Origin of the sequence: Phenylobacterium sp. (genome assembly GCF_013911965.1) — a bacterium.
Classification (GTDB): domain Bacteria; phylum Pseudomonadota; class Alphaproteobacteria; order Caulobacterales; family Caulobacteraceae; genus Phenylobacterium.
This window is the reverse complement of sequence record NZ_JACESE010000008.1, coordinates 1-111178: the sequence shown is the minus strand read 5'-3', so window position 1 is coordinate 111178 and position 111178 is coordinate 1. Positions and strand designations below refer to the sequence as shown.

Genomic DNA, 111178 nt, shown 5'->3' with positions numbered 1-111178 from the left:
AACGACGGGCCGACCGAAGTGCTGCTGGAGGCGCTCGACGAGTGCCTGCCGCCGCCGCTGCGGCTGCCGGCCTGGCGCCTGCCGAAGGTGGAGCTGCCGGACTTCGCCGCCCTGGCGCCGAGCCTGCGCAATCTTCGCCTTTGGCCGCAGCCCGCCCCGCGTCGCGGCATGAAGACCGCCGACGCCTGAGGCGGCCGGATTCCCGTCTCCGGGGAACCGACGAATTCGGCGGTGGTTAAGGCGGTCTGTCGGGGGCCATTCGGAGAGACTGACCATGAAGATGCTTTTCGTCTCGACCACGGCCGCCGCGGCCCTGGTCGCCGGCGCCGCCGCCGCCCAGGGCGCGCCCACGCCTTCGCCGCCGGCCAGCGGCGAGATCACCTCGACCGGCGGGATCATGACCGCGCCGCCGCCGGCCGGAAACCTGGCCGCGGACGCCGCCTCGACCGCCGCGATGGACGCCGCCGCCACGGTCGGCAGCCTGCGCGTCGGGACCACCGTGCGCGGGCCGGACGGCGAGGTCGTGGGCGTCGTCGAGGAGGTGGATCCCGGCTCGGCCGCCATGGCGGCCATGGTCCAGCTCGGCCTGAACGGAGAGTCGGCCGAGATTCCGGCCTCTTCGATCACCGTCACCGCCGAAGGCGCGGTGAGCCGTCTCGACCGCGGGGAGATCTGGGTGACCGCTGATAACTGACGTCCCGGTGCGTTCTGCGACCCCGGCCCAGGCCGGGGCCGCAGCCGTCCGACGGCGCGCGCAAGCCCTGAAGCGGAAAGGGCTTGGCCACGATCAACCGAACGGCGATAAGGTCCCCCCGAGGGGCCCGCCTGCTGCAGGCCTCATAACGGCCCGATGAGCGGGCGTTCAATCTCGGGGAGCACGACATGAAGGCCGCCGTTCTGCGCGAAGTGGGCAAGCCGCTTCAGATCGAAGACGTCCAGATCAACAAGCCCGGCCCGCACGAGGTGCTGATCCGCACCATGGCCGCCGGGGTCTGCCACTCCGACCTCCACTTCGTCGAAGGCTCCTATCCGCACCCGCTGCCCGCCGTGCTGGGCCACGAGAGCGCCGGCATTGTCGAGGCCGTGGGGTCCGAAGTCCGCACGGTGAAGCCGGGCGACCACGTCATCACCTGCCTGTCGGCCTATTGCGGCCACTGCGAGCACTGCCTGACGGGCCATATGAGCCTGTGCGTCTCGCCCGACACCAAGCGCAGCAAGGACGAGGAGCCGCGGCTGATGCAGGGCGGCAATCCCCTGCCGCAGTTCCTGAACCTGTCCTCCTTCGCCGAGCAGATGCTGATCCACGAGCACGCCTGCGTGGCCATCCGCAAGGACATGCCCTTCGACCGCGCGGCCCTGATCGGCTGCTCGGTGACCACCGGGGTGGGCGCCGTCATCCACACCTCGAACGTGCGCCCGGGCGAGACCGTCGCGGTGATCGGTTGCGGCGGCGTCGGCCTGTCGGCGATCAACGGCGCGGCCATCGCCGGGGCCGGCCGGATCATCGCCATCGACATGGTCAAGGGTAAGGAGAACCTGGCCAAGGCCTTCGGGGCGACCGACTTCATCTGCGCGGCCGACACCGACGCGGTGAAGACGGTGATCGAGATGACCAAGGGCGGCGTCCATCACGCCTTCGAGGCCATCGGCCTGGCCAAGACCGCCGAACAGGCCTTCAACATGCTCCGCCGCGGCGGCACCGCCAACATCATCGGCATGATCCCGGTCGGCCAGACCATCAACCTGATGGGCGCGGCCTTCCTGGGCGAGAAGCGCATTCAGGGTTCGATGATGGGCTCCAACCGCTTCCCGGTGGACATGCCGCGCCTGGTCGATTTCTACATGGCCGGCAAGCTCAAGCTCGACGACCTGGTCTCGCGGCGCCTGAAGCTGGAGCAGGTCAACGAGGCCTTCGACGAGATGAAGCGGGGCGAGATCGCCCGTTCGGTCATCGTCTTCGACGCCTGAGCGGCCGCTCTGCCGCAAGCTTGACCATAGAGACGCCCGCAGTTCGCCTCCTGCGGGCGTCATCTTGTGATCCTGACCCGTTTTGGGCAGGCTTCACCACAGAGGTCTCAAGTCACGACGTTCCTAGGGGGGAGGTCGAGCGCGGCGAGAGCCGGCGCCGATTCTGGGGGCGTCAAAAAGGGGCGGCGGCGGCCGCCCCTTTTCCTTTGCGGCCGGCCCTTATTGCGGCGTGAAGAAGCCGAGGAGGGCGGGGCGGACATAGGCGGCCATCACCGTGTCCACGGTGGCGTCCTCGCCCCAGTGTTCCAGCAGGAGCACGGAGTTGAACATGGCCATGACCAGGTGGGCCGAGAGCAGGGGGTCGACCGGGCGCAGGGAGCCGTCGGCGATGCCGTCGCTGATGATGCCGGAGAAGCCGTTGGCGATCTGCTGGAAGCGCGCCGAGATGGTGCGCCGCAGTTCCCAGGGCATGGCCGAGAGCGCGAAGTGGCGCAGCATGCGGCCGCGCTCGGCGCTCGTCTGATGGGCGGTCAGCGAGGCGGCGATGAGCCAGAGGCGGGCCCAGCCCGTGCTCTCGCCGGCGCCCTTGGACTTGGCCTCGTCGATCAGGTCGAAGGTGCGCTCGAAGCAGGCCCGCGCCAGTTCGTCCTTGTCGGTGTTGTGGTGGTAGAATGATCCCTTCGTGACGTTCAGATAGGCCGAGATCTTGTCCACCGAGGCCCCGCGATAGCCTTCGCGGTTGATGATCTCGGTGGCCGCGATCAGGAACCGCTCGCGCGTCACCTCATCGTTCTGGGCCGGCGGGGCGCCGAGCTCCAGCAGGGGACGCTGCGGCCAGTCCTGTCCGGGCGCGGCCAGGCCGTTGATCATCACGTCGGCGATCCGTTCGGCGATCCGCTCGAAGTCCCCGATCTCGTAGCCCGCGATCCAGGTGTCGGACCAGCACAGCTGGTCGAGGATCAGGTGGGCCAGCATGTAGCGCCGCGGCCCTGTCAGCCAGGGCGCATCCGACGGGCGCAGCAGGCGCGCCAGACGCTGGCGCAGGGCGCGGTAGGCGTCGGTCAGCTCCGTGTCGCCGGGCGCGCCGATGTGGCTGATCTCGCCGAAGGGCAGAAGGCGCGGCGCCTCGCCGAGCACGATCTCCCGCCGGGTCTCGAAGTAGGCGTGGACGAAGGTCCGCAGCCGCGTCTGCGGGCTGGTCTCCTCCTCGGCGCGGGAAAGCATGTCGTTGAAGCGCGCCAGCGTCAGCCGCATGCATTCGGCCGCCAGGTCTTCCTTGCGCTTGAAGTAGTAGGTCAGGCTGACGGGATGGAGATCCATCCGCTTGGCCACGGCGGCGAGCGTGAAGCCGCTGACCCCCTGATCGATGAAGACCTTGCAGGCGGCGGCCAGGATCGCTTCGCGCCGGGCGGCGTAGCGGGCTCGGACGCCGGGGCGTGTCGCGGTCGTCACGAGGCCCTCCACCTTCGACGTTCGCCAGACGCTCCAGCTTAGGGGCGCGAAGCCGTCGGGAAAAGCATGACGCTACGGCGCCCTCTCAGCAGCGCCCTCTCAGCGGCGAAGATCGGCCAGCTGGACCGTATCGGTTTCCGCCGCCGCCAGCTTGGTGGCCCCTTCGCCGGTGGCGTTGGCCGCCAGCAGGGCGTCGATCCGGCCCTTCTTGGCCTTGAACGCGTTGAGCTCGGCGCCCGCTAGGATGGTGCCCTGGGGCACCTTGGCGCCGATCGGGTTCACGCGCTGGCCGTTGCGCCACACCTCGTAGTGCAGGTGCGGACCGGTGGAGAGGCCGGTGGAGCCGACATAGGCGATCACCTGGCCCTGCTTCACCCGCACGCCGGCGCGGATGCCCTTGGCGAAGCGCGACGTGTGGGCGTAGCCGGTCTCCCAGCCGTTGGCGTGCCGCACGCGGACCCAGTTGCCGTAGCCGCCCCAGCGACGGGCTTCCACGATCACGCCGTCGCCGGCCGACAGGATCGGCGTGCCGGCGCCGGCGCCGAAGTCCACGCCCTGGTGGGCCCGGGTGTAGCCCAGCACCGGGTGGCGGCGGCGGCCGAAGGTGGAGGTGATGCGGGCGCCGTCGACTGGCGTGCGCAGCAGGAAGCCGCGGACGTTCTTGCCGTCCTCGTCGAAATAGTCGACCGAGCCGTCCTTGCGCTCGAAGCGGTAGAACTTGACGCCCTTGACCTCGGCGTACTCGACCTCGCCGGTCTCAACGGTGCGGCCGCTCTCGGTGACCTTCCGGTCGAAGATCAGCTTGAACTCGTCGCCGGCCTTGATGTCGCGCTGGAAGTCCAGCTTGTGGGCGAAGAGCTTGACCACCTGCGCGGTGACAGCCGAGGTGGCGCCCAGTTCGGCCGCGCTCTCATACAGCGAGCCGTGGATCTGGCCCTGGGCGACGGTCGTCTCGTCGCGGATCGCCTCTTCCATCTCGCGCAGGCGAAGGGCGCCGTCGAAGGTGCGCGAAAGGGTCACGGCGGTGGCCGGACCGGTGCGCAGCGACAGGCCCACGAGCCGCGCCTGGCCGCCTTCGCCTTCGGGACGGGCGATGGCCGCGTCGAAGGTCATGCCGGCCTTGATGTGGACGGTGTCCATGGCCGCGCCGAGCGTATTGACCGCCTGACGGGCCTCTTCCAGCGGAATGCCGGTGCGGGCGACGGCGGCCTCGAGCGTATCGCCCGGCAGAACCTTGACCGCCACGTTCTCAGGACGGGTGAAGCCCGGCTGGGCCTCGGCCTGGGCGAAGGCCTCGTGCTGCAGCGCGACGATGGCCGCCGCGTCCATGGGCGGCGGGGTGGGCGCGGTGGCTTCCGCCGCCGTCAGCTTCCAGCCCAGCGCGAGCGCGCAGATGCCGCCAAGGCCCACCATGAGGCGCGGCGCATAGCGGAGCGTAGGACGTCTCGGATCGAATTCTTGCATCGTGCCCCCGAAATCCAACGATGCCACTGTACTGGTCCAGAATGACCTGACGCGACGGGCTGCAGCAATAGGTAGGCCAGTCCAGGGTCGGGTCATGCGGTTAACCGAAGGTAACTGTAGGGAGAATGGGCAGTTTTGTCGCGGTCGATCACGTTCAAGGCGAAGCTTGTCGCCCGCGGCGCGAGGCGGTCTTCACAGGAGGCCCAGGACGAGGTCGGCGGGACGGCACAGGGCCGCGCCCTTGGGCGTCGAGACGATCGGCCGGTTCACCAGGATCGGGTCGACGATCATGGCCGCCAGGATCGCTTCGTCCGAGGTGGTGGGATCGGTCAGGCCCAGTTCGGCGGCCTTGGTCCCGCGTTCGCGCAGCAGTTCTCGGGCGCTCGACCCGGATCGCGCGATGAGGTCTTCGAGCTGTTCGCGGGTCCAGCCGGTCTTCAGGTACTCGACGACGGTGGGCTCTATCCCCTTGTCGCGCAAAAGGGCGAGGGCGTTGCGCGAGGTCCCGCAGGCGGGGTTGTGATAGATCACGACGTCCGATCGGCTCATGCGCCTTCGATAGCCGAGGCTCGGCTCCGCTCCAAGCTTCGCCTTACCAGGAAAGTCGCCGCGTTCCCCGCACGATGAGGGAATCGGAGGTCTGGAACGCCATCACGTCCTCCGGCCGCGGAGGCAGGGGCGGGGCCCCGGCGGGCCAGCCATCGCTGATTGCGCCGTAGCGGACCTCCAGATGGCCGGAATCGGCCGGGCTGCGGAAGCTGATGCGCAGCCCCTGCGGATCGCCGGTCCAGCGCACCTGCGACCATTGGTCCGGGGTCTGGAGAAGGTCCGCCGGCCGGCCGTTCACCGCGACCTCGGTCAGGGCCTGCGGACTGCGCAGGTCGACGACCAAGGTCCGTGCGCCGGGCGGCGGCGCCAGGTTCAGCACGATTTGATCGTCGGCGCGGCTCAGCTCCAGCCGGGGGCGCGAGGTCTCCACCATGGGCGCGGGGACGCCGCGAAGGGGCTCGCGGAAGACGGGCGTGGCGTCCGCCGGCTGAGGGTCCGAGGCGAAGGAGTCCAGCAGGCGGCGGGTCCAGGGATCAGGCTGCGGGGCGGCGTCGGCCACGTGCGCGCGCCGGGCGTCCTGATCCACCAGATAATAGACGAGGCTGGCCTGAGGGCGCCGTTCCGACCAGGGGGGATCCAGCTGGACTACGACCAGCAGCAGAAGGCCTGCGCCCAGAACCAGCAGGGCCGTGATCCGCCCCGCGCCGCCGATCCGGGGATGGGCGAAGGGCCAGATCAGGAAGGCCGTCAGCCAGGCGAGCAGGGCCAGAAGCTCGGGAACGTCCAGATTGACATAGACGGCGTGGACCATGCCGGCCAGCCATCCGACGCCCAGCACGCCCAGCCCCACCAGGGCCAGGCGCACCCATAGCGGCCGCCGCTCGCCCATCGCGCTCAGGGCGGCGCCCGCGCAGGCGACCAGCAGGGGCCAGGCGATCAGGAAGGCGGTCGGTGCGGCTGTGGCCTGCAGGGCGGCGCCGGCCGCGAGGCCGATGGCGAGCAGGCCCGCCCAGGCGCCGGCGCGGCCGGCTTCGCGTCCGAAGGCCAGCACGGCCAGCAGGGCGCCGGCTGCGCCCAGGCCGAGGCCCACAGGATCCCAGCCGCCGAAGACCTGGCAGCCGAGGCCGGCGGCGCCGGCGACCAGCCCCCCGGTCACGCGCATGCGGCCCTTGGCGGCGGCCGCCGCCGCCAGGAGGAGGACGCCCAGTCCGAGCAGGACGAGGACCGCCTCGAACCGGTGCGCCTGCGCCAGCAGCTCGCGGTATTCCATATAGCCCGGCCCGGCCGCGGCCCGCCGGGCGAAGCGCAGGACGGCCGCGCCGGCGGCGAGGATGTAGAGGCCCGCAAGGGCTCCCTGCGCCGCATCGCGCCAGTCCGCCGTCTGCTGGCGGCGCGCGCGGAAGACGCCGACGAGCAGGAGGAGGGCCGCCGCGGCCAGGACGGCCCAGCCGACCGGCGCGTCGTAGGCGACGATCTCGCCGCCGAAGACCGGCGCATAGACCTTGTCGGGCCCCGCCCCCGGCAGCGTGTCGGCATAGGCGATGGAGACGGCGGCGGCCAGCGCCTGGCGGCCCAGGTCCTGCAACGACCGCCGCGACAGGGTCGCCACCGTGGCCGTGGGCGAGTGGTAATCGAACTGGCCGCCGGTGAAGGCGAAGTTCAGGCCCGGAATCCCCGCCGCCTTCGACACGGAGAAGTCCGTGTCGTTGGGCATCTGCTCGTAGGCGAAGACGGCCAGGGAATTCGAGGGGGAACCGGGCGACGTCGCCACGAACCGCTCGATGGTCGGGCCGTTGTCCGGCCCGGTCTGGAACATGGTGGCGCGCCCTCGCGAGCCGCGGGCCTCCATGTTGATCAGGAAGCCGACGCGGGAGGCCAGCGGATGGTCCTCGAAGAAGGCCCGCGCGCCGAGCAGGCCGAGTTCCTCGCCATCGGTCAGAAGAAGGATGACGTCCCGCTCCGGCTGGCCGCGGGCCTTGAGCGCGCGGACGATTTCCAGCGCCGAAGCCACGCCCGCGGCGTCGTCCCCGGCGCCGGGCGAGCGCGGCACGCTGTCATAGTGGGCCATCAGGGCCAGCGCCGGAGCCTGGCGATCGCGACCGGGCAGGACGCCGATGACGTTCTCCACACGGGCGCCGACGACGTAGGACTTCCCGGCGATCTCGCGCGCGGCGAAGGGCCGGGAGACCTGGACCTGCGGGTCAAGGCCAAGCTGGCGCAGCCGAGCCACCAGGTGGTCGCGGACGGCGGCGTTGGCCGCCGTGCCGGTGGGGTGGGGGACGCGGGCGATGATCTCCACGTCGGCCAGGGCGCGGCCGGCCGCGAACGCCTCCGCCGGGGCCGAGGCCGGCAGGGGGCGCGGCCCCTGTTCGCCCCACCAGCCGAGCAGGGCGCCAAGGATCAGGCAGGCGGCGAGCGCCAGGGTGCGTTCCATCCCGTCTTCGTCCCCAAGAGGCGTTTGGCGGGACCCTAGCGGCTTTTCGCGCCCTGCCTACCTCCGCTCTCGCGGCGGGAGAGGGCCGGGCGAACGCAAAAACGCCCGCCGGAGGAGCGGCGGGCGTCTTGGTCTGTAGGCTGGAAGATCGGCGGGCTCAGGCCGCGGCGACGGCTTCCTGCGGGTCGCGCAGCACATAGCCGCGGCCCCAGACGGTCTCGATGTGGTGCTTGCCGTCGGCGGCGGCGGCCAGCTTCTTGCGCAGCTTGCAGATGAAGACGTCGATGATCTTCAGCTCGGGCTCGTCCATGCCGCCATAGAGGTGGTTCAGGAACATTTCCTTGGTGAGCGTCGTGCCCTTCCGCAGGGAAAGCAGCTCGAGCATCTGGTATTCCTTGCCGGTCAGGTGGACGCGAACGCCGTTCACCTCGACCGTCTTGGCGTCCAGGTTGACCACGATGTCGCCGGTCTTGATGACTGACTGGGCGTGGCCCTTGGAGCGGCGGACCACGGCGTGGATGCGGGCGATCAGCTCGTCCTTGTGGAACGGCTTGGTCATGTAGTCGTCGCCGCCGGCGCCGAAGGTCTTCACCTTGGTGTCGATCTCGGCCGTGCCCGACAGGATCATGATCGGCGTGTTGATCTTGGCCACCCGCAGGGTGCGCAGGACGTCCATGCCGCTCATGTCGGGCAGGTTCAGGTCGAGCAGGATGAGGTCGTAGTCGTAGATCTTGCCCAGATCGACGCCTTCCTCGCCCAGGTCCGTCGTATAGACGTTGAACCCTTCCGACTTGAGCATGAGTTCGATGCTCTGCGCCGTGGCGCTGTCATCCTCAATCAGCAATACGCGCATCAGTCCCTCCTCGAACGACAGCGCAGCTCACGGACCGAATCTCGGAATCCGCTCGAGCCCTCGCCGTAAACTTGCCGGCGAGTTAATTTAAGACCGGTTAATAGTGAAAGCCCTCTGAGCAATTCGTTAATCCGATTTCGGAATCAGCGGCAAGGCCGCGGGTGCGGCGGCGAGTTCCGGTCCAGTTGAATCTTTTGTGATTGGACGGGCGGGGCGAAGCAGCCGCTCCGATCGCGGCTTTTCTCGACTTCGGAACGCGACTTGGCCGCGCTCGTTCTCCCTGGCGAACTCCCGCAAACGGAGAAGGAGCCGCCATGCCCGCGAAGCTGAAACCCCTCGCCCAGCAGGTGATCGTCATCACGGGGGCGTCGTCCGGGATCGGCCTCGCCACCGCCCGCAAGGCGGCCAAGGCCGGAGCCGCGGTGGTCCTCGCCTCCCGGAACGAGACGGCGCTCAAGGCCATCGCCGAGGAGATCAACGCCGCCGGCGGCCGCGCCCACGCCGTGTCCGGCGATGTCGGCGATCCGGCCGATGTGGAAAAGATCGCCCGCGCGGCCATCGCCCGCTTCGGCGGTTTCGACACCTGGATCAACGACGCCGGCGTGGGCGTGTACGCCGAGCTTGAGAACCTCCCGCCCGAGGATCACGAGCGCCTCTTCCGCACCAACTATTTCGGTGTGGTCAACGGGTCCCTCGAGGCGGTGAAGCACCTGAAGACCCGCCGCGACGGCGGAGCGATCATCAACATCGGGTCGGTGCTCTCCGAGGTGGCGGTGCCGCTTCTGGGCGCCTATGCCGCCTCGAAGCACGCCGTGAAGGGGTTCACCGACGCCCTGCGGGTGGAGCTGACGCGCGACAAGGCGCCGATCTCGGTCACCCTCATCAAGCCCAGCAGCGTCTCCTCGCCCTTCCCGGACCATGCGCGCAACTACATGGACGAGGCGCCGCGGGTGCCGCCGCCGGTCTATGCGCCGGAGGTGGTGGCCGACGCCATCCTGCACGCCGCCCAGCATCCGGTCCGCCATGTGACGGTGGGATCGGGCGGCCGTCAGATGGTCCTGCTCGGCGGCGGGGCGCCGCGCCTGGCCGACAAGGTCTTCGCCGCCGCCATCCCGCGCTTCGCCAAGCGCAAGGGCGAGAAGCCGACGCGCGACAACCTCTACGAGGCGGGCGTCGACGGCCGGGTTCATACGGACGCCTATGGCGGCCGCAAGTTCAGCGTCTACACCGCCGCCCAGAAGCACTCCGGCCTGACGCTCGGCCTGGGCGCGCTGGCGCTGCTCGGGGCGGCGGCCTATCTGGGGCGCGGCCAGATCGCCCGCACCGCCCGCCCTCTGGCGGCCCGGGTGGCGCGGCCGATGGTCGCGCGCGGCGTGCGCCGCAATCCGAGAGAGGCCATGCGGCTGGCCGTCCGTCACCCGCGGCAGGCGCTTCGCCTGGCCGGAAGTCTTCGCTAGCGCGGCCGTTTACGAATCTTCACGCGCAATTAAGGCTGAAGAGCGACCCTGGAGATCAGTGATTTCCGGGGGCCCGCCTTGCGCAGTCTCGTCGCCGCCGTCGAGCGTATCGATCCTCTGACCGTCTCCGGCCGTGTGGCCGCCGTGAACGGCCTCCTCATCGAGGCCAAGGGCGGCGTGACGCGCCTGGCCGTCGGCGCCCGCGCCGAGATCGTGCGCCGCGCGGAAACGCCGCTCGCCGCCGAGGTGGTGGGCTTCCGCGACTCCCGCGCCCTGCTGATGCCCTTCGGCGCCGTCGAAGGTGTGGCGCCGGGCGCGGAGATCAAGATCGAGCCCATGGGTTCGGCCGTCCGTCCCACCAAGGGCTGGCTTGGCCGCATCGTCGACGCGTTCGGCGAGCCGATCGACGGCAAGGGGCCGTTGCCCAAGGGCCTGGCCTCCTACCCCTTGCGCGCGCCGCCGCCCCCCGCCCATGCCCGCGACCGGGTAGGCGAGCGGCTGGACCTGGGCGTGCGGGCGATGAACGTCTTCACCACCTGCTGCCGCGGCCAGCGCCTGGGCGTCTTCGCCGGCTCGGGCGTCGGCAAGTCCGTCCTGCTCTCCATGCTCGCCAAGAACGCCGACTGCGACGCCGTCGTCGTCGGCCTGATCGGCGAGCGGGGCCGGGAAGTCCGCGAATTCATCGAGGAGACGCTGGGCGAGGAAGGTCTGAAGCGCGCCATCGTGGTGGTGGCCACCTCCGACGAACCGGCGCTGAAACGCCGCCAGGCGGCCTATATGACCCTCGCGCTGGCCGAGTACCTGCGCGATCAGGACATGGAAGTCCTCTGCCTGATGGACTCCGTCACCCGCTTCGCGATGGCCCAGCGGGAGATCGGCCTGGCCGCCGGCGAGCCGCCGACGACCAAGGGCTATACGCCCACCGTCTTCACCGAACTGCCCAAGCTGCTCGAGCGGGCGGGCCCCGGACCGATCCGCCCCGACGGGACGCGGGCCGGTCCCATCACGGGCCTCTTCACCGTGCTGGTGGACGGGGACGACCACAACGAGCCCATCGCCGACGCCGTGCGCGGGATTCTCGACGGCCACATCGTCATGGAGCGGGCCATCGCCGAGCGCGGCCGCTTCCCGGCCATCAACGTGCTGAAATCCATCAGCCGGACCATGCCGGGCTGTCAGCTCCCGCACGAGCGCGAGATCGTCACCGCCGCCCGCCAGACCATGGCCGCCTTCTCCAACATGGAGGAGCTGATCCGCATCGGCGCCTACCGGCCCGGCTCCGATCCCCAGGTCGACCGCGCCATCGAACTGAACCCGGCCATCGAGGCCTTCCTGCGCCAGGACCCGTCCGACGCCACCGGCCTCGATGAGTCCTTCGCCACCCTCGGCCACATCCTTGAAGGGGCCGCCGCATGAGCTGGGCCGACTCTCTCGTGAAGCTCTCCACCTACGAGGTGGAGGTGCTCCAGAAACGCATGGGCGAGATCACCCAGCGCCGGCGCGACGCCGAGATGCGGCTGCTGATGCTGGAGGCCGAAGCCGAGGCCGAGGCGGCCAACGCCCGCGGCGACGCCGAGGCCGGATGGTACCACATCGGGTTCGTCGAGGGCCTGCGGGCCCGCCGCGCCGCCATCCAGGCCCAGATCGACGAGATCGCAGTCGAGGAGCAGGGCGCCCGCGACGCGCTGAACGGCGCCTTCGAAGAGCAGAAGAAGTACGAACAGGTGGCCGAGGAGATCCTCCTGGCCCGGCGGCGCGAGGCCGCCCGTAGGGAAGCCGCGGTGATGGACGAGATGGGCCTGCGCCGCGCCGCCGCCGGCCGGTGATCCTGCCGAATTCCCTCTATGGGCTGAGCCGCCGCGCGGTCGTGGGCGGCGCCCTGGCGCTGGCGGGCTGCCAGAGGCCGGCCAGTTCGCAGGTCGCGCCGGTTCACGTGCCGCCGCTGAAGTCCCTGGCGTCCTTCCCCGTGGGGACCGCCGTGCAGGCGGTTCATCTGCAGGATCCCGTGCTCTCGGGCCTCATCGCCGCCCAGGCCTCCCAGCTCACGCCCGAGTGGGAGATGAAGATGGAGTACATCGTGCGTGACGACGGCGGCTTCCGCTTCGACGCGCCCGACGCCATCGCCGCTTTCGCCCGGGTCAACGGCCTTCGTCTCTTCGGCCACACCCTGATCTGGTACGCCCAGAGCCCGCCGGCCTTCGAGGCCCTGGACGAGAGCCGGGTCAGCTTCGCCGAGGCCTATCGCAACTACATCCACGCGGTCGTCGGCCGCTATCGCGGACAGGCCGTCGGCTGGGACGTGGTCAACGAGGCTGTGGCGGAGGACGGCGAGGGCTGGCGCGACAGCCTGTGGAGCCGCAGGCTCGGCCCCTTCGATCACATGGTCCTGGCCTTCCAGCACGCGCGCGAGGCGGACCCGGCCGCCATGCTGTTCCTCAACGACTACAATCTCGAATGGCTGCCGAAGAAGCGGGCGACCTTCCTGCGCCTGGCCGAACGCCTGATGGCCGCCGGCGCGCCCATCGACGGGGTCGGCACCCAGACCCACATCGCCGCCGACCAGGATCCGGGGGAGCTTCGCCAGACCATCGCCGAACTGGGCCAGCTCGGCCTTCTGGTGCACGTCTCGGAATTCGACGTTTCGCTCAGCCGCGCCGAGGGCGTGTTCAAGGATCGGCGGCGGCTGGCGGAGGGGCAGGCGGCCCTCTACGCCCAGGCCGCCGAGGCCTTCATGGCGCTGCCGGCGTCGCAGCGCTTCGCCTTCACCTTCTGGGGTCTCCGCGACGCCGAATCCTGGCTCAAGCGCGAGGACGGCGCCGATACGCCGCTGCCCTTCGACGATTTCGGCCAGCCCAAGGCCGCCGCCGCCGCCTGGGCCGAACGCGTCGCCTAGGCCTGAGGACGCGGGGGCGTCGGCCGGGCGGCCAGGCGCTCGGCGTCGGCCTGCTGGCGCAGGACGTGCAGATCGTCGCTCAGGCGGAAGATGGCCACGTAGAACTCACAGAACGAGCGCCACAGCAGGATCAGCGCCCCCACCACCAGCAGGCCCGCCACGAGCACCGGGATCGCCAGCATGATCCCCATCAGGCTCTCTTCGCGCAGCGCCACGCCCACGGCGGCCCCGATGGTGCCGAAGGCGCCCAGCGCGATGACGCCGAGGCCGGCCCAGTAGATCAGGTGGATGACCGCATTGGTCATCAGCCGGTCGAAGGTGAGGAGGTCCCAGAACAGGGAGGCGCCGGCGCCGCGTTTCGCTCGGGATTTGCTGGCCATTCCAATTCCAACGCTAGATGGGACCCACGCTGGCCCGCGCGGCAAATCGCTACCAGCGCGAAGCTTTTTGGGCAACTTGCGAAAAGGCCCGAGCTTCGCCGTGGGTTCCCGATCGGCGCCTCAGATGGTCCCCATGGTCTTCAGGCGCGCCTTGGGGTGGACCTCGTTCTGGCTCATCACCGGGGTCTGGCCGCGGAACCGCTCGATGATGGAGCGGACATAGGGGCGGATGCCGGGGCTGGTCAGCAGGACCGGCGACTCGCCCGACAGGGCGGCGCGTTCAAAGACTTCGCGTACGCCGCGGATGAACTCCTGCAGGCGCGACGGAGCGAGCGCCAGCTGCTTCTCCTCGCCGGGGCCGATGAGGGCTTCGGCGAAGGCGTTCTCCCAGTCCGGCGACAGGGTGACGATGGGCAGGGCGCCGTCGTCGCCGCGATAGGCGTAGGACAGCTGGCGGGCCAGCCGGGCGCGGACCTGCTCGACCAGCATGGCGATGGAGCCGGTGTGCGGCGCCGCCTCGCCGATCCCTTCCAGGATGGCCGGCAGGTCGCGGATGGACACCCGTTCGCGCAGCAGGGCCTGCAGCACGCGCTGGACGGTGGTGGCCGTCACCGTGTTGGGGATCAGGTCCTCGACCAGCTTCTTCTGCTCGCCCGGGAGGTCCTTCAGGAGCTTCTGCACCTCCGCATAGGAGAGCAGCTCGGCCATGTTGTCCTTGAGGATCTCGGTCAGGTGCGTGGTCAGGACCGTGGCCGGGTCGACGATGGTGTACCCGCGGAAGGTCGCTTCCTCGCGCAGGGAGTCGTCGATCCAGGTGGCCGGCAGGCCGAAGGCCGGCTCGCGCATGTGCTCGCCGGGCAGCTCCACCTGGCCGCCGCGCGGGTCCATGGCCATCAGCGAGCCCAGACGGACCTCGCCGGAGCCGGCGTCGAGCTCCTTGATGCGGATGCAGTAGCCCTGGGAAGGCAGGCGCATGTTGTCGAGGATCCGCACCGAAGGCATGACGAAGCCGTACTCGGCCGCCAGCGTCTTGCGCAGGGCGCGGATCTGGTCGGTCAGCCGGCGGCCCTCCAGGTCGTTGATCAGCGGCAGCAGGCCGTAGCCCAGCTCGATCTTCACCTCGTCGATGGCCAGGGTCTCGCTGATCGGCTCTTCCTGCGGCTCGGCCGGCGCCTGCTCCATCTCCATGGGCGCCGGTTCGGCGGCCTTGCGGCCCCGCCGATAGGCGAGCACGCCCGTGCCGATGGAGACGGCCGCGAAGGGCAGGATCGGCATGCCGGGAATGAGCGCGATCACCCCGGCGCAGGCCGAGACCATGCCCAGACCGACGGGGTTCATGGCGAGCTGCGCCACCAGCGCCTTGTCCGCCGAGCCCTCGACGCCCGCCTTGGAAACCAGGAAGCCGGCGGCGATCGAGATGATGAGCGCCGGAATCTGGCTGACCAGGCCGTCGCCGATGGTCAGCAGGGTGTAGGAGGAGGCCGCCTGGCCGATCGGCAGGCCGTGCTGCACCACCCCGATCAGGATGCCGCCCACGATGTTGATGGCCACGATGATCAAGCCGGCGACGGCGTCGCCGCGCACGAACTTGCTGGCGCCGTCCATGGCGCCGAAGAAGGTGCTCTCCTGCTCCAGCTCCTTGCGGCGCTTCTTGGCCTCGGACTCGTCGATCAGGCCGGCCGAGAGGTCGGCGTCGATGGCCATCTGCTTGCCGGGCATGGCGTCGAGGGTGAAGCGCGCCGCCACCTCGGCGATGCGGCCCGAGCCCTTGGTGATGACCACGAAGTTCACGATCACCAGGATGATGAAGACGATCAGCCCGATGACGAAGTTGCCGCCCATCATCAGGTGGCCGAAGCCCTCGATGATGCGGCCGGCCCCGCCCGTGCCCTCATGCCCGTTGCCCAGGATCAGCCGGGTCGAGCCGATGTTCAGCCCGAGCCGGTAGAGGGTGGTGACCAGCAGCACCGTCGGGAAGGCGCTGAACTCCAGCGGCTTCTTGATGAGCAGCGAGGTCATCAGGATGAGGACGGCGCTGGTGATCGAAATCGCCAGCAGGGCGTCCAGCAGGAAGGCCGGGATCGGCAGGATGAGCAGGACGATGATGCTCACCGCCCCGATGGCCATGGCCACCTCGCCCCGCGCCAGCCAGCCGATCATCTCGCGGGCCGACGGCGCGCCGGGTCCTGTGGCCTGAACGTCTGACATGCCTTGGCTCGCCCGCCTGGAGATGGCTTAGGCCGCGCTCGCGCCGGCGCCCTGCGGCGCCGGAACGGCCACGCCGGCCTCGCTGTATTCCTTCAGCTTGTTCCGCAGGGTGCGGATCGAGATGCCGAGGATGTTGGCCGCGTGCGTCCGGTTGCCGGCGCAGTGTTCCAGGGTGTCGAGGATCAGCTGCTGCTCCATCTCGGCCACGGTCTGGCCGACGAAGGTGTTGCGGACCGCCTCGGCGGCCGCCACGCTGGCGGCCTGGGCCGTGCGCATGCCGGCGTCGGCGGGGGCCAGCGGCTGGCCGTCCGGCAGGCGGATGGAGTCCTCGGTGATCTGGTCGCTGGGCGACAGCAGCACGGCCCGGTGCATGGCGTTCTCGAGCTCGCGCACATTGCCCGACCAGCGGTGGGCGACCAGGCGGCGCTTGGCTTCGTCCGACAGCGGCTTGTCGGCCATGCCGTTGGCCGCGGCGTACTTCTTCACGAAGTGCTCGGCCAGGACGATGATGTCGCCCGGACGCTCGCGCAGCGGCGGCAGGCGCAGGTTCACGACGTTCAGGCGATAGAGCAGGTCCTCGCGGAAGGTCCCTTCCTTCACCGCCTGGGCCAGGTCGCGGTTGGAGGTGGCCAGGATGCGGATGTCCACCTTCACCGGCTTGGCGCCGCCGACGCGGTCGATCTCACGCTCCTGGATCGCGCGCAGCAGCTTGGCCTGCAGGCGCGCGTCCATCTCGGAGATTTCGTCGAGCAGCAGGGTGCCGCCGTTGGCTTCCTCGAACTTGCCGATGCGGCGGGCGAGCGCGCCGGTGAAGGCGCCCTTCTCGTGCCCGAACAGCTCGCTCTCCAGCAGGTTTTCCGGAATGGCGGCGCAGTTGACCGAGATGAAGGGCTTGGCCGAGCGACGCGACTTCTGGTGGACGTAGCGGGCGATGACCTCTTTACCCGAGCCGCTCTCCCCGGTGATGAGGATCGAGGCGTCGGAGGGGGCGACCTGGTCGGCGAGCGTCAGCACCGCCTTCATGGCCGGGTCCTGCACCACCATCGGCCGGTTGTCGTCCGACACCGCCGCCAGCACGGCGGCGATCAGCTCGGCCTCGGGCGGCAGGGGGATGAACTCCTTGGCCCCGGCGCGGATGGCCGCGGCGGCCTTGACCGGGTCGGGGCCGACGCCGCAGGCCACCACCGGCACCCGGATCCGCTCGGCCTCGTTGGCCGCGATCAGCCCGGCGATGTCGATCTCGTAGTCGACCAGCAGCAGGTCCGCGCCCTGGCCGGCGCGCAGGGCGTGGGTGGCCGCGGACGCGGTCTCCACGTGGCTGACCTTGGCGCCCGCGCTCATCGCCATCTTCACGGCTGACGAGAGCTGCCCATCCAGTTTTCCGACGACCAGAAGCCGCATGTTCAATCCTCCTTGCGCCGTCGCCTCAGGCCGACGTGTCGCCGTCCTTGATGATTTCGGTCATGGTCACGCCCAGGCGTTCGTCGACGATGACGACCTCGCCCCGGGCGACCAGGCGGTTGTTCACATAGATGTCGATGGCCTCGCCGACCTTGCGGTCGAGTTCGAGGACCGATCCGGACGACAGCTGCAGCAGCTGGGCGACCGACATGTGGGCCCGGCCGAGCACGGCGGAGATGCTGACCGGCACCTCGAAGACAGGCGCCAGGTCCGAAGCCTGCTTTTCCTCGCCCTCGCCGCCCATGTCGGCCATCGGCACGTCGCCGGGGCCCAGCTCGTCCAGTTTCAGCTCGTTGTCGGACATGGCTTTCGTCCTTTCTCCGGTCAGGCGTCGCCGCCGGGAATGAGGGGTTCGGCGTGCAGGCCCTCGGCGGCCAGCGCCTCGTGCAGGGCGGCGGCGACGCGCTCGGCGGCGGCGGCCGGATCGAAGCGGGCCGCGCCGTCGCCGAAGTCGAGGCTGAAGGCCGCGCGGCCGGCGGCCGGATCCGGACGCACCTGGATCTGGCCGGCGAAGCCGATGGCCTGGGCCGTCTGGCTGAGCAGGGCCTCCAGATTCTCGGCCAGGGCCGGCGGCGCGGTGACCACCAGCCGCGGCGCGGATTCGATCTCGCGCGCCAGGGAGTCCAGGGCCGCCTGGATCGGGGCCCGCGGGAAGGCGTCCAGGGCGGCGTCGGCGATGGCCTGCCCGCAGGCGAGCGCCAGCTCGGCCGAGCCGACGCGGTGCTCGTGGGCCACCTCCGCCAGGCGCGGCAGGGCGGCCTGGCAGGCCTGGGCGATCTGCGACAGGGCGGCGGCCTGCTGGGCCTCGATGCGGGCCATGGCGGCGCGCTCGCCCTCGGCCATGGCCTGGGCGCGGATCTGCTCGACCTCTTCCAGGGGATAGAGGCGCTTGGGGCGGGCCGACGCGCGGGCGACCGCGCCGTCATCGGCGAAGACGGTGTCGAAGTCGAAGGGGCGGGGGGCGGACGTGGTCATCAGTAGATCAGCTCATCGTCGCCGCCGGCGCCGGCCAGCATGATCTCGCCCTTGGCGGCCAGATCCTTGGCCACCTGGACCATCTTCATCTGCGCCTGGTCGACGTCCTTCAGGCGGACGGGGCCCATGCCCTCCATGTCCTCGCGCATGATCTTGGCGGCGCGCTCGGACATGTTGGAGAAGAACATCTCGCGCAGGGCGTCCGAGGCGCCCTTGAGCGCCAGGGCCAGCTGATCCTTCTCCACGCCGCGCAGCAGGGTCTGGACGCCGCCGGGATCGAGCTTGGAGAGGTCCTCGAACACGAACATCAGGGCGCGGATCCGCTCGGCGCTCTCGCGGTTGCGCTCCTCCAGGGCGGCCATGAACCGGCTCTCGGTCTGGCGGTCGAAGGCGTTGAAGATGTCGGCCATCATCTCGTGGCTGTCGCGCTTGGAGGTGCGCGCCAGGTTCGACATGAACTCGGTCCGCAGGGTCTGTTCGATCTTGTCCAGGATTTCCCGCTGCACCGGCTCCATGCGCAGCATGCGGGTGACGCACTCCAGGGCGAAGTCCTCGGGCAGGGCCGCCAGCACGCGGGCGGCGTGGTCGGACTTCACCTTGGAGAGGATGACGGCGACGGTCTGCGGGTATTCGTTCTTCAGATAGTTGGCGAGGACGGCCTCGTTCACGTTGCCGAGCTTGTCCCACATGGTGCGACCCGCCGGACCGCGGATCTCCTCCATCAAGGCTTCGACCTTGTCGGGCGGCAGGAAGGCCTGAAGCAGCTTCTGGGTCTGCTCGTAGGAGCCCATGATGGTGCCGGCCCCCGACATGCCGGCGACGAACTCCACCAGCAGAGCCTCGACCACATTGGCGGCCACCGTGCCCAGGCTCGCCATGGCCTGGGAGACCTCCTTGATCTCCTCGTCGTCCAGGCCCGCCCAGATGGTGGCGTGATCCTCGCCGAGCGCCAGCAGGATGACGGCCGCCTTCTCCGGCCCCGTCAGCTGCGAGGGGTCCGTAATGGCCTTCGACCGGCCGCCGCCTCGAACGACCAGGCTCATGCGGATTCATGCAGCCAGCTGCGAAGGATCGCGACCGACTGTTCCGGATGGGTTTCGACGAAATCGGCGACGCGCTTGACCGAGGAGGCCTTCACCTGGCCCTCGATGCGGGCGATGTCGATCTTCTGCTCCAGCTCGCCGGGACCGGGCAGGGCGAGCGGCTGCCCCGTCTCCGGATCGACGCTGACCTGGACGGGCTGGCCGTCGGGCGTAGTGGTGACGACGCGGGTGATCGTCTGGGTGGGCGCCGGCAGGCCGCCATTGCCGCCGCCGGCGTTCTTCAGGAGCGGCCGGACCACGAAGAAGATGATCAGCAGGGCGACGATGGCCAGGACGCCCAGTTCGGCGGCCCGCATGATGTCGTTCTTGTCGAAGTCGGTCAGAGGGTTGGCCGACTCCACCCCGCCGGCCGTCTCCGGCGCGGTGAAGGGCACATTGACCACCGTCACCTGGTCGCCCCGGGACTCGTCGAAGCCGACGGCGGTGCGGACCAGCTGCTCGATGCGCTGCATCTCCTCCTCGGAGCGCGGCTGGTACTCGCCGGCCTGGCCGTCTTCGCCCACCGGCCGCAGGCCGTCGACCGCGACCGCGACGGACAGGCGCTGGATCTTGCCCGGCTCCTGGACCTCGGTGCGGGTGGTCTTGGAGATCTCGTAGTTGGTGGTCGATTCGGTCCGGCCGCTGGCCGAGCTGACCTGGCCGTCTTCTCCGCCCAGGCCGCCGCCGGGGATGTTGGCGTCGGCGGTGACGGCGCCGGCGTTGTTGGGCTCGTTCTCGTTGGCGCTTTCCTCGACCGTCTGCTCGGACCGCACGACCTGGCCGTCGGGATCGAAGGTCTCCTGCTGCAGGGTCACCCGGGCCAGGTCGATGTCGGCGGTGACATTGACCCGCGCCTTGCCCGGACCGACGACGCTTTCGACCAGGCCCTTCACCGTCTTGGCGATGCGCTGCTCGACCTCGCTCTTGCGGCTGTCGGCCATCTCGCCGGCGAAGCTCTCGCCCCCGGCCGACAGGGTCTTTCCGTGCTGGTCGACGATGGTGACGCGCGCCGGCGTCATGCGCGGCACGGCGCCGGCCACCAGGTTCTGGACCGCGCGCACCTGGTCGGCGTTGGGCTCGCGCCCGCCGACGCCGAGGGTGACCGAGGCCGACGGCTCCTCGGCCTCTTCCTCGAAGAGCTGGCGCTTGGGCAGCACCAGATGGACGCGGGCGAAGGTCACGCCGTCCAGGCTGCGGATGGTGCGGGCGAGTTCGCCTTCCAGGGCGCGCTGGCGGTTCAGTTGCTGGACGAAGTCGGTCTGGCCCAGCGCATTGGCTTCGTCGAAGATTTCGTAGCCCACCGAGCCGGCCGTCGGCAGACCCTTGCTGGAGAGCATGAGGCGGGTGGAGGCGACCTCGTCGCGCGCCACCAGAATGGTCGAGCCGTCGCCCTTGACCTCGTACTTCACGCCGGCGGCTTCCAGCGCCTGGGTGATCGAGCCGGCCTCGCGCAGATCGAGATTCGAATAGAGCAGGGCCTTGGGTTCGCCGAGGTTCATGGTCAGGGCGAACAGGGCCGCGGCCACGCCGGCGCCCACCCCGAGGATGGCGGCCAGGCGTCCGATCCCGAACCTCTGCAGCGCGGCGACAAACTGATTCAAGGCGCGTCCCACCCCAAAACGGTACGGGACCTGCCCAGTTCGGCCGCCCGCTAGGCAGGATTTACCCAGTTGATGGTAAACGCGGCGTTTAAGGGTTGGGTTAGCGCCTCAGCTTTCTTGCGCGGTTTGTCGCACCCCCGCCGCCCACCGGCCCGTCAGCTGCTCCAGGGCGTCAGCGCGCCCCAATGGAACAGCACCACCGCCAGGGCGGCGTAGATCACGGTCGTGGCCGTAAAGGCCGCTTTGCGCTGCAGGGACCAGCTGTCGAGCCGCCGGCCGCCGCGCCAGACGGCGGGCAGGGCGGCGATGGTGACGATGGTCAGCAGGGCGGCCACGAGGGCGCAGGCCGAGGCCAGGATCAGCCGCACGCCCGGCCAAGTGTAGACCACCCGGGCCGAGTCCCCGCTGCCGCTGACCCAGGAGATGAAGAGGCCGACCGCCAGAAGCCAGAGCACCGCCTGGATCGTCTGGACGACGCTCGCCTGGCTCTGCGTCTGGGTCTGGCGCAGCTCGCGCCGGTTACGAAGGGCGAGACCGCCCAGCGTCGCTCCGGCGGCGAGCACCGCCAGCGCGGCCAGGAGCCCCAGGAACCAGGGCTGGCTCCACAGGCCCACCCGCTGGAATCGCTGGTCGTTGGAGCCGAGCTGGAAGGCGCGCGCCTTGCCGTCGCGGATCTCGAAGATCAGCCGTTCGGGGCCCGTGGTGGAGACGAAGCGGCCGGCGGCGGGATCGCCTTCCGGGACCCAGGTCTCGACGCCGTTGAGACCGGCGGTGGTCAGCCGGCCGTCGCGGGAGACCGAGACCGAGCGGCCCGACAGGACGTAGCCCACGAACCGCTCCAGCCCGACATAGGCGCGCCGGGTGCCGAGGTAGTGCCCTTCATAGACGTCGGCGCGCCGCGCCAGGGCGGGGTCGCCCTGGCGAAGAGCCGGGGGACCGGGGGCGAAGAACTGCTGGACGATCTCGCCGGGCAGCCGCATCGCCAGGTCGCCGCCGCTCTCGGTGTTGGCGCTGACGAAGACGCCCAGGCCGAGCTCGGGCGCCACGACCATGTTCGACATGAAGGAGAGGGTGGCGCCCGAATGACCGTAGCCGACGTGGCCGCCGGGGAGAGAATAGACCGCGAAGCCGTGGGCCCAGCCGTTCGTGCCGCTGGCGTCCTGGCGCAGCGGCGTCCGGAAGGCCTGCGCCGCCCGCGGGCCGAAGATCCGCCGCTCGCCGGCCACGCCGTTGCTGAGCAGCAGGTTCATATAGGTCGCCATATCGGCGGCGGTGGAGGAGGCCGAGCCGGCCGGCGCCAGGTGGCCGAGATACTCGAAGGCGCGGGCCTCGAAACCCGTCGCCGGCGACCAGCGGAACGGTTCGGACAGGTTCCCGGCCAGGGCGGGGGCCATCGGGGCGGGAATGCCCGCCTTCGGGGGGTGCGGTTCCCGGAAGGTGGTGCGGCTCATGCCGAGCGGGCCGGTGATCCGCTGCTCGACGAGAGTCTCGAAGGGCTGGCCGGTGACATAGACGAGGGCCTGGCCGGCCAGGCCGACGCCGTAATTGGAGTAGGTCGGGAACTGGCCCGGTTCGCGCACCCGGCGGGGACGCTCCTGGCGCAGATAGACCTCGAGCGGCCGCTCGCGATCGAAGCTGCGCTCCATGAGCTGGCCCAGCACCCGGTCCTCGAAGCCAGGGGTGTGGTCGAGGAGATTGATGACCTTGACCGGCTCGCGGAAGCCCTGGTCGCGCACCTGGACGCGCTCGGGCAGGTAGAGGTTGATGGGCGCGTCCAGTCGGATGCGGCCGGCCTCCACCTCGTTCATCAGCAGGATCCAGGTGAAGGTCTTGGAGATCGAGCCGATGCGGAAAAGGGTCCGGTCGGGATCGACGCGACGCACCGGATCGAAGCTCGCATAGCCGTAACCCTTCTTCAGAACGACCTGGCCGTTCTGGACGACCGACACGGTCACGCCGGCGATATGGTCGCGGTCCATGGCGCTGCGCACCGCGCCGTCCACGAAGGCCTCCAGCTCGGCCGGCGGCAAGGTCGCGACGCCGAGGGGCGCAGCCTCGGCCGAGGCCTGGGCGTCGGTCGCCGCCGCTGACGCCGCCGCGGGGGCGGGGCGGCGCGGGACGGCGCGCTGTGGCGCGGGGCGTGGCGGGTTCAGCGTTTCATAGGGGATCGGCGCGCTGGGAGTCGCCGGCGCCGCCTCCTGGCCCAGGCTTGCCGAATGGACGCCAAGCAGGACGGCCAGCGCCGCCGGGACGACCTTGCACACGAGGCGCTTCAACCCGTCTCTCCCCCGTTCGAACCAAGCGACTCCTTCTAGGGCGCCGCGGGAGTCGCTCCAAGGCCGCTTGGCCTCAGGGCGAGGCGGGGGCGGCGAAGGCGTAGAGGGGCAGGACCGGGCGCAGCTGGGGGCCGATCCAGAGCTGCGGCTCGGAGGGCGGGCTCACCCCCTCGGCCTGTTCCTTGTCGGCCACGCAGCGCCGGACCTGCGCCGCCAGGCCGCTGAAGTCGCCGCTGTCGTCGAGCGCGCCCAGGAAGCACTCGTCGAAGAAGGGGTAGCGGTTCGATTCTCCACAGCCGAAGGAGGTGCGATCGGGCCGGGCGGCGGTGAAGACCATGCGGTTGGGCTTGGCCAGGGCCGGAACGAACACGCCGGAGAAGCAGGCCGAGATCACCACCACGGTGGGCTTGGCCCCGCAGGTGTTGTCGAGCATCAGGCCGAGCAGCGACGGGGGCAGGATCTCGTCGTCGATCACGACCCCCTGGGGCGCCCCGTGCGAGGTGAAGTAGACGAAGCAGCCCGGCGCGCCGGCCGCGACCGCCTTCAGGCTCTGGTAGATGGCCTTGGGGGTCGCCAGCAGGGGCGTCGGCCCCGCCGGCTCGGCCCGCGGCCGGACCGACAGCTGGCGCAGCTGCGCCGAATCGAAGCCGAGGCCGGAAAGAGCGGCGGCCACGTCCCGGCGGGCGTTGTCAAAGGCGTCTGTCGGTCCGCCGTTGGCGGCGCGCCAGTCGCCGGCCACGACGATGGCGCCCCATCCGGCGAACGATGACTCCGCCGCGGCGGCGGTCGGGAGGACGAGGGCGAACAGGGCGAGCGCCGCGCCGCAGATCCGAACCCTCAGACCCGCGCGCCGCCCCACCGGGTCAGCTCTTGTAGGACTTGAACGGCGTCGGCATGGCCGTGCCCGTCGCCTTGGCCAGCAGCTTGCCGTCGGGGTCGTAGAGCTCGCCCTCGGTGAAGGCGACGCTGCGGCCCCACTTCACGACCCGGCCGATCCCCTTGATGGCGCCCGGCTTGGCGGGGCGCAGGAAGCTGGTCTTCATCTCCAGCGTCGGCGCCACGTGCGTCATGCCGGAGGCGACCATGCAGGCGACGCTCATGCACTCGTCGAGCATGGCGCACAGATAGCCGCCCTGAATCTGCTTCATCGGATTGAGCAGAAGCTCGGCCTTGGCGTCGAAGGCCACCTCGACCATCTTCTCCGCCTGACTGACGGCGACCATCTGGAAGCCCAGGGTCTGTGAGCCGGTCGGCTGGTTCTTGGTCCGCAGGAACCGGGCGAGGATGGCCTCGTCGGTCAGGGCTTCGGGCTCGGGCGCAGAGACGTCGCTCAAAGGAGGCTCACTTCTTCCGGAACTGGTCGAGGGAGACGACCTTCTCGGCCGGATCCGTCGGCGCGGGCGGGGGCTCGGACGGCTCTTCCGGCGCCGCGGCCGCCTCGCCCGGTTCGCCGCTGACCTCGAACTGCAGCAGGAACTGGACGCTGGGATCGTAGAACCGGGTCACGGCGGCGTACGGCACAGACACCCGCTTGGGCGAGCCGCCGAACTTGAGCGTCACCGAGAAGAAGGTCTCCCCCGGGGCCAGGTCCCAGTACTGGTGCTGAAGGACGATGGTCATCTCGTCGGGGTACTTCGACAACAGATCAGCCGGACCCGAAACGCCCGGGGCGTCGGTCTTGAAGGTGATGTAAAAGTGGTGGGCGCCCGGAAGGCCCTCGGGCGAGGCCGCACGCTTCAGCGCCGACTTCACCACGCCGCGCAGGGCTTCCTGGGCCAGCGCCTCGTAGTGCATCTGATCTTGGGCCGGCGGCTCTTGGGCCATGGAATCTCCACCGAGGACGGATGAGGTGTCCATCCGAAGGTAGCGTCTGCGTTCGACGGCGCAAGCGGGCGGCCCGACGCAGGCGCGCGATCTGCGCCGACTGACGCACCGGCGCCGCAGGCGCGCCGGCGGCAGGACGGAGAGGGAGGAAGAGTGGAGGGATTCTGTTGCCAGGCTCCCTCCGGCCCCGCCTAAGGATCTGAACCCCTAGGACTTAGGTCGGATGTCTCCGGACCGCATTACGCGGCCAGGCGAACTTCCTCAGCGAAGTTATCGTTCGCAGTTAGTTTAATGACCCGGAACGGTGGGTCAGGCCGAGAGAAAGCAACGCCTTTACACGTCTGTCGATGCTGATCGGCCCCATGCTTGCCCGGCGATAACCCGGAGAAGGTGTTGGTGGAGCCGCCGGGAATCGCACCCGGGTCCAGTCCGCTTATTTCGCGCGCGTTTATCCCCATAGTCCGGCGAACCGGACCTTTCGAATATAGGCCCCGGGGGTTGAGATTTAAAGACCGTCCCGTTGCGCGGCGGCGTCGGAGGGCTTGATCCGCCCATCCTGGGCGATCAGGCGCTGATAGGCCGCGCGTTCGCGGGAGAAATCGGCGCCGTCCTCGAACAGGACGTCGATCCGCGGCTCGTGGCCCAGGCCCGCCCCGATCACAGCCTCCAGTATGTCGGCCACCTGGCCCACCTCGGCGTCCTCGCAGTCGCGCCGCAGGGCGTAGCCGCCGTTCTCGGTCAGCAGGATCAGGTCGTAGGCCGCCCCCTCCAGGCAGATCGAGCCGACCGTGGCGGCCGACTCCTGGGCCACCACGTCCCGCGGCGTCGCCCAGGCCGACTGCTCGGCCAGGGCGATGAAGCGGTCGCCCAACTCGCGCGGCAGGACGGCGTCGAAGCCCACGCGACGGGAAATGTCCGGCGCGCAGCAGGCCAGGCCCGCCCGACCCTGCACGAAGACCTCTCCGTCGTTGCGGCGGATCACCCGGAAGACGCTCTGGCGCACGCTGTTGGAAGGCCGGCGCCAGACCTCCATCACCAGTTCGCCGCGGCGGACGACCTGGGTCTGCAGGGGCGGCAGGCCCCAGAGCCGGTAGAGGGTGGGTTCGATGGGCGTGACCGCCGGCGGCGGCCGGTCGCGGGGCAGGCGGCGCCCGCCGAGCGGATCGGCGGCTTCCGGCGGCTCAGGCCGCTCCGCCTCCCACCAGGACTGCGGATCGGGCGGGGGGAAGGCGTAGGCGTCCCAGCCCTCGATCGGCACGGCCTCGACGGCGCCGTCCGAAGGCGGCGCGTCCTGCGCGGCCGCGGCCGTGGCGGCGAGCCCGGCGGCGAGGGCCAGAGCGATGCGTCTGCAGGCGATCGGGCGACGCGCCAAGGGCTCCTCCCGGCTAGAAGGCCTCCGCCCCCCGGGTGATGGAAAGCACGCCGGTGCGCGACAGTTCCACCAGGCCGAGCGGCCGCATCAGTTCGGCGAACTTGTCGATCTTGCTGGGCGCGCCGGTGATCTCGAAGACGAAGCTCTCGTGGGTGGTGTCGATGACGCGCGCGCGGAAGATGTCGGCGACGCGCAGGGCCTCGACCCGGTCGGCGCCCGTGCTCTTCACCTTCACCAGGGCCAGTTCGCGCTCCAGGCCGTTGGGGTCGCGGGTCACGTCCTGGACGTGGCGGGTGGAGACCATCTTCTCCAGCTGGGCCTCGATCTGGCCCAGCACGTGCGGCGTGCCGCGGGTGACGATGGTCACGCGGCTGGTATGGGCGTTGCGGTCGGTTTCGGCGACCGTCAGGCTCTCGATATTGTAGCCGCGCGCGGCGAACAGCCCGACCAGCCGGTGCAGGACGCCCGGCTCGTTATCCACCAGCACGGCGAAGGTGGCCAGGGTCTCGGCCTCCTGCTTGTGGTCGAGGTCATATACGGAGGCGGGCTGGGGGTCGGGCATCGGGGTCTCTTCTCTCGGCTCGGCCGTTCAGGTGTCACAGGCGCAGGCCGAGGGCAACTGGCCCCCGGCCGCCGCGCCAGGTCTCACACCAGCCGTTTGCCCGCATCGTCGATGATGGAGCCGAGGTCGCGGGCCTCTTCGGCCATGATCATCTCGTTGTGCGCCTTGCCCGAGGGGATCATGGGGAAGCAGTTCTCCTCCTTGGTCACCCGGCAGTCGAAGAGGACCGGCTTCTTCACCGCGATCATCTCGGCGATCTTGTCGTCCAGCTCGTCCGGATGCTCGGCCCGCAGGCCGACGCAGCCATAGGCCTCGGCCAGCTTGACGAAGTCGGGCAGGCTCTCGGAGTAGGAGTGGGAGTAACGCTCGCCGTGCAGCAGCTGCTGCCACTGGCGGACCATGCCCATCCACTCGTTGTTCAGGATGAAGATCTTGATCGGCAGGTCGTACTGCACCGCCGTCGACATCTCCTGCATGGTCATCTGCACGCTGGCGTCGCCGGCGATGTCGATGACGAGCGAGTCCGGATGGGCGATCTGCACCCCGACGGCGGCCGGCAGGCCGTAGCCCATGGTGCCCAGGCCCCCGGACGTCATCCAGCGGTTCGGCTCCTCGAAGCGGAAGTACTGGGCCGCCCACATCTGGTGCTGGCCGACCTCGGTGGTGATGTAGACGTCCTTGTCCTTGGCGTGATGGTACAGCCGCTCGATGGCCTGCTGCGGCTTGATCAGCTTGGAATCGGGCGTGTAGGCGAAGCACTTGCGGGCCCGCCAGGCGTCGATCTGCTTCCACCAGTCGGCCAGCGCAGCCTGGTCCACCGACAGACGCATGGCCTTCCAGGCGGCGATCATGTCCTCCAGCACGCTGGCGGCGTCGCCGACGATGCCCACGTCGCAGCGGACGTTCTTGCCGATGGACGAGGCGTCGATGTCCACATGGATCTTGCGCGAGGTGGGCGCGAACGCGTCCAGGCGGCCGGTCACCCTGTCGTCGAAGCGCGCGCCCAGGGCCAGCATGACGTCGCAGTCGTGCATGGCGTTGTTGGACTCGAAGCTGCCGTGCATGCCCACCATGCCCAGCCACTTGGGGTCGGCCGCCGGGAAGGCGCCCAGGCCCATCAGGGTCGAGGTGACCGGCGCGCCGGTCAGCTCGGCGAACTCGCGCAGCAGCTCGGCGGCGCGGGGGCCGGCGTTGATGACGCCGCCGCCGGTGTAGATGATGGGCCGGCGGGCCTGGGCCAGCAGGGTGACCGCCTCGGCGATGCGGCCGGTCTCGCCCTTCACGCGCGGGCGATAGTCGTGGGCGTGGGTGACCTGCTCCGGACCCTGGTAGGGCGCCTTGGAGAACTGGACGTCCTTGGGGATGTCGATGACGACGGGACCCGGCCGCCCGGAGGTGGCGATGTGGAAGGCCTCGTGCATCACCCGCGGCAGGTCGTCGACATTCTTGACCAGGTAGTTGTGCTTGGTGATCGAGCGGGTGATGCCGATCGTGTCGCACTCCTGGAAGGCGTCGGTGCCGATCAGGTGGGTGGCCACCTGGCCGGTGATGACCACCAGCGGGATGGAATCCATCAGGGCGTCGACGATGCCGGTGATGGCGTTGGTCGCGCCGGGGCCGGAGGTGACCAGAACGACGCCGGGCTTGCCGGTCGACCGCGCATAGCCTTCGGCCGCGTGGGTGGCGCCCTGTTCGTGGCGGACCAGGATGTGGCGCAGGCGCGGCTCGGAGAAGAGCGCGTCATAGATCGGCAGCACCGCGCCGCCGGGATAGCCGAAAAGGACCTCTACCCCCTGATCGATCAGCGCGCGGACGACGATCTCGGCGCCGGTCAGGGTCTCGGCGTCGGTCTGGGTGGCGGTGATGGTCTGGTGGGCGGTCATGGCAGGGGCCTTCTGGGCTGGCCTTCAGGGCAATAAAAAAGGCCCTCGCGGGGGCCTGGTTCAAGCGACCTCGTTCGCGCTGATCGTTCGATCAGCCCGGCTAAGGTCGCCTCGGGATTACAAGAAGCTCGCGCACGCGGTTTTCTCCGGAAGAGAGATTTGGGCTCTTCGCATGCGTGCGCCCCCGCGTCAAGGCGAGGTCAGCGCAAGAAACTGCCCCCATTGGCCCTCGGCGTCCGCGGCGGTGATCTTCGGCCAATCGGGCGTCTGGTTGCGGAACCAGGTCGCCTGCCGCTTGGCGTAGCGGCGGGTCTCCTGCTGAGCTGCGGCCAGCGCCTCGTCCTTCGCCAGCTCGCCCCGGCGCCAGGCGGCGATTTCCCGCATCCCGAGCGCCTTCATGGCGGGCAGGTCCGGATCCAGCCTGCGCGCGAGCAGGCGATCGGCCTCCTCCACCGCCCCGCCCTCGAACATGGCCGCCAGCCGGGCGTCGCAGCGGGCGTAGAGCGCCGCGCGCGGCGGGTCGATGACGACGCCGCGCCAGCGTTCCGCGGCGATGGCGGGCGCGGTCTGGGACTGCAGGTCGGACAGGGCGGCTCCGCTCGCCGCCCAGACCTCCCAGGCCCGCGTCAGCCGCTGGCGGTCGCCGGGCGCGATGCGCGCCGCCGCCGCCGGATCGACGCCCGCCAGCCGTTCGCGGAACGCCGCCTCGCCCAATGCTTCGAAGTCCGCCGCCGCGGCCGCGCGGGTTTCGGGCGGCACGTCCGGCGCTTCGGCCAGGCCCTGCGTCAGGGCGCGGAAATAGAGGCCGGTGCCGCCCACGACGATGGCTTCGCGTCCGCGCGCGGCGAGATCCTGCAGGACGGGCAGGGCGGTCCGCAGCCAGCGGCCGACCGACCAGGCCTCGGCCGCATCGGCCACCCCGAACAGATGATGGCGCGCCTGCGCCTCCTCCTCCGCCGTGGGCCGGGCGGTCAGCACACGCAGGTCGGCGTAGAGCTGCATGGAGTCGGCATTGACGATCTCCGCGCCGCGCTCGCGGGCCAGCCGCAGGGCCAGCGCCGTCTTGCCGCTTGCCGTCGGGCCGCCGATCAGCCAGATGCGGGGCTCCATGGAACTCGCAGTCACCCTCGTCAGCCCGGACGCGGCCGCGCCCTCCGCCGCCGTCGCCGAACTCGCCCAAGCGCTCGCAGGCGTGCGCGCCCGCGTCAAGGAACCCCGACCGCTCGGCCCGGGGGCGCTCGACCTCTCCGTCGAGGCCGAGGCCGTGGCCCCGGTGCGCGAAGCCGCCGAGCTCCTGCTGGCCGGCCGCGCCATCGATGTCTGCGTCCAGCCCTGGAACGGCCGGCGCAAGCGGCTGCTGATCGCCGACATGGATTCCACCATCATCGGCTGCGAGTGCATCGACGAACTGGCCGACTTCGCCGGCGTGAAGGCCAAGGTGTCGGAGATCACCGAACGGGCCATGCGCGGCGAACTCGACTTCGAAGGCGCCCTGCGCGAGCGGGTGGCGATGCTCAAGGGGCTGCCCCTGGCCGATCTGCAGCGGGCCTATGACGAGCGGGTCCGTCTGAATCCGGGCGCGCGGACCCTGGTGCGCACCATGGCGGAGAACGGCGCCCGCTGCGTGCTGGTCTCCGGCGGGTTCACCTTCTTCACCAGCCGCGTCGCCCAGGCCGCCGGCTTCCACGCCAACCGCGCCAACACCCTGTTGGAGAACGGCGAAGGGCTGGCGGGCCTGGTCGGGGAGCCGATTCTCGGTCGTGAGGCCAAGCTCGCCGCCCTGCGCGAGGAAATCGCCGCCCTTGGCGCCGACCCTTCCGCCGCCCTGGCGGTCGGCGACGGGGCCAACGACCTGGCGATGATCGAAGCGGCGGGCCTGGGCGTCGCCTATCGCGCCAAGCCGGTGGTCGCCGCCCAGGCGGACGCCAAGGTGGACCATTCCGACCTGACGGCGCTGCTCCATTTCCAGGGCTACCTGGCCGAGGAGTTTGTCACCGATTGAAGCGCGGTGTGACTTCGATCCCGCCGCGGTTCGGCCTATGAGCCCGCCATGACCCTGCCGCGTCCCGTCTCCGCCGTCGTCTTCGACATGGACGGCCTGCTCATCGACAGCGAACGCCTGATCCTCAAGGCCATGGACGAGGCGGCCCGCGCCATCGCACGCGAACTGCCCTTCGAGGTGTTCCAGCAGATGGTCGGCCTGACCCACGCCCACAGCGACGCGATCCTGGTCGAACACTTCGGCGAGGGCTTCGTCCTGGCCGACTACCACGCCGATGTGCGGGCGCGGCTGAACGACGTGCTGGCCGCCGGCGTCGCCCTGAAGTCCGGCGTGGTGGAGATGCTGGACCACCTCGACTCGGTGGGCGCGCCGCGGGCCGTGGCGACCTCCTCCGGCCGGAACTCGCTCGAGACCCACCTCGGCCATGCCGGCCTGCTCGACCGCTTCGACGCCTTCATCACCCGCGAGAGCGTCACCAACAGCAAGCCGCACCCCGAGCCCTATCTGAAGGCCGCCGAGGCGCTGGGCGTCGATCCCGCCCACTGCGTCGCGCTGGAGGACAGCCACAACGGCGTCCGCGCGGCGGCGGCGGCCGGCATGATGACCATCATGGTGCCGGACCTGCTCGATCCCACCGAAGAGATGCGCGGCCTGTGCGTGCGCATCGCCCGCGACCTGCACGAGGTGCGCGACCTGCTGCAGGTGATGGTCCGCAAATGAAAACGGCCCCCGATCGGATGATCGGAGGCCGCTTCGTCTGGTTCTGAACCCGCCGATCAGCGGGCGCCCGGTCCCCGCTCGAAATAGCGGAAGAACTGGCTGTCGGGCGACAGCACCATGGTGGCGTCCCCCTGGCCGATGGAGGCCTCATAGGCCTGCATCGAACGGTAGAAGGAGGCGAAGCCGGGATCGCGGCCGAAGCTCTGGGCGTAGATCCGCGTGCGCTGGGCGTCGCCCTCGCCTCGAATCTGGTCGGCCTGTTCCTGGGCGGTCGCGAGCGTGATCGTCACTTCCTTGTCGGCGTTGGCGATGATCTCGCGCTTCTGCTGTTCGCCGACGGCGCGGACCTGGGCGGCTTCCTGCTGACGAGAGGTCTCCATCCGACGATAGACGGCCGCCTGGTTGGCCTCCGGCAGGTCGGCGCGGCGGATGCGCACGTCGATGACGGCGATGCCCAGCCGCGAGGAGTCGGCCCGGGCCTTCACATCGGCCAGGGTCCGCTGCATCACGCCGCTGCGGGCGCCGGAGATGATGTCGTTCGACGTCGCCGAACCCAGCACCTGCCGAAGCGAGGAGTTGACCAGCCGCTGGATGCGGTCGCGGGCCGTGCGGTCGTCGCGCAGGGTGCGGTAGTACTGCAGCGGATCCTCGATCCGGTAGCGGATGAAGGCGTCGACCACCAGGCGCTCCTGGTCGGCGGCGATGATCTCCTCCTCCTCGGTTTCGAGGGCGAGGTTGCGCTTGTCGAAGGTCAGCACCTGCTCGAGGAAGGGGACCTTCATCTTCAGGCCGGCGGCGGTCTCAGGGCCGGCGTTGATCACCCGGACCGGGTCGCCCAGGCGGACCACGACCGCCTGCTCGCGCTGGTTCACAACGAAGAAGGTGTTGGCCAGGACGATCAGAACGACGACGGCGCCGATCAGGTAGGGGATGTAGCGACGGTTCATTGCGCGTTCCTCGCGCCGGGCGCTTCGTTGCCGGTGGCCACCGGGCCCTGCGGCGCGGCCGGGGCTGCGCCGCGCGGGCGGAACACGTCCGGAGGCAGGATGATCGGGGCGGTGGCGCCCTGTGAGTCGATGATCACCTTGTTGGAGTTCTCCAGGACCCTCTGCATGGTCTCGATATAGAGACGCTCGCGCGTCACGGCCGGGGCGGCGCGATACTCGGCGTAGATCTGGTTGAAGCGCGACGCTTCACCGGTCGCCTCACGCACCGCCTGTTCGCGATAGCCCTCGGCGGCCGAGACGATGCGCGCGGCGTCGCCCTTGGCCTCGTTGATCACGCGGTTGCGGTAGGTGTTGGCCTCGTTGACCGCCGACTCCGCGTCCTGGCCGGCATTGGCCACTTCGCGGAAGGCGCCGACCACTTCCTGCGGCGGGTTGGCGTTGCGGATCTGGACTTCCACCACGCTCACGCCCGCGCCCCAGGAATCCAGGGTCTGCTGCATCAGCTCGGCGGCCTGGGCCTGCACCTCGCCGCGGCCGCGGGTCAGGATCGATTCAAGGTCCGAGCGGCCGACGACCTCGCGCATGGCGCTCTCGGCGACGGCCTTCACCGCCTCTTCCGGATCGCGAATGGTGAAGATGTAGCGGGCCGCGTCGGCCACACGCCAGGTGACGCTGAAGTCCAGGTCGACGATGTTCTCGTCGCCGGTCAGCATCAGGCTCTCTTCCGGCACGTCCGCGCCGTCGGCGCCGCCGATGTCGATGCGGTTGAGCGAGGTGACCGCCACCTTCTCCACGCGCTCGATGGGCGCGGGCAGATGGTAGTTGAGGCCCGGCCCCGCCGAGCGGCTGTAGGAGCCGAAGGTCGTGACCACAGCCTGCTCGTTGGGCTGCACGAGGTAGAAGCCCGAAAGCGCCCAGAGCGCGAAGGCCACGCCGGCGACGGCGGCCACCGCGCCAGGGCGAACACCGTCACCGCCAGGGCCGCCGAAGAAGTTGCGCAGCCGCGCCATCAGGCGTTCGAGCAGGGCGTTGAGGTCGGGTTGGGGGCCGCGCGGGCCGCCAGGTCCGGGCCGCCGGGGTCCGCCCGGTCCGCCCGGGCCTCCCGCGCCGCCGCCGCCACCGCCTTGCGGCGGGGGATTCCCCCAGGGACCGGGGTTCACATTGTCATTCCAGGGCATTCGTTCTGTGCGTCGTCTTTCTGGGTCGCGTCGTTCTAGGGACGTCTCGTGTCTCGGCGCGGCCGCGATCGTGGGTCCGCCGAGGCGGACTTGTAAACCGGCGCTGTCAGCCGGATATGAGACGCCCTAGCCGCCAAAGCAAGCCGAAGACGACATGAACCAGACCCCCAAGCCCGATCGCGACGCCGTGCTGGCCGCCCTCGACCAGGTGCGCGATCCGCGAACCGGCAAGGGCCTGGCGCAGGCGGGCCTGGTGCAGGGCCTGGTGCTGCGCGAGGACCGGGCGGGCTTCATGCTGGAGGCTCCGGCTGGCCAGCTCGAGGCCTATGGCCCGGTCCGGGAAGCCGCAGAACAGGCGCTTTTGAGCGTTCCGGGCGTCGCGCGGGCCCAGGTGGTTCTGACCAACGCCGAGGGCTCCGCCGAACCCCCGCCGCCGGCGCCGGGAGTCACCCGCGTGCGCAAGGGCGCGCGGCTGGCGCCCGATCCCCAGGCCCGCCCCGCGCCGCCGGCGGACGCCGTTCGTCCGCCGCATGTGCGGCGCGTGGTCGCGGTGGCCAGCGGCAAGGGCGGCGTGGGCAAATCCACCACGTCGGTCAATCTCGCGGCGGCCTTCGCGGCGCTCGGCCTGCGGGTGGGCCTGCTGGACGCCGACGTCTACGGCCCCTCCGCGCCCCGCATGCTCGGGGCCGACGGCGATCCCGAATACCATCCCGAGAAGAAGCTCATCCCCCTCGAAGCCTGGGGGCTGAAGGTGATGTCCATCGGCTTCCTGGTGGACGAGGATGCGCCGATGATCTGGCGCGGTCCCATGGCCTCCTCGGCCGTGCGCCAGATGATGCACGAGGTGGCCTGGGGCTCGGAAGAGGCGCCGCTGGACATTCTGGTCGTCGACCTGCCGCCGGGCACCGGCGACATTCAGCTGACCCTGATCCAGAAGATGAAGCTCGACGGTGTGGTCATCGTCTCCACGCCGCAGGAGGTGGCGCTGATCGACGTGCGCCGCGCGGCCTCCATGTTCCAGAAGACCGGCACGCCGATCCTGGGCGTGATCGAGAACATGGCCTATTTCGCCGATCCCTCGACCGGCGCGCCGATCCCGATTTTCGGCCAGGGCGGCGCGGCCAGGGAGGCCGAGCGGCTGGGCGTGCCCCTGCTGGCGGAGATCCCCATCGACGTGGCCCTGCGGCAGGCCTGCGACGACGGCCGGCCTCTGACCGCCGTCGCCCCGCAGAGCGTCCCGGCGCGCGCCTTCCGCCAGGCGGCCGAACGGGTCCGCCTGGCGCTGGAGCGTCAGCCGGCCTAGTCGGCGCGCCGGGGCTCCACCGGCACGTCGGGCAGGGTGGCCGACAGGGTGAGGCTTTCGGTGATGGGCTCTTCCATCTCGATGGCGCGGTCGCGGGCGTCCAGCCTCTCGCGGATCTCGGCGTGGCGCTCGGCGTTCAGCCCATAGCCGAAGAAGCAGGCGCCGCCGACGAGCACGAAGACGATCGGCGCGAAGAGGTAACACATCTCCAGGCCGAAGATGGCCTCGGGCGTGTTCACCGCATTGTCGGCGGCGTTGTAGCCGACCAGCGACAGGACCGGGAAGATGATGCCGACCGAGATGGCCGCGCCCACCTTCTGGGTGCTGGTCACCATGGCGTAGAGCAGGCCGACCTGCTCCTTGCCCTGTTCCAGGCGGATGGCGTCGCCGACGTCGGCGACCATGGCCCGGACCAGCAGGATGAAGGCGCTGGAGGTGAAGCCCACGGCGAACATGCCGATCGCGGTGGGGACGAACAGGGCCTTGGGAATGGCCATCAGGATGGTCTGGAAGACGGCGTAGCAGACCGCCGCCCCCATCAGGGTCTGGTGCTTGCCGAACCTCTGGGCGATGGCCGCCCAGACCGGAGCGCCCAGCAGGCCGGCGCCGATGAAGGGCACCAGCAGGATCGAGGTTTCGGCGTAGGTGAAGCCCTTGGCGTCGTGGAAGAAGAAGACGTAGATCGCCGCCGTCGTGCCGGGGCCGAGCGCCAGGGCGAGGTCGGCGGCGATCAGCCGGACCATCTCGGGGCGCTTCAGCGCCTGCCAGTACTCCTTCAGGTCGAAGGTCTCGCGGGCCGTCTTGGGCGCCACCTTCTCCGGCGAGAAGAGCACGCAGAGCGCCGTGGTCAGCGGAATGCCGATGATGATGATCCAGCCGATGGTCGGCATGCTCTCGCCCGTGCCGGGTTCAACGCGGCCGCCGGTCAGCACGGGCAGCAGCAGCAGGCCCACCGAGCCGGCGACGCCGACCGCGTGCATCCAGCCATAGACGCGCGAGCGGTCGTGATAGCTGGTGGCGATGGCCGCGGCCCAGGCGGCGTGGGCGAGCGTCAGGATCGACAGGGCCGCATAGATCACCAGCAGCCAGAGGATCAGATAGCCTTCACCGGCGCCCACCGGCGGGTTGAACAGCTTGTAGACCCCCAGCATCATCACCGGGACGCCGGCGATCATCCATGGGCGGTAGCGGCCGATGGGCGTGCGGGTGCGGTCCATCACCGCGCCGATGAAGGGGTCGAAGGCGATGTCGATCAGGCGGACGATAGTGAAGGCTGCGCCCACCGCCACCAGGCTGATGCCGATATGGCCGGCGAAGTAGCGCGGCAGGAAGACGCCGAGCGCCAGGGCCAGGACGGTGACGGGAACGCCGGTGGAGGAGAAGGCGAGGACGGCGGGCAGGGACAGGCGTCCCGCCCCGGCGGACGCTGTCGCGCCCCTGGCGGCTGAATTCACTGGAACGTCTCCAAATCTATCGTTTTGGCGTCGTCCCGAGGGGAACCGCGAGGCGGCGCGATTATGCGCGCAAGAAGACGCCCGCGCGCGGGGTTCCGCAAGCGGGCGCCATCAAAAAACACTGGTATTTCAGCTCTGTCGGGGCTCGACCAGCGGGGTGGGGATGGACGGCTCGCCGGCCAGCGTGTCGATCACCGGCGCCTGGTCGTAGAGGGCGTCGCGTTCGTCGAGCGCGTCGCGGATGCGGCTGTGCTCGTCCTCGCCCAGCTTGTATCCGATGAAGCAGAGGCCCCCCAGGGCGACGAAGACGATGGGGCCGATCAGGAAGGCGAGTTCCAGGCCGCGGATCGCCTCGGGCGTGTTGACCGCCCCGTGGGTGGCCTCGTAGCCGACGCGCTCCAGCACCGTGAAGGTCAGGAAGATGGCCAGCGCCCCGGAGATCTTCGAGGTCAGGGTCGTGATGGCGTACAGCAGGCCCGAGCGTTCCTTGCCCTGCTCCAGCCGCACCTCGTCGGCGACGTCGGCCGTCATGGCCCGCGTCAGCACCTGGAAGCCTGCGGCGAGGAAGCCGGCCGTGAACATCTGGAAGGCGCCCACCAGCAGGTCTCCCTTGGGCAGGAAGGGCAGGACGACGAGCGAGACCGCGTAGCCCGTCGTCGCCACCATCACCGCCCGATGCTTGCTGATCCGCATGGCCAGGCGGCCGAGCAGGGGCGCGCCGGCGAAACCCGCCAGGATGTAGACGCCGAGAAGGCCGCTGGCCTGGCTGGTCGTGAAGCCGCGGCTGTCGGTGAAAAAGAAGAGGTAGAGGGCGCTCATCCAGCCCGGGCCGAGCGACAGGCAGAGGTCGGCCAGCACGATGCGGCCCATGGAGGGGCGCACGATCAGCCGCCAGTACTCCTTCAGCTGGAACTGCTGGCCCGGTACGTCGGGGGCGATCTTCTCGGGCGTCACCGCCACCACCAGCCAGACGGCGAGGGGGGTGAGCATCAGGACGAACCAGCCCATGGCCGGGACGCCGGCGCCTTCCTCCATGCCCAGGGCGGCGACCAGGAAGGGCATGCCCAGCACCAGCACAGACCCCATCACCCCGACGGCGGTCATGATGGCGAAGACTCGCGAGCGATCATTGTACCTGGGCGCCAGAGTCGCGGCCCAGGCGGCGTGGGAGAGGTGCAGGATCGAGGTGCCGAGATAGAGCACCAGCAGCCAGAAGATCAGACCGCTCACGCTGCCCGAGGGCGAGATGAACAGCATGTAGATGGCCAGCATCAGGACAGGCGCGCCGATCACCGTCCACAGACGGTAGCGGCCGAACCGCGTCCGCGTCCGGTCCATGGCCAGGCCGAGCAGCGGGTCGAGCGGAATGTCGATCAGCCGCACCAGGGCGAAGGCCGAGCCGACGGCGGCCAGGCTGATGCCGATCTCGGCGGCGAAGTGCCGGGGCAGATAGACCGCCATGGCGATGGTCAGCGCCGACAGCGGCAGGCTGGTGCAGGCGAAGGCAAGAATGGTGGACAGCTTCAGCTGTCGCGAAGTGGCAGCCGCGGCTGCGTCTGTCTGGGCCACGCGGGCGTCTCCCCATGTCGATTGGTGACGCCTCTGTCGGGCGCATCCTTGGGCCTAGGTTACGCGCGATAACCTATGCCAAGGCAAGGGGATTCACGCAGGCCGCGCCCCAAAACGAAAACGGGCGGCCGCTGGGGCCGCCCGTTCGCGAATAGGCCGAACGCTCAGGCGGATCAGCCGCCCGACATCTTGCGGAAGAACTTCTGGCTCTGCTCGCCGCCGGCGTTGTAGGCCTGCTGGCCTTCGGGGTCGGTGATCTTCGACCAGTTGTCGCGCACCTCTTCGACCGACAGGCCGCCCTCGCCGAGATAGACGCCCTCGGTCTCGTAGATGCGGGCGAGCGCGAAGGCGCCGGCGCCGGCGGTCAGGATGGCGCCCGTGGGGGCCTCTTCCGAGCAGAGATAGACGACGCCCGGCGTGACGTATTCCGGCTTCAGCCGCTCCAGCACCTGGGGAGGCATCAGGTTCTCGGTCATCCGCGTGGCGGCCACCGGGGCGATGGCGTTGACGTGGATGTTGTTCTTCTGGCCCTCGAGGCGCAGCGTGTTCATGAAGCCGATGACGCCGAGCTTGGCCGCGCCGTAGTTGGACTGGCCGAAGTTGCCGTAGAGGCCCGAGGAGGAGGTCGTGCAGACGATGCGGCCGTAGTTCTGCTCGCGCATGATCTCCCAGACGGCCTTGGTCGGCTTGACCGTGCCCATCAGGTGGACGTTCACCACCAGTTCGAAGTCGGCCATCTCCATCTTGGCGAAGGTCTTGTCGCGCAGGATGCCGGCGTTGTTGACCAGGATGTCGATGCGGCCCCACTGGTCCATGGTCTGCTTGACCATGTTGGCCACGCCGGCGTCGTCGGTGACCGAGGAGCCGTTGGAGATGGCTTCGCCGCCGGCCGCCTTGATCTCTTCGACCACGGCGTCGGCCGCCGCCGAGGAGCCGCCCGAGCCGTCGACCGAACCGCCCAGGTCGTTGACCACGACCTTGGCGCCGCGCCGGGCCAGTTCGAGGGCGTGCTGACGGCCCAGGCCGCCGCCCGCGCCGGTCACGATGGCCACTTTGCCGTCGAAGCGGATGTCCGCCATGGAAGTCTCCCGAGATCAGGTGAAGGAAATCGGGCGCGGTTGTGCGCGGCCAAACCCTGTGGCGTCAAGGCGCTGCTGCGCTGCGGCGCGCGGCGCTCAGCTCGCCTGGGCCAGCTGCGCCCCCTCGCGCAGGAACTTCACCAGCACCCGCTGGCCCACCAGGAAGGGCGCGCCGTCGGCGCTGACCACCACCTCGACCACGCGATCGTCGGTCCGCTCGGTGGGGTCGTCGGAGACCAGCTTGCGGGCGCCGAACACCGCGGCGCGGCGGATGACCTTGCCCTGATAGGTCTCGGCCGGATCGGCCTCGGAGGCGATCTGCACCGTCTGGCCGACCTCCACGTGGGGCAGGGCGCCCTCGGCGATCTCGGCCCGGACGATCCGTTGGCCGGCGGGCTCCAGGTCGAACATGGTCGAGACGTTCAGGGTGGAGGCGCCCGAGCCCGGATTGGCGTAGCGGCGCACGATGGTGCCGTCGGCGGGCGCGCGGATCACCGTCAGCTCCAGATTGTAGTTGGCCTCGGCCAGCCTCGCCTCGGCGGTCGCCACGGCCGCCCGCTGGGCGCGCAGACGGGCCTCGGCGGAGCGGATCGCATCCTGCGCCTGGTCGAGCCTCTGGCCGGCGACGAAGTTGGAGGGCGCGAGCGCCTTCAGCCGCTCGTACTCCCGGTTGGCGGTGGAGATCTCGACCTGGGTGAGCGCGATCTGGGCGCGCGCCTGCTCGACCTCGGCGGCCGCGCGCTGCGCGGACAGTCGGGGCTCGTCGTCCTCGAGCCGGGCGAGGATCTGTCCCTGGCTCACCTGATCGCCTTCCTGGACCAGGACCTGGCGAACGATGCCGGCGCTGCGGGCGGCGACCTGGATCAGGCCGCCTTCCACGTCGGCCTTGCCGTTGGCGATGGCGACGAAGGGGCTCTGCGGCGCGGCCTTGGCCGCCTGGGCGGCTTCGGCTTCCTTCTTGTCCTGCGCCTGGCTGGCGAGGACGAAGGCGCCCCCGCCCAGCACCAGGACGGCGGCGGCGGCGAACCAGACGGTCTTGCGTCGGAAAAAGGCGGGCATGTCGTTCAGGCCTCGATCAGGGAGGGTTGCGGGGCGGCCGAGGAGCCGTGCGCCGTGCGCCGGTCGTCCAGGATGCGGCCGTCCTCGATGTGGATGATGCGGTCGGCGTAAGCCTCGAGCCTTGGGTCGTGGGTGACGCAGATCACCGCCGCCCCGTGCGCCTTGGCGGCCCGCTGCAGCAGCTTGATGACGATCTGGCCGTTCTCGCCGTCCAGCGCCGAGGTGGGCTCGTCGGCGAAGAGCAGGCGAGGCGACTTGGCGAGCGCCCGGGCGATGGCCACGCGCTGCTTTTCGCCGCCGGAGAGCTCCGCCGGCCGCATGTTCAGGCGGTGACCCAGGCCCACCTCCTCCAGCGCCGTGCGGGCCCGCCGGCGCGCCTCGTCCTTGGTGAGGCCGGTGTGCTTCAGCACCGTGGTCACCTGGTCCAGGGCCGAAAGCGCCGAGAACAGGTTGAAGCCCTGGAAGATGAAGCCGCAGTGGTCGAGCCGGAAGCGGTCGATCCGGGCCGTCTTCAGGTTCCACAGGTCCTGGCCCAGCGCGGTGACCTGTCCCTCGTCCGGCCGCAGCAGGCCCGACAGGCAGGCGACCAGGGTCGACTTGCCCGAGCCGGACGGCCCCATGACCATGGTCAGGTCGCCGTGGCGGGCGTCGAAGTCCACCGACTTCAGCACCTCGATATAGGTGCGGCCGGTCTTGAAGCGCTTGGTGAGGCCGGTGGCGCGCAGGGCGTCGCCGTGGGGGAGGGGAGGGCTCATCGCAGCAGGTCCGCCGGTTGGCTCTTCTTGAGGACGCCCAGGGACATGAGGCCCGAGGCGAGCGAGATGAACAGCAGAAGGATGGCGACGCCGGTGACCCAGCCCACCGGGAAGCCCATCGGCATGCCGGCGCCCTTGGCCAGGAGCGAGATCAGGAAGGTGAAGACCGCTGTGGCGGCGAGCCCCACCAGCCCGACCCAGAAGGAGAGCTCCAGCACGATCAGGCGCAGCGATCCCATGGAGACGCCCAGGGCCCGCAGGCTGGCGAATTCCTTGATATTGGCCAGGATGGCGCCGCGGAGCGTCTGGGAGGTGATGCCGACGCCGATCAGGAAGCCGAGGAAGACCGAGAAGCCGAGCATGATGCCGATGATCTGCTCCTTCATCAGCGCCCCCTCGTTGGCCTTGGCGAGTTCGGCGCGCGTCCAGGCGCGGTAGCGGTCGTCGGCCACGGCGTTGAGCTGGTCGCGGACGATCTCGGCCCGGGCGGGATCCTTGAGCTGGATCATCAGAGGCCCGACCTTCTCGCCATCGTCGGCCATGCCGAGCAGGCGGAGGGTGTCGCGGGAGACGACCACCGAGGGCTGGTTCACCGACGGATAGCCATCGAGGAAGGCGCGGATATGAACCGTCTTGCCGTTGATCGTCGCCTGGTCGTTCAGCGTCACGCCCAGCCGCGCCTGACTGCTCCGGTCGATGACGGCCGCGTAGGGCTCCAGCAGGGCGATCCGCACCTCCTCGGGGTAGTCCACCGGCAGGGTGACGGCGCCGGGCGTGGTGTCGACCACGTCGACCTGAACGAACTGGGTGACGCGTTTTTCGCCCTCCTCGGGCGTGTTCATCCAGCGGCCGCCCGCGCCGTCGAGGGCGGCGACGGCCACGACCTCGGGATGCAGGTACATCTGCGGCAGCAGCCTGCGCGGCAGGCCGTTGGAGCCGGAGTTGATCAGGCTTTCGGACTGGGCGGGCAGCACCATCAGGTCGGCGCGCGAGCGGTCGATGGTGGCGGTCGCCGCCTGCACGATGCCGGTGAACATGCCCACCTGGGCGAGGATCAGCAGGCCCGAAAACGCCAGGGCGATCACCGCCGCCAGATAGCGCCGCCATTCGTAGATCAGTGTGGCCAGAGCCAGTGACATGCCCGTCCTCCTCGCGCCCAAGGAGTGGCCGCGCCGGGCGCTCAACCCAAGTTAAATCGAGGTAAGGCGGCGCTCGGCCGGTAGCCATCGACTGTGACGCCTGTTACGGCGGACAAAACGGGCCCTTTCAGGGCCCGGGTCTTCCGCGAAAGGCTTGCTTCATGCTCCGCTCCGCTCTCGCCGCCTCCGCCAGCGGCGTCGTCCTTCTCGCCCTTTCGGCCGTCCCCGCCGCCGCCGACGAGGGCATGTGGACCTTCGACAACTTCCCCGCCGACAAGGTGGAGGCGGCCTATGGCGTGAAGATCGACCAGGCCTGGCTCGACCGGGTGCGCTCGGCGTCCGTGCGCCTGACCAACGGCTGCTCGGCCTCGGTGGTCTCCGGCCAGGGCCTGGTGCTGACCAACCACCACTGCGTGGTCGAATGCGTCCAGGACCTCTCCAGCGGCGAAACCGACTATGTGCAGTCGGGCTTCCTCACCGCCAGCCGGGAGGAGGAGCGCAAGTGCCCCGGCATGCAGGCCGAGATCCTCGTCGAAAGCCGCGACATCACCGACCAGATCCAGCTGGCCGGCGAGGGGCTGGACGGCCAGGCCTTCGTGCGCGCCCGCGACGCGGCGATCGCCAGGCTCGAGCAGGAAGGCTGCGCGGGCGACGACCGCTATCGCTGCCAGGTCGTCAGCCTCTACCGCGGCGGCCAGTACCGCCTCTACAAGTACCGCAAGTACGCCGACGTGCGCCTGGTCTTCGCGCCGGAGTTCGCCACCGCCTTCTTCGGCGGCGATCCGGACAACTTCAACTTCCCCCGCTACAACCTCGATGTCGGCTTCGTGCGGCTCTACGAGGACGGCAAGCCGGTGGCCACGCCCCAGCATCTGACCTGGGTCGCCCGTGCGCCGAAGGCCGGGGAGGCGACCTTCGTCTCCGGCAATCCGGGCTCGACCGACCGCCTGCTGACGGTGGCCCAGCTGGAGACACAGCGCGACCTGGCCATCCCCGTCGGCCAGCTGCAGCGCTCGGAGCTGCGCGGCCGGCTGATCCGCTTCTCCGAGGAGAGCGCGGAGAACAAGCGCATCGCCACCGATCCGCTGTTCGGCGTCGAAAACAGCTTCAAGGTCTTCTTCGGCCGGCAGTTCGCGCTGAACGATCCGGACTTCATGGCCGCCAAGGAACAGGCCGAGGCCGAGCTGAAGGCCCGCGTGGCCGCCGACCCGAAGCTGAAGGCCGAGATCGGTGATCCGTGGGCCGAGGTGGCGGCGGCGCAGCGCGCCTATGCCGACAACTACCTCCGCTATCGCCAGATCGAGGCCGGGGCGGGCTCCTATTCGGACCTCTTCGACTATGCCCGGGCGCTGGTGCGTGCGGCTCAGGAGCGCGAGAAGCCGAACGCCGAGCGCATGGCCGAGTTCGCCGAGGCGCGCCTGCCGCTCCTGGAGAAGCAACTGCTGGACGAGCGTCCGGTCGATAAGGCGCTCGAGGAGCTCTACCTCTCCTTCTGGCTCTCCAAGACTCGGGAATACCTGACCACCGACGATCCGGCGACCAAGCTGCTGCTGGGCAAGGAGAGCCCGGAGGGCCTCGCCGAGCGCCTGGTGGCGAGCTCCAAGCTGGACGATCCGGCGGTGCGCAAGGCGCTGTGGGAGGGCGGGCTTTCCGCCATCCAGGCCTCCGAAGACCCGATGATCCAGCTCGCCCTGCGCATCGATCCCATGGCCCGCCAGGTGCGCGAGACGTGGGAGACGGAGGTGGAGGCTCCGACCGCGCAGGCCGCCGAACGGATCGCCGCCGCCCGTTTCGCCGCCTATGGCGACCAGGTCTATCCCGACGCCACCTTCACCCTGCGGCTCTCCTACGGCCAGGTGAAGGGCTGGACCTATCGCGGCCAGACCGTGCCGGCGACCACCACCTTCGAAGGCCTTTATGAGCGCGCGACGGGCGCGGAGCCCTACCAGCTCGCCCCGCGCTGGGTGGCGGCGAAGGACAGGCTCGACATGGACACGGTCTACAACTTCGTCACCACCAACGACATCATCGGCGGCAATTCCGGCTCGCCGGTGGTCAACGCCCAGGGCGAGGTGCTGGGCGCAGCCTTCGACGGCAACATCCATTCGCTGGGCGGCGCCTACGGCTATGACGGCGAGATCAACCGCACGGTCGTCGTCGCCACCGCGGCGGCCACCGAGGCCCTGCAGAAGGTCTATGGCCGCGAGGCGCTCGTGAAGGAGCTGATGGGCCGCTAGTCGCGGTCGGTCGCCTCAGCCTCGTCGAGGCGGCGGTTCAGGGCCTGGACCGCCGTCCTCAGGGCGATGATCTCGGAGAGGTCGCCGCCCAGCCGGCAGGCGATGGCGGCGGGCACGCCCCGAGCCTCGGCGCGCAGGGCTTCGCCCGTTTCCGTCAGGCTGATCCGCACCCGCCGTTCGTCGGCCGGATCGCGGGCGCGCGTGACGAGGCCCGAGGCCTCCATGCGCTTGAGCAGCGGCGTCAGCGTGCCGCTGTCGAGGCCCAGCGCCTCGCCCAGCTCGCCCACCGTGCGCGGGCTCCGCTCCCAAAGTCCCAGCATGACCAGGTACTGCGGATAGGTCAGGCCGAGGGGCTCCAGCAGGGGCCGGTAGAGCCGCGTGATGCGGTTGCTCGCGCCGTAGAGGGCGAAGCAGAGCTGCAGGTCGAGGCGGAGAGGATCGACCCCTCCGCCCGCCGCTTCAGCTTCGCTGGTCGTCTTGCTCACAACACCGCCGTGGTCAGTTCCACGTCGATATTGCCACGAACCGCGTTGGAGTAGGGGCAGACCTGATGGGCCGTCTCCACCAGTCCGCGCGCGGCGGCCTCGTCGAGGCCCTCCACTTCCGCATCCAGCTTGACCGCCAGCTTGAAGCCGCCGCCGTCGCGCGGGTGCAGTTGAACGGTGGCGGTCACCGAGGCGTTCTTCAGACCGAGCTTCTGTTGCCGGGCGACGTAGCGCATGGCGCTCTCGAAGCAGGCGGCGTAGCCGGCGGCGAAGAGCTGTTCAGGGTTGGTGCCGTTACCCTTGCCGCCCAGTTCGGGAGGCATGGCGAGGTCGACCTTCAGCAGGCCGTCGGGCGTTTCGGCGTGGCCGTCGCGGCCGCCGACGGCGCGAGCGCAGGTTTCATAGATGGCGGACATGGGCATCTCCTTTGATAGTGCACAATTAGATTGTGCGCAATATAACGTGCCGCAAGGGTGGGCGCCCGACTTTCTGCGACCTCTCCGCCCTTGCGCGCGGAGAAGGCATCCTTTTCAAGGGGTTCACGAAGCCGTCGCGACTCGGGCGCCGGGCTTGAAGGATGCTTGATGTTCCGGCCGGAAAACGCCCAGAGCCTGCTGGGGCTCTCCCTCGTGCTTCTCGTCTGCTGGGCCCTGTCGGAGGACAGGTCCCGTTTCCCCTGGCGTCTGGCGCTCGGCGCCCTGGCGGTGCAGGTGGTGCTCGTCCTGCTCCTCTTCGGCCTGCCCGGCGCCCGCTCGGTGGTGCGCGCGATCAATGACGGCGTCGACGGCCTGGCCGCGGCGACGGCCCAGGGCACGCAGTTCGTCTTCGGCTACATGGGCGGCGGCGCCCAGCCCTATGAGGTGACCAACGAGAGCGCGCTCTTCGTCTTCGCCTTTCAGGTCCTGCCGCTGATCCTGGTCATCTCCGCCCTGTCGGCCCTGCTCTGGCACTGGAAGATCCTGAAGTGGGTCACCCGCGGCTTCGGCTTCGTCTTCCAGAAGACCATGGGCCTGGGCGGCGCCTCGGCTCTGGCCGTGGCGGTGAACATCTTCCTGGGCATGATCGAGAGCCCGATCGTCATCCGCGCCTATCTCGACAAGCTGACCCGCTCGGAAGTCTTCCTGATGATCGTGGTGGGCCTGGCCACCGTCGCCGGCTCGACCATGGTCGCCTACGCCACCATCCTGCGCGAAGTGCTGCCCAATGCGGCGGCCCACGTGCTGGTCGCCTCGATCATCTCCGCCCCGGCCGGCGTGCTGCTGGCCCGCATCATGGTGCCGGAGAAGAAGGGCGTCGGCGGCTACTACGCCGACTATGGCTCGCTCCTGAAGTACGACTCCTCCATCGACGCCATCAGCAAGGGCACGATGGACGGACTGACCGTGGCCCTGAACATCTCGGCCATCCTGATCGTCTTCGTCTCCTTCGTGGCCATCGCCAACGGCCTGCTCGGCGTCTTCCCCGACGTGGCCGGCGCGCCGATCTCGGTGGAGCGGATCCTGGGCGTCGTCTTCGCCCCGCTCGCCTGGCTGATCGGGGTGGAGTGGTCGGAGGCGCCGCGCGCCGGCTACCTCCTGGGCGTCAAGCTGATGCTCACCGAGTTCATCGCCTTCATCCAGCTGGGCGGGGTGCCGCCCGAGGAGATGGGCGAGCGGACGCGCATGATCATGACCTATGCGCTCTGCGGCTTCGCCAATATCGGTTCGGTGGGCATCACCGTGACCGGCATGGGCGTGCTGATGCCCGAACGCCGAGCCGAGATCATCGGCCTGGTGTGGAAGGCGCTGCTGGCCGGGTTCCTGGCCACCTGCATGACCGCCGCCGTCGTCGGCGCCATGCCCCGCGAGCTCTTCGGCCTGTGACCGCGACGGCTTGACCGCCGCAGCGTCACGGCGCCTCTTTCGGCGGCCAGTCCGGGAGGAACCAGATGAAGCTCTATGACACCCAACTCGCGCCCAATCCGCGTCGAGTCCGCCTGTTCATGCACGAAAAGGGCATCAACGACGTCGAGATCGTCTCGGTGAGCCTGCTGGAGGGCGCTCACAAGCAGCCCGACTACCTGCAGAAGGCCGGTCTGGCCAACGTCCCGATGCTGGAGATGGACGACGGCACCTGCATCACCGAGTCGCTGGCCATCTGCCGCTATCTGGAGAGCGTCTATCCCGAACCCAACCTGATGGGCCGCGATCCCAAGGAGACGGCGATCATCGAGATGTGGACCCGCCGGGCCGAGATGCTGGTGGCCACGCCCCTGATGATGGCCGTCCGCCACGGCCACCCGGCGCTGGCGGCCCTGGAGAAGCAGAACCCCGCCATCGGCGAGTACAACGTCGAAGCCGGGACCAAGGCGCTGAAGGTGTTCGACCGCCGCCTGGCCGAGAGCGAGTGGATCGCCGCCGACCGCCTGACCATCGCCGACATCGTCGCCTTCGCCTCCATCGACTTCGCCCGGATGATCAAGTTCCGGCCGCCGGAGGAACTGACCCATGTGAACCGCTGGCTCGAGGCCATGCGGGCGCGCGAGTCGGTGCAGACCGCCAAATGAGGCGGCTGATTCCGGCCCTGGCCGCCGTTGCGCTGCTCGCCGCCGCCGCGCCGGCGCTGGCCCAGGATCTGAGGGTGACCCGCGCCGACGGGACCTCGGCCGCCGTCACGGCCGCCGCCCTGGCCGACCTGCCGCGCGCCACCGTCACCGTGGCGGGCGGTTCCGGTTCGCAGGTCTATGAGGGGCCGGCGCTCGCCTATGTCATGCGGGCGGCCGGCCTGCCGGTCGGCATGCGCGCGCACGGCGAGCCGATGAAGGGCTATCTCGTCGTCCGCGGCGCCGACGGCTATGCCGCGGTGCTCTCGGCCGCCGAGGCCGACAAGGCGCTGCACGAGGACGTGGTTATTCTGGCCGACCGCCTCGACGGCCAGCCCCTGCCGGACAAGGAAGGCCCCTGGCGGCTGGTCGTCGACGACGACATCCGTCCCTGGCGCAGCGTCCGTCAGGTGGTGGCGATCGACCACCGTTTGGCGGAATAGGATTCGACCCTTACGCCCTCGGATAGAGGATCACCTGGGTGCAGCGGAAGGCCGCCATCAGCTTGCCGGTGGCGGCGTCTTCGACGCGGGCGTCCCAGACCTGGGTCGTGCGGCCGCCGTGCAGCATGGTGGCCGTGCAGAGGACCTCGCCCTCGCGCAGCGTGCCGACGAAGTTGCACTTCACCTCCGCCGTGGTGAAGCCGCTCGCCCCCTCCGGCCAGGCGGTGGAGACGCCATAGGCGCAGAGGATGTCGGCGACCGACAGCACCGCGCCGGCGAGCAGGAAGCCGGTGTGCGCCACCAGGTCTTCGCGCACCTTGAAGCGGCCGACGACCTTGCCGTCGCCGACCTCGACGATCTCCAGGCCCAGGTGGCCGGGCAGCTTGCCGAGATTGGCGTCGTTGAGGCGTTCGCGGCTGGTGTTGTTCGTCGTGGCGGGCATGGCGACAGCTAAGCTGGAAACATGCGGCGACGCCAGCGTGGGATGAGGCCGATGGGCCGCAGACCCCCTCAGCCGCCTTCGGCGCCAGCTCCCCCTGGAAGGGGGAGCATCTTGCGCCGAGCTGGCGACGACCGCTGAGCAGATCCTCCCCCTCAGCGTGGGGGAGGTGGCCCGAAGGGCCGGAGGGGGCTTGCTGTGGCGGGAGGCATAGCTGCAGGCGCCGAGACTCTCACCCCGCTTTGATCAGCTCCAGGGAGCGGATGCGGGTCGCAAGCGTCGGGCCCGAGGCCATGACGAGGAGCTCGTCGGCGCGGGCCTCTCGCGCCTTCTCCGCCAGCCGGGCGCGGACGTCCGACGCCTCGCCCACGATGCTGCGCGCCTCGATGTCGGCTAGGCGCGGGTCGCCGGCGAACTGGGCGAGGTAGGCCTGGGCGTCGGGGATGGAGGGGAAGCGCTGGCGCTGGCCGGTCAGGGTGGCGAGGCTGGAGGCCCGCCGCGGCGCGTCCAGGCGCACGGCCTCGTCATGGTCGTCGGCTGCGAGCGCGATGGTGGCGATCCCGGCCCAGGGCGTCTCGCGGAAGGGGGAGGGGCGGAAACTGTTCCTGTAGGCCGCCACCGCCGGCCCGCCGTCGCTGCGGGCGATGAACTCGGCGAAGACCATGCCCACGCCCGCCTGGCCGGCGAAGGCTGCGCTTTCCGCCGAGGAGCAGAGCATGAAGAGGTCGGGATGGCTCGGCCCCTTGGGATGGGCATGGATGTCGTGCGCCGGATGGTCGGCCCCGATCGGCTCCTTGCCGGCGGCGTCGAGCAGCCAGGCGTTCAGCAGGGCGAAATAGTGCGGGAAAGCCTCCGAGGATGAGGAGCGCAGGGCCGCGCCCGTGCGCCCGTCGGCGCCCAGGGCCCGGCCGACGCCGAGGTCGATGCGGCCCGGCGCCAGGGCCTCCAGCTCCATGAAGACCTCGGCCACCTTCAGCGGCGAATAGTTGACCAGCATCACCCCGCCCGAACCCAGGCGGATGGTCGAGGTCACCTGGGTCAGGGCCGCGATCAGGATCTCCGGCGCAGGCGAGGCGAGCCCGCCGATATTGTGGTGCTCGGCGACCCAGAAGCGGTGATAGCCGAGTCGCTCGGCGGCCTTGGCCACCTCCAGGCTCTCGCGGACCGCCTGGGCCTGGGTGTTGTCGCCGCTGACGGGCGACAGGTCGAGGACCGAGAGCAAGCTCACGCCCGCGGCGACTTCAGCTCGCGGGCGATCATCCGCACGCCATAGGCCGCCGCAAGGCCGGAAAAGATCAGGACCACGATGGAGACCGGCATGGCCGTGGGCTCGGCCGGCGTGATCCACCGGTCCGGCGCCACGCCGGTGAAGAAGAAGGCGAGCTCGACCGCCTTGAACAGCGCCACGGGCCCGGCGATCAGCGCCAGGGCCGCGCCCATGGCGATCTGGCCGAGATTGGGCTTCTTGGTCTCGTTCATCGCACCGTCCTTCACCGGCAAGAGATGGCGCGGCGCCGCCGCGCCGCAAGGCTCACTTGCGTGGCCCGCGCTTCTTGATGACGCCGGAGAAGCTCATCACCGGCTCGCCGCCGGTGGTGATCAGGCCGCGCACGAAGACGAGCGAGCGGGCGGCGCGCACCACCTCGCCCGTGGCCTCGACCAGCGCGCCCAGGGGCACGGCGCCGACGAACTCGCCGTTCAGGGTGGCCGTCACGCTGTGCTGGCCCTCCAGGGCGTCGCGGGCGATGGCGAAGAGGGAGAAGTCGGCGAAGGTCATGATGCAGCCGCCGTGCATGAAGCCGCCGCCGTTCATGTGCTTCTTCTCCGCGCGGAAGGCGCAGCGCGGCGTGCCGTCGGCGTCGTAGCGGAAGTAGAAGGGCCCGGCGTGATCCTCGAACGGATCGGAGCCCTCCCAGGTGCGCCAGCCGGCCCACTCGCCGTCCTTGATCACGCCGCGATCGTCTTCGCCGCCGCCATCCATGTCCCTGATCCCCTCGTATGCCCACATGGCGGGTTTGCCCCGCACGCGTTCGAACAGTAGTTTGCGCGCCCGCAACAAACCGGCCGCGCGGCTGCGCGTGGCCTAGGGGTCGAGGAACGATGATGCAAGGCCGGACCGTCTATCTCTGTGCTGGTGTGCGCAGCCCCATCGGCCGCTACGGCGGGGCGCTCGCCAAGGTCCGCGCCGACGACCTGGCCGCCCATCCGATCAAGGCCCTGATGGAGAGCCTGCCCAAGGTGGACTGGGAGCAGGTCGACGAAGTCGTCTATGGCTGCGTCAACCAGGCCGGCGAGGACAACCGCAACGTCGCCCGCATGGCGCTGCTGCTGGCCGGAATGCCGAGCTCGGTGCCGGGCATCACCGTCAACCGCCTGTGCGCCTCCGGCCTGGATGCGACCATCGCCGCAGCCCGCATGATCGCCGTGGGCGAGGCCGACCTGGTCATCGCGGGCGGGGTGGAGAGCATGACCCGTTCGCCCTTCGTCATGGGCAAGGCCGACAGCGCCTTCTCCCGTTCGGCGGAGATCTTCGACACGACCATCGGCTGGCGCTTCGTCAATCCGAAGATGCAGAAGGACTACGGCGTCGATTCCATGCCGGAGACGGCCGAGAACGTCGCCACGGACTACCAGATCGCGCGGTCCGACCAGGACGCCTTCGCCGCCCGCAGCCAGCATCGCTATGGCGCCGCCCAGGCCCGCGGCTATTTCCAGGGCGAGATCGCCCCGGTCACCATCAAGGACCGCAAGGGCGAGACCGTCGTCGCCCAGGACGAGCACCCGCGCCCCGACACCACGCTGGAGGCCCTGCAGGGGCTGAAGCCCATCGTGCGCCCCGACGGCACGGTGACCGCTGGCAACGCCTCGGGCGTCAACGACGGCGCCGCGGCCCTGCTGCTGGCCTCGGCCGAGATGGTGCAGAAGCTGGGCCTCGAGCCGCTCGCCCGCATCGAGGGCGGCGCCTCGGGCGGCGTCGCGCCGCGCGTCATGGGCGTTGGGCCCGTGCCGGCGGTGGACAAGCTGTGCGGCCGCCTCGGCCTCTCGCCCAAGGACTTCGACGTGGTCGAGCTGAACGAGGCCTTCGCCGCCCAGGCGCTGGCCTGCACGCGAGCCTGGGGCCTGCCCGACGACGCCGAGCATGTGAACCCGCACGGCGGCGCCATCGCCATCGGCCATCCGCTCGGCGCCTCTGGCGCGCGCATCGCGCTGACGGCGGCCCGCGCCATGAACGAGCGTGGCGGCGAACGCGCGCTCGCCACCATGTGCGTCGGCGTCGGCCAGGGCTCGGCCCTGGCGCTGGCCAAGGCCTGATCCGAAGACAACCTCCAGAAGCGACAAGAAGACCGACATGGCCCTCGACGCCGAAACCCGCGATCAGCTGATCGACACCGTCCGCCGCTTCGTCTCCGAACGCCTGCGCCCGCTGGAGGCGCACGTGTCGGAGACCGACACCATGCCCGACGACGTCGTGGCCGAGATGAAGGAGCTGGGGCTCTTCGGCCTGTCGATCCCGGCCGAATACGGCGGCCTCGACCTCTCCATGGAGGACGAATGCCTGGTGGCCGTGGAGCTCGGCCGCACCAGCCCGGCCTTCCGGTCGGCCTTCGGCACCAATGTCGGCATCGGCAGCCAGGGCCTGGTCATGTTCGGCACGGACGAACAGAAGGCGAAGTACCTGCCGGGCATCGCGTCTGGCGACATCATCACCTCCTTCGCCCTGACCGAGCCCGAGGCCGGATCCGACTCCGCCTCGGTGCAGACGCGGGCTTCTAAGGACGGCGACGCCTACGTCCTGAACGGCTCCAAGCGCTACATCACCAACGCCAACAAGGCCGACCTCTTCACGGTGATGGCCCGGACCGACCCGAACAAGCCGGGCGGCGGCGGCGTCTCGGCCTTCCTGGTCCCGCGCGACCTGCCGGGCCTGTCGGTGGGCAAGCCCGAGAAGAAGATGGGCCAGCAGGGCGCCCATGTCTGCGACGTCATCTTCGACAATGTCCGGGTGCCGGCGGAGAACCGCCTGGGCGCCGAGGGCGAGGGCTTCAAGGTCGCCATGCAGGTCCTCGACCGCGGCCGGCTGCACATCTCGGCCGTCTGCGTCGGCGTGGCCGAACGGCTTATCGCCGACTGCGTGGCCTATGCCAGCGAGCGCAAGCAGTTCGGCCAGGCGATCAGCCAGTTCCAGCTGGTCCAGGGCATGATCGCCGACTCCAAGACCGAGGCCCTGGCGGCCAAGGCCCTGACCATGGAGACGGCCCGCAAGCGCGACGCCGGCCAGAGCGTGACCATGGAGGCCGCCGCGGCCAAGTACTTCGCCTCGGAGATGGTGGGTCGGGTGGCCGACCGGGCCGTGCAGATCTTCGGCGGCGCCGGCTACATCGCCGAGTACGGCATCGAGCGCTTCTATCGCGACGTGCGCATCTTCCGGATCTATGAGGGCACCAGCCAGATCCAGCAGGTGGTCATCGCCCGCGAGACGCTGAAGCGCGGCGGCTGATGGCCGATCCCATCGAGACCGTGATCCTCGACCTGCTGGCGCCCCTCGCGCCCGGCAAGTCGATCTCGCCCGAGGAGGCGGCCCGCGCCGCCGATCCGGAAGGCTGGCGGCGCACCTTGCCCAAGGTGCGCGCCGTCGCCGTCGGCATGGCCCGTGAGGGCCGGCTGGTCATCACGCGGCACGGCAAGCCCGCCGATCCGAACCAGTTCAAGGGCGTCTACCGCCTGCGCCTGCCTCTGGAGGGCGAGGGGGCGCCGGAAGCCTGAGGTTCAGCCCCGGCCGCCGGCCAGGGCCGCCAGGCGCGCCTGCTGGGCGTGCACCGGATTGGTCGGCGCGCCGGAGAGCTGGAAGCGGTCGACAGATTCGGCGAGGTGGGCGGCGTGCTGGTCCAGCGTGCGGGTGGCGGCGTTGGCCTCCTCGACCATGGCGGCGTTCTGCTGGGTGACCTTGTCCATCTCGTTGATGGCGGTGTTCACCTGAGCCAGCCCCACCGACTGCTGTTCGGCGGAGGCGGCGATCTCGGCGATGACGTGGGAGATCTCGGCGACCTTGCCGACGATGCCCGACAGGGCCTCGCCGGTCTGGCCGACCAGCTCGACTCCGCTCTGGACCTGCTGGCCCGAGGCGTCGATGAGGCCCTTGATCTCCTTGGCCGCATCGGCGGAGCGCTGGGCGAGCGCACGCACTTCGGAGGCGACGACGGCGAAGCCGCGGCCGGAGTCCCCGGCGCGGGCGGCCTCGACCCCGGCGTTCAGCGCCAGGAGGTTGGTCTGGAAGGCGATCTCATCGATCACGCCGATGATCTTGCTGATCTCCTGGGCCGAGCTGGCGATGGCGCCCATGGCGGTCACGGCCTCGCTGACCACCTGGCCGCTGCGCTGGGCCTCGGTCTGGGCCTGGGCGACGGAGCCGTTGGCCTGGCGGGCGCCGGCGGCTGTGCGCTTGACCGTGGCGGTGATCTCGTCGAGAGCCGCCGCCGTCTCCTGCAGGCTCGCGGCCTGGCGTTCGGTGCGGTGGGACAGGTCGTCGACGGCGGTGGAGATTTCACGCGAACCGGAGCGGATCTCGCCCGCGGCCGTGGCGATCGAGCCGATGGCGCCCTCCAGCCGGGCGATGGCGGCGTTGAAGTCGGCTTTCAGCTGCCGGTACTCCGGCGCGACCTCCACGGCGACGCGGGCGGAGAGGTCGCCGCGGGCCAGCTTGGACAGTTCGCGGGCCATGGCGTCGACCAGCACCTTCTGGTCCCGGCTGGCCTGCTCGAAGGCGGATTCGGCGGCGGCGAGGCGACGGTCGAGTTCGCCGCGCGAGGCCTCGGCCTCGGCTTCCAGGCGGGCGCGGGCCTCGGCGTTCTCGCGGAAGACCACCACGCTGGCGGCCATGTCGCCGATCTCGTCGCGGCGCTCGGCCCCCGGAATCTCGGCGACAGCTTCTCCGGCCGCGAGCTTGCGCATGGTGACCGACATCTTCGAGAGCGCCGTGATGACGAGGCCTTCGAAATAGAGCGCGCCGATCACCACGCCGACCACGGTCGCCACCCCGATGCCGATGGCGACGGTGGTGGCCATCTTCAGGATCCGCTCGGCCTCGGCGCCGCCCCCGGCCTCGGCCACCATGTGCAGAAGGGCGATGTTCAGGCCCGCCAGGGCCAGCATCGAGAGCATGCCCACGCCCCAGGAGAGGCGCATGCGGCCCTTGATCGTCGTCAGCATTGGACTACCCGTCACAGACACTCAGCCGTCCGGCCGCGTCGGTCGCAGATCTGATTCGAACGCAGCCGGGATTCAGCCGCTATATGCCCTGATGACCCTGGAGACAGTCTTAACGGAGATTGCGCAGTGCCGGGCCTGCGCGGACGAGTTGTCGCACGAGCCGCGGCCGGTGGTTCGCGTCCGCCGCGAGACGCGCCTCCTGATCTGCGGCCAGGCGCCGGGCCGGCTGGTTCACGAGACGGGCCTGCCGTTCAACGACCCCTCCGGCGACCGGCTGCGCGGGTGGCTCGGCGTGGACCGGGAGACCTTCTACGGACATCCGGCCATCGGCGTGGCGGCCATGGCCTTCTGCTTTCCCGGGACCAATCCCAAGGGCGGGGACTTTCCGCCGCCTTCGCGCTGCGCCGAACTCTGGCGACCCCTGCTGCTGTCGCACCTGCCCAGGGTCGAGCTGACCCTGCTGGTGGGATCCTACGCCCAGGCCTGGGCCCTGAAGGCCGAGCGCAAGGCCAATATGACCGAGACCGTGCGCGCCTGGCGGGACTATCTGCCGGCCATGCTGCCCCTGCCGCATCCGTCCTGGCGCAACACCGCCTGGTTGAAGCGCAACCCCTGGTTCGAGGCCGAGGTGACGCCCTATCTTCGCCAGCGTGTGGAGCAAATCCTGCGCCCATGACCCGCATCGCCATCCTGTTCGCATCGCTGCTGCTCTGCGCCTGCACCCCGCTGGTCACCCAGCAGGCGGGCCAGCCGCCGCTCGGCTTCCAGGGACCCCGCATGACCGCCGACCACTTCGTGACCTTCGATGGAACGCGCCTGGGCCTGACGACCTGGGAGGCCCGGACGGAGGAGCCGTGGGCCGTGATCGTCGCCGTCCACGGCATGAACGACTACGCCAACGCCTTCCACCTCGCCGCGCCGTACTGGGCGGAGCAGGGGGTGACCACCTACGCCTACGACCAGCGCGGCTTCGGCCGCTCGCCCGAGCGGGGGCTGTGGCCGCAGGAGGAGCTGCTGCTGGAGGACCTGCGCACCCTGGTGGCCCTGGTCCGCCAGAAGCATCCGCATGCCCTGGTGGCCGTGGCCGGCGAGAGCATGGGCGGCGCCGTGGCCATCCGCGCCTTCGCCTCGCAGCGGCCGCCGCAGGCCCATCGCCTGATCCTGATGTCGCCGGCGGTGTGGGGCTGGTCGACCCAGCCGCTGCCCTACAAGACCCTGCTCTGGTTCGCGGCCCATATGACCGGACCGAAGGTCTATACGCCGCCGGAGTGGGTGACCGATCGGGTCAAGCCGACCGACAATATCGAGGAACTCCGCGCCATGGGACGCGACCCTCTGATGATCTGGGGCGCGCGGTCGGACACCCTCTATGGCCTGGTGGACCTCATGGAAGGCGCCTGGCGCGACATCGGGCGGCTGCAGGTCCCGACCCTCTACCTCTACGGCGCCAACGACGAGATCATTCCGGCGCGGCCGGCCTTCCAGGCGGCGGCGAAGCTGAAGCCGGAGGACCGGTCGGCCTATTACGAGAAGGGCTGGCACCTGCTGACCCGCGACCTGCAGGGGCGGGCGGTCATGGGCGACGTCCTGGCCTTCGTGAAGGATCCGCAGGCGCCGCTGCCCTCGGGCGCGCCGCCCATACCGACGGCGCCCCAGGGCGATGACTGGACGCCGGCGCCCGACCGTGCGACGGCGGGCTTGTGAGCCCCGCGCCGGCGGCGTAGAGCGGGCCGCCGCCAACCGGTTTCAATCGCAACGATCTTCGAGCGCGCATGACCCTCTTCGACTCCCCCGACTTCGAAGGCCACGAGGCCATCCACGCCTTTTCCGACGAGGCCACGGGGCTGAAGTGCATCATCGCGGTCCACTCCACCGCACGCGGTCCGGCCGCCGGCGGATGCCGCATGTGGCCGTTCCCGACGTCGGAGGACGCCCTGCAGGACGCCCTGCGGCTGTCCCGGGCCATGTCCTACAAGAACGCCATGGCCGATCTCGACCTGGGCGGCGGCAAGGCGGTGATCATCGGAGACTCCCGCACCCAGAAGACGCCGGCCCTCTTCGAGGCCTTCGGCCGTGCGGTCGAGGCGGTCGGCGGCGCCTACTGGACCGCCGAGGACGTGGGCGTCTCGCCAGCCGACCTGATGCACGCCCGCAAGCACACCCGCTATGTGGCCGGGCTCGAAGGCCATCCGGCGGCGTCCGGCGATCCCAGTCCGGTGACGGCCGAGGGCGTCTTCCGCGGCGTCCAGCTTTGCGTGCGGCGCCGGCTGGGGCGTGAGCTCGACGGCGTCACCGTCGCCTTGCAGGGCGTGGGCCATGTGGGCGCTTATCTGGCCGACAAGCTGCACGCGGCCGGCGCGCGCCTGATCATCACCGACGTGAACGCCGACGCGCTCCAGGCGGTGGCGGCCCGCACGGGCGCCCAGGTGGTGGCGCCCGATGAGATCTTCGACGTCGAGGCCGAGGTCTTCGCCCCCTGCGCGCTGGGCGGCGCGGTCAGCGCCGAGACCCTGCCGCGGCTGAAGGCCAAGGTGATCGCGGGCGGCGCCAACAACCAGCTGGCCGACCCGGCCGTCGGCAAGACCCTGTTCGACCTCGGCCTGCTCTATGCGCCGGACTATGTCATCAACGGCGGCGGCATCATCAACGTGGCCGGCGAGATCCGGGCCCTGGACGCCGGGACCGCCTATGACCCGGCCTGGGTCGAGGGCAAGCTCGCCCGCCTGATGCAGACCCTGGAAGAGGTGCTCGACCGCTCTGCGGCGGAGAAGCGGCCGACGCACGAAGTGGCCGGCGAGATGGCCCGCGAGCGGATCGCCCGCGGGCGTGCGGCGGCCGCGGCGGCCTAGGGCTCAGCCCGCCGCCCGCGTCGTCCTCGGTTCGCGCACGAAGAGAAGCAGCATCGTCAGTCCCGCCGCCAGAAAGGCGATGGAGGTCCCGAACACGCTCTCATAGCCGAGGGCGGCGGCCATGACCCCGCCCACCAGCGGTCCGGCTGAGGCCATGATGCCCTCGGCGGTGGACGAGAACGCGATCCGCATCGGCAGGTCGTCCCGTGATCCGAACTCCAGGATCATGGTCTGGGCGCTCATCATGTAGCCGGACTGAGCCGCGCCCAGACCGAAGAAGGCGACGAAGATGGCGGCCACCTCGTGGACGTTCATCAGCAGGACCGTCGCCGAGATCCAGACCACGAGCGAGCTGATCAGCACGAGGCGGAAGCCCGTCTTGTCGCCCAGATAGCCCCAGGCCAGGTTGGCCAGGGTGTCGGCGCCCAGGAAGGCCAGCGACAGAAGCCCGATATTGGCCCCGGTCAGCTCGATCGTCGATGCGGCGTAGAGGATGTAGAAGGGCGTCGCCATGCGGCCGGTGATCGCCAGCATCTGCACGATCATGAAGAACATGAACCCCCGGTCCTGGCTGATCAGGCGGGGAAAGTCCTTCAGGCGTTCCCGGAACGGCGTCTGGGCCCGCGTGGTCGGCGGTTCGGGCTCGATCATCAGAAACTGCAGCGCCCACAGGCCCAGCGAGGTCAGGATGGCCGCGAACATGAAGGTGGTGGCGTAGCCGTTGCCGAAGAGGTCGGCCTCGACGAAGTACTTCCCCGCCACCCAGGCCAGGCCCGCGGCGATCAGACCGCCGGTGGCGTTGCGCCAGGCCTGCAGCCGGCCGCGCCGGCTGATCGGGATCACCTTGGCCATCAGGATGGAGAACACCACGCGCTGGGTGCCCATGAAGAGGCCGAAGAGGAACATGAAGCTCAGGATGGCCACGATCAGCGGCTGCCCCGAGAGGAACCAGCCGGCCAGGGCCATGCCCACGATCTGCACCCGCGCCAGGCCCCCCATCCACACGGCGGCGGGCATGACCCGCTTGCGGTGCTCGATCTGGGTGGCGCCGAAGATGGGCGAGAGCACGCCGCCCACCTGCTGCAGCGCCAGGCCCAGGCCGACGATGAAGCTCGAGCCGGAGATGGCGAAGAGGTAGGCCGGCAGGAAGGTCGGCGCATTGACGAGGCGAAAGCCTGTCATGCCCAGCATGCCGTGCAGGTAGTGGGCGATGTAGTTGCGCTTCAGATTGGCCCAGACGAAGGTCTCGTACTCGGCCTCGCGTTCGGCGAGCGTCTTCCCCTCAGGGTCGGCATGGACCACGACCGTCTCGCCCTCGGCCGTCGTGGAGGTTTCCTCGATGTTCTTTTCCAACAGCGTCCCACCCGCGCGCGGGGTCGCAAGGGTCGCGCGGGCGACTCCCTAATTTTTGAACAGCTAAAACAATCCTCTCGTCCTATCAGAGTCCGGGACGGGGAAAAGCCGATTTCTCGGGGACCGGCCGCGGGCGGCTCAGGCGGCGCTCGCCAGGGGCGGGCAGAGGCGGACGTCCACCTTGACCTCCATCCGGCTTTCGCCCGGGACGCCGATGATGGCGCCGCTGATGGGCGCGGCCTCGGCCGGCGTGCGGCTGACGGCGACGGGGATGAGGGCGGCGGCCTCGGCCAGCGCGTTGGTGGGGTCGAAGTCCATCCAGCCGAACGCCGGCAGGAAGACCTCGCACCAGGCATGGGTGGCGCCTGCGCCGCGGACTCCGTCCAGCCCCGGCGAATGGAGGTAGCCGCTGACGAAGCGGGCGGCGAAACCCAGCCGCCGAAGCACCTCCACCATCAGCCAGGCGAAGTCCCGGCAGGTGCCGCTCCGCCGGGCGACCGTTTCGAACGGCGCCTGGACGCCCTCTTCGTAGCGGGCCTGGTATTCGAAGGCGTCATGGATGGCGCGATTGAGGCGCAGGACATAGTCGAGCGCGGGCTCGCCCACCTCCGGCGCCTGACCGTGCAGCCACCGCAACAGGACGCCCTCCGGGTCGTCGGTGGCCGGCTCGACATAGGGACCGAGCACGGCGCGGTCATTGGCCGGGTAGACGATCGGCGTGGCCGTCCGGGGGTCGTCCACCTCCTGTGGGGCCAGGGGCGCTGGAAACCGCTCGATCTCCAGTTCGCTCACCACCAGGAACTCGGCGGCTTCTTCCAGCAGGGTGAGCTGGCAGACGCAGTTGCCATAGGCGTCGTAGCGCCAGCGGGTCTCCCCGCGGGGGGAGAAGGTGAGGGAGCCCTTCACGACCCGCAGCGCATGGCCGCCTCGCGGCCGCAACAGCAGCTCATGCGGCCCGAACGCGACGGCGTGCTCGTAGGCGTAGCGGGTTTCGTGGCGGATGGTCAGGCGGGACATGCCGCCACCAAACCCGCCCTTGCAGCTATGGTTCCGGGCGTCCGGCCCCGGCCCTTATCCTGCGTCAGGCCGCGGGCCATGACGGCGTTGGCGTGGCCGGAGGCGGGCCCCGGACGAAAGGAGCCCGCCCCCGCCGTCCCTAGACCTGCGCCAGTCCGCCGTCGACGAAGACCTCGCCGCCCGTCATGAAGCTGGCGTCGGCCGAGGCCAGGAAGGCCGCGACGGCGCCGGTCTCCGCCGGATCGCCGAGCCGGCCGATGGGGGTCGCCGCGCCAAGGGCGTGGAAGGCCTCCTCGCCGACCACCTCCAGCGCCAGATCCGTCAGGGTCGGTCCCGGCGAGAGGACGTTGACCCGAATGCCGGTCCCCTGAAGATCCACCGCCCAGCTGCGCGCCAGATTGCGCACCGCCGCCTTGCTGGCGCTGTAGATGCTGAACTGGCCGGTGCCCATCACGCCGGTGGTCGAGCCGGTGAGGATGATGGAGCCGCCCGCCGACATCAGGGGCAGGGCCTTCTGAACGGTGAAGATGAGGCCCTTCACATTGACGTCGAAGGTCTGATCGTACTGCTCAGACGAGATCTCCCCCAGCGGCGCCACCACGCCGGTGCCGGCGTTGGCGAAGACGATGTCCAGCCCGCCCCGCTCGGCCTTCACGGCCTCGTAGAGGCGGTCGAGATCGGCCGCATCGGTGACCGAGCCGCGGACGGCGCGGGCGTTGGGGCCAAGCTCGGCCAGGGCGGCGTCGAGGGCCGCCTGCCGACGGCCGAAGATGTAGACGAAGGCGCCTTCCTCGACGAACCGCCTGGCGGCCCCAAGGCCGATGCCGCTGCCGCCGCCGGTGATCACCGCCGTCTTGCCGGAAAGTCTGCTCATGGTGTTGCTCCTGCACTGAGGTTGCCATGAGCTGGCGGCGCACCCACCTATCGACAAGTATGCACCTTTCGGTAAGTGGGCAAAAATGTCATCCGAACACGCCGCCACAGCTTCAGACGCCCCGTCCGCGGACACGCAGACCTGCACGCCGACCTTGCCGGGGTTCACCTGCGGACTCGATGCGACGCTGCGGGTCATCGCCGGCAAGTGGAAGCCGCTGATCCTCTACTTCCTCGCCCAGGGCGGCCCGACCCGCTATGGCGAGCTCCGCCGGGCGGTGCGCGACGTCAGCGACAAGATGCTGATCCAGCAGCTCAAGGAGCTGGAGGCCGATGGCCTGGTGAAGCGGACCGACTACAAGGAGGTCCCGCCGCGCGTCGACTACAGCCTGACGCCGCTGGGCGTCAGCCTGGCGGAGGCCCTCGTGCCGCTCTGCGCCTGGGGCACGGAAAACATGGCCGAGGTCACCCGCGTCTTCGCCGAACGCGCCGCCTGGAGGGCCCGCGCCTAGAGCGCGTTCCGAAAAGTGGGAACCGGTTATCGGGCGAAACGCGCGTCGGTAATGAATCTAGAGCGGCGATCTGATCCCATCAGATCGCGTCACGCTCTAGGGGTCAGCCCTGGGCCGGCGGGGCCTCCGCATATTGCGGCAGGCCATCGTCGATCCTCAGCCAGGGCTGCCGCGAGGACGTCCAAATGTGCATGGTGGGCTGAAACACCGACGGGTCGTCCAGCGTTCCGCTTGTCAGACCGATCAGTCCCTGGCTCTCACGCGCTGAGAACAGCGTGGAGCCACAGGTCGCGCAGAAGCCCCGCGCCAGCTCAGGCGAGGAATTGAACTGGCGGATCTCCCCGGTGATCTCGACGTCTGAGCGGCGGAACAGCATGCGGGCGTTAAACGCCGCGCCGATCGCGGCTTGGCACATCCGACAATGGCAGATGCGGACATTCACGGGTTCTCCGTCGGCGACGTACCGGACCTGGCCGCAAAGACATCCACCTTCGACACGCACCGGAACACTCCTTACGCAGATCCAGTGGCGGAATCCGCCCTGGTGAAGGCTCGCAGAAGAACGGCTGTTGGCGTCTGCCTGCAAGACCAAAACCCCACGGCGCCGCTTGCGGAACAAAATGGGAACATTAGAATGGCCCCATGGCCGTTCTCGACCTCAAGCAGAAGCTTTCCATCCTCGCCGACGCCGCCAAGTACGACGCCTCCTGCGCCTCGTCCGGCGCGAAGGGGCGAGACTCCCGGGGCGGTAAGGGTGTCGGGTCCACCGAGGGCATGGGGATCTGCCACGCCTATACGCCCGACGGGCGGTGCGTGAGCCTTCTGAAGATCCTGCTCACCAACTACTGCATCTATGACTGCGCCTACTGCGTGAACCGTGTGTCCTCCAACACGCCGCGCGCAAGGTTCTCCGCGCAGGAGGTGGTCGACCTCACGCTCGGCTTCTACAAGCGCAACTATATCGAGGGGCTGTTTCTCTCCTCCGGCATCATCCGGTCGGGCGACTACACCATGGAGCAGCTGGTGAAGGTCGCCCGCGACCTACGGCAGGTCCACGACTTCCGCGGCTATATTCACCTCAAGCTGATCCCCGAGGCCTCGCCCGAACTGGTCAATGCGGCGGCCCTCTACGCCGACCGTGTCTCCATCAATATCGAATTGCCCAAGGACGAGAGCCTGGCGGCCTTCGCGCCGGAAAAGGATGCGGGCGTCATCCGCAAGGCCATGGGGGCGGTGCGCCTGGGGATCGAGGCCGGCGCCGAGCCTGGGCGCAAGGCGCGGCCGCCCAAGTTTGCGCCGGCGGGGCAGTCGACCCAGATGATCGTCGGCGCCGACGGGGCTTCGGACGGCGAGATCCTCGGCCGCTCGGCGAGCCTCTACGGCGCCTATGGCCTGCGCCGCGTCTACTATTCGGCCTTCAGCCCCATCCCGGACGTGTCCAAATCCCTGCCGCCCCAGCGGCCGCCGCTGATGCGCGAACACCGGCTCTACCAAGCCGACTGGCTGATGCGGTTCTACGGCTTCGAGACAGAGGAGATCGCGCCGCCGGGCCAGGACCTCGATCTCGCCATCGATCCGAAGCTTGCCTGGGCGCTGAAGAACCGGGACCGGTTTCCCGTCGATCTGAACCGCGCCGATCGCGAGACGCTGCTGCGGGTGCCGGGGCTGGGGGCCATGGGCGTGGAGCGCCTGATCGCCGCCCGTCGCCTGGCCCGCCTGCGGCTGGCCGATCTCAAGCGCATCTGCCGCAGCCTGGAGAAGCTGAAGCCCTTCGTCGTGCTGGAGGACTGGCGACCAGGGGGCCTGACCGACGCCGAGGGTCTTCGGGCGCGCTTCGCGCCGGCGCCCGAGCAGCCGAGCCTCTTCTGACATGCGCGTCGTGAGGCTGGCTTCTGAGACCGATTTCGAGGGCTGGCGCGAGGCGGCCAGGGCCCTGCGGACGGGCGGCGTCTCCCCGGCCGACGTGGTCTGGACGGTCGACGACGGCGCGGCCGATCTGTTCGCCGAGCCGGCGCAGGACGAGGGCGGGGCGGGCGCCATCCGCGTTTCGCGCAGCTTCGTCGATCTGGCCCAGCGGGTCGTGCTGCACCGCTCGCCGGCGCGGTTCGACCTGCTCTACCGTCTGCTCTGGCGATTGCCGGAGACGCCCCATCTGCTCGCCCAGCCGGCGGATGAAGATGTCGTCCGCGCCCGCGACATGGAACGCCAGGTGGATCGCGCCGCTCACAAGATGAAGGCCTTCGTCCGCTTCCGGTCCGTGGCGGCCGCAGCGGACGAGGAGGCCTATGTCGCCTGGTTCGAGCCGGCCCACCGGGTGACCGAAGCCACCGCGCCCTTCTTCGTCCGGCGGTTCGCCAACATGCGCTTTTCCATCCTGACGCCGGACGTCTGCGCCCATTGGGACACCGAGACGCTCCGCTTCACGCCAGGCGCCGATCCGGCCGATGCGCCGGCCGAAGACGCCCTGGAGGCGTTCTGGCGCACCTACTATGCGGCGACTTTCAATCCGGCGCGGGTGCGGCTCTCGGCCATGCGGAAGGAGATGCCCAAGCGCTACTGGCGCAACCTTCCCGAGGCTGCGCTCATTCCCGAACTGACCCGTTCCGCACAGGCCCGGACAGAGACCATGGTCGCCCAGAGCCCTTCCGAACCCGCCCGCCGCATCGTCCGCGCCGCCCGGCGCGCCAGCCGCGACGCCCCCTATGAAGGGTCGGCGCCGGCGACGCTGGCCGAGATCGCCGCCGGGGTCGACGCCTGCCGGCGCTGCCATCTCTGGAAGGACGCGACCCAAGGCGTGGCCGGCGAGGGGCCGGAGACCGCGCGGCTGATGTTCGTGGGCGAGCAGCCCGGGGACCAGGAGGACCTGGCCGGCAAGCCCTTCGTCGGGCCGGCGGGCCAGATGTTCGACCGCGCTCTGAACGAGGCTGGCGTGCCGCGGCGCGAGGCCTACGTCACCAACGCGGTCAAGCACTTCAAGCATGAGCTGCGCGGCAAGCGGCGGCTGCACAAGACGCCGGACGCGCCGGAAATCGAGGCCTGCCGCTGGTGGCTGGAGGCCGAACGGCGGATCGTGCGGCCGCGCGTCGTCGTCGCCCTGGGCGCCACCGCGGTGCGCGGCGTCATGGGCAAGAGCCTGCCGATCGGCAAGTCCCGCGGCCAGGCGTTCCAGCTCGAGGACCAGGCCCAGGGCGTGGTCACCTGGCACCCCTCCTACCTGCTGCGGGTTCCGGACGCCGAGGCCAAGGCCCGCGCCTATGCCGAGTTCGTCCAGGATCTGCGGTTCGCCTGGAGCCTGGTCGCCTAGACCCGTTCCAGTTTCCGGAAGACCGCCGGCGCCTCAATGGCGATGGCGTCGCCGGGCCGCACGAGGCCGCCGGCCAGAACGATCCCCATCACGCCGGCCTTGCGCACCAGGCCGCCCTCGGCGTCGCGGCCGAGGCTGGCGGCGGTCAGGCCGGGCTGAAAGGCGTCCAGCTGCCAGCACGGATTGCGCAGGCCAGTGATCTCCACCACCGCCTCGTGGCCGATCCGCAGCCGTGAGCCGGCGGAAAGCTCCAGCAGCGCAATCCCGCGCGTCGTCAGGTTCTCGCCCAGGTCGCCGGGTGAAACGTCGAAGCCGGCGGCGTTCAGCTCGTCATGGAATTCGCCGGCCATCAGGTGCACCTGGCGCAGGTTCGGCTGGCTCGGATCCTTGGCGACGCGCGAGCGGTGCTGGACGGTCGCCCCCGCATGTCCGTCGCCCTCGACGCCCAGCCCGGCGATCAGCCGGATCTCGGTCTGCAGAGTCTTGGAAAAGGAATGGCCCGGCCGGCTCGCCACGTGGGTGACGAGGGCGCCGCCCATCAGGCCAGGAAGCCGGCTTCGGCGAAATCCACCATGCGGGCCAGGAGCCCGTCGGCGTCCTGCTCGCGCGTCAGTCCGTCGGACAGGTGGTGCAGGCGGTCGAACTCGGCGAAGCGGTTGTTGTGCACCATGCCCAGGCAGAAATGCAGGCGCCAGTAGACGTCCTCCAGCGCCAGGTCGGGACGGGCGGCGATCAGCGCATCGGCGAAGCGGCGCAGGTGCGAGACGTCGTTCTGCAGCACCTCGCGCATCTCGGCCGTGCCCTCGCTGCGGGCCCGGATGATGAACTGGACGGAGATGCGGCGGTCGCCGGCCGGGTCGGCCCACTTCAGCGGGGGCGCGAAGAAGGCCTCGAGGATCTCGCGCACCGGCGGCTTGCCGCCGTGCCGGTCATTGGCCTCGTGCAGCATGCGGGCCCGCTCGCGGTTCAGCTCCGCCGTGCGCCGGCGGAAGATCTCGAACAGCAGGCCGTCCTTGGAGCCGAAGTGGTAGTTCACCGAGGCCAGGTTGACGCCCGCCTCGGCGGTGATGTCGCGCACCGACACGTTCTGGAAGCCGTGCAGGGCGAACAGCCGCTCGGCCGCGCAGAAGACGGCGGCCTTGGTGGCCGCCTCCTGCATTTCCGTCTCCGGCTCGGGCGGAGACGTGGGGACGGGGTCGGTCATGCGAATCTGATGCTCCGCCGGCAGCATAACAGCCGTGAACGGACGGCGCCTGCGGCCTAGCGCGCCAACTCCCGCATCGCCTTGTCCAGGCCCTCGATGGTCAGCGGGTACATGCGGTCGTTGACCAGCTGGCGCATCACCTCGATCGACGGCGTGTGCGCCCAGTGGCGCTCGGCCGTCGGGTTCAGCCAGACCATGTGCTCGTAGATCTGGGCCACGCGGTCGATCCAGACGGCGCCGGCCTCCTCGTTCCAGTGTTCCACCGAACCGCCCGGATAGGTGATCTCATAGGGGCTCATGGTGGCGTCGCCGACGAAGATCACCTTGTAGTCGCTGGAGAACTTGTGGAGCACGTCCCAGGTGTTCAGCTTCTCGGTGTGCCGGCGGCGGTTGTCCTTCCACACGGTCTCGTAGAGGCAGTTGTGGAAGTAGTAGAACTCCATGTTCTTGAACTCGGAGCGGGCCGCGGAGAACAGCTCCTCGCAGACCTTGATGTGGGCGTCCATGGAGCCGCCGACATCGAAGAAGATGAGCACGCTCACCTTGTTGCGGCGCTCGGGCCGCATGTTGATGTCCAGATAGCCCTTTTCCGCCGTGCCGCGGATGGTGGCGGGCATGTCCAGTTCCTCGGTCGCGCCCTCGCGCACCCATTTCCGCAGGCGGCGCAGGGCGACCTTGATGTTGCGGGTGCCGAGCTCGACGGAGTCGTCGAGGTTCTTGTACTCGCGCTTGTCCCAGACCTTGATCGCCTTGCCGTGGCGGCTCTTGTCCTGGCCGATGCGGACGCCTTCGGGATGATAGCCATTGGCGCCGAAGGGCGAGGTGCCGCCGGTGCCGATCATCTTGTCGCCGCCCTCGTGGCGCTCCTTCTGCTCGCGCATGCGCTCGGCGAGCATCTCCATGAGCTTGTCGAAGCCGCCCATGGCCTTGATCTGTTCCTTCTCCTCCTCGGTGAGGAACTTCTCGCTGATCTTCTCCAGCCACTCCGCGGGAATGTCGGCCGTGCCGATCCCATCGACCTTCTCCAGCCCCTTGAACACGTGGCCGAAGACCTGGTCGAAGCGGTCCAGGTTCTTCTCGTCCTTCACCAGGGCCGAGCGCGACAGGTAGTAGAAGTCCTCCACCGACCGGTCGATCACGACCTTGTCGAGGGCTTCCATCAGCATGAGGTATTCCTTCAAGGTCACCGGGACCTTGGCCTCGCGCAGCTCGGTGAAGAATCGCATGAACATGGGGCGGCCTTCCCAAATAGCGGGACGAACAGACGTTTGATCCCGGAGGATGGGGCGGCGAGGCGGCGATGTCCAGCGCCGCCCTGCGCCTTCGTCAGGGCCGAACGGGCGCGCCGATCGCGAAGGTCAGGCCTCCATCGCGCGCAACTTGCGCCAGACGGTCATGCGCGACACGCCGAGGCGACGGGCGATCTCCACGGGGCCGACCCCGGCCTGCTGCAAGGCGCGGATCTCCTCCGGCGCCGGCGCGCTGCGGCGCTTGCGGCCGCTCCAGGCGGGCTCCACGGAGGCCACCGCCTTCAGCGCCGCGCGCAGGGCGCGGCCGCCTTCGCCGTCGGTGGACAGCTCCGGTTCGATCACGAAGAGGCTGGCCCGGCGCTGCTCCAGCCGGTCGATGACCTCCAGCACGGTGCGGGTGGAGTGGGCCAGGTGCTCCAGGCGCGTGACGACCAGCTGATCGCCCTCGGCGATGAAGTCGAGAATCGAAGACAGGACGGCGGAATCGTCGGCGTCCGGACCCGCCGGTTCCTCGGCGCGGACCACATGGCAGCCGAAGCCTTTCAAGGTGGCGGTATCCTCCGCCGAACGCGCGTCCCGCAGTCGGACGTACCCAATCCTCAGCATGCCGACCGACGCCTCTCCGTTCAGCAGGTGACCTGCGACAAATTCTCAGAAACCGCGCCCTGCGTCAAAGCGCGTACCGTTAAATCTCGGCAATATTCCACCAGCTGAGCGGGTGGAAGGCTGGATAGGGGGCACGTGTCGACCTTTTGTGACAGGGTGATCAGAAATTCTGTGCCCTTCGGCGGAAGATGAACTCGCGGTCCACCGTGGCCCCCACGTGGAAGCCATATTCGCCCACGGGCAAGAACCCATACCTGCGGTAGAACCGCTGCGCGCCATGGTTTTCGGACCAGACCCCGAGCCACAGGTCCTTGGCGCCGGCGCCCTGCAGCCAGCTCACCATGGTCTCGAAAAGACGGGCGCCGTGGCCGCCGGCCTGCACGGCCTTCAGAAGGTAGAGTCGCTTGATCTCGCCGCAGGTGGCGGTGACCTCCGGATGGGGAAGGTCGCAGGGGCCGGCCAGGCCGTGGCCCACCGCGGCGCCGTCAGCCTCTGCCAGCCAGAAGGCCCAACGGGGATCGGCCGCGAGCCGCGCGAGCTTCGCGACCCCGTAGGCTTCTTCGAGGAAGGCGCTCAGATCCGCCTCCGGATAGAGATGGCCGAAGGTCTCGACGAAGGTCAGGCGGCCGATGGCCGACAGCGTCTCGGCCTCTTCCGGGCCGGCGCGGCGGATGGTGATCTCGGGCATGCGTAACGGGCGTTTCGCGCTAGGATGGGACGTGATGCTGGCTCTCTATACCCATGAGGACATGCTCGATCACCGTCCGGGCGAAGATCACCCCGAGCGGCCCGAGCGGTTGGCCGCGGTCATCGAGGCGCTGGAGGCGGCCGATCTGGACCTCGAGCCGCGCGACGCGCCGCTTGCGGAAATCGAAGATCTCCTGCGCGTGCACGACCGGGCCTATGTGGAGGCCATACTGGCGGCCGCGCCGAGGGCGGGCCGCGTCCAGCTCGATCCCGACACATGGCTCTCGCCCGGCAGCCTGGTGGCGGCGCGCCGGGCGGCCGGCGCCGTGGCCGCAGCCGTCCGGGCGGTCGCGGGCGGCGAGACCCGGCGCGCCTTCTGCGCCGTCCGGCCGCCGGGTCATCACGCCGAGCCGGCGGCGTCCATGGGCTTCTGCATCTTCTCCAACGTGGCGATCGGAGCCCTCGTGGCCCAGGCCTGCGGCCTGTCGCGCGTCGCCGTGGTGGATTTCGACGTCCATCACGGGAACGGCACTCAGGCCGCCCTGGCCGGGCGGCCGGGCGTGCTGTTCGCCTCGATCCAGCAGTGGCCGCTCTGGCCCGGCACCGGCCATCCCTCCGAGCCCGCGGCGGACAACATCCGCAACGCCGTCTCGCCGGCCGGCGGGGGAGCGGAGGGCTGGCGTGCGGCCTTCGGCGACCTGATGGCCCAGGTGCGGGATTTCGCACCGGATCTGATCCTGGTCTCGGCTGGCTTCGACGCCCATCGCGACGACCCGCTTGGCGGAGGCCCGGACGGCCAGCAGCTCACCGAGGCCGACTACGCCTGGGCGACGCGGCAGATCGTGGCCGCCGCCGAAGCCAGCGCGCGCGGCCGGGTTGTGTCGGCGCTCGAGGGCGGATACGACCTTCAGGCTCTGGGCCGGTCTGCGGCAGCGCATGTCCGGGCCCTGCAAGAGGGGTAGGGGCCTTGCGGCCTTGGGCGCAGACCTTCGGATGACATGGCCGATTCCTTGACCGTCGATTCGCCGCCCCCGGGGGCCATCGTCGTGCGACGCGCCGGCTCCATCGTCCTGGCCCGCCATGGTGAGCCGGCCATCAGCCGAAAGGTGTGGATCAACGCCGAGGGCTATCGTCAGTTCTGGGCGCAGTACGAGGTGCTGGGCATCCTTCCCGGCCAGACGCCGCCCGGCGCGCTGATGTCCTTCGTCGCCAAGGCCGGCGCCATCATCTCCTCCACCCGGCAGCGGTCCATCGACACCGCGCTGGCCTTGACCCAGGGGCGCGAGTTCGTCAGCGAGGCCATGTTCGTCGAGGCGCCCCTGCCGCCGCCGAACCTGCCGAACTTCATCAAGCTGACCCCGGCGCTCTGGGGGTTCGTGGCCCGCGTCTGGTGGTGGTTCTTCCACCATCATGGCCAGGAGACCCGCGGTCAGGCCGAGCAGCGCGCCGACGAGGCGGCCGAGCGCCTGATCCAACTCGCCGAGGGCGGCGAGGACGTGGTCGTCCTCGCCCATGGCTTCTTCAACTTCATGGTCGGCCGGGCCCTGCGCCGCCGTGGCTGGCGGATGACGGCGAGCGAAGGCTACAAGTACTGGTCGATGCGCCGTTTCGAGCGGCCCTGAACCTGTGGCCAGGCCCCGTTGCGGCGGCCGCCTCGCCTCTCTAGGTTGGCGGTTCTCCCGAGGAGCGAAATGGCCGAAACCGACGACATCCAAGCGCTGACCTTCGAACAGGCGCTCGCCGAGCTGGAAGGCATTGTGGGCGAACTCGAATCCGGCCGCGCGCCGCTCGAGGACTCGATCCGCCTCTATGAGCGCGGCGCCAAGCTGAAGGCCCACTGCGAACAGCGGCTGGAGGCCGCGCGCCTGCGGGTGGAAAAGATCGTCGTCGGCGCCCAAGGTCCGCAGGGGACGCAACCGGCCGAGTTCAGCTGATGTCGGAGGTGGCGCGCCGCGTGGCCGAGGCGGCCGACCTGGTCACCGTCGCGCTGGACGAGCTGCTGCCCCGGGCGGACGGGCCGGAATCGCGCCTGACGGAGGCCATGCGCTACGCCGCGCTGGGCCCGGGAAAGCGGCTGCGGCCCTACTTCGTGCTCGAGACGGGCCGCATGTTCGAGCTGGAGGAGCGGCCCCTGCTGCGGGCGGCCTGCGCGCTGGAATGCGTCCACGCCTACAGCCTCATCCACGACGACCTGCCGAGCATGGACGACGACGACCTCAGGCACGGACGCCCGACGGTCCACAAGGCCTATGACGAGGCGACCGCCGTCCTGGCCGGCGACGCGCTCCAGGCCGCGGCGTTCGAGATCCTGGCGCATCCGGACACCCATCCCGACGGAGCGACCCGGGCCGAGCTGATCCTGCGCCTGGCCGCGGCGGCCGGGGCCAGGGGCATGTGCGGCGGCCAGATGATCGACTTGCTGGGAGTGCGCGACGACCTCGGCGCGGTGGCCCGCATGCAGCGCATGAAGACCGGCGCCCTCATCGCCTGCGCCTTCGAACTGCCGTTGGCCATGGCGCACCTCGGCGATCCCGAACGCCACGCCCTGATGGCCTTCGCCCAGGATCTCGGGCTCGCCTACCAGATCGTCGACGACCTGCTGGACGCCGAGGGCGACCCCGACCTGATGGGCAAGCGGGCGGGCAAGGATGCCGCCATGGGCAAGGCCAACTATGTCACCCTGCTGGGCGCCGAGGCGGCCCGCCAGAGGTTGCAGATCTTGGTCGAACAGACCAAGTCCCACCTCGATCCCTTTGGCGAACAGGCCGATTTCCTGCGGGCCAGCGTTGATTTCGTGCTACAGCGCCGCAACTAGTTCGCCCACCAGCAGCTTGCTTATTCATGCCGCCGATCACGCCTCTGCTCGACAAGGTCCACACCCCCGCCGACACGCGCGGCCTCTCTACGGCCGAGCTGCGCCAGCTCGCCGACGAGGTGCGGGCCGAGACCATCGACGCGGTCTCCCAGACCGGCGGCCACCTGGGGGCCGGCCTGGGCGTGGTCGAGCTGACGGTGGCCCTTCACCATGTCTATGAGACCCCCAAGGACATCCTGATCTGGGACGTCGGCCACCAGGCCTATCCGCACAAGATCCTCACCGGCCGGCGCGACCGCATCCGCACCCTGCGCCAGGGCGGCGGCCTGTCGGGTTTCACCAAGCGGTCGGAGAGCGAGTACGACCCCTTCGGCGCGGCCCATGCCTCCACCTCGATCTCCGCGGCGCTCGGCTTCTGCGCCGCACGCGACCGCTCGGGCCGCGACAACCGCGTGGTGGCCGTGATCGGCGACGGGGCCATGAGCGCCGGCATGGCCTACGAGGCCATGAACAACGCCGCCGAGACGACCAAGCAGCTGACCGTCATCCTCAACGACAACGACATGTCGATCGCCCCCCCGGTGGGCGGGATGAGCGCCTATATGGCCAGGCTCGTCTCGGGCGGCGGCTACCAGTCGCTGCGCAATCTCGGCAAGTCGGTGGCCAAGGCCTTTCCGCGCCCGATCCAGGAAGCCGCCCGCAAGGCCGAGGAATACGCCCGCGGCATGGTCACCGGCGGCACGCTCTTCGAGGAGCTCGGCTTCTATTATGTGGGTCCCATCGACGGGCACGACATGGAGTCGCTGGTCGCCGTTCTGAAGAACGCCCGCAGCATCGTCGACAGGCCCGTGCTGGTCCATGTGGTGACGCAGAAGGGCAAGGGCTACGCCCCGGCCGAGAAGGCCGCCGACAAACACCACGCGGTGGTCAAGTTCGATGTCGTCACCGGCCAGCAGGCCAAGGCCCAGGCCAAGGCGCCGAGCTACACCAAGGTGTTCGCCACCGAGCTGATCAAGCAGGCCGAGCGCGACCCGACCATCTGCGCCATCACCGCGGCCATGCCCTCGGGCACGGGCCTCGACCTCTTCGGCGCGCGCTTTCCCGAGCGGACCTATGACGTCGGCATCGCCGAGCAGCATGCGGTGACCTTCGCCGCCGGCCTCGCCGCCGACGGCATGAAGCCGTTCGCGGCCATCTATTCCACCTTCCTGCAGCGCGGCTACGACCAGGTGGTCCACGACGTGGCCATCCAGGGCCTGCCTGTCCGCTTCGCCATCGACCGCGCCGGCCTGGTCGGCGCCGATGGGGCGACCCACGCCGGCTCCTTCGACATCGGCTATATGGGCGCGCTGCCCGGCATGGTGCTGATGGCCGCCTCCGACGAGGCCGAGCTCGCCCGCATGGTGGCGACCTCCGTGGCCATCGACGATCGGCCGAGCGCCTTCCGCTATCCGCGCGGGGAAGGGACGGGGGCCATGATCCCGGACCTGGCCGAGCCGCTGGAGATCGGCCGCGGCCATGTGGTCCGCGAAGGCGGCGCGGTGGCGCTGCTGTCCTTCGGCGCGCGCCTGCCCGAATGCCTGCGCGCCGCCGACCTGCTGGCCGCCCGCGGCTTCTCCACCACGGTGGCCGACGCCCGCTTCGCCAAGCCGCTCGACATGGACCTGATCCTGCGCCTGGCGCGGGAGCACGAGGCCCTGATCACGGTCGAAGAGGGCTCGGTCGGCGGTTTCGGCGCCTTCGTCCTGCACGCCCTGGCCGAACGCGGCGTGCTGGACCGGGGCCTGAAGATCCGCACCCTCACCCTGCCGGACATCTTCCAGGACCAGGACAAGCCCGAGGTGATGTACGCCCAGGCCGGTCTCGACGCCGACGGCATCGTGCGGGCGGCGCTTGGCGCCCTCGGCGCGACGGACGCCGCCGCGGCGGGGCGCCGCGCCTAACGGCAGTAGCGGAAGAAGCCCCGCAGCTCGCCGCGCGGCGCGGGCGGCGGCTCCACCACCGCCCCCAGAGCCGCCAGACGAATGACGCCTTCGTCGGCGAAGGCCTCGGCCACCGGCGCCCGGTCGGCGAACTCCACGCGCACGATTGATCCTTCGCCGCTGGCGTCGACGATGGCTTCCCCCGGAATGGTCGTCTGATAGGGGCCCGAGCTCAGGGTGACGCTGATCGGCCAGGGCGCCGGCCGCCCAACGTCGTCGAGCCAGAGGCCGTTCTCCTGGCGGACGCCCAGGGCCTGGGCCGCCGGAAAGGCCGCGATGATCTGCCCGCTGTCCTCCCTGCAGGTGAAGGCGACCACCCAGTCGTCCGTGGCGGGCGTCGCATAGGCCAGCTGGGCCGGGTCGGGCTCCCGGCGCAGCATCCAGGTGCGCTCCTGGGCAGCGGCGGGGGTGAAGGCGACGGCGGCGGCGAGGCCGAGGAGCAGGGCGCGGATCATGCGGCGAGCTTAGCCGCGGCGCTCGCGGCGCTCCAGTCGATCGCCTCAGGCCGAGCGGCGGCAGGCGCCGAAGAAGTCGGCCACCTTCGTGCGATCCTCGCCACGGGCGGCGGCCTTCACGGCGCGTCCCTGCCCGCTGACGGTCAGGTCGCCGCTGCGGGCGAACCGGTCGAGCGCGGGCTGGCCGGCGTCGGTGTGGGCCATCACCAAGGCGACGTCGCCCATCGGACTGGGCGCCACGTCGGCGGCGAGCTCCAGGCGCTCGCCGCGGGAGGCCAGGCCGATGCGGCCCTGGGCGCGGTCCTGGGGCGCGGTCATCGAAACCTCCACCCGGCCCGAATGCATCTGGCAGGTCATCATCACCAGCACCTGGTCGGTCTGGGGCACGCCGTAGGCGAGCTTGGCGCCCTCGCTCTCGGTGTGGTTCAGGGACCAGCTCATCGGGGGCGCGCTCTGCGGCGCCTCGTGGGCGCAGGCGGCGAGGGTGAGGGCGGCGGCGAGGCCGAGAGCCGAGCGAGTGCGCATGGACGTCTCCTTCGGATCAGGAAACGTCGGGAGACCCGCCCGGTTCATTCCGGGGTCGGTCAGAAGGGGGAGAAGGTCTCCACCAGCGCCTGGCCCGCGGGGGTCTTCTGAACGCGGCTGATGTCGCCGCGGCCGCCGTAGCTGATGCGCGCCTCGGCGATCTGGGTGTGCCGGATCGTGTTGGCGGAGGAAATATCTTCCGGGCGGACGATGCCGGCCACCGACAGCTGGCGCACCTCGGCGTTGGTGCGGACCTCCTGGGTGCCCTGGATCATCATGTTGCCGTTGGGCAGGACCGCGGTGACCACCGCGGCGATGGTCAGGCTGATCTTCTCGGCGCGCGAGACCGAGCCGGAGCCGGCGTTGTTGCTGGCCGAGTTGGTCGAGATCGCATTGGCCGGATCGAAGCCGCCGGGCAGGACGCGGCCGAGGCTCGACTCCAGGCCCAGGAAGTTGGGCACGCCCGCCGAGGCGCCGGAGGTGCGCGAGGACGAGGTGGAGTTGGAGGTCTGCGCCCGGTCGTCGATCTCGATCTGGACGGTCAGGATGTCGCCGACGCGGTTGGCCCGCTGATCGATGAAGAAGGCGCGCGCGCCGGTGCGCCACAGGGAGTTGGCCGAGGCCGGCGTGGCCATGGGCTGGTTGGCCGAGGCCAGGATCACCGGCTGCTGCTGCGGCACCAGGGCGGCCGGATAGCGGACCGGCGTCAGGTCGGGTCCGGCGACCGCTTCGTGGACGGTGGAGCAGGCGCCGAGCGGGAGGAGGGCGAGGGCGGCGAGAAGGGGAAGGCGCATGGGCGAGGGCCTCTGAGGGATTCGGATCAGCGCTGGGCGTAGCGGAGGGCCGGGCTGGCCATGAGGAGATCGGCGGCGGGGCCGACGGCCGCCTGGCCGGGCCCAACGGCGACGGCGAGCACGGTGCGTCTGGAGGTCAGGTTCTCCGCCTCGAAGGCCTCGCCGACCGTGGCGCGGCCCTTGGCCTTGGCCTTGACGGTCAGCACCATGCCGTCGGCCTCGTAGGTCAGGGTGATGAGGTCGCCCGAGGCGATCACCTGGGGCGCGGAGACGTCGCGCGCGGAGACGGCGGAGCCGGCGCGCAGCGGCCGCCGGGCCTCCAGGCCGATGATCTCGGCCGCATCGTCGGGGGCGTCGGCCGGCGCGACGGCGAGCTTGGCCCAGATCAGGTCTTCCGGCTGGACGATCTCGCCGGACGACAGGCTGCGGGCGTAGGTCAGCACGTCCACATTGCCGCGCTGGGCCGGGGCGGCCGAACCGCCGCCGCTCGCGCCCGAGCGGACGACGATCCGGCGGATGCCTTGCGCATTGGCCCAGTCGAGGCCGGCGCGGCGGGCGACCTGCTGCACGGCGCCGGCGTCCAGGACGATGCTGAGGCCGGGCTTGGCCGCCACGCGGACCTCGGCGGCGGATCCGGCTCCGTCGAACAGGTCGCCGAGGGTGACGACGCCGTCGGCGTCGAGGGTTTCGGCCCTCAGGGTCACGGCCTGGCCGGCCTGGGCGGCGCCCGCGAGCGTCAGGAGAAGCGCGGCGGCGCCGCAGAGGAGGCGGGTCTTCATCTTACGACTTCACCGCATTGGCGGCCTGCAGCATCTCGTCGGCGGCGGAGATCACCTTGGAGTTCATCTCATAGGCCCGCTGGGCCACGATCAGGGCCGTGATCTCGGTCACCGCATCCACGTTGGAGGCCTCGGTATAGCCCTGCAGCAGGGTCCCGAAGCCGTCGGCGCCGGGCGCGCCGACATTGGCCGGGCCGGAGGCCGCGGTCTCCATCAGCAGGTTGTCGCCGATGGCTTCCAGGCCGGCGTCGTTGACGAAGGTGGCCAGTTCGATCTGGCCCACGACCTCGGCTTCGGTCTGGCCGGCGCGGATCGCCTGCACCTGCCCGCTCTTGGACACCGCGATCGAGGTGGCGTCGTTCGGCACCGCAATGGCCGGCTGGATCTCGTAGCCGTCCTCCGTGACCAGCTGGCCGTCGGCGTTCAGAGAGAAGTTGCCGGCGCGGGTGTAGGCGGTCTCGCCCGAAGGCATGAGCACCTGGAAGAAGCCGCGCCCTTCGATGGCCAGGTCGTAGGGGTTGCCGGTATTGGTCACCGCGCCCTGTTCGGTGATGCGATAGACCGACCCGGCCTTCACGCCGCCGCCGATCTGCACCCCGGCCGGCACGATGGTGCCCTGCTCGGACGACTGCGCGCCGGCCCGTTCGATGGTGTGGTAGAGCAGGTCCTGGAACTCGGCCCGCTGCTTCTTGAAGCCCACCGTGTTCATGTTGGCGATGTTGTTCGAGATGACCTCGACGTTCAGCTGCTGGGCCGACATGCCCGTCGCTGCGGTGCGGAGCGCCTGCATCGTTCTACTCTTTCCTTAGTTCGCGCGACCCATGCGCTCGACGGCGCGGCGGGACAGGTCGGCGGTGGATTCCATCATCCGGGTCACGCTCTCATAGGCGCGGGTCACCTCGATCAGGCGGGTGATCTCCAGGATGGGTTTGACGTTGGAGCCTTCCAGCATGCCCTGGCGGACGCGCACGTCCGGGGCGGCCTCCGGCTGCAGGTTGGAGACGTTGCGCAGCAGGTTGTCGCCGGCCTTCTCCAGGACGGACAGGTCGTCGAAGCGCATGACGGCGATCTTGCCGATCGCGTTCTCGCCCTGGCTGACCGTGCCGTCGGCGGCGATGGTGACCGCGCCGTCCTGCGGGTTGACGATGATCTCGCCGCCGCCGTCGCCGGAGACCGGGTCGCCGGCCTGGGTGACGATGCGGCCGAGTTCGTCCAGCCGGAAACGGCCGTCGCGGGTGTAGCGGGCGCCTTCCTCGGTGGTCACCTCGAAGAAGCCGTCGCCCTCGATGCCGAGGTCGAGGTCCGAACCCGTCGTGAAAAGGGCGCCCTGGCCGAAGTCGCGGGCCACCCCGGCGTCCAGCACGAACTTGACCGGCTTGGGCGCGCCCAAGGTCTCGGCCGGCGCGGCCGGCTCGGTGCGGGCCATCAGGCTCTCGACCTTGAAGCCCACCGTATCGGCGTTGGCGACGTTGTTGGCGATGATGTCGAGCTCGCGGCGCAGGATCATCTGGCGCGACAGACCGACGTAAACCGCATTGTCCATGAGCGCCTCCTCTTGCCTGCGACACGATTGCGCGCCCAGTGGCCTGCAAGGAGCGGGCCAAGTCGAAAACCCAATGAAAATCAGGAGTTAAGAAGGTTAATTTTGCGCCGGCGGCGCCTTCTGCCGGGCAGGTTCGAGCCCCTGTTAAGGAGTGTAAAAACCTATCCTTAACCTCGATGCGCGATGGCTGAGGGTCTAGAATCTAAGGAACCGCGCGCGTGGCCAAGGACAAGGTCAAGGAAGCTCCGGAGGATGGCGCCGAAGCCGGCGAGGACGGCGAAGGCGCGCCCGGCAAGAAAAAGCTGCCGCTGAAGATGCTGATCATCGCCGGCGCCGGCGCGCTCGTGGTGCTGGGCGGGGGCGGCGCGGCGGCCTTCATGTTCCTCAAGCCCAAGCCGGCCGCCGAGGGCGAGGCGGCTCACGGCGAGAAGGCCGAAAAGGGCAAGGAAAAGAAGGAGAAGAAGGGCGAGAAGGGCGACCACGGCGGCGAGGGCGAGGGCGGCGAGAGCCCGGCCGTGATCCGCGCGGGCCCCGACGGCGTCGTCTTCTACACCCTGCCCGACATCGTCGTGAACATGCAGACGGCCGACGGCAAGGCGACCTTCCTGAAGCTCAAACTCACCCTGGAACTGCCCGACGACTCGGTGACCCATGAGCTCGATCCGAACCTCCCGCGGCTGCAGGACATGTTCCAGACCTTCCTGCGCGAACTGCGGCCCGAGGACCTGTCGGGCAGCCAGGGCAGCTACCAGCTGCGCATGGAGATCCTGCGCCGGGTGAACCTGGTGATCGCCCCGGCCAAGGTGAACGCGGTGCTGATCGAGGAGATGCTGATCAACTGATCCGCGCCCGCGCGGTCGGTTGGCTTTCGCCATGGCAGACGATTCCGACATGCAGGACGACAACGCGGCCTGGGGCGCCGGCGGCGGCGAGCCCGATCCCTTCGCCGGTTCCGAGCGCATCCTCAACCAGGACGAGATCGACAGCCTGCTGGGCTTCGATCTGTCCGACGACGAGTCGTCGGAGCGGACGGGCATCCGCGCCATCATCAATTCGGCGCTGGTCTCCTACGAGCGCCTGCCCATGCTCGAGATCGTCTTCGACCGCCTGGTGCGGCTGATGACGACGTCCTTGCGCAACTTCACCTCGGACAATGTCGAGGTCAGCCTCGACAACATCTCCTCGATCCGTTTCGGGGACTATCTGAACTCGATCCCGCTGCCGGCCATCCTGGCGGTCTTCAAGGCCGAGGAGCTGGAGAACTACGGCCTGCTGACGGTCGATTCGAACCTGATCTACTCCATCGTCGACGTGCTGCTCGGCGGCCGCCGCGGCACCGCGGCCATGCGCATCGAGGGCCGGCCCTACACCACCATCGAGCGCGTGCTGGTGCAGCGGATGGTCGAGGTGGTGCTGGCCGACGCCCGCGCCGCCTTCGAGCCCCTGACCCCGGTCTCCTTCACCCTCGACCGGCTGGAGACCAATCCGCGCTTCGCCGCCATCGCCCGGCCGGCCAACGCCGCCATCCTGGTGAAGCTGCGCATCGACATGGAGGATCGCGGCGGGCGCATCGAACTGCTGCTGCCTTACGCCACGCTCGAGCCCATCCGGAAGATGCTGCTGCAGCAGTTCATGGGCGAGAAGTTTGGCCGCGACAACATCTGGGAAGGCCACCTGGCCACGGAGCTCTGGACCACGCAGATGGAGGTCCGCGCCGTGCTCGACGAGATGCAGATTCCGCTGCAGAGGCTGCTCGACCTTCAGGTGGGCGACACCATCACGCTCAATGCGACGCCGGAAAGCCCGGTGGAGCTTCGCGCCGGCGCCATCCCACTCACCCGCGGTCACATGGGACGCCGCAACCACAACATCGCCGTTCGCGTCGAGGCGCCCCTGTCGCCCCAGGCCCGCAAAGCCGTGCAGAGGATCCGATGAGCCTGATCGCGATCGCCATGAACCTGCTGCTGGCCGTGCTGCTGGCCGCGGCCCTCTTCATGGGCTGGCGCCTGAACCGCCGGCTGAAGGCCCTGCGCGACAGCCATGAGGGCTTCGCCCAGGCTGTGGCCGAACTGGACGCCGCGGCCCGCCGCGCCGAGCAGGGCCTGGCCGACCTGCGGGCGGCCACCGACGAGGCCGCCGAGACCCTCAGCGACCGGATCGAGAAGGCGCGCCAGCTCAGCCAGCGTCTGGACCGGCAACTGAAGGACGGTCCGGCGCTGCGGGACGAAGACCCCGACGAGGCCGAGCGCGCCGCCGAGCGGCGCCTCGGCGCGCTGCTGTCGGGCGCGCACGAGCTGCGTCCGGCCCGGCCCCGCGCCGAACCCGCACGGCCCCGGCCCGCCAGCCGCATGGGCCGCGCCTTTGACGAAGACCTTTTCGACGAGCCCGAGCGTCCGACGCCGGGCGTCCTGCGTGGAGATCGCCGGTGAAGTCCGTGCCCCGCATCCTGCCCATCGTCGGCGTCGCCATGGGCGGCGTCCTGGCCGTGAACGCGCTCTCGGGCGCCCAGGCCCTGCCCGAACTGGTCTCCGGCGCGCGAGCCTTCGCCGAAGAGGCCGTCGGCAAGGGCGGTGAGGGTGAGCCCGACAAGCCGGAAGCCGCCGCCGAGGGGGAGACGGCTCCCACCGGCGAAGCGGCCGACGCCGCCGCGAAGACGACGATCCCGAAGCCGGCCCAGGTCTGCGCCCCGACGGCGGCGGAACTGGCCAAGGAGGCGGGGCTCTCGCCGGCCGAACTGCAGGTGCTGCAAAGCCTCGGCGAGCGGCGTGGCCAGCTGGACCAGCGCGAGGCGTCGCTGGACACCCAGCTCGCCCTGATGGCGGCGGCCGAGACCAAGCTCGACGCCAAGGTGAAGGCGCTGAACGATCTCAAGGCCCAGATCGAGGGCCTGATGGGCGAGGCGGCCGAGCGCGAGGACGCCGAGGTGGCCCGTATGGTCAAGGTGTTCGAGGGCATGAAGCCCAAGGACGCGGCGGCCCGGATGGTGGTGCTGGACGACGCCGTCCGCCTGCCGATCGCCTCGAAGATGAAGGAGCGCTCCCTCTCGGCGGTGCTGGCGGCCATGCCGCCCGTGGAAGCCAAGAAGCTGACCGAGAGCCTCGCCAAGCGGTTCGCCGAGGCCCGCGCCCTCGGCGACGCGCTCGCCAAGACCGAGGCCGCGGCCGCCCAGGCCGCCGCGCCCCCGGCCAAGGCGGCCGCTCCGCCGGCCAAGGCGGGCGCCTAAGGTCATGCGCCTGCGCCGGGCCCTGCACAGCGGCGTCGCGGCCGTCTGCATCGCCGCCGTCGCGGCCCCGGGCGGCCTGGCCGCACAGACGCCGCCGGCGGCCGCGACCCAGGCGCTGGACGTCCGGGTGGCCCAGGCGCGCGACTTCTCCCGGATCGAGTTCCACTGGAAGGGCCAGGCGCGGGTGACCAGCCGGCGGGACGGCCAGGTCCTGACCCTGCGCTTCAGCCGCGACGCAAATCCCGACCTCACGCGGCTGCGCGTGTCGCCGCCCCGCTGGGTGAAGGGCGCCGAGGCGCGCCACGTCGGCGGCGTGCTCGAACTGGCGCTGACCCTGGAGGAGGGCGCCGACGCCAAGGTCGGCCAGGCCGACGGCGCGGCCTTCGTCAACGTCTTCGCCGCGCCCCCGGTCGAGACGGCCGAGGCCCCCGCCGCCGCGGAGGCCGCCGCTGCGCCCGCCACGGCCGCGCCCGCGCCCCTGGCCGAGCCGCAGCGCCCCGATCCCACCCCGCGGTCCGGCGTCGTCAAGCTGGAGACGAAGCTGGTCAACAGCCAGGTGCTGCTGTCCTTCCCCTGGGCCGCCCCGGGGGGCGCGGCCGTCTTCCGGCGCGGGAACGCCGTCTGGGTCGTCTTCGACGCTCCGGTCCGACTGGACGTCTCCGGCGCGCCGCGCGGCCTGCGCCAGTTCACCAGCATGCAGGCCTTCCGCGGTCCGGACTATTCGGCGGTCCGCATCGCGAGCCCCTCCGACACCCCCGTCTTCGCGATAAGCGAGGGTTCGACCTGGACCATCGCCCTGGGCCCCGGCGCCCAGCCCCAACCGACGCTGGTCCAGGTGCGCCGGGACGAGGCCGGGGGGCCGGCGGCGCTGACGGCGGCGATTTCGGGAGTGACGCGCGTCGTGCGGGTGCCCGATGCGGTCGTGGGCGACACGCTGGTCGTGGCCACCGCCCTGGGGCCGCCCAAGGGCCTGCCGTCGCGCCGCGAGTTCGTGCAGATGGCCCTGCTGCCGTCGGCGCAGGGCCTCGCCATGGAGACCTTCGCCGAAGACATCACGCTGACCCGCAGCGGCGATCTGGTCGAGATCGGCCGTCCGACCGGGCTCGCCCTGTCCTCGCCGTCGGTCGCCATGCGCCGCGCGGAGGCGCCGGTCGGCGCGCCGCAGCCGGCCGGACGCCCGGCCCTGATCGACTACGACAACTGGCCGAAGACGGGCTCGGGCGGCTTTCTGTCGCGTTACAACGCCCTCGTCACGGCGGCCGCCGAGGAGGGCCTCGACCCCGCCGACCGCCAGACGTCCGCACGTATGGCGCTGGCCCGCTTCCTGGTCGGCTCCGACCTGTCGTTCGAGGCCATCGGCGTTCTCAACGACCTCGCCCGCGACCAGCCCCAGGTCCTGGGGGATGCCGAGTTCCGCGGCCTTCGCGGCATCTCGCGCGTCATGGCTCGGCGCTACAAGGAGGCGGCGGCCGACTTCTCGGCCCCGACGCTTTCCGACGACCCTTCGGCGGCGCTGTGGCGTTCGTACCTGGCGGCCAAGACGGCGCAGTGGCCGGAGGCGCGCAAGGAGTTCGCCGCCGGCGCCTCGGCCTTCAACCAGTTTCCCGCCGTGTGGCGCGCCCGGTTCGCCCGGGCCGACGCCGAGGCGGCGCTCGCCATGGGCGACATGGACGGGGCGCGCGCCCGAATCCGCATGGCGCTGGACGAGAAGACCGACGCGCTTGAGGAACTGGCCGGCCGACTGCTGCAGGCCGAACTGGCCGAGAAGGAAGGCCAGACCGGCCGGGCGCTGAAGATCTTCCAGGCGGTCGCCCGCGCGCCGGTGGACCACCTGGCCGCGCCGGCCCTGCTGCACGCCACACGGATCCGCTTCGAGGAAGGCGCCATCACGCCGACCCAGGCGGCGGCGGCCTATGACAGCCTGCGCTTCCGTTGGCGCGGCGACGCCACGGAGCTGGAGACCATCCGGGCGCTGGGCCGCCTCTATCTCAGCCAGGGCCGCTACCGCGAAGCGCTGGAAGCGCTGCGCTCGGCGGGGCAGCGCCTGCCCGACCTGCCTGAGGCGCTGGGCCTGCAGGCGGACCTGAACGCCGCGTTCCGCGCCCTCTTCCTCGACGGCCTGGCCGACGGCCTGGAGCCGGTGCAGGCTCTGGCCCTCTTCTTCGACTTCAAGGACCTGACGCCGCTCGGGGCCGACGGCGACATGATGGTGCGCCGGCTCGTTCGCCGCCTCGTCGATGTGGACCTGCTCAACCAGGCCGCTGAACTGCTCAGCTATCAGGTGGACAACCGCCTCGACGGCGTGCCGCGGGCCCAGGTGGCGACGGATCTGGCGCTGATCTACCTGATGGACCGCCGGCCGGAGCAGGCCCTGGTGGCGATCAACGGCTCACGCTCCACCGTGCTGCCCAAGGCGCTGAACGCCGAGCGGCGGCTGATCGAATCTCGCGCCCTGGCCGATCTCGGGCGTCTCGATCATGCGCTGGAAGTCCTCGCGCGCGAGGATTCCGCCGACGCCCGCGACCTGCGCGCCGAGATCGTCTGGAAGCAGAAGGACTGGCCCAGGGCCGGCGAGCTGTTCGAGGCCTCGCTCGGCGACCGTTGGCGGGACAAGAGGGCGCTGACGGTGGAGGAGGAGAGCAAGCTGCTGCGCGCGGGCGTGGCCTTCAGCCTGGCCGGCGACGACGCCGCCCTGGAGCGCCTGAACGGCCGCTACGCTGGCTTCGTGGGCCAGGCCCGCAATCCCGAGGCCCTGCGCGTGGCGCTGACCGGGGTGGCCGCAGGGCCCATTGGCGTGGGGGAATTCGGGCGCATGACGGCGGACAACGAAGCCTTCTCGGGCTGGGTCTCCAAGATGAAGGAGAAGTTCCGCCAGGCCGCCGATCAGGGGGCCAAGCAGGCCGCGGCGCCGTCGGGGGCCAAGAACAAGCAGAGCTGAACCGGTCTGGGAAACCTCGCGGCGGCCGTCACGTTGCGGAAGCCAGGAGGCCCCCATGGCGCAGGCGCAGACCCACGGGCTGAGCGACGTCCTCGATCAGCTGGAGGAGACCGCTCACGGCGAGAGCATCGCGGTTCAGGAGGTGGTCGAGAAGCTCGGCCGCCACGCCTTCGCCTCCCTGATGTTGGTCTTCTCCCTGATCTCGCTGTCGCCGGCGAGCGGCATTCCGGGCGTCACGACCGTCGTGGCGGCGATCGTCTTCATCCTGGCCGTGCAGATGGTGGCGGGCCGCCAGTGCCTGTGGCTGCCGCGCTTCATCACCCGCCGGCAGCTGTCCACCGCCAAGCTGTGCAAGGGCGTCGGCTGGCTGCGCCGGCCGGTGCAGGCCGTGGAGAAGCTGTCCCGGCCGCGGCTCCGGATCCTGCTGCACAGGCCCTGGATCTACCTGCCGCTCGTCCTGATCCTGGGGCTCACCCTTCTCATGCCGGTGATGGAGGTGGTGCCCACCTCCGGCTCCATCGCCTCGGGCGTCATCGCCCTCTTCGCCGCCGGCCTGCTGACCCGCGACGGCGTGTTCGTCCTGATCTCGCTGGCCCTGCTCCTGGCCGTGCCCGTGGCCGTCTGGCACTTCGGCTTCAGCGGGTGAGGGCGCCGCAACGAATCCTTTGACCTCTCCCCACGCCCCATGGCTTCGTCGCGCGACCAAGAAGACCGACGGGGAGATGCGCCATGCCGCAGTTCGGCAGCTATCAGAACGAGATCTACGGCCTGGGCCTCCGGGGCGTCCTGCCGACCGTGCCGGTGGACTATGCGACGCTCGTCCAGCGCGCCACGGCGGCCATGCCAAGCCACGTTCTGAACTATGTCCAGGGCGGCTGCGGCGACGAGTTCACCCAGGACCAGAATGCGGAGGCCTTCCATCACTGGGGCATGGTCCCGCGGATGATGGTCGAGACCAGCACGCGGGACCTGTCGACCGACCTCTTCGGCCACACCTATCACTCGCCGCTGTTCATGGCGCCCATCGGCGTGACCGGCATGTGCACCCAGGACCAGCATGGCGACATCGCCGCGGCCCAGGCCTCGGCCCTGACCGGCGTGCCGATGGTCGTCTCCACCCTGGGCAACGACACCATGGAGGAGGTGGCCCCGCACCTGGGCGACACGCCGGGCTTTTTCCAGCTCTACACGCCGCGCAACAAGGAGCTGGCGGAGAGCCTGATCGCCCGGGCCGAGGCGGCCGGCTATCGCGGGATCATCGTGACGCTCGACACCTGGGTGACGGGCTTCCGCCCGCGCGACCTGAACGCCGGCAACTTCCCGCAGCTGCGCGGCCACGTGCTGAAGAACTACACGGCCGATCCGGTCTTCCAGAAACTGCTCGGCAAGGACGCGTCCGATGCCCCGGCCGAAGCCGTGGCCCTGTGGGGGTCGCTCTTCGGCCGTCCCATGCTGTGGGAGGACATCGCCTGGCTGAAGTCGGTGACCAGGCTGCCCATCATCCTGAAGGGCATCTGCCATCCCGATGATGCGAAGAAGGCCGTCGATCTCGGCGCCGACGGGATCTACTGCTCCAACCACGGCGGCCGCCAGGCCAATGGCGGCATCGCGGCCATCGACATGCTGCCCGACGTGGTCAAGGCGAGCGGCAAGGTCCCCGTCTGGTTCGACTCCGGAATCCGTTCCGGTTCCGACGTGGTCAAGGCCCTGGCCATGGGCGCAGCCGCCGTCGGCGTCGGCCGGCCCTTCGTCTACGGCCTGGCGCTGGACGGCGCCGCCGGCGCGGCCCACGTGCTGAAATGCATCCTGGCCGAGGCCGACCTCTTCATGGCCGTCAACGGCATGCCGACTCTCGCCGACCTGCGGCGGGAAGGGGTGCGGCGGCTGTAGGTTCTTGCGCGCCGCAGGCGCTGTTCAAGGGGTGTCACAAAGCACACCAAGAGAAGCAAAGGACACGAAGAAGGGCCCCGACCCTTCGTGTCCTTCGCGCCCCTTTGTGTCCTTTGTGTCGCTTCTTTGGTCAGGCGCTGACGCGCCGGATCAGCCCCCGCCGGCGCCGCGCTGGAAGCTCTCGACCAGGCTGCCGGCGACCAGGCGCCAGCCGTCCACCAGGACGAAGAAGATCAGCTTGAAGGGCAGGGAGACGACCACCGGCGGCAGCATCATCATGCCCATGCTCATCAGCACGCTGGCCACCACGAGGTCGATGACCAGGAAGGGCACGAAGAGCAGGAAGCCGATCTCGAAGGCCCGCTTCAGCTCCGAGATCATGAAGGCCGGGGTGACCACGCGAAGCGGCAGCTCCTGGAGGGTCTCCGGCTGCTCCACCCGCGACAGGCGCACGAAGAGGGCGAGATCCTCGCGGTCCACCTGGGACAGCATGAAGGTCTTCACCGGATCGGCCGCGGCCTCGAAGGCCTGGGGCAGCTCCATCTCCTGGTCGAGCAGGGGCCGGATGCCGTCCTGGTAGGCCTGCTCGAAGGTCGGCGCCATGACGATGGCGCTGAGGAAGAGGGCGAGGCTGATGATCACCGCATTGGGCGGGCTCTGCTGCAGGCCGAGCGCCGTCCGCAGCAGGGAGAGCACGACCACGATCCGCACGAAGGAGGTGGTCATGATGACGATGGACGGCGCCAGCGAGAGCACGGTCAGCAGGCCGACCAGCTGGACGACCCGCTCGGTCAGGCCCGCGCCGGTGCCGAGGTCGATGTTCACCGCCTGGGCCAGCGCCACCGCCGGCCAGGCGAGGCTGGCCAGCGTCACCAGGGCCGAGAGGCTCGCGGCGCGGCGCAGATCGAGCGCCGAGACCGAGGCGGCGCGGCGGAGCAGCTTGCGCATCAGGCCTTCTCCCCGGCGGGTTTGGCGGGAGAGCGGGCGGGGCGCTTGGCCGCCGCGGGCGGGCTGAGCATCTGACCCTCGCCCAGCAGCAGCAGGCGCTCCTCTCCGTCGCAGGCGACGAGCACGAGGCGGCGGGTCGGGTCGAGCACCAGGGTTTCGACCACGGCGAGGCGTCGTTCGCCCTGGGCCGGAGCGAAGCGGGCCATCAGATCGGGACCGAACCGGCGCAGGGCGACCGCGGCCAGGCCGATCAGGCCGACAGTGATGGCGAGCGCGAAGACCGCGCGGGCGAAACTGGCGAAATCCATGGCGCACCTGGCCGGCGCATTCGATCGCCGGGCTGACCTCTAAGTGCCGCAGGACCCTTAAGGAGCGATTAACCCTGTTTATTCACCATGTTGGCGATGAACCTGGCCGACATCCCCCTCTTCTCGATGCTGCGCGGCCGCCTGGGCTATCTGGGCGAGCGCCAGAAGCTGATCGCCCAGAACGTCGCCAACTCCGAGACCCCCGGCTACAAGCCCCAGGATCTGAAGCCCTACAGTTTCGACGCCCAGGTCCGCAGCGTGCAGCTGACGGCGGCGGGCGCGCCGGCGCGCACCCAGGCCGCCCATATGGCCGGGACGGTCAGCCGCAGCACCTCGAGCGCCGGGATCAAGGCGATCCGGACCAAGGATTCGGAGACCACGCTCGACGGCAATTCGGTCGTCCTCGAAGAGCAGATGATGAAGATGTCGGAGGCCCGCATGGCCTATGACGCCGCCGTCGGCTTCTACCAGAAGTCCCTCAACCTCCTGCGCACGGCCGCCCGCCCGCCGGGCCGCGGCTGACCGAGAAGGGAGCTGACCGCCCATGCCCGAGATCAAGACGACGCAAGGCGCCGCCCAGGCCATCGCCGCCTCGGCGCTCCGCGCCCAGCAGGCGCGCATGCGCGTCATCGCCGAGAACCTGGCCAACGCCAACTCCACCTCGCGCGAGGCGGGCGGCGATCCCTATCGGCGCCAGGTGGCCATCTTCGAGCCGGCCAAGATCGACGCCGGCCAGGGCGTGCGCATGAGCCGGGTGGAGGCCGACCCCAGCGAGTTCCGCACCGAGTACGAGCCGGGCCATCCCTCGGCCGACGCACAGGGCTATGTGAAGCTGCCCAACGTCAACACCCTGGTCGAAGCCATGGACATGCGCGAGGCCCAGCGCGCCTACGAAGCCAACCTCAACGTCATCGAGACCGCCCGCTCCATGGAGATGCGCGTGCTCGACCTGCTCAAGCGCTAGGGGCGCCTTAAGCCATGATGACGCCGCTCGCCGCCGCCAAGGCCTATGCCGCCGCGCAGGGGTCCGCCCTTCCGGCCGCCTCCAGCGGCGCGGCCGCGCCCGCCAGCGACTTCGGCGCCATGCTGAAGGACGCCATGCAGGATGCGGTGCAGACCTCCCGCGTGGCCGAGACCCAGATGGCCGCCCACGTCCAGGGCAAGGCGCAGCTGGTCGACGTGGTGACCGCCATCTCGGCGGCCGAGACCAGCCTCGAAACCGTCATGGCCGTTCGCGACCAGGTGATCTCCGCCTATCAGGAAATCATGCGGATGCCGATCTGACGTAGCCCCACCGCCGCAGGGAGGGCCTCGGGCCCTGCGCCACATAGGCCGCCTTGCGCGCGGCCAGGGCGTCTCCGCCCCAGGCGGCGATCTCCTCGGGGCTCGCCCCATAGAGCCGGGCATTGTTGCCGCCGAAGATGGCGGACTTCACCGGCCCGTCGGCCGGGCCCAGTTCGGCGAAGCCGTGGCGCTTGCGCATGTCCTCGGGAATCTCGAGCCGGCGCAGCCCCTCGATCTGCCACTGCGGCGCGCCGGTCCACACCGCATCGGTCCCCCAGCAGACGTGGTCGGCGCCCAGCCCCTTGATGAGGATTCCCATCAGGGCCGCACAGACCTTCGGCTGGGCGATCATGGTCTGGGCGAAGACCTGGCCCAGGTCGGCATAGACGTTGGTGACGCCGTACGTCTCGGGAATCTCCGCCAGGTCGCTGACCCACTCCAGACGGCCGGTCTTCTCGAACTGGGCGAGCGCGGCGGCCGGGTCTCCCAGCCGGTAGCCGGCGTGGTAGATGACGAAGGTCAGGTCCGGCCAGTCCTTCGCCGCCTGGCCGACGTCGCGCACGTCGGCGAACGGGCGCAGGTGCGGGAACTGCGCCTCCGCCTCGGCGGAAAACAGGCCCTTATGGACGCAGACGATCTTGCGGTCGGCGGCGGCCATCTTTTCGTAGCCGCGGTAGGTCACCGCCTCGTCGTCCATGCGCCAGGGATAGCGGCTGGTGGCCTTGTGGGTGTTGTCGCCGACCGTATAGCCCTTCAGCGAGTCCGGACGCAGTTCGAGGGCGGCGTCGAGCTCGTCCAGCCAGCCGGGCGCGCCCGGCCGGAAGATGGCGTGGGTGAAGAGCCGCCGTCCGCCGGCCTCTCCGTTCACCCGGTCGCGCGCCTGGGCCATCTGGGCGTTGGTCAGGAACCAGTCCTCGGGAATGTCCGACGGGGCGCTCGAGATCAGGGCCGCCTTGGTGTCGCTGTCGAGGAAGATCTCCTTGACGTAGTTCCCGAACTTCAGGTCCTCGAGCGTCTGTTCCTCGGCCTTGAGGGCCGGGTTCCAGCCCTGCCGTCCCACCGCCTCGCGCATGCGCACGAAGCCGGTCAGGCGCGTGTCGTCGCGCAGGAAGTGGGTGTGCATGTCCATGATGAGCTGGCCCGACAGCGCCTTGGCCCGCGCGTCGGCCATGTCCGGCGTGGCGGCCTCGGCCGTGCTGGCGGAGAAGACCGGGCCATAGACGTCGTTCAGGGCCACGAAGGCCGCCGCCATTCCGGCCGATGTCTGAAAGAAGCGTCGGCGCGAGAGGCCCTGATGGCGCGACAGCCGCTCGCCCATGTCCAGGACGCGGGCCTGGACCTCGCGCTGCGAGGCGCTCTGGGGCTGCGGGGCGTATTCGTCGGTGGCGACCATCTGCAGGGGCAGGGGCGTGCGCGGCAGGCCGTGCTCGGCTCCCGACAGCTCGGCCCGATCCTCGTCGCTCAGGAACCGCATCTCCGCCCTCCCGCCATGTCCGTTTGCGGCGAGCCTAGACCGGCGGCGCGCCAGCGGCCCGACACAAGCCGGTGAGGCGAGGCGCGGCGAAAGCGGGAGCCACCGCGGCCCTGGCGTGTTACGCCTTGACCATGGCCGAGCCCCGCATCGCGATCGACCACGTCTCCAAGTCCTATGGCGCGCACCGGGCGCTGGACGATGTGAGCCTCACCGTCGCCGCCGGCGAGTTCGTCGCCCTGGTGGGGGCCTCGGGCTCGGGCAAGACCACGCTTCTCAAGACCATCAACCGCCTGATCTCGCCCGATGCGGGAACCGTGCGGATCGAAGGCGAGGATGCGGGCGCACAGCCGCCGCACCTGCTGCGCCGGAGGATCGGCTACGTCTTCCAGGACATCGGCCTCTTTCCTCACCTGACGGTGGCCGAGAACATCGCCGTCACGCCCAAGCTGCTCGGCTGGGACAAGCCGCGTCTGGCCGCCCGCGTCGACGAGCTGCTCGACCTCGTCGCCCTGCCGCGCGACTGGGGGGCGCGCTTTCCCGCTGCGCTTTCCGGCGGACAGCGGCAGAGGATCGGCGTCGCCCGCGCGCTGGCGACGCAGCCGAACATCGTGCTGATGGACGAGCCCTTCGGCGCGCTCGACCCCCTGACCCGGGACGCCCTGGGCGAGGACTACCGCGCCCTGCACGAGCGGCTGGGCCTGTCGACCGTCATGGTCACCCACGACATGACCGAGGCCCTGCTGCTGGCCGACCGCATCGCCGTCCTGGCCGGCGGGCGCCTGATCGCCGAGGGGCCGCCCCAGGCGCTGGCCAGGTCCGACGATCCGCAGGTCGCCGACCTGCTGGCCGCGCCGCGTCGCCAGGCCGCGCGCCTGGCCGAGCGACTGGGAGGGACGGCATGAGCGCCGACCTCGCCGCGGCCCTCTCGCGCCTGCCGGAATACCTCGCCTGGCACGTCCTGCTCAGCGCTTCGGCGCTCGCGCTCGGCCTTCTGATCAGTCTGCCGCTGGCGGTGGCCGCCGCGCGCAACCGCCACATCCGCTGGCCGGTCCTGGCCGGCGCCAGCCTGATCCAGACCATTCCCAGCCTCGCCCTGCTGGCGCTTTTCTTCCCGCTGTTGCTGGTGGTCTCGGCGCTCAGCGAGGACGTGATCGGACAGGGCTTCTCGGCGCTGGGCTTCCTGCCGGCCCTGCTGGCGCTGACCCTCTATTCCATGCTGCCCATCGTGCGGAACGGCGCGACCGGCATCCTGTCGCTCGATCCGGCCATCATCCAGGCGGCCGAAGGCGTCGGCATGACTCCGCGCCAGCGCCTGTTCCAGGTGGAGCTGCCGCTGGCCGCGCCGGTCATCATGGCCGGCGTGCGCACCGCCGCGGTCTGGACCATCGGCGCCGCCACGCTGTCCACGCCGGTCGGCCAGACCAGCCTCGGCAACTACATCTTCTCCGGCCTGCAGACGGAGAACTGGGTCCTGGTGCTGTTCGGCTGCGGCGCCTCGGCCCTGCTGGCGCTCGTCACCGACCAGCTCCTCGGCCTGATCGAAGTGGGGGCGGCCCGGCGCGACCTGAGGCGGATCGGGGTCGGCGCGGCCGGCCTCGTCGCCGGGGTGGTTCTCGCCCTGCTGCCTCTGGCCAGTTTCGGCCAGCCGGCCAGCTATGTGGTGGGGGCCAAGAACTTCTCCGAGCAGTACATCCTGGCCGAGCTGATCGCAGAACGGATCGAGGATCGCGGCGGGCAGGCGCGGCTGAAGGAGGACCTCGGCTCGGCCATCGCCTACCGCGCCTTGGCCTCCGGCGAGATCGACGTCTATGTCGACTATTCCGGCACGCTCTGGGCCAATGTGCTGAACCGGCAGGACAATCCCGGCCGGCAGGCGGTGCTTGAGGCGCTGACGCGAGAGCTGAACGCCCGCGACGGCGTCCTCGTCCTGGGCTCCCTCGGATTCGAGAACGCCTATGCTCTGGCCATGAAGGCCGAACGTGCGCAGGCCCTGGGCGTCTCCGATCTCGCCGACCTCTCCCGTCTGGCGCCGCAGCTCACCATGGGCGGCGACCTGGAGTTCTTCGCCCGGCCGGAGTGGCGTTCGGTAGTGGAGACCTACGACCTGGAATTCCGCAACCGCCGCTCCTTCCAGCCGACCTTCATGTTCCGCGCGGTGAGCTCGGGCGATGTGGACGTGATCTCGGCCTTCTCCAGCGACGGGCGCATCGCCGCCGACAATCTCGTGCTGCTGGACGACCCGCGCGGCGCCCTGCCGCCCTACGACGCCGTGGTGCTGGTCTCGCCCGAGCGGCGCGACGACGTGCGGCTGCTGGCGGCGCTGCGGCCCCTGATCGGCGCGATTTCCGTGGAGACGATGCAGCAGGCCAACCTCAGCGTCGACCGTGACGAGGGCAAGGTCCGCCCGGCCGAGGCCGCCCGGGCCCTCGCAAGGCGCCTGGAGCTGCCCTAGCCGCCCGGCCGGTCAGTCGTCGCCCGCGGCGTCCCGCGCCAGAAGGGCCGACCCGGCCGGCGTGATGTCCCAGCCCTGACGGCTGCGCCGGGCCAGGCCGTGCGCCACGAGGGCCTGGGCGTCGGCGATGTTGACGAAGGGCACGGCCTCGCCGCCGAGCTTGCGCGCCAGGTCGCGCAGGGCCCGGATCTGTCCCTCGGTGAGAGGGGCGCTCAGCGCTTGTCGCCCGGATGCAGGATGCGCTGCAGGCTCCCCTCGCGGGACGACGCCGCCGGCTTCGGCTTCTCGGCCTTGGGCTTGCGCGGTTCGCGCCCCGATCGCTTCTGGCTCTTGGCCATGTTCGTCGTCCTTGCTCAGCGGGTGCTCCGTGGATCGCTCAGGGCGGGGCGTGGCGCGCCCTGGATGCGCGGGGCCCCCGTGGAACGCGCGTCGTTCAGCCCCCGGAGGGGCTTGGCCGGCGGGGCCGGTCGTGCGGGATAGTTTTTCATGGACATGGCCTTTCCGGCCGGGGCGGCGATGGTTTCATCGCGCCAAGGGGTTGATCATAGCACCTTGCAGGCCTTGAGCGCCATGACGCACAGAGCGCCGTGCGGCGTGGAGGGCGGGCCCCGTCTCGCCGCACGCGCGCCGGGACACGAGCCGCCTCGACGGCTAAGGCTGGCGCGGCCTCGGCGACAGGCCGCATCCGATTCCACTCGCAGGAGCCCCCCATGAGCGTCCACGTCCTCGTCACCGGATCCAGCCGCGGCATCGGCGCGGCCGTCGTGGAGGCGCTCAGCGGACGCGAGGCCCGCGTGATCGGCCACGCCACCTCCGCGGCGGAGGGGCGGATCGCCGCCGACCTGGCCGATCCGGCCGCCGCCGACCGCCTGTGGGACGAGGCGCTGGCCCGCCTCGACGGCCGCATCGACGTGCTGGTCAACAACGCCGGGGTGTTCGAGGCCGTGGCCGACGACGCCGATCCGGACGTCTGGCGCGAGGCCTGGGACCGGGCCTGGCGGATCAATCTTCAGGCCGCCGCCGACCTCTGCCGGCGCATGGTGCTGCACGTCCGGGAGCGGGGCGGCGAGGGGCGCATCGTCAATGTCGCGAGCCGGGCGGCCTATCGCGGCGATTCTCCCGCCCACTGGCACTATGCGGCGTCCAAGGCCGGCATGGTGGCCATGACCAAGTCCATCGCCCGCGGCTATGCGAACCGCGGCGTTCTGGCCTTCGCCATCTGCCCGGGCTTCGTCATGACCGGCATGGCCGACGAGTACCTGGCGAGCCGCGGCGGCGATAAGCTCCTCGCCGACATCCCGCTGGGGCGCGTGGCGCAGCCGGAGGAGGTGGCGAGCGTGGCCGCCTATCTGGCGCTGGAGGCGCCCGCCTCCATGACCGGCGCGGTGCTCGACGTGAACGGCGCCAGCTTCGTGCGCTGAGACGTCAGTGACGATCGACCTTGGCCGCCAGCCAGTCCATCAGCGCCAGCAGTACGCCGGATATGACGAAGGTGACGTGGATCACCACGAGCCAGTAGAGGGAGCGCTCCTCGATGCCATGCCCTTCGGAGAGCTGCATGAAGGCGCGCAGCAGGGAAATGGCGGAGATGGCCACGATCGAGGCGATCAGCTTCATCTTCAGGCCGGAAAAATCCACCGTGCCCATCCAGCTCGGCCGATCCTCATGGTTGGCGGTGTCGATCTTCGAGACGAAGTTCTCGTAGCCGGAGAAGATCACGATCAGCAGCAGGTTGCCCGCCAGCGACAGGTCGATGAGGGAGAGGACCAGCAGAATGGCCTCCTCGGCGCTCAGAGACCCGATGGTCGGCAGGGCCACCAGGAGCTTCTTGGCGAAGACGACCATGAGGGCGGCAAGCGCGACCACCAGGCCGACATAGAAGGGCGCCATCAGCCAGCGAGCGTGGAACAGGCCGCTTTCCAGCAGCCGCTCGGCGCGGGGTTTCCTCGACACGGAAGCGGGAGTCTCGCTCATCGTCTGCGCCTCTCTCCAGGACCGCGGGAGATATAGCGAAGCTTGTCCGCGGCGCCAGGGCGCAGCCTTCTGGTAGGTCTTCGTTAACCACGTTTGGGCAGGGTCGGCCGCAAGTTCCAAGTTCGTATCGAGAGGCAGCGCGATGAACGGCGCCGAGGTTCTGGACGTCGGGCGCGACGCCATCTGGCTCACCATTCAGCTGTCGGCGCCGGTGCTGATCGTCGGCCTGGTGGTCGGCGTGGCCATCGGCCTGATGCAGGCGCTGACCCAGATCCAGGAAGCGACCCTGGTCTATGCGCCGAAGATCGTGGCCATCTTCATCTCTCTGCTGCTCTTCCTGCCCCTGATGGGCGCGCTGATGAGCGGCTTCATGAACCAGATCGCCGCCCGCATCGCGGCGATGTAGGCGGGAAGGGCGGCGGCGCCGTGGAATCCTACGCCACAGCCTCTCAGGTCTACGCCGCCGGGCTCGTCTTCGCCCGGCTCGGCGCCATGCTGATGCTGATGCCGGGCGTCGGCGACGGCTCGGTGCCGGCCCGTATCCGGCTGGCCTTCGCCTTTCTGTTCGCCCTCATGCTGTTTCCGGTCCTCGGCGGCCAGGTGGGCGCCGTGCCGGAAAGCACCGGCGCGATCTTCGGCCAGATCCTGCGCGAGATCCTGATCGGCCTGATGATCGGCGCGGTGCTGCGCATGTTCCTGGGCGCCTTGGGGATCGCCGGCGAGATCATCTCGATCCAGTCGACGCTCGCCTTCTCGCAGACGGCCAATCCGGGCCAGGCCCAGCCGTCGACCTCGCTGTCGACCTTCCTGACCGTGCTCGGCGTGACGCTCATCATGACGACCGATCTGCATCACATGTTCCTGGCGGCGATCGTCTCCTCCTACCGGCTCTTCCCCTTCGGCGGCGACGTGCCGGTGGGCGACGCCGGGCAGCTGGCCGTGCAGACGGTCGCCCAGTCCTTCGCCATGGGCCTGCAGCTGGCCGCGCCGGTGGTCGTCTTCGCGCTCATCTTCAACGCGGCGACGGGCCTGGTGGGCCGCGTCATGCCGCAGTTCCAGATCTTCTTCGTGGCCACGCCGCTCCTGGTGCTGACCTCGCTCTCGATCTTCGCGCTCGGTCTCGGCGTGCTGGGCATGGTGTGGGTGGAGCGCTACCGCGAACTCCTCAGCGTGTTCCTCTAAGCCATGGCCGAGCAGAACGACGAGGCCTCGAAAACAGAAGAGGCCACCCCACGGAAACTCGAACAGGCGCGGGACAAGGGCGATGTCGCCAAGTCGTCCGATCTCGCGCCCCTGGCCGCGCTCGCCTTCTCGGCGGGCGTGTTCGCCATACTGGGGGGCTGGCTGACCAAGAACCTCGCCAACGCCCTGCTGCCCTTCATCGCCCACCCCGAGCAGATCCCGCTGGAGGGGGCCGGCGGCGTCTGGGTCGCGCGTCAGGCCATGACGGCCGCCGCCCCGGTCCTGGGCGCCGTGCTCGTCACCGCCGCCTTCGGGGGGATCGCCGGGAACGTCATGCAGCACGGGCTGATGTTCACGCCCGACAAGCTGAAGCCGGAGTGGAGCAAGCTCTCGCCGCTCTCGGGCTTCAAGCGCATCTTCGGCCCCGACGGACTGTTTCAGTTCGGCAAGTCGATCGCCAAGATCCTGGCCGTGACCGCCGTGGCCTGGTGGGTGCTCAAGCCCCACATGCACGAGTTCAAGGGACTGTCGGCCCTGGACCCGGCGGCCATGCTGCCCTTCTCGGCCGAGATCCTGCGTCAGCTGGTCTTCGCGGTCCTCGCCCTGATGCTCGTCATCACGGGGGGCGACTGGCTCTGGCAGCGGCAGCGCTTCCTCAAGAAGATGCGCATGAGCCGCGAGGAGGTGAAGGAGGAGTTCAAGCAGACCGACGGCGACCCGATGATCAAGGCCAAGCTGCGCCAGCTGCGCCATGAGAAGTCCCGCCGGCGCATGATGCAGGCCGTGCCCGAGGCGACCGTCGTGGTCATGAACCCGACCCACTACGCCGTGGCGCTGAAGTACGAGGCCGGCGCGGCCGCCGCGCCCGAGTGCGTGGCCAAGGGTCTGGACGCCGTCGCGCTCAAGATCCGCGCCATCGCCGAGGAGAACGGCGTGCCTGTGGTCGAGGACCCGCCCCTGGCCCGCGCCCTCTATGCCGCCGTCGAGATCGACGAGGCCATCCCGCCCAAGCACTACGAGGCGGTCGCCAAGATCATCGGCTTCATCCTCAGCGCCAAGAACAGGCCTCGCCCGACGCCGCGGCCGATGCGCTAAGGCCGGCCCTGGACATTGCAGCCCCAAGAGGGCCGGCGGCATAGCCAACAGCCTCCGAGCCGTGTGATATACCGCATGCAAGAATGGGCGATGCGGTCCGCGGGGAGGCGACCATCATGACGACGGAACTCAATCGGCGCTGGGTGCTGGCGGGCGGGCTCTGGCTGGCCGCGGGTCCGGCGTTTGCGAAGCGCGCTGCGCCGGTGGCGGAGACCTCGGCCGGCAAGGTGATGGGCGCCGAGCGCGACGGCGTGCTGGTCTTCAAGGGCGTGCCCTATGGCGAGCCCACCGGCGGGGCCAACCGCTTCCAGCCGCCCCGGCCGCGCACCCCCTGGGCCGGCGTCCGCGAGGCGCTGGACTACGGCGCTTCGGCCCCCCAGACGGTGGTGGAGGGCGTGCGCCCGCCCAGGCCGGAGGGCGCGCCGGCGCGCTATCCGAGCCCGATCCGCTCGGACATCAAGCCGCCGCCGGAGAGCGAGGACTGCCTCTTCCTCAACGTCTGGACGCCTTCGACGACGGGCAAGCGGCCGGTCATGTTCTGGATGCACGGCGGCGGCTTCTCCACCGGCTCAGGCTCCTCGGCCTGGTACGACGGGACCAATCTGGCGAAGAAGCAGGACGTGGTGGTGGTGACCATCAACCACCGCCTGAACGTCTTCGGCTATGCGGACCTTGCGGCCTTTGGCGAGCGCTACGCCGCCAGCAGTTCTGTGGGCATGCTCGACTGCGTGGCGGCCCTGCAGTGGGTGCGCGACAATATCGAGCGCTTCGGCGGCGATCCCGACCGCATTCTGATCCATGGCGAGTCCGGCGGCGGCCGCAAGGTCAGCGTCCTGATGGCCTACGAGCCGGCCAGGGGCCTCTTCCAGCGCGCGGTGGTCCAGAGCGGGTCCCAGCTGCGCACGGACGGACCGGAACTCGCGGCGGAGAAGGGGCGGCGGCTGCTCGCCGAGCTCAACCTCTCGCCGGCCGACATCGACAAGATCCACGATGTGCCGATGGCGGACCTGCAGCGGGCCGCGGCGAAGGCCAGCTCGGGGCTCGGCCAATGGCGCCCCAGCGTGGACGGCAAGCTGCTGCCACGCCATCCCTTCGACCCCGACGCGCCGGCCATGTCCGCCGAGGTGCCGATGATGATCGGGACCAACCGCACCGAGATGTCGGTCTTCCTGGGCTCGAACCCGGCCATGGACACGCTCAGCGAGGGCGGCCTCAGGGCGATGATCGGCGGGTTCACGTCGAAGGCGCGGGCCGACGAGGTCTACGGCCTCTACAAGCGGCTCTATCCCGAGAGCCCGAACGCCGAGCTGCTCTACATGGTGGCGACCGACCGCGGCTACTTCCTCGACTCGACCCTCCAGGCCGAGCGCAAGGCCGCGCAGGCGGGCGCGCCAGCCTACTACTACGCCTTCTATCGGGAGACGCCGGTGCAGGACGGGCGCTACTTCGTGCCTCACGCCCAGGAGATCCCCTTCGTCTTCGACAACCTGGACAAGGCCGATGTGATGGTCGGACCGGTCACGCCGCAGGCCCAGGCCCTGGCCGACCAGATGAGCGCCGCCTGGGCGACCTTCGCCCGCACCGGCGTCCCCGCCGCCCCCGGCCTGCCGGCCTGGCCCGCCTACAACGGGGAAACGCGGCCGGCCATGGTGTTCGACGAACCGCGGAGCCGGATCGAGAACGACATCCGAAGCGAACAGCGCAAGCTCATGGCCAGCTTCGGCTCCCAGCAGGACCGGCAGAGCGAACTGCCGGCGCCGGGGGAGAAGGGCGGCGACGCGCCGGTCTAGGTCCGGCGGCGGGCAGGCCGCTGCGCCTCACCGCCAGGCGAAGACCGGCTGGTCGAGTTCGCTCACACGGGTGATGCGGCCGGCGGCCAGTTCACGGAGCTGATAGACCACGGCGGCGGTCGGGGCATGCAGGTGCTGGTCGCCGATGCGCAGGCGGATGACGGGCCGCGGCGTCTCGGGGATCGTCTCGAAGCTGACCGCGCCGGGGTCCATCAGTTCGTCCAGGCGGATGCGGTGGACCGAGGCGACCTCGTCGGGGTTCGGCCGGATCTCGCCGGGATCGTCCAGCCAGGCGACGACCGGGGCGATGGCGTAGCCCGAGCGGGTCGGATAGTCGTCGAGCACGCCCAGGATGTCGGCCGGGGGCAGGGACAGGCCCAGTTCCTCCTCCAGCTCGCGCAGAGCGGCGACCTCCAGGGTCTCGCCCGGATCGCAGCGGCCGCCCGGCAGGGCCCACTGGCCGGCATGGGCGCGCAGCGACGTCGCCCGCCGGGTCAGCAGGAAGGCGGCCTGGCCGGAGCCGTCGTCGGCCTCGACCAGGGTGATCGCCACGGCCGCGAGCTTCAGCCCCGGCGTCGGGTGGACGATGCGCGGAAAGGCGCGGCAGCGCTCAGCGAGCGCCTGCCGCAGATCCGGTCCGAAGGCGAAGTCGGCGGGCATGGTCGCCTCAGCTCTGGGCCGCCTCGATCTTGTCCTGGGTCTTGGTGTCGAAGTCGCTGGCGTCGTGGCGTTCGCGCAACTGGTCGGCCGGGTCGCCGCTGGCGCGGTTGACCTTGCGGCCGCGCTTGACGGCCGGGCGCGCGCCGATCTGGTCGGCCCAGCGGATGACGTTCTTGTACTCGTGCACGGACAGGAACTCGCCGCCCTCGTAGAGCAGGCCCTTGGCCATGCCGCCGTACCAGGGCCAGACGGCCATGTCGGCGATGGTGTAGTCGGCGCCGCCCAGGAACTCGCTCTCCGCCAGGCGGCGGTCCAGCACGTCCATCTGGCGCTTCACCTCCATGGCGAACCGGTCGATGGCGTATTCGATCTTGATCGGCGCATAGGCGTAGAAGTGCCCGAAGCCGCCGCCGAGATAGGGCGCGCTGCCCACCTGCCAGAAGAGCCAGGACAGGCACTCGGCCCGCCGGGCCGGATCGGCGGGCAGGAAGGCGCCGAACTTCTCGGCCAGGTGGATCAGGATCGCGCCGGACTCGAAGACGCGGATCGGCTCCGGACCGCTGCGGTCCATCAGGGCCGGGATCTTGGAGTTGGGGTTCACCTCCACGAAGCCGGAGGAGAACTGCTCGCCCTGGCCGATATTGACCAGCCAGGCGTCGTACTCGGCGCCCGCATGGCCCAGCGCCAACAGCTCCTCGAGCATGATGGTCACCTTCTGGCCGTTCGGCGTGCCCAGCGAATAGAGCTGCATCGGGTGCTTGCCGACGGGCAGGTCCTTCTCGTGGGTCGGACCGGCGATGGGCCGGTTGATGTTGGCGAAGCGGCCGCCGCTTTCCTTGTTCCAGGTCCAGACCTTGGGCGGGGTGTATTCAGCTTCGCTCATTCCGGCATCTCCCATGCGGTTTCGGCGCGTCTCTCCGCGCGCCCGTCGGATGTGGGTGGCACGAAGCGGCTTTGCGAGTCGAGGGCGGCGCCGGCCCGGCCCTTTCGCCGCGCATCGGCCTCGACAGTTCGTGGTCCGGCCCCACAGGATGAGCCGCGACGAGGGGGAGGGAAAGGCATGCTCTATCTGCTGGCCAAGGCGGCGATCAGCGGCGTCATCATCGCGGTGGTGTCCGAGGTCGCCAAGCGCAGTCCGGGATTCGGCGCGCTGATCGCCTCCCTGCCGCTCGTCTCCGTGCTCGGCATGATCTGGCTCTGGCGGGACACGCGCGATCCGGTCGGCATGGCCGCCCACGCTCAGGCGACCTTCTGGTTCGTCCTGCCGTCCCTGCCGATGTTCCTGCTGATCCCGTGGCTGCTGCGGCGGGGCGTGGCCTTCGGCCTGGCGCTGGGGCTCGGCTGTCTGCTGACGGTCCTGCTCTATCTGGGAATGACCTGGCTCGGACCCCGTCTCGGCCTCAAGCTTTGAAAAAACTGCGGCGACCGGCCGCATCCGTCTCGCCACAGAAAGGTCTCGTAAGGGTCTCACGACACCTTGTGGAGTATGATGTCCGATGATTCGCTGGGGCGCTTCGTCCCGCAACGGAAAGCAAGCCGCAGGTTCGCCATGGCCGAGATGACGCCTAGCGAGGCGCCGCGCCGCCGGTTCGACCCGCTGACAGCGGTTGCGGTGGTGTTTTTCCTGATGGCTGTGGCCTTCGCCGCGGCGCCGGCGATCAACGCCGGCCCGGCGACGCTCGCCGGCCTGATGCTGCTGGTGGGTCTCGCCGGCGTCGCCTGCCTTGGCCTCTTCGTCCTGCGTTCGAGCCTGGAGGCTCCGGCCGAACACGAACCCAGCGCCGAGCGTCTGGTCGAGGCGCTGGACGAGCCCGCCGCCCTGGCCGCCGTCGACGGCCGCATCCATGCCTGCAACGCCGCCTGGCGGGACGCCGTGGGCGAGGCCCCGCGCCTGCCCAAGTCCGGCGCTTCGGCCGCCAGCCTGTTCTCCGCGCTCGCCGCCGCGCGCCGGGGCGAGGCCGCGCACGCGCAGCTGAAGCTCGCCGGCGCCGAGCACCATGTCGAGGTCGCGCCCGTCGGGCCCCGGCGGTTCCTCGTGCGGCTGAAGCCCGCCCGCAGCGAGCCGCTGGCCCTGCCGACCGCGGCGCTGGAGGTGCTGACGGCCGCCGCGGGGGCCAAGCCGCCGCCGCCCAAGGTTCTGGACGCCTTCGCCGCGGCCTCGCCCTTCGGCGCCGCCCTCCTGGAGGGGGAGGATCCGTTCAACGCCGTCATCGTCGAGGCCAATCCGGCGCTCGGCGCCATGGCCGGCGCGATCGCCAAGGGGCAGGCCTTCGGCGATCTGATCGAGGCCGCCTCGCGCCAGGACGCCGCCCAGCGCCTCTCGGCCGGCGGCGAGAACGCCCTGGAGGTGCGGCTCTCGCGCGATCCGTCGAAGATCGCCCACCTCTATCTGTCGCGCACCGACGGCCGCTGGGTCGCCTATCTGGTCGACGTCTCCGACCAGAAGCAGATGGAGCTGCAGCTCGCCCAGAGCCAGAAGATGCAGGCCATCGGCCAACTCGCCGGCGGCGTGGCCCACGACTTCAACAACCTGCTGACCGCCATCCTGATGCAGCTCGACAGCCTGGCGGCGCGCCACCCCGTGGGCGACCCGTCCTATGAGGGGCTGAACGAGATCCGCCAGACCTCGAACCGCGCCGCCGACCTGGTGCGCAAGCTTCTGGCCTTCTCGCGCAAGCAGACCGTGCAGCGCGAGATTCTCGACCTCGGCGAGCTGATCAGCGAGTTCGAAGTGCTGCTGCGCCGCGTGCTCTCGGAAGACGTGACCGTCGAGACCGAGTACGGCCGCAACCTGCCGCACGTGCGCGTCGACAGGGGGCAGCTGGAGACGGCGGTCATGAACCTGGCCGTGAACGCGCGCGACGCGGTTCGCGCCCATGGCGGCACGACCGTCCGCATCCGTACCGCCCGCGTCAGCGAGGCCGAGGCGTCCGCCCTCGGCTATGCCGGCGCGAAGGGCGACCAGGCCCTGATCGAGGTTTCCGACGACGGCCCCGGCATTCCGCCCGAGGTGATGGACAAGATCTTCGACCCCTTCTTCACCACCAAGCCGGTGGGCGAGGGGACGGGCCTGGGTCTTGCGACGGTCTATGGCATCGTCAAGCAGTCCGAGGGCTGGATTTCGGTGAACTCCAAGCCCGGCGAGGGCGCGGCCTTCCGCATCTTCCTGCCGATCCACCAGCCGGCGGTCGACGCCCCCGCGCCGGCCCCGCTGGTCAAGCCGAAGACCGTCGCCCGCGACCTGTCCGGCGCCGGCCGCATCCTGTTCGTCGAGGACGAGGACGCCGTGCGCGGCGTCGCCGCCCGGCTGCTTCGCGCGCGGGGCTACGAGGTTATCGAGGCCGGTTCGGGCGAGGAGGCGCTGGAGCTGGCCGAGCAGCACGCCGGCGAGATCGACCTGATGATCTCCGACGTCGTCATGCCCGGCATGCAGGGCCCGGACCTGCTCAAGCAGGCGCGGCAGTACCTGGCCGGCGCGCCGGTGATGTTCATCTCCGGCTACGCCGAGGCGGAATTCTCCAACCTGCTCGAAGGCGAGAAGAACATCTCCTTCCTGCCCAAGCCGATCGACATCAAGACCCTGGCCGAGCGGGTGAAGCAGGAGCTTCAGAAGGCGGCCTGAACGGGCTGTCCGGTCGAGGCGCGCGGCGGACGGGGCGAGCGGCCACCCCCTCCGCGTGTCAGAACATGCCGACCAGGGTGGCGACGAAGGCGATCGCTGCGGCCAGCAGGGCGTTCCAGATCAGGATCAGGATGATGACGCTGATCGCCGCGGCCACGCCGCCCACCAGTCCCGCCAGACCGTCGCGCTCCAGCAGCCCGAAGCCGAAGGCGGCGATGGCGAAGGAGGGCAGCATGTTGCCGAAGGGGATCGGCAGGAAGACGATCACCGCCAGCAGCACGCAGACCGCCCCGATGAAGCGGTCGGCGATCGGGCCGTAGAGGAATTGCAGACGCGGCCGCAGGTGCCGCTCCAGCCGCTTCAGGTGCGGCCGCAGCCGCACGGTCATGGTCAGGAACTCCGCGCGGCGCATGGACCGCTTCATCAGCGCCTTGGGCAGCCAGAGCGTCGGCCGCCCGATCATCTGCTGAAAGGCGATGAAGATCAGCGGCGCGCCCAGGATGGCCGAGACCCCGGGCGGCATGGGGAGGGCCAGGGGCGCGGCGAACACGGCCAGCAAGGCGCCGAACGCCCGGTCGCCAAAGGCGTCGAGAACGTCGGCCACCGTCACCTTCGAACCCGGCCGTTCGGCGAGGGCTTCGATGATGTCGGAAAAGCGATGAACGTCGTCGGCCAAGGCGGTCCTGCGGGGCTGGGAAGGATCGGGAAGTCAGATGGACGCGCGGCGGGGAAATTGCACCCCCCGGGCGACGCCTGAAGATCGAATGGAGAGGCCTTGTGGCCCGTCGTCCACGCCTCAGGCGGCGGCTTGCTGGCTCAGGACCACGCCCAGGAGCACGGCGGCGTAGTGGATGCCGGCGCCGCCCACCACATGGCCGTGCCAGATGGCGCGCCGGAACCGCAGCTTGCGCATCATGTAGAAGATGACGCCGACGCTGTAGAGCACGCCGCCGGCGGCCAGCAGGCCCATGACCGGCAGCGGCACGGCGGCCAGCATCGGCTTGATCGCCACGACGACGGCCCAGCCGAGCGCGAGATAGATGGCCACCCACAGCTTCTTGTCGAGCCCGGGCAGGAAGAGCTTGCCGGCCACGCCGAGCGCCGCCACGCCCCAGATGGCCGCCGTCATGGCCACGGCCCAGGCGCCGGACAGACTGGCCACCGTGAAGGGGGTGTAGGAGCCGGCGATCATCACGAAGATGGCCGCATGGTCGAGGCGCCGAAGCAGCGGCCGATGGCGCGCAGGGGCGAAGTTGTAGGCCGTCGAGCAGCCGAGCATCACCAGCAGGCCGGCCGCATAGACCGCGACGGCCGCCGTGATCGCCGGCGTGCCGGTCCAGGCCGTCAGCACGAGCAGCACGATCCCGCCGATCAGGGCGGCGGTCAGGCCCGCCACATGGACGCACAGGTCGGCGCACTTGGCCGAGGGCGTGGGATAGTGGCGGGGCGGCTTGGTCGCGGGCGGGTTCACGGGCCTCTCCTTACTGTCGCACCTCTACGTCAAACGCACCGGCGGCGCCCAGGGGAATCCCAAACTGGCGCCGCCCTTTGTCCGTATTGCGACATCTCAGTCCATACCGGCCGCCGCCAGGATGGCCAGCAGGCCGACGCTCATTCCGCGCACCGTCTCCACGGGTTCGACGTCGATCCATTCGTCGAGCGCATGGGCCCGCCCGCCCGATCCGCCGGAGCCGACCGTCACGGCGGGGATCCCCAGGCTCATGGGGATGTTGGCGTCCGTGGAGGAGGCGTTGAACTTGGGCTCGTAGCCCATCTCGGTGATGGCCGCCGCGACGTCGCGCACCAGCGGCGCCTCCAGCGGCGTGCCGCCGGCCGGACGATCGCCGATCTTGCGCAGGTCGAGGCTGATCTCGCCCTGCGACGTGGAGCGGGCCGCGTTCTCCTCGGCCACGGCCTTTTCGAAGATGGCGAGCAGCTTGGCTTCCAGGTCGGCGAGCGCTTCGGGGCTTTCGGAGCGCATGTCGTACTCGGTGAAGACCTCGGCGGGGATGGAGTTCACCGACACGCCGCCGCCGGTGACGCTGGCCGAATAGGTGGTCTTCGGGCTCGCGGGGACCTCGACCTCGTAGAGGTCCGCCGTCGCCCGCGCCATGGCGGCCATGGGGTTGACGATCCCGAAGGCGCCGAAGCTGTGTCCGCCCGGCCCGCGGAAGGTGGCGCGGTAGCGCTTCGACCCGACCGCCCCGGTCACCACGCGCGTGGGATCGGAGCCGTCGAAGGAGAAGAAGGCGGCCACCCGATCCTTGTAGGGGCCCTGGCTGAAGAAGTGGCGGACGCCGCGCAGGTCGCCCTGGCCTTCCTCACCGACCGTGCCGACGAACAGGATGTCCTTCTCCGTCTCGATTTTCGCCGCGTCCAGCGCGCGCGCATAGGCCAGCAGAACGGCGAGGGAGCGGGTGTCGTCGCCGACGCCGGGGGCCATCAGGCGCGTGCCCTCCCGGCGCACCTTCACGTCCGTGCCGGCCGGGAAGACGGTGTCGAGGTGGGCCGAGACCACCACCACGGGGCCGCCCGCCGGACCCGCGCCCCGGCGCAGACCCATCACATTGCCCTCGGCGTCGATCGTCACCTCGCTCAAGCCGTGCGCGGCGAGCATCTCGCGATAGGCCTCGCCGCGCGCCGCCTCCTGGAAGGGCGGGGCGGGGATTTCGGTGAGGGTGACGATGTCCCGGACGGTGCGGTCGAAGTCGCTCGCCAGATGGGCCTTGGCGGCCTGGAACGCGGCGCTCCCGGCGATCTCCGGCACAGGGCTCGCCGACGCCTGCGCCAGGGCGGACCCGGCCAGACTCACGCTCATCGCCGCGGCGGCCACGAAGGATCGGAACGCACATGGAATCATCGGCCGGGCCCTTTTTCATCTCAGATTGGCTGCGAGTCGGGCGCCATGATGCGCCGAACGCCGCAGCGACGCCCAGGCCTTTCGTGCCGGCGCCCCGAGCGGGCAAGGACTTGCAACGGGACTGGTCAAATCCGCGCCGGCAGGTCTAGGGTCGCGCCTTCGCGCCCGGCGCGGGGCCAAATCGGGGGAAATCATGGAAGAGACCGGCGCCCTTGCGGGCTTCTACGCCCAGGTCACCAACGTCAGCGACTTCATCTGGGGCGGCGCCTGGAACGGCCAGACCGTCCTGCCTTTCCCGCCCATGGTCGTGGCCCTGCTGGGGGTCGGGCTGTGGATGATGATCGGCCTGCGCTTCTACCCCATCACCCATCTGGCCTCCGCCTTCGTCGGCCTTTTCAAGAGCGAGAAGGAGGCCGACGCCGAGGGCGACGGAAAGGCCGGCGAAATCTCGCCCTTCGCCGCCCTCTCCACCGCCCTGTCGGGGCAGGTCGGCACCGGCAACCTGGCGGGCGTGGCCACCGCCATCTCGCTGGGCGGCCCCGGCGCCCTCTTCTGGATGTGGATCACCGCGCTCATCGGCATGGCGCTGGCCTTCGCCGAAGGCGCGCTCGCCATCCGTTTCCGTGAGCGCGGCGAGGACGGCAGCTATCACGGCGGCCCGATGACCTATATCCGCCGCGGCCTCGGCAAGAAGTGGGGCTGGCTGGCCGTCCTCTTCTGTATCGGCACCCTGTTCTCGTCGGTGACCACCGGCAACATGATCCAGGCCAATTCGGTCGCCGACTCCATCTCGGGCCTGACGGGCATGCCGGAATGGGCGGCGGGTCTGATCGTGGCCGCCGCCGTGTTCGCGGTGATCATCGGCGGCATCAAGTCCATCGGCGCCATCGCCGAGAAGGTCGTCCCGGCCATGGCTCTGGCCTACATCTCCATGGCCGTCATCGCGCTGGCCCTGAACTTCAGCGACCTGCCCGGCGCCTTCGCCACCATCTTCGAGAGCGCCTTCAACGGTCACGCGGCCGCCGGCGGCTTCCTCGGCGCCGGCATGATCATCGCCATCCGCGCCGGCGTGGCCCGCGGCCTGTTCTCCAACGAGGCGGGCCAGGGCTCCACGGCCATCGCCCACGCGGTCGCCCAGACCAACGACCCCGCCCGCCAGGGCCGCTTCGCCATGATGGGCACCTTCATCGACACCATCATCATCTGCACGGCCACGGGCCTCGTCCTGCTGACCGTCCACGGCGCCTTCCCGCACACCGGGCCCGACGGGGTCGAGACCCTGCAGCGCCACGTCTGGACCTCGGACCTGAACGGCTTCGCCATGACGGAGGCGGCCTACGCCGCCGCCTTCCCGATGCCGGTCTTCGGCTTCCCCATCGGCTCGCTGGTCGCCTCGGTGGCGCTGATCCTGTTCGTCTTCACGACGCTTCTCACCTGGAGCTACTACGGCGAGCGGGCGACCACCTTCCTGTTCGGCGAGAAGTTCGCCCTGCCGTTCCGGCTGGTCTGGGTGCTGATGATCTTCGTGGGCTCGTTCCAGGAGATCACCTTCGTCTGGCGCCTGGGGGACATCTCCAACGCCACCATGGCCCTGCCGAACCTGCTCGCGCTGGCCATGCTCTCCACGGTGGTCTTCGCCCTGGCCAAGGGCGACCGGCGCGCCGGCAAGGACCACGACGACTGAGGCCGGGGGCGTTGAGCCCCCGGCGCCGGCCTTCATGACGGCGAATTAAGGCGCGAGGCGGCGCCTTGCGGGTTTCCCTGCGACGGCGGCGCCCTTAGCGTGGCCTGTAACAGACGTAACAGCGACAAGGAGTCCGCCCGTGCACACCCGACGTCAGATGCTCTTCGGCGCCGCCGGCGCCCTGGCCCTGGCCGGCGTCGCCGGCCGCACCGCGGCGCGGGCCGCCACGCAAGGCGGCGCCGAAGCCCGCCTGGACGCCATGCTGGAGGCCTTCTACCAGGAGGCCCTTGAAGACAGTCCCGAACTCGTCACGCAACTGGGCCTCGACCAGGGCGCCCGCGCCGCGGCCAAGGGCCAGCTGAGCCCGGCCTCGCTGGAGGAGCTGGCGCGCGACCGCGCCAAGACCGCCGACCAGCTGGCGCGGCTGAAGACCATCCCGCGCGAGGAGCTCACCGGCATGGCGCGGGTCAACCGCGACGCCGTCATGTTCTCGCTGGAGACGACCGACGCCGCCAACAAGCGGTTCGTCTATGGCGACGAGGGCGCCGGCCAGCCCTACGTCCTGTCGCAGCTCACCGGCGCCTATCAGTGGGTCCCGGACTTCCTCGGCTCGCAGCACACCATCGAGACCAAGGCCGACGCCGACGCCTATCTGGCCCGTCTGGAGGCCTTCGGCTCGGTGATGGACCAGGAGATCGAGCGCGTCCGCCGCGACGTCGGCCTGGGCGTCGTCCCGCCCGACTTCATCATCGAGCGCGCCCTGATCCAGATGAACGGCCTCAAAGGCCCGGCGGAGGATTCGCCGCTCGTCACCAGCGTGGCCACGCGGGCGGCCGAAAAGGGCATTGCGGGCGACTACGCCGCCCAGGCCTCCAAGATCTATCTGGAGAAGGTCGTTCCCGCGCTCGAGCGTCAGATCGCGCTGATGACGGAGCTTGCGCCCAAGGCCGTGCACGATGCGGGCGTGTGGCGCCTGCCCGAGGGCGAGGCCTATTACGAGCACGCCCTGCGCGCCTCGACGACCACGAGGCTTTCGGCCGAAGAGGTCCATCAGCTCGGACTCGAACAGGCGCGCGAGCTGTCGGCGCGGGCCGATGTGATCCTGAAGGCCGAGGGCTACACCCAGGGCAGCGTTGGCGAGCGCATCGCGGCCCTGTTCAAGGATCCCAAGCACCACTTCCCCAACACCGACGCCGGCAAGGAAGAGCTGATCGCCTCGCTGAACGTCATGGTCGACGCCATGTCCAAGCGCCTGCCGGAATACTTCGGGACGCTGCCCAAGGCGCCGGTGGAAGTCCGCCGCGTGCCCAAGTTCATCGAGGCCGGCGCGCCGGGCGGCTACTACAACCAGCCCACCCTGGACGGATCACGGCCGGGCATCTTCTGGATCAACCTGCGGGACTCCGCGGAGAACCCGACCTGGACCCTGCCGACGCTCGCCTATCACGAGGCGGTTCCCGGCCACCACATGCAGCTGGCCCTGCAGCAGGAGGCCGATCTGCCGATGATCCGGCGGGCCACCTTCTTCTCGGCCTACGGCGAAGGCTGGGCCCTCTATTCGGAGGAGCTGGCCAAGGAGATGGGCGTCTACGAGGACAACCCGCTGGCCGAGGTCGGCTATCTCCAGGCGGCCCTGTTCCGGGCGGCGCGCCTGGTGGTCGACACCGGTCTCCACGCCAAGCGCTGGAGCCGCGAGAAGGCCATCGAGACCATGACCTCGATCGACGGTTCGCCCACCTCGGCGGCCACGACGGAGATCGAGCGCTACTGCGTCTGGCCGGGCCAGGCCTGCAGCTACATGGTCGGCAAGCTCACCTGGCTGCGCCTGCGCGAAGAGGCCAAGGCCAAGATGGGGCCGGCCTTCGACATCCGCGCCTTCCATGATGCGGGTCTGCTGTCCGGCGCCATGCCGCTGACCGTGCTGGAATCGGTGATCGGCGACTACGCCGCAAGCCGGACCTGAGCTAGCCCCAGCTCTCCACCGCCCCCCGGCGCCGCGCCGCGGGGGCGGCCGCGGCCCGGGCGGGGACGGCGGGCGGCGTCGGTTCGCGGGCGGCCGCGCCATAGAGCCAGCCCTGCGCCATGTCGACGCCGGCCTTGCGAATGACGTCTTCCACGAGCGGCGTCTCGACCATCTCTGCCAGGGTTCGCACCTTCATTTCGCCGCACATGCGCACGAGCTGGCGGATGAAGGCCGACCCGCGCGTGTCGTGCTCCAGTTCGCGGATGAAGCTGCCGTCGATCTTCACCACGTCCACGTTCAGCTGCTGCAGATAGGCCAGCGAACTGGCGCCCGCGCCGAAGTCGTCCAGGCAGACCTCGCAGCCCTCGGCGCGCAGCGCCTGGATGTGGCGGTCCGCCTCGGACAGGTCGCCGACGGCCACGCTCTCGGTCAGTTCGAAGATCAGCCGCCCCCGCACGCCCGGCGAGGACTTCAGACGCTGTCTCAGATGGGTGACGAAGGCGGGCTTGCTCATCGAGCGGCCGGAGATGTTCACGGCCAGTACGAGCCCGGGAACGGCCAGGAGCTTGTCCAGCGCCCGGTCCACCACCGCCGCGTCCAGCGCGCAGACGAGGTCCATCTCCTCGGCCATCCGGATCATCGGGAAGGGCGTGCCCTGATCGCCGAAGCGGATGAGCGCCTCGTAGTGGTGCAGCCGCAAGTCGCCGCGCAGGCTGACCACCGGCTGGTAGACGAGGCTGAAATCGCCGCCCTCGACGCGCTGGCCCAGGGCGGTCACCTGGGCGAGCGTGCGCGCCAGCGAGCGCTCGAAGGCTTCGCCGAGCGTGGCGGGCGTCGCGCCGGCCGCGCCTTTCTGCACGAATTCGTCCACCGAATAGCGGATCGCCTTGAGGAGCTGTTCGGGCGCCGTGTCGGCGCTCATGGCCACCGAGCGGACCACCGGCTCCAGTCCCAGGCCGGCGTCCAGGTCGAGCAGCCGGCCGATCCGGCGAGAGATCGTCTCGGGACTTTCGCCCCCTTCGCGGAGCAGGGCGTACCGATCGCCGCCAAGCCCGGCGGCCGTGGCGCCGGCGAAGGATTCGGCGCGGATCACCGCGGCCAGCCGCGCCTGGAGCGCCGATCCTTCGGGTTCGCCGGCCTGGCGGGTGACCTCGGTGAAGCCCGGGACCTCGACCATGGCCAGCTCGACCTCCAGGCCGCTGGTTCGGGCGTGCTTGAAGAGCGCCGTGGCGGCGTCCTCGAAAGAGCGGCGGTCATGCAGGCCGTCGGGTCCGGCCGCCTTGGGCGCCGCCGCGCGGGTCAGGGCGCAGGAGACGGCGCCGCCATTATCCGGCAGCCTGAAGGCGGACAGGTTGACCGCCCGCGCCGCGCCGTCCGCCTGCGGGGCGAGCCGGACCACGACGGGGCCGGCGCGCATGCCGTCTTCCAGCCCCTTCAGCACCATGCGGACCAGTTCCTGGTCGGCCGGCGCCACGAAGCCGGCGAGGGAGGCCCCCTCGATTTCGCGATCGGCCGCGCCGGTGAGCGCCTCGCCCGCGCCGAGGGCAAGGGTGATCTGTCCCTCTGACGACAGCTCGATCAGAAGGTCTGCGGAGGCGAAAGCGAAGCCGAGGAGGCGTCTGGTGAGCAGCAAGGCGGGTCTCCCGTCGGCCCGGAGACTGGCAGAACGGGCTTAATCCGACGTAATAAGGGTCGAGCTTGCCGCGCCGCGCTAAGGTGAATTTCCCCGGATCGGGGAGGTTCGCCGCGCCCATTTTGTCATACGCCGGTCGCGCACCGGCTTCAGAACCGCCCCATGATCAGCGCCCTCGTTCTCGCCGCCGCCCTCGCCCTTCCCGCCGACTGCGACCTGGAGGCGCCCAGCGGGCGTGACGGCTGCACCCGCGCCGCCGTGGACGCCCTGCCGATGAACGCGCTGCAGGCGGTCGGCACCCACAACTCCTACAAGCTGGCCATCGCACCGGCGGAGATGGCGCTGCTGCAGGCGACCGCTCCGGACACGGCGCGCAGCCTCGACTACGCCCATCGCCCGCTGGCCGAGCAACTCGCCGCCGGCGCGCGCCAGCTCGAGATCGACGTGCTGAACGATCCGGAACCCGGGCGCTACGCCGACCCCGCCGCCCGCCGGATCGCCGCACAGACGACGCCTTACGACCTCGCGCCTCTGCGGGCCCCGGGTCTGAAGGTCATGCATGTGCAGGACATCGACTACCGCAGCGTCTGTCCGCTGTTCGTCCAGTGCCTGGGCGAGATCGCCGCCTGGTCGAAGGCTCACCCCGACCACGCGCCGCTGCTCATCCTGCTGAACCTGAAGGAGGGGGATGCGCTGCCCATTCCTGGCGCGGTGGCGCCGGCGCCCTTCGATGCGGCGGCCATGGACGCCGTCGATGCGGAGATTCGCAGCGTCTTCGCGCCGGAGCGACTGATCACCCCCGATGACGTGCAGGGCGAGCATCCGACCCTGCGGGCGGCCGCCGCGGCTGGCGCCTGGCCGAAGCTGGGCGAGGCGCGCGGGCGGGTGATGTTCGCCCTCGACGCTCCGCGCAACCAGGTCGATCTCTACCGCGGGGGGCGGTCCTCGCTCGAGGGGCGGGTCATGTTCGTCAACATCGAGGAAGACGAGCCGGCCGCCGGCTACATCACGCTGAACGACCCGGAGGGCGAGGCCGAGCGCATCGCCGCGGCGGTGGCCGCCGGCCTGATCGTGCGTACCCGCGCTGACGCCGACACCACCGAGGCGCGGACCGGCGAGACGGCGCGGCGCGAGGCGGCCTTCGCCTCCGGCGCCCACTATGTTTCGACGGACTACATGGTCCCCGACCGCCGCCTGGGCGATTACCAGGTGGTTCTGCCGGGCGAGGGCGCCGCGCGGCTCAATCCGAAAGCCGCCAGTCCCGCCCGCTAGGTTCTGAACCCATAAAGCTTGCTGGCTGAGGGCGACGCTGATTCAAGGCTTCCGAAAGGAGCTTGAGATGGCGCGCTACGACCTGAG

General features: G+C 70.1%; 112 protein-coding genes and 1 other RNA gene (1 of these 113 cut by a window edge). 50 read left to right on the top strand and 63 right to left on the bottom strand.

All coding sequences use genetic code 11. The features are described from left to right. The 3 genes from H2041_RS10080 to H2041_RS10070 form a co-directional block, all read left to right on the top strand. Nucleotides 1–189, top strand: the 3' end of a protein-coding gene (locus H2041_RS10080) for an alpha/beta hydrolase (protein WP_293412211.1). 783 nt of this gene lie to the left of the window's left edge; only the last 189 of its 972 coding nucleotides appear in the window; the start codon falls outside the window, past its left edge; its stop codon occupies nt 187–189. An 85-nt stretch (nt 190–274) separates the two neighbouring features. Then, nucleotides 275–694 carry a hypothetical protein gene (locus tag H2041_RS10075; protein WP_293412209.1) on the top strand — a complete coding sequence of 140 codons (420 nt, stop codon included), beginning with the start codon at nt 275–277 and terminating at the stop codon, nt 692–694. A 188-nt stretch (nt 695–882) separates the two neighbouring features. Next, on the top strand, nt 883–1968 hold the full coding sequence (locus H2041_RS10070) for a Zn-dependent alcohol dehydrogenase (protein WP_293412207.1): 1086 nt from the start codon (nt 883–885) through the stop codon (nt 1966–1968). Nucleotides 1969–2187: 219 nt separating this feature from the next. On the opposite strand, the gene H2041_RS10065 is transcribed toward H2041_RS10070, so the two are convergent. From H2041_RS10065 to ctrA, 5 genes are all read right to left on the bottom strand, one after another. Next, nucleotides 2188–3420 (bottom strand): TetR/AcrR family transcriptional regulator, encoded by a 1233-nt coding sequence (locus H2041_RS10065; RefSeq protein ID WP_293412204.1) that lies wholly within the window; start codon nt 3418–3420, stop codon nt 2188–2190. A 99-nt stretch (nt 3421–3519) separates the two neighbouring features. Continuing rightward, nucleotides 3520–4833: a peptidoglycan DD-metalloendopeptidase family protein gene (locus H2041_RS10060; RefSeq protein ID WP_293412202.1), complete on the bottom strand. Its 1314-nt coding sequence runs from the start codon at nt 4831–4833 to the stop codon at nt 3520–3522. Between the two features lie 243 nt (nt 4834–5076). Continuing rightward, entirely contained in the window at nt 5077–5433 is a 357-nt protein-coding gene (arsC, locus tag H2041_RS10055) for an arsenate reductase (glutaredoxin) (RefSeq protein WP_293412200.1), read from the bottom strand. A 43-nt stretch (nt 5434–5476) separates the two neighbouring features. Next, complete coding sequence (locus H2041_RS10050) at nt 5477–7867, bottom strand: M20/M25/M40 family metallo-hydrolase (RefSeq protein ID WP_293412198.1); 2391 nt, start codon at nt 7865–7867, stop codon at nt 5477–5479. Nucleotides 7868–8024: 157 nt separating this feature from the next. Next, complete coding sequence (gene ctrA, locus H2041_RS10045) at nt 8025–8720, bottom strand: response regulator transcription factor CtrA (protein WP_293412196.1); 696 nt, start codon at nt 8718–8720, stop codon at nt 8025–8027. A 314-nt stretch (nt 8721–9034) separates the two neighbouring features. Between ctrA and H2041_RS10040 the strand changes: the two genes are divergently transcribed. The 4 genes from H2041_RS10040 (at nt 9035) to H2041_RS10025 (ending at nt 13070) form a co-directional block, all read left to right on the top strand. Then, nucleotides 9035–10177, top strand: a complete 1143-nt coding sequence (locus H2041_RS10040; RefSeq protein WP_293412194.1) for an SDR family oxidoreductase — start codon at nt 9035–9037, stop codon at nt 10175–10177. Nucleotides 10178–10255: 78 nt separating this feature from the next. Continuing rightward, the gene (gene fliI / locus H2041_RS10035) at nt 10256–11593 is read left to right on the top strand and encodes a flagellar protein export ATPase FliI (RefSeq protein WP_293412192.1); all 1338 of its coding nucleotides are present in this window, start codon (nt 10256–10258) and stop codon (nt 11591–11593) included. Beyond that, nucleotides 11590–12003, top strand: coding sequence for a flagellar FliJ family protein (locus H2041_RS10030; RefSeq protein WP_293412190.1), 414 nt, complete (start codon nt 11590–11592; stop codon nt 12001–12003). The genes fliI and H2041_RS10030 overlap by 4 nt, the downstream gene beginning before the upstream one ends. Then, entirely contained in the window at nt 12000–13070 is a 1071-nt protein-coding gene (locus tag H2041_RS10025; protein WP_367133416.1) for an endo-1,4-beta-xylanase, read from the top strand. Before H2041_RS10030 ends, H2041_RS10025 begins: the two co-directional genes overlap by 4 nt. Here H2041_RS10025 and H2041_RS10020 read toward each other — a convergent pair. The 16 genes from H2041_RS10020 to miaA all read right to left on the bottom strand — a co-directional run bounded on the left by H2041_RS10020 (nt 13067) and on the right by miaA (nt 29804). Beyond that, nucleotides 13067–13450, bottom strand: a complete 384-nt coding sequence (locus tag H2041_RS10020) for a DUF4282 domain-containing protein (RefSeq protein WP_293412188.1) — start codon at nt 13448–13450, stop codon at nt 13067–13069. The genes H2041_RS10025 and H2041_RS10020 overlap by 4 nt on opposite strands. 120 nt (nt 13451–13570) lie before the next feature. Beyond that, a complete protein-coding gene (gene flhA, locus H2041_RS10015; RefSeq protein WP_293412186.1) occupies nt 13571–15658 on the bottom strand; it encodes a flagellar biosynthesis protein FlhA in 2088 nt (695 codons plus the stop codon). 27 nt (nt 15659–15685) lie between these two features. After that, entirely contained in the window at nt 15686–17059 is a 1374-nt protein-coding gene (locus H2041_RS10010; RefSeq protein ID WP_293412184.1) for a sigma-54-dependent Fis family transcriptional regulator, read from the bottom strand. Between the two features lie 25 nt (nt 17060–17084). Then, on the bottom strand, nt 17085–17423 hold the full coding sequence (fliN, locus tag H2041_RS10005; protein WP_293412182.1) for a flagellar motor switch protein FliN: 339 nt from the start codon (nt 17421–17423) through the stop codon (nt 17085–17087). Nucleotides 17424–17443: 20 nt separating this feature from the next. Further along, nucleotides 17444–18094: a flagellar assembly protein FliH gene (locus tag H2041_RS10000; RefSeq protein WP_293412180.1), complete on the bottom strand. Its 651-nt coding sequence runs from the start codon at nt 18092–18094 to the stop codon at nt 17444–17446. Further along, on the bottom strand, nt 18094–19137 hold the full coding sequence (gene fliG / locus H2041_RS09995; RefSeq protein WP_293412178.1) for a flagellar motor switch protein FliG: 1044 nt from the start codon (nt 19135–19137) through the stop codon (nt 18094–18096). Before fliG ends, H2041_RS10000 begins: the two co-directional genes overlap by 1 nt. Next, entirely contained in the window at nt 19134–20777 is a 1644-nt protein-coding gene (gene fliF / locus H2041_RS09990) for a flagellar basal-body MS-ring/collar protein FliF (RefSeq protein ID WP_293412176.1), read from the bottom strand. Before fliF ends, fliG begins: the two co-directional genes overlap by 4 nt. Nucleotides 20778–20932: 155 nt before the next feature. Beyond that, nucleotides 20933–23053: a serine hydrolase gene (locus H2041_RS09985; protein ID WP_293412174.1), complete on the bottom strand. Its 2121-nt coding sequence runs from the start codon at nt 23051–23053 to the stop codon at nt 20933–20935. 73 nt (nt 23054–23126) lie between these two features. Next, nucleotides 23127–23912 carry a C13 family peptidase gene (locus tag H2041_RS09980; RefSeq protein ID WP_293412172.1) on the bottom strand — a complete coding sequence of 262 codons (786 nt, stop codon included), beginning with the start codon at nt 23910–23912 and terminating at the stop codon, nt 23127–23129. 4 nt (nt 23913–23916) lie between these two features. Further along, nucleotides 23917–24387 (bottom strand): PaaI family thioesterase, encoded by a 471-nt coding sequence (locus H2041_RS09975; protein ID WP_293412170.1) that lies wholly within the window; start codon nt 24385–24387, stop codon nt 23917–23919. Between the two features lie 7 nt (nt 24388–24394). Next, on the bottom strand, nt 24395–24877 hold the full coding sequence (locus H2041_RS09970; RefSeq protein ID WP_293412168.1) for an SspB family protein: 483 nt from the start codon (nt 24875–24877) through the stop codon (nt 24395–24397). Between the two features lie 152 nt (nt 24878–25029). After that, nucleotides 25030–25391, bottom strand: a transfer-messenger RNA (tmRNA) gene (gene ssrA, locus H2041_RS09965). Beyond that, nucleotides 25383–26249 carry a hypothetical protein gene (locus tag H2041_RS09960; RefSeq protein ID WP_293412166.1) on the bottom strand — a complete coding sequence of 289 codons (867 nt, stop codon included), beginning with the start codon at nt 26247–26249 and terminating at the stop codon, nt 25383–25385. Before H2041_RS09960 ends, ssrA begins: the two co-directional genes overlap by 9 nt. Nucleotides 26250–26262: 13 nt before the next feature. Next, nucleotides 26263–26811, bottom strand: coding sequence for an acetolactate synthase small subunit (ilvN, locus tag H2041_RS09955; RefSeq protein ID WP_293412165.1), 549 nt, complete (start codon nt 26809–26811; stop codon nt 26263–26265). A gap of 83 nt (nt 26812–26894) precedes the next feature. Further along, nucleotides 26895–28694: an acetolactate synthase 3 large subunit gene (locus tag H2041_RS09950; RefSeq protein WP_293412163.1), complete on the bottom strand. Its 1800-nt coding sequence runs from the start codon at nt 28692–28694 to the stop codon at nt 26895–26897. Between the two features lie 189 nt (nt 28695–28883). Then, nucleotides 28884–29804: a tRNA (adenosine(37)-N6)-dimethylallyltransferase MiaA gene (gene miaA, locus H2041_RS09945; RefSeq protein ID WP_293412161.1), complete on the bottom strand. Its 921-nt coding sequence runs from the start codon at nt 29802–29804 to the stop codon at nt 28884–28886. Between miaA and serB the strand changes: the two genes are divergently transcribed. Continuing rightward, entirely contained in the window at nt 29803–30696 is an 894-nt protein-coding gene (gene serB / locus H2041_RS09940) for a phosphoserine phosphatase SerB (protein WP_363244860.1), read from the top strand. The two genes, miaA and serB, sit on opposite strands and share 2 nt — an antisense overlap. Before the next feature lie 48 nt (nt 30697–30744). Next, nucleotides 30745–31416, top strand: coding sequence for an HAD family phosphatase (locus H2041_RS09935; RefSeq protein ID WP_293412159.1), 672 nt, complete (start codon nt 30745–30747; stop codon nt 31414–31416). A 56-nt stretch (nt 31417–31472) separates the two neighbouring features. Here H2041_RS09935 and hflC read toward each other — a convergent pair whose 3' ends face one another. Then, on the bottom strand, nt 31473–32363 hold the full coding sequence (gene hflC, locus H2041_RS09930) for a protease modulator HflC (RefSeq protein ID WP_293412157.1): 891 nt from the start codon (nt 32361–32363) through the stop codon (nt 31473–31475). Beyond that, nucleotides 32360–33373, bottom strand: a complete 1014-nt coding sequence (hflK, locus tag H2041_RS09925) for an FtsH protease activity modulator HflK (protein ID WP_293412155.1) — start codon at nt 33371–33373, stop codon at nt 32360–32362. The genes hflC and hflK overlap by 4 nt, the downstream gene beginning before the upstream one ends. A gap of 322 nt (nt 33374–33695) precedes the next feature. Between hflK and H2041_RS09920 the strand changes: the two genes are divergently transcribed. After that, on the top strand, nt 33696–34844 hold the full coding sequence (locus H2041_RS09920; protein ID WP_293412153.1) for an Mrp/NBP35 family ATP-binding protein: 1149 nt from the start codon (nt 33696–33698) through the stop codon (nt 34842–34844). Here the strand turns inward: H2041_RS09920 and H2041_RS09915 are convergent. The 6 genes from H2041_RS09915 to H2041_RS09890 all read right to left on the bottom strand — a co-directional run bounded on the left by H2041_RS09915 (nt 34841) and on the right by H2041_RS09890 (nt 41899). Continuing rightward, entirely contained in the window at nt 34841–36298 is a 1458-nt protein-coding gene (locus H2041_RS09915) for an MFS transporter (protein ID WP_293412151.1), read from the bottom strand. The two genes, H2041_RS09920 and H2041_RS09915, sit on opposite strands and share 4 nt — an antisense overlap. 129 nt (nt 36299–36427) lie before the next feature. Further along, on the bottom strand, nt 36428–37867 hold the full coding sequence (locus H2041_RS09910) for an MFS transporter (RefSeq protein WP_293412149.1): 1440 nt from the start codon (nt 37865–37867) through the stop codon (nt 36428–36430). A 173-nt stretch (nt 37868–38040) separates the two neighbouring features. After that, nucleotides 38041–38946, bottom strand: a complete 906-nt coding sequence (locus tag H2041_RS09905) for an SDR family oxidoreductase (protein ID WP_293412147.1) — start codon at nt 38944–38946, stop codon at nt 38041–38043. A gap of 96 nt (nt 38947–39042) precedes the next feature. Continuing rightward, a complete protein-coding gene (locus H2041_RS09900) occupies nt 39043–40005 on the bottom strand; it encodes an efflux RND transporter periplasmic adaptor subunit (protein ID WP_293412145.1) in 963 nt (320 codons plus the stop codon). 5 nt (nt 40006–40010) lie between these two features. Further along, entirely contained in the window at nt 40011–40760 is a 750-nt protein-coding gene (locus tag H2041_RS09895) for an ABC transporter ATP-binding protein (protein ID WP_293412143.1), read from the bottom strand. Further along, nucleotides 40757–41899, bottom strand: a complete 1143-nt coding sequence (locus tag H2041_RS09890) for an ABC transporter permease (RefSeq protein WP_293412141.1) — start codon at nt 41897–41899, stop codon at nt 40757–40759. The genes H2041_RS09895 and H2041_RS09890 overlap by 4 nt, the downstream gene beginning before the upstream one ends. A 161-nt stretch (nt 41900–42060) precedes the next feature. Here H2041_RS09890 and H2041_RS09885 point away from each other — a divergent pair, with 161 nt between their 5' ends. Next, nucleotides 42061–44136, top strand: a complete 2076-nt coding sequence (locus H2041_RS09885) for a S46 family peptidase (RefSeq protein ID WP_293412139.1) — start codon at nt 42061–42063, stop codon at nt 44134–44136. Here the strand turns inward: H2041_RS09885 and H2041_RS09880 are convergent. Next, on the bottom strand, nt 44133–44621 hold the full coding sequence (locus tag H2041_RS09880; RefSeq protein WP_293412137.1) for a MarR family winged helix-turn-helix transcriptional regulator: 489 nt from the start codon (nt 44619–44621) through the stop codon (nt 44133–44135). The two genes, H2041_RS09885 and H2041_RS09880, sit on opposite strands and share 4 nt — an antisense overlap. Then, the gene (locus H2041_RS09875) at nt 44618–45037 is read right to left on the bottom strand and encodes an organic hydroperoxide resistance protein (RefSeq protein WP_293412136.1); all 420 of its coding nucleotides are present in this window, start codon (nt 45035–45037) and stop codon (nt 44618–44620) included. The genes H2041_RS09880 and H2041_RS09875 overlap by 4 nt, the downstream gene beginning before the upstream one ends. 168 nt (nt 45038–45205) lie before the next feature. Here H2041_RS09875 and H2041_RS09870 point away from each other — a divergent pair, with 168 nt between their 5' ends. From H2041_RS09870 to H2041_RS09860, 3 genes are all read left to right on the top strand, one after another. After that, nucleotides 45206–46483 carry a nucleoside transporter C-terminal domain-containing protein gene (locus H2041_RS09870; RefSeq protein ID WP_293412135.1) on the top strand — a complete coding sequence of 426 codons (1278 nt, stop codon included), beginning with the start codon at nt 45206–45208 and terminating at the stop codon, nt 46481–46483. Between the two features lie 65 nt (nt 46484–46548). Next, a complete protein-coding gene (locus H2041_RS09865) occupies nt 46549–47166 on the top strand; it encodes a glutathione S-transferase (protein ID WP_293412134.1) in 618 nt (205 codons plus the stop codon). Continuing rightward, entirely contained in the window at nt 47163–47645 is a 483-nt protein-coding gene (locus H2041_RS09860) for a molybdopterin-dependent oxidoreductase (RefSeq protein ID WP_293412132.1), read from the top strand. Before H2041_RS09865 ends, H2041_RS09860 begins: the two co-directional genes overlap by 4 nt. 10 nt (nt 47646–47655) lie before the next feature. Here the strand turns inward: H2041_RS09860 and H2041_RS09855 are convergent, their stop codons facing one another. From H2041_RS09855 to H2041_RS09840, 4 genes are all read right to left on the bottom strand, one after another. Further along, nucleotides 47656–48087 carry a PaaI family thioesterase gene (locus H2041_RS09855; RefSeq protein WP_293412130.1) on the bottom strand — a complete coding sequence of 144 codons (432 nt, stop codon included), beginning with the start codon at nt 48085–48087 and terminating at the stop codon, nt 47656–47658. Between the two features lie 229 nt (nt 48088–48316). Next, nucleotides 48317–49312, bottom strand: a complete 996-nt coding sequence (locus tag H2041_RS09850; protein WP_293412128.1) for an MsnO8 family LLM class oxidoreductase — start codon at nt 49310–49312, stop codon at nt 48317–48319. After that, entirely contained in the window at nt 49309–49563 is a 255-nt protein-coding gene (locus tag H2041_RS09845) for a hypothetical protein (RefSeq protein WP_293412126.1), read from the bottom strand. The genes H2041_RS09850 and H2041_RS09845 overlap by 4 nt, the downstream gene beginning before the upstream one ends. A gap of 52 nt (nt 49564–49615) precedes the next feature. After that, nucleotides 49616–50065: a PaaI family thioesterase gene (locus H2041_RS09840; protein WP_293412380.1), complete on the bottom strand. Its 450-nt coding sequence runs from the start codon at nt 50063–50065 to the stop codon at nt 49616–49618. Between the two features lie 122 nt (nt 50066–50187). Between H2041_RS09840 and pcaF the strand changes: the two genes are divergently transcribed. The 3 genes from pcaF to H2041_RS09825 are packed head-to-tail and all read left to right on the top strand — an operon-like array spanning nt 50188 to nt 52848. Next, nucleotides 50188–51396 carry a 3-oxoadipyl-CoA thiolase gene (gene pcaF, locus H2041_RS09835; protein ID WP_293412124.1) on the top strand — a complete coding sequence of 403 codons (1209 nt, stop codon included), beginning with the start codon at nt 50188–50190 and terminating at the stop codon, nt 51394–51396. A gap of 37 nt (nt 51397–51433) precedes the next feature. Then, complete coding sequence (locus tag H2041_RS09830) at nt 51434–52582, top strand: acyl-CoA dehydrogenase family protein (protein WP_293412122.1); 1149 nt, start codon at nt 51434–51436, stop codon at nt 52580–52582. After that, complete coding sequence (locus H2041_RS09825) at nt 52582–52848, top strand: DUF3253 domain-containing protein (protein WP_293412120.1); 267 nt, start codon at nt 52582–52584, stop codon at nt 52846–52848. The genes H2041_RS09830 and H2041_RS09825 overlap by 1 nt, the downstream gene beginning before the upstream one ends. A 3-nt stretch (nt 52849–52851) precedes the next feature. Here H2041_RS09825 and H2041_RS09820 read toward each other — a convergent pair whose 3' ends face one another. Beyond that, a complete protein-coding gene (locus H2041_RS09820; RefSeq protein WP_293412118.1) occupies nt 52852–54291 on the bottom strand; it encodes a methyl-accepting chemotaxis protein in 1440 nt (479 codons plus the stop codon). 91 nt (nt 54292–54382) lie between these two features. On the opposite strand from H2041_RS09820, the gene H2041_RS09815 reads away from it, so the two are divergent. From H2041_RS09815 to H2041_RS09805, 3 genes are all read left to right on the top strand, one after another. Then, a complete protein-coding gene (locus tag H2041_RS09815) occupies nt 54383–54967 on the top strand; it encodes a uracil-DNA glycosylase family protein (protein WP_293412116.1) in 585 nt (194 codons plus the stop codon). Next, nucleotides 54964–55995, top strand: coding sequence for an alpha/beta hydrolase (locus H2041_RS09810; protein ID WP_293412114.1), 1032 nt, complete (start codon nt 54964–54966; stop codon nt 55993–55995). The genes H2041_RS09815 and H2041_RS09810 overlap by 4 nt, the downstream gene beginning before the upstream one ends. Before the next feature lie 68 nt (nt 55996–56063). Beyond that, on the top strand, nt 56064–57140 hold the full coding sequence (locus H2041_RS09805; RefSeq protein WP_293412112.1) for a Glu/Leu/Phe/Val dehydrogenase: 1077 nt from the start codon (nt 56064–56066) through the stop codon (nt 57138–57140). Nucleotides 57141–57143: 3 nt separating this feature from the next. Here the strand turns inward: H2041_RS09805 and H2041_RS09800 are convergent, their stop codons facing one another. The 3 genes from H2041_RS09800 to H2041_RS09790 all read right to left on the bottom strand — a co-directional run bounded on the left by H2041_RS09800 (nt 57144) and on the right by H2041_RS09790 (nt 60384). Further along, entirely contained in the window at nt 57144–58493 is a 1350-nt protein-coding gene (locus H2041_RS09800) for an MFS transporter (protein WP_293412110.1), read from the bottom strand. Nucleotides 58494–58631: 138 nt separating this feature from the next. Continuing rightward, complete coding sequence (locus H2041_RS09795) at nt 58632–59510, bottom strand: transglutaminase family protein (protein ID WP_293412108.1); 879 nt, start codon at nt 59508–59510, stop codon at nt 58632–58634. Nucleotides 59511–59649: 139 nt separating this feature from the next. Continuing rightward, complete coding sequence (locus H2041_RS09790) at nt 59650–60384, bottom strand: SDR family NAD(P)-dependent oxidoreductase (RefSeq protein ID WP_293412106.1); 735 nt, start codon at nt 60382–60384, stop codon at nt 59650–59652. A gap of 85 nt (nt 60385–60469) precedes the next feature. On the opposite strand from H2041_RS09790, the gene H2041_RS09785 reads away from it, so the two are divergent. Continuing rightward, nucleotides 60470–60895, top strand: a complete 426-nt coding sequence (locus H2041_RS09785) for a helix-turn-helix domain-containing protein (protein WP_293412104.1) — start codon at nt 60470–60472, stop codon at nt 60893–60895. 103 nt (nt 60896–60998) lie between these two features. Here the strand turns inward: H2041_RS09785 and H2041_RS09780 are convergent, their stop codons facing one another. Then, entirely contained in the window at nt 60999–61337 is a 339-nt protein-coding gene (locus tag H2041_RS09780; protein ID WP_293412102.1) for a GFA family protein, read from the bottom strand. 200 nt (nt 61338–61537) lie between these two features. Here H2041_RS09780 and H2041_RS09775 point away from each other — a divergent pair, with 200 nt between their 5' ends. Continuing rightward, entirely contained in the window at nt 61538–62764 is a 1227-nt protein-coding gene (locus H2041_RS09775) for a putative DNA modification/repair radical SAM protein (RefSeq protein ID WP_293412100.1), read from the top strand. 1 nt (nt 62765) lies between these two features. After that, nucleotides 62766–64199 carry a UdgX family uracil-DNA binding protein gene (locus H2041_RS09770; protein WP_293412098.1) on the top strand — a complete coding sequence of 478 codons (1434 nt, stop codon included), beginning with the start codon at nt 62766–62768 and terminating at the stop codon, nt 64197–64199. Here H2041_RS09770 and H2041_RS09765 read toward each other — a convergent pair. The 5 genes from H2041_RS09765 to H2041_RS09745 all read right to left on the bottom strand — a co-directional run bounded on the left by H2041_RS09765 (nt 64196) and on the right by H2041_RS09745 (nt 67947). After that, nucleotides 64196–64738: an MOSC domain-containing protein gene (locus tag H2041_RS09765; RefSeq protein ID WP_293412096.1), complete on the bottom strand. Its 543-nt coding sequence runs from the start codon at nt 64736–64738 to the stop codon at nt 64196–64198. The genes H2041_RS09770 and H2041_RS09765 overlap by 4 nt on opposite strands. Next, nucleotides 64738–65403 carry a TetR/AcrR family transcriptional regulator gene (locus tag H2041_RS09760; RefSeq protein ID WP_293412094.1) on the bottom strand — a complete coding sequence of 222 codons (666 nt, stop codon included), beginning with the start codon at nt 65401–65403 and terminating at the stop codon, nt 64738–64740. The genes H2041_RS09765 and H2041_RS09760 overlap by 1 nt, the downstream gene beginning before the upstream one ends. 56 nt (nt 65404–65459) lie before the next feature. Next, entirely contained in the window at nt 65460–66635 is a 1176-nt protein-coding gene (locus tag H2041_RS09755; protein WP_293412092.1) for a VWA domain-containing protein, read from the bottom strand. A gap of 126 nt (nt 66636–66761) precedes the next feature. Next, nucleotides 66762–67199, bottom strand: a complete 438-nt coding sequence (locus H2041_RS09750) for a recombinase family protein (RefSeq protein WP_293412090.1) — start codon at nt 67197–67199, stop codon at nt 66762–66764. 220 nt (nt 67200–67419) lie between these two features. After that, the gene (locus H2041_RS09745) at nt 67420–67947 is read right to left on the bottom strand and encodes a GNAT family N-acetyltransferase (RefSeq protein ID WP_293412088.1); all 528 of its coding nucleotides are present in this window, start codon (nt 67945–67947) and stop codon (nt 67420–67422) included. A gap of 34 nt (nt 67948–67981) precedes the next feature. Between H2041_RS09745 and H2041_RS09740 the strand changes: the two genes are divergently transcribed. The 5 genes from H2041_RS09740 to dxs all read left to right on the top strand — a co-directional run bounded on the left by H2041_RS09740 (nt 67982) and on the right by dxs (nt 72704). Beyond that, a complete protein-coding gene (locus H2041_RS09740; protein ID WP_367133385.1) occupies nt 67982–68908 on the top strand; it encodes a histone deacetylase family protein in 927 nt (308 codons plus the stop codon). 36 nt (nt 68909–68944) lie between these two features. Then, nucleotides 68945–69568 carry a histidine phosphatase family protein gene (locus H2041_RS09735; protein ID WP_293412084.1) on the top strand — a complete coding sequence of 208 codons (624 nt, stop codon included), beginning with the start codon at nt 68945–68947 and terminating at the stop codon, nt 69566–69568. 69 nt (nt 69569–69637) lie between these two features. Further along, nucleotides 69638–69880, top strand: coding sequence for an exodeoxyribonuclease VII small subunit (locus H2041_RS09730; protein ID WP_293412082.1), 243 nt, complete (start codon nt 69638–69640; stop codon nt 69878–69880). Then, nucleotides 69880–70761 carry a polyprenyl synthetase family protein gene (locus H2041_RS09725; protein ID WP_293412080.1) on the top strand — a complete coding sequence of 294 codons (882 nt, stop codon included), beginning with the start codon at nt 69880–69882 and terminating at the stop codon, nt 70759–70761. Before H2041_RS09730 ends, H2041_RS09725 begins: the two co-directional genes overlap by 1 nt. 26 nt (nt 70762–70787) lie before the next feature. Beyond that, on the top strand, nt 70788–72704 hold the full coding sequence (gene dxs, locus H2041_RS09720; RefSeq protein WP_293412078.1) for a 1-deoxy-D-xylulose-5-phosphate synthase: 1917 nt from the start codon (nt 70788–70790) through the stop codon (nt 72702–72704). Here dxs and H2041_RS09715 read toward each other — a convergent pair. Genes H2041_RS09715 through flgF form a run of 6 tightly spaced genes read right to left on the bottom strand, consistent with a single transcriptional unit; the run spans nt 72701 to nt 76839 of the window. After that, nucleotides 72701–73198 (bottom strand): hypothetical protein, encoded by a 498-nt coding sequence (locus H2041_RS09715; protein ID WP_293412076.1) that lies wholly within the window; start codon nt 73196–73198, stop codon nt 72701–72703. The two genes, dxs and H2041_RS09715, sit on opposite strands and share 4 nt — an antisense overlap. A 45-nt stretch (nt 73199–73243) precedes the next feature. Further along, the gene (locus H2041_RS09710; RefSeq protein ID WP_293412074.1) at nt 73244–73723 is read right to left on the bottom strand and encodes a hypothetical protein; all 480 of its coding nucleotides are present in this window, start codon (nt 73721–73723) and stop codon (nt 73244–73246) included. Between the two features lie 59 nt (nt 73724–73782). Further along, the gene (gene flgH, locus H2041_RS09705; protein WP_293412072.1) at nt 73783–74517 is read right to left on the bottom strand and encodes a flagellar basal body L-ring protein FlgH; all 735 of its coding nucleotides are present in this window, start codon (nt 74515–74517) and stop codon (nt 73783–73785) included. Between the two features lie 26 nt (nt 74518–74543). Further along, the gene (gene flgA / locus H2041_RS09700) at nt 74544–75296 is read right to left on the bottom strand and encodes a flagellar basal body P-ring formation chaperone FlgA (protein WP_293412070.1); all 753 of its coding nucleotides are present in this window, start codon (nt 75294–75296) and stop codon (nt 74544–74546) included. A 1-nt stretch (nt 75297) separates the two neighbouring features. After that, the gene (flgG, locus tag H2041_RS09695) at nt 75298–76086 is read right to left on the bottom strand and encodes a flagellar basal-body rod protein FlgG (RefSeq protein ID WP_293412068.1); all 789 of its coding nucleotides are present in this window, start codon (nt 76084–76086) and stop codon (nt 75298–75300) included. A 15-nt stretch (nt 76087–76101) separates the two neighbouring features. Further along, nucleotides 76102–76839, bottom strand: coding sequence for a flagellar basal-body rod protein FlgF (gene flgF / locus H2041_RS09690; protein WP_293412066.1), 738 nt, complete (start codon nt 76837–76839; stop codon nt 76102–76104). A 218-nt stretch (nt 76840–77057) separates the two neighbouring features. Between flgF and H2041_RS09685 the strand changes: the two genes are divergently transcribed. The 7 genes from H2041_RS09685 to H2041_RS09655 all read left to right on the top strand — a co-directional run bounded on the left by H2041_RS09685 (nt 77058) and on the right by H2041_RS09655 (nt 84890). Then, complete coding sequence (locus H2041_RS09685) at nt 77058–77681, top strand: flagellar basal body-associated FliL family protein (protein WP_293412064.1); 624 nt, start codon at nt 77058–77060, stop codon at nt 77679–77681. Nucleotides 77682–77730: 49 nt separating this feature from the next. Further along, the gene (gene fliM / locus H2041_RS09680; RefSeq protein ID WP_293412378.1) at nt 77731–78774 is read left to right on the top strand and encodes a flagellar motor switch protein FliM; all 1044 of its coding nucleotides are present in this window, start codon (nt 77731–77733) and stop codon (nt 78772–78774) included. Next, nucleotides 78771–79268 carry a DUF6468 domain-containing protein gene (locus H2041_RS09675; protein WP_293412062.1) on the top strand — a complete coding sequence of 166 codons (498 nt, stop codon included), beginning with the start codon at nt 78771–78773 and terminating at the stop codon, nt 79266–79268. Before fliM ends, H2041_RS09675 begins: the two co-directional genes overlap by 4 nt. Continuing rightward, entirely contained in the window at nt 79265–80062 is a 798-nt protein-coding gene (locus H2041_RS09670) for a MotE family protein (protein WP_293412060.1), read from the top strand. Before H2041_RS09675 ends, H2041_RS09670 begins: the two co-directional genes overlap by 4 nt. Nucleotides 80063–80066: 4 nt before the next feature. Next, nucleotides 80067–83000: a tetratricopeptide repeat protein gene (locus tag H2041_RS09665; RefSeq protein WP_293412058.1), complete on the top strand. Its 2934-nt coding sequence runs from the start codon at nt 80067–80069 to the stop codon at nt 82998–83000. 55 nt (nt 83001–83055) lie between these two features. Beyond that, a complete protein-coding gene (locus H2041_RS09660; RefSeq protein WP_293412056.1) occupies nt 83056–83646 on the top strand; it encodes an exopolysaccharide biosynthesis protein in 591 nt (196 codons plus the stop codon). An 83-nt stretch (nt 83647–83729) separates the two neighbouring features. Continuing rightward, on the top strand, nt 83730–84890 hold the full coding sequence (locus tag H2041_RS09655; protein WP_293412054.1) for an alpha-hydroxy-acid oxidizing protein: 1161 nt from the start codon (nt 83730–83732) through the stop codon (nt 84888–84890). A 150-nt stretch (nt 84891–85040) separates the two neighbouring features. Here the strand turns inward: H2041_RS09655 and fliP are convergent, their stop codons facing one another. Together fliP and H2041_RS09645 are read right to left on the bottom strand one after the other, a co-directional pair. After that, nucleotides 85041–85838, bottom strand: coding sequence for a flagellar type III secretion system pore protein FliP (gene fliP / locus H2041_RS09650; protein WP_293412052.1), 798 nt, complete (start codon nt 85836–85838; stop codon nt 85041–85043). Next, nucleotides 85838–86146 carry a flagellar biosynthetic protein FliO gene (locus tag H2041_RS09645; protein ID WP_293412050.1) on the bottom strand — a complete coding sequence of 103 codons (309 nt, stop codon included), beginning with the start codon at nt 86144–86146 and terminating at the stop codon, nt 85838–85840. Before H2041_RS09645 ends, fliP begins: the two co-directional genes overlap by 1 nt. A gap of 96 nt (nt 86147–86242) precedes the next feature. On the opposite strand from H2041_RS09645, the gene flgB reads away from it, so the two are divergent. The 3 genes from flgB to fliE are packed head-to-tail and all read left to right on the top strand — an operon-like array spanning nt 86243 to nt 87430. Next, nucleotides 86243–86668, top strand: coding sequence for a flagellar basal body rod protein FlgB (gene flgB, locus H2041_RS09640; RefSeq protein ID WP_293412376.1), 426 nt, complete (start codon nt 86243–86245; stop codon nt 86666–86668). 22 nt (nt 86669–86690) lie between these two features. Further along, entirely contained in the window at nt 86691–87110 is a 420-nt protein-coding gene (flgC, locus tag H2041_RS09635) for a flagellar basal body rod protein FlgC (RefSeq protein WP_293412047.1), read from the top strand. Between the two features lie 14 nt (nt 87111–87124). Further along, nucleotides 87125–87430 carry a flagellar hook-basal body complex protein FliE gene (fliE, locus tag H2041_RS09630; protein WP_293412045.1) on the top strand — a complete coding sequence of 102 codons (306 nt, stop codon included), beginning with the start codon at nt 87125–87127 and terminating at the stop codon, nt 87428–87430. Here fliE and H2041_RS09625 read toward each other — a convergent pair. Next, the gene (locus H2041_RS09625; RefSeq protein ID WP_293412043.1) at nt 87411–88904 is read right to left on the bottom strand and encodes an amidohydrolase family protein; all 1494 of its coding nucleotides are present in this window, start codon (nt 88902–88904) and stop codon (nt 87411–87413) included. The genes fliE and H2041_RS09625 overlap by 20 nt on opposite strands. A 131-nt stretch (nt 88905–89035) precedes the next feature. Between H2041_RS09625 and H2041_RS09620 the strand changes: the two genes are divergently transcribed. Further along, entirely contained in the window at nt 89036–89806 is a 771-nt protein-coding gene (locus tag H2041_RS09620; protein ID WP_293412041.1) for an ABC transporter ATP-binding protein, read from the top strand. Then, a complete protein-coding gene (locus H2041_RS09615; RefSeq protein ID WP_293412039.1) occupies nt 89803–91356 on the top strand; it encodes an ABC transporter permease/substrate-binding protein in 1554 nt (517 codons plus the stop codon). The genes H2041_RS09620 and H2041_RS09615 overlap by 4 nt, the downstream gene beginning before the upstream one ends. A 12-nt stretch (nt 91357–91368) precedes the next feature. On the opposite strand, the gene H2041_RS09610 is transcribed toward H2041_RS09615, so the two are convergent. Together H2041_RS09610 and H2041_RS09605 are read right to left on the bottom strand one after the other, a co-directional pair. Beyond that, a complete protein-coding gene (locus H2041_RS09610) occupies nt 91369–91500 on the bottom strand; it encodes a hypothetical protein (RefSeq protein WP_293412037.1) in 132 nt (43 codons plus the stop codon). A 68-nt stretch (nt 91501–91568) separates the two neighbouring features. Beyond that, nucleotides 91569–91694 (bottom strand): hypothetical protein, encoded by a 126-nt coding sequence (locus H2041_RS09605; RefSeq protein WP_293412035.1) that lies wholly within the window; start codon nt 91692–91694, stop codon nt 91569–91571. A gap of 372 nt (nt 91695–92066) precedes the next feature. Here H2041_RS09605 and H2041_RS09600 point away from each other — a divergent pair, with 372 nt between their 5' ends. Beyond that, nucleotides 92067–92777 (top strand): SDR family oxidoreductase, encoded by a 711-nt coding sequence (locus H2041_RS09600; protein WP_293412033.1) that lies wholly within the window; start codon nt 92067–92069, stop codon nt 92775–92777. Between the two features lie 4 nt (nt 92778–92781). Here H2041_RS09600 and H2041_RS09595 read toward each other — a convergent pair whose 3' ends face one another. Then, nucleotides 92782–93330, bottom strand: a complete 549-nt coding sequence (locus H2041_RS09595; RefSeq protein ID WP_293412031.1) for a TIGR00645 family protein — start codon at nt 93328–93330, stop codon at nt 92782–92784. Nucleotides 93331–93472: 142 nt separating this feature from the next. On the opposite strand from H2041_RS09595, the gene fliQ reads away from it, so the two are divergent. The 4 genes from fliQ (at nt 93473) to H2041_RS09575 (ending at nt 97397) form a co-directional block, all read left to right on the top strand. After that, nucleotides 93473–93736, top strand: coding sequence for a flagellar biosynthesis protein FliQ (fliQ, locus tag H2041_RS09590; protein WP_293412029.1), 264 nt, complete (start codon nt 93473–93475; stop codon nt 93734–93736). 20 nt (nt 93737–93756) lie between these two features. Beyond that, the gene (gene fliR, locus H2041_RS09585) at nt 93757–94512 is read left to right on the top strand and encodes a flagellar biosynthetic protein FliR (protein WP_293412027.1); all 756 of its coding nucleotides are present in this window, start codon (nt 93757–93759) and stop codon (nt 94510–94512) included. A 3-nt stretch (nt 94513–94515) separates the two neighbouring features. After that, a complete protein-coding gene (flhB, locus tag H2041_RS09580) occupies nt 94516–95607 on the top strand; it encodes a flagellar biosynthesis protein FlhB (protein WP_293412025.1) in 1092 nt (363 codons plus the stop codon). Nucleotides 95608–95723: 116 nt separating this feature from the next. Continuing rightward, nucleotides 95724–97397 carry a carboxylesterase family protein gene (locus H2041_RS09575; RefSeq protein ID WP_293412023.1) on the top strand — a complete coding sequence of 558 codons (1674 nt, stop codon included), beginning with the start codon at nt 95724–95726 and terminating at the stop codon, nt 97395–97397. Between the two features lie 27 nt (nt 97398–97424). Here the strand turns inward: H2041_RS09575 and H2041_RS09570 are convergent, their stop codons facing one another. Further along, complete coding sequence (locus H2041_RS09570) at nt 97425–98057, bottom strand: CoA pyrophosphatase (protein WP_293412021.1); 633 nt, start codon at nt 98055–98057, stop codon at nt 97425–97427. A 7-nt stretch (nt 98058–98064) separates the two neighbouring features. Beyond that, on the bottom strand, nt 98065–98940 hold the full coding sequence (gene yghU / locus H2041_RS09565) for a glutathione-dependent disulfide-bond oxidoreductase (protein WP_293412019.1): 876 nt from the start codon (nt 98938–98940) through the stop codon (nt 98065–98067). A 177-nt stretch (nt 98941–99117) separates the two neighbouring features. On the opposite strand from yghU, the gene H2041_RS09560 reads away from it, so the two are divergent. Together H2041_RS09560 and cckA are read left to right on the top strand one after the other, a co-directional pair. Then, on the top strand, nt 99118–99468 hold the full coding sequence (locus tag H2041_RS09560) for a DUF3147 family protein (protein ID WP_293412017.1): 351 nt from the start codon (nt 99118–99120) through the stop codon (nt 99466–99468). 138 nt (nt 99469–99606) lie between these two features. Beyond that, nucleotides 99607–101679, top strand: a complete 2073-nt coding sequence (cckA, locus tag H2041_RS09555) for a cell cycle histidine kinase CckA (protein ID WP_293412374.1) — start codon at nt 99607–99609, stop codon at nt 101677–101679. 58 nt (nt 101680–101737) lie between these two features. Here the strand turns inward: cckA and H2041_RS09550 are convergent, their stop codons facing one another. The 3 genes from H2041_RS09550 to H2041_RS09540 all read right to left on the bottom strand — a co-directional run bounded on the left by H2041_RS09550 (nt 101738) and on the right by H2041_RS09540 (nt 104497). Next, entirely contained in the window at nt 101738–102355 is a 618-nt protein-coding gene (locus H2041_RS09550; RefSeq protein ID WP_293412015.1) for an exopolysaccharide biosynthesis protein, read from the bottom strand. A 120-nt stretch (nt 102356–102475) separates the two neighbouring features. Further along, nucleotides 102476–103150, bottom strand: coding sequence for a hemolysin III family protein (locus H2041_RS09545; RefSeq protein ID WP_293412013.1), 675 nt, complete (start codon nt 103148–103150; stop codon nt 102476–102478). Nucleotides 103151–103246: 96 nt separating this feature from the next. Next, on the bottom strand, nt 103247–104497 hold the full coding sequence (locus H2041_RS09540; protein ID WP_293412011.1) for a M20/M25/M40 family metallo-hydrolase: 1251 nt from the start codon (nt 104495–104497) through the stop codon (nt 103247–103249). A gap of 235 nt (nt 104498–104732) precedes the next feature. Between H2041_RS09540 and H2041_RS09535 the strand changes: the two genes are divergently transcribed. Both H2041_RS09535 and H2041_RS09530 read left to right on the top strand, forming a co-directional pair. Further along, a complete protein-coding gene (locus H2041_RS09535; protein ID WP_293412009.1) occupies nt 104733–106223 on the top strand; it encodes a sodium:alanine symporter family protein in 1491 nt (496 codons plus the stop codon). 139 nt (nt 106224–106362) lie between these two features. Further along, entirely contained in the window at nt 106363–108186 is a 1824-nt protein-coding gene (locus tag H2041_RS09530) for a DUF885 family protein (RefSeq protein WP_293412007.1), read from the top strand. Between the two features lies 1 nt (nt 108187). Here H2041_RS09530 and H2041_RS09525 read toward each other — a convergent pair whose 3' ends face one another. Next, complete coding sequence (locus H2041_RS09525; RefSeq protein WP_293412005.1) at nt 108188–109819, bottom strand: EAL domain-containing protein; 1632 nt, start codon at nt 109817–109819, stop codon at nt 108188–108190. A 162-nt stretch (nt 109820–109981) separates the two neighbouring features. Here H2041_RS09525 and H2041_RS09520 point away from each other — a divergent pair, with 162 nt between their 5' ends. After that, complete coding sequence (locus H2041_RS09520; RefSeq protein ID WP_293412003.1) at nt 109982–111091, top strand: phosphatidylinositol-specific phospholipase C1-like protein; 1110 nt, start codon at nt 109982–109984, stop codon at nt 111089–111091. The last annotated feature ends 87 nt before the right edge of the window (nt 111092–111178 follow it).

Coding starts and splice junctions, on each gene's coding strand:
- H2041_RS10075 (WP_293412209.1), top strand. CDS start 275: ATGAAGATGCTTTTCGTCTCGACCACGGCCGCCGCGGCCCTGGTCGCC.
- H2041_RS10070 (WP_293412207.1), top strand. CDS start 883: ATGAAGGCCGCCGTTCTGCGCGAAGTGGGCAAGCCGCTTCAGATCGAA.
- H2041_RS10060 (WP_293412202.1), bottom strand. CDS start 4,833: ATGGTGGGCCTTGGCGGCATCTGCGCGCTCGCGCTGGGCTGGAAGCTG.
- arsC (WP_293412200.1), bottom strand. CDS start 5,433: ATGAGCCGATCGGACGTCGTGATCTATCACAACCCCGCCTGCGGGACC.
- H2041_RS10050 (WP_293412198.1), bottom strand. CDS start 7,867: ATGGAACGCACCCTGGCGCTCGCCGCCTGCCTGATCCTTGGCGCCCTG.
- ctrA (WP_293412196.1), bottom strand. CDS start 8,720: ATGCGCGTATTGCTGATTGAGGATGACAGCGCCACGGCGCAGAGCATC.
- H2041_RS10040 (WP_293412194.1), top strand. CDS start 9,035: ATGCCCGCGAAGCTGAAACCCCTCGCCCAGCAGGTGATCGTCATCACG.
- H2041_RS10030 (WP_293412190.1), top strand. CDS start 11,590: ATGAGCTGGGCCGACTCTCTCGTGAAGCTCTCCACCTACGAGGTGGAG.
- H2041_RS10020 (WP_293412188.1), bottom strand. CDS start 13,450: ATGGCCAGCAAATCCCGAGCGAAACGCGGCGCCGGCGCCTCCCTGTTC.
- flhA (WP_293412186.1), bottom strand. CDS start 15,658: ATGTCAGACGTTCAGGCCACAGGACCCGGCGCGCCGTCGGCCCGCGAG.
- H2041_RS10010 (WP_293412184.1), bottom strand. CDS start 17,059: ATGCGGCTTCTGGTCGTCGGAAAACTGGATGGGCAGCTCTCGTCAGCC.
- fliN (WP_293412182.1), bottom strand. CDS start 17,423: ATGTCCGACAACGAGCTGAAACTGGACGAGCTGGGCCCCGGCGACGTG.
- H2041_RS10000 (WP_293412180.1), bottom strand. CDS start 18,094: ATGACCACGTCCGCCCCCCGCCCCTTCGACTTCGACACCGTCTTCGCC.
- fliG (WP_293412178.1), bottom strand. CDS start 19,137: ATGAGCCTGGTCGTTCGAGGCGGCGGCCGGTCGAAGGCCATTACGGAC.
- H2041_RS09970 (WP_293412168.1), bottom strand. CDS start 24,877: ATGGCCCAAGAGCCGCCGGCCCAAGATCAGATGCACTACGAGGCGCTG.
- ilvN (WP_293412165.1), bottom strand. CDS start 26,811: ATGCCCGACCCCCAGCCCGCCTCCGTATATGACCTCGACCACAAGCAG.
- H2041_RS09950 (WP_293412163.1), bottom strand. CDS start 28,694: ATGACCGCCCACCAGACCATCACCGCCACCCAGACCGACGCCGAGACC.
- serB (WP_363244860.1), top strand. CDS start 29,803: ATGGAACTCGCAGTCACCCTCGTCAGCCCGGACGCGGCCGCGCCCTCC.
- miaA (WP_293412161.1), bottom strand. CDS start 29,804: ATGGAGCCCCGCATCTGGCTGATCGGCGGCCCGACGGCAAGCGGCAAG.
- H2041_RS09935 (WP_293412159.1), top strand. CDS start 30,745: ATGACCCTGCCGCGTCCCGTCTCCGCCGTCGTCTTCGACATGGACGGC.
- hflC (WP_293412157.1), bottom strand. CDS start 32,363: ATGAACCGTCGCTACATCCCCTACCTGATCGGCGCCGTCGTCGTTCTG.
- hflK (WP_293412155.1), bottom strand. CDS start 33,373: ATGGCGCGGCTGCGCAACTTCTTCGGCGGCCCTGGCGGTGACGGTGTT.
- H2041_RS09920 (WP_293412153.1), top strand. CDS start 33,696: ATGAACCAGACCCCCAAGCCCGATCGCGACGCCGTGCTGGCCGCCCTC.
- H2041_RS09905 (WP_293412147.1), bottom strand. CDS start 38,946: ATGGCGGACATCCGCTTCGACGGCAAAGTGGCCATCGTGACCGGCGCG.
- H2041_RS09900 (WP_293412145.1), bottom strand. CDS start 40,005: ATGCCCGCCTTTTTCCGACGCAAGACCGTCTGGTTCGCCGCCGCCGCC.
- H2041_RS09895 (WP_293412143.1), bottom strand. CDS start 40,760: ATGAGCCCTCCCCTCCCCCACGGCGACGCCCTGCGCGCCACCGGCCTC.
- H2041_RS09890 (WP_293412141.1), bottom strand. CDS start 41,899: ATGTCACTGGCTCTGGCCACACTGATCTACGAATGGCGGCGCTATCTG.
- H2041_RS09885 (WP_293412139.1), top strand. CDS start 42,061: ATGCTCCGCTCCGCTCTCGCCGCCTCCGCCAGCGGCGTCGTCCTTCTC.
- H2041_RS09875 (WP_293412136.1), bottom strand. CDS start 45,037: ATGTCCGCCATCTATGAAACCTGCGCTCGCGCCGTCGGCGGCCGCGAC.
- H2041_RS09870 (WP_293412135.1), top strand. CDS start 45,206: ATGTTCCGGCCGGAAAACGCCCAGAGCCTGCTGGGGCTCTCCCTCGTG.
- H2041_RS09865 (WP_293412134.1), top strand. CDS start 46,549: ATGAAGCTCTATGACACCCAACTCGCGCCCAATCCGCGTCGAGTCCGC.
- H2041_RS09860 (WP_293412132.1), top strand. CDS start 47,163: ATGAGGCGGCTGATTCCGGCCCTGGCCGCCGTTGCGCTGCTCGCCGCC.
- H2041_RS09855 (WP_293412130.1), bottom strand. CDS start 48,087: ATGCCCGCCACGACGAACAACACCAGCCGCGAACGCCTCAACGACGCC.
- H2041_RS09845 (WP_293412126.1), bottom strand. CDS start 49,563: ATGAACGAGACCAAGAAGCCCAATCTCGGCCAGATCGCCATGGGCGCG.
- H2041_RS09840 (WP_293412380.1), bottom strand. CDS start 50,065: ATGGATGGCGGCGGCGAAGACGATCGCGGCGTGATCAAGGACGGCGAG.
- pcaF (WP_293412124.1), top strand. CDS start 50,188: ATGCAAGGCCGGACCGTCTATCTCTGTGCTGGTGTGCGCAGCCCCATC.
- H2041_RS09830 (WP_293412122.1), top strand. CDS start 51,434: ATGGCCCTCGACGCCGAAACCCGCGATCAGCTGATCGACACCGTCCGC.
- H2041_RS09825 (WP_293412120.1), top strand. CDS start 52,582: ATGGCCGATCCCATCGAGACCGTGATCCTCGACCTGCTGGCGCCCCTC.
- H2041_RS09820 (WP_293412118.1), bottom strand. CDS start 54,291: ATGCTGACGACGATCAAGGGCCGCATGCGCCTCTCCTGGGGCGTGGGC.
- H2041_RS09815 (WP_293412116.1), top strand. CDS start 54,383: ATGACCCTGGAGACAGTCTTAACGGAGATTGCGCAGTGCCGGGCCTGC.
- H2041_RS09810 (WP_293412114.1), top strand. CDS start 54,964: ATGACCCGCATCGCCATCCTGTTCGCATCGCTGCTGCTCTGCGCCTGC.
- H2041_RS09805 (WP_293412112.1), top strand. CDS start 56,064: ATGACCCTCTTCGACTCCCCCGACTTCGAAGGCCACGAGGCCATCCAC.
- H2041_RS09795 (WP_293412108.1), bottom strand. CDS start 59,510: ATGTCCCGCCTGACCATCCGCCACGAAACCCGCTACGCCTACGAGCAC.
- H2041_RS09790 (WP_293412106.1), bottom strand. CDS start 60,384: ATGAGCAGACTTTCCGGCAAGACGGCGGTGATCACCGGCGGCGGCAGC.
- H2041_RS09785 (WP_293412104.1), top strand. CDS start 60,470: ATGTCATCCGAACACGCCGCCACAGCTTCAGACGCCCCGTCCGCGGAC.
- H2041_RS09775 (WP_293412100.1), top strand. CDS start 61,538: ATGGCCGTTCTCGACCTCAAGCAGAAGCTTTCCATCCTCGCCGACGCC.
- H2041_RS09770 (WP_293412098.1), top strand. CDS start 62,766: ATGCGCGTCGTGAGGCTGGCTTCTGAGACCGATTTCGAGGGCTGGCGC.
- H2041_RS09765 (WP_293412096.1), bottom strand. CDS start 64,738: ATGGGCGGCGCCCTCGTCACCCACGTGGCGAGCCGGCCGGGCCATTCC.
- H2041_RS09760 (WP_293412094.1), bottom strand. CDS start 65,403: ATGACCGACCCCGTCCCCACGTCTCCGCCCGAGCCGGAGACGGAAATG.
- H2041_RS09755 (WP_293412092.1), bottom strand. CDS start 66,635: ATGTTCATGCGATTCTTCACCGAGCTGCGCGAGGCCAAGGTCCCGGTG.
- H2041_RS09745 (WP_293412088.1), bottom strand. CDS start 67,947: ATGCCCGAGATCACCATCCGCCGCGCCGGCCCGGAAGAGGCCGAGACG.
- H2041_RS09740 (WP_367133385.1), top strand. CDS start 67,982: ATGCTGGCTCTCTATACCCATGAGGACATGCTCGATCACCGTCCGGGC.
- H2041_RS09735 (WP_293412084.1), top strand. CDS start 68,945: ATGGCCGATTCCTTGACCGTCGATTCGCCGCCCCCGGGGGCCATCGTC.
- H2041_RS09730 (WP_293412082.1), top strand. CDS start 69,638: ATGGCCGAAACCGACGACATCCAAGCGCTGACCTTCGAACAGGCGCTC.
- H2041_RS09725 (WP_293412080.1), top strand. CDS start 69,880: ATGTCGGAGGTGGCGCGCCGCGTGGCCGAGGCGGCCGACCTGGTCACC.
- dxs (WP_293412078.1), top strand. CDS start 70,788: ATGCCGCCGATCACGCCTCTGCTCGACAAGGTCCACACCCCCGCCGAC.
- H2041_RS09715 (WP_293412076.1), bottom strand. CDS start 73,198: ATGATCCGCGCCCTGCTCCTCGGCCTCGCCGCCGCCGTCGCCTTCACC.
- H2041_RS09710 (WP_293412074.1), bottom strand. CDS start 73,723: ATGCGCACTCGCTCGGCTCTCGGCCTCGCCGCCGCCCTCACCCTCGCC.
- flgH (WP_293412072.1), bottom strand. CDS start 74,517: ATGCGCCTTCCCCTTCTCGCCGCCCTCGCCCTCCTCCCGCTCGGCGCC.
- flgA (WP_293412070.1), bottom strand. CDS start 75,296: ATGAAGACCCGCCTCCTCTGCGGCGCCGCCGCGCTTCTCCTGACGCTC.
- flgG (WP_293412068.1), bottom strand. CDS start 76,086: ATGCAGGCGCTCCGCACCGCAGCGACGGGCATGTCGGCCCAGCAGCTG.
- flgF (WP_293412066.1), bottom strand. CDS start 76,839: ATGGACAATGCGGTTTACGTCGGTCTGTCGCGCCAGATGATCCTGCGC.
- fliM (WP_293412378.1), top strand. CDS start 77,731: ATGCAGGACGACAACGCGGCCTGGGGCGCCGGCGGCGGCGAGCCCGAT.
- H2041_RS09675 (WP_293412062.1), top strand. CDS start 78,771: ATGAGCCTGATCGCGATCGCCATGAACCTGCTGCTGGCCGTGCTGCTG.
- H2041_RS09665 (WP_293412058.1), top strand. CDS start 80,067: ATGCGCCTGCGCCGGGCCCTGCACAGCGGCGTCGCGGCCGTCTGCATC.
- H2041_RS09660 (WP_293412056.1), top strand. CDS start 83,056: ATGGCGCAGGCGCAGACCCACGGGCTGAGCGACGTCCTCGATCAGCTG.
- H2041_RS09655 (WP_293412054.1), top strand. CDS start 83,730: ATGCCGCAGTTCGGCAGCTATCAGAACGAGATCTACGGCCTGGGCCTC.
- fliP (WP_293412052.1), bottom strand. CDS start 85,838: ATGCGCAAGCTGCTCCGCCGCGCCGCCTCGGTCTCGGCGCTCGATCTG.
- H2041_RS09645 (WP_293412050.1), bottom strand. CDS start 86,146: ATGGATTTCGCCAGTTTCGCCCGCGCGGTCTTCGCGCTCGCCATCACT.
- flgB (WP_293412376.1), top strand. CDS start 86,243: ATGAACCTGGCCGACATCCCCCTCTTCTCGATGCTGCGCGGCCGCCTG.
- flgC (WP_293412047.1), top strand. CDS start 86,691: ATGCCCGAGATCAAGACGACGCAAGGCGCCGCCCAGGCCATCGCCGCC.
- fliE (WP_293412045.1), top strand. CDS start 87,125: ATGATGACGCCGCTCGCCGCCGCCAAGGCCTATGCCGCCGCGCAGGGG.
- H2041_RS09625 (WP_293412043.1), bottom strand. CDS start 88,904: ATGCGGTTCCTGAGCGACGAGGATCGGGCCGAGCTGTCGGGAGCCGAG.
- H2041_RS09620 (WP_293412041.1), top strand. CDS start 89,036: ATGGCCGAGCCCCGCATCGCGATCGACCACGTCTCCAAGTCCTATGGC.
- H2041_RS09615 (WP_293412039.1), top strand. CDS start 89,803: ATGAGCGCCGACCTCGCCGCGGCCCTCTCGCGCCTGCCGGAATACCTC.
- H2041_RS09605 (WP_293412035.1), bottom strand. CDS start 91,694: ATGGCCAAGAGCCAGAAGCGATCGGGGCGCGAACCGCGCAAGCCCAAG.
- H2041_RS09600 (WP_293412033.1), top strand. CDS start 92,067: ATGAGCGTCCACGTCCTCGTCACCGGATCCAGCCGCGGCATCGGCGCG.
- H2041_RS09595 (WP_293412031.1), bottom strand. CDS start 93,330: ATGAGCGAGACTCCCGCTTCCGTGTCGAGGAAACCCCGCGCCGAGCGG.
- fliQ (WP_293412029.1), top strand. CDS start 93,473: ATGAACGGCGCCGAGGTTCTGGACGTCGGGCGCGACGCCATCTGGCTC.
- flhB (WP_293412025.1), top strand. CDS start 94,516: ATGGCCGAGCAGAACGACGAGGCCTCGAAAACAGAAGAGGCCACCCCA.
- H2041_RS09575 (WP_293412023.1), top strand. CDS start 95,724: ATGACGACGGAACTCAATCGGCGCTGGGTGCTGGCGGGCGGGCTCTGG.
- H2041_RS09570 (WP_293412021.1), bottom strand. CDS start 98,057: ATGCCCGCCGACTTCGCCTTCGGACCGGATCTGCGGCAGGCGCTCGCT.
- yghU (WP_293412019.1), bottom strand. CDS start 98,940: ATGAGCGAAGCTGAATACACCCCGCCCAAGGTCTGGACCTGGAACAAG.
- H2041_RS09560 (WP_293412017.1), top strand. CDS start 99,118: ATGCTCTATCTGCTGGCCAAGGCGGCGATCAGCGGCGTCATCATCGCG.
- cckA (WP_293412374.1), top strand. CDS start 99,607: ATGGCCGAGATGACGCCTAGCGAGGCGCCGCGCCGCCGGTTCGACCCG.
- H2041_RS09540 (WP_293412011.1), bottom strand. CDS start 104,497: ATGAGCGTGAGTCTGGCCGGGTCCGCCCTGGCGCAGGCGTCGGCGAGC.
- H2041_RS09535 (WP_293412009.1), top strand. CDS start 104,733: ATGGAAGAGACCGGCGCCCTTGCGGGCTTCTACGCCCAGGTCACCAAC.
- H2041_RS09520 (WP_293412003.1), top strand. CDS start 109,982: ATGATCAGCGCCCTCGTTCTCGCCGCCGCCCTCGCCCTTCCCGCCGAC.